Consider the following 102,049-nt stretch of genomic DNA (forward strand, 5'->3'; position numbering starts at 1 on the left):
GTTTTTTTGGCAAAGTTAATCCAGATTTCTGGAACCAACACACCTTCTAAATCTAGACATACGACTTCCATGAACATTCCCTCTAAGTTGTATTGAAAAAATTTTGCACTATCATAGCTGAAGCAACAGATTTTGTACTGTACTTTTTTAAATCTATTTTTTTCATAAGTATTTATTTTTTAGTGATAAGTCAATTAAATCAATTCTATTAAAATAGAGGTGAAATTAATTAATATAGGCCATGTCCTTTCCAAGCCTATATCGCCAGGATTCTCATGACCATCATTCCTACTATTGATCGTATTGATGCACTTGCATCTGAATATGCAGATAAATCGCCCAATGAAATTTTGGCACTTGCACTGAGCCAGCAAGGTGAAATTGCGATTTCATTTTCTGGTGCTGAAGATATTGTATTGATTGATATGGCATCGCATCTCGGTAAACCGTTCCGGGTATTCAGTCTGGATACTGGCCGTCTACATGCAGAGACGTATCAGTTTATTGAACGGGTACGTAAGCATTACAACATCGAGATTGAAATCTGCTTCCCTGAAACGGATGCAGTACAAAATTTAGTGACCACCAAAGGTTTATTCAGTTTCTTTGAAGATGGCCATCAGGAATGTTGCGGTATACGCAAGGTTCAACCGCTACGTAAAAAACTGGCGACGCTGGATGGCTGGATTACTGGTCAGCGCAAAGACCAAAGTCCGGGTACACGCAATGAAATTCCTGTGGTTCAGGCAGATCCAGGTTTTTCCGGTCCGGGTAAGCAGCTGATCAAATACAATCCTCTGGCCAACTGGTCCAGTGCAGATGTCTGGAGTTATATCCGCATGATGGAAGTGCCTTATAATGCGCTGCATGAAAAAGGTTTTGTTTCAATCGGCTGTGAACCCTGTACCCGCCCTGTCCTGCCGAATCAGCATGAACGTGAAGGCCGCTGGTGGTGGGAAGAAGCCACGCATAAAGAATGTGGTCTGCATGCCGGCAACTTGCAAAAATGATCTAGCATAACCATCGACTCGTCGGTGGTTTTTTCATAAACCAATCATCTACAGAAAAATCAGTACCTTTCCGTGGCAAAATCGCTATACTTTGTAATGTCAATATTAATAATTCTAACAAGGTTGTTCGGATCAGAGCAGCTGAAGAAAGTGCAGTGAGGCAATCTACGCTATGCGTCCATTACATCCAATTGATTTTATTTTCTTAACTTTAGAGAAACGGCAGCAACCTATGCATGTAGGTGGGCTATTTTTATTCCAAATTCCCGAAAATGCACCAGCTTCCTTTATTCAGGATCTCGTCACTGATATTCAAAACTCCAAATCATCGCCGATTCCACCTTTTAATAATTATTTAAATGGCCTGTTTTGGGATGAAGACCAAGAATTTGATTTAGATCATCATTTTCGTCATATTGCCCTGCCGAAACCGGGTCGTATCCGTGAATTGCTCACTTATATTTCACAAGAACATAGTGCGCTGATTGATCGTGCCAAGCCTTTATGGACCTGTCATATTATTGAAGGAATTGAAGGTAATCGTTTTGCCATGTATTTCAAGATCCATCATGCGATGGTGGACGGAATCGCCGGCATGCGTCTGGTCGAAAAATCGCTGTCGCATGATCCGAATGCCAAAAGTATTGTGCCACCGTGGTGTGTTGAAGGGCCACGCGCCAAACGCCTTAAAGCACCTAAAGTCAATGCTTTTAAAAATGTCCTGCAAACCATTAAAGGCCAACTAGAATGCGCACCACGCGTCGCTTATGAGCTGTCTCAGACCGTCATGAAGGATATGGGGCGCAATCCGGATTATGTGTCCAGTTTTCAGGCACCAAGTTGTATTCTGAACCAACGTGTCAGTGCTTCGCGTCGTTTTGCGGCACAATCCTTTGAATTTTCACGTTTACGGCATATTTCTAAAGCATTGGGCGTCACGATTAATGACATGGTACTGGCCATCTGTTCAGGTGCACTACGTGAATATTTACTATCACAAAACGCTTTACCGAAAAAACCATTAATTGCTATGGTTCCGGCCTCGGTTCGAAGTGATGATTCGGATGTTTCCAATCGCATTACCATGATTCTGGCCAATCTGGGCACCCATAAAGAAGATCCTCTGGAACGTCTCAAAATTGTACGTGGCAGTGTACTGAGTGCCAAGGAACGTTTTAAACGCATGAATGCCAATCAGATTTTAAATTATAGTGCCTTTGTCTATGGTGCAGCCGGTCTGAACATTGCATCCGGTTTAATGCCAACGCGCCAGGCATTTAATGTGATTATTTCCAATGTACCCGGCCCTCAGGAACCGCTATATTGGAATGGTGCACGTCTCGAAGCGCTTTATCCAGCCTCAATTGTACTAGATGGGCAGGCTTTGAACATTACCATGACCAGCTATCTGGACAAACTGGAAGTCGGCTTAACCGCATGCCGTAATGCCCTGCCGAAAATGCAGAACCTGCTGACGCATCTTGAAGAAGAAATCCAGCGTTTTGAACGAATTGTAGATGGTGAACCTGTCCCAAAGTTACAGGCGGTGAGCTAGCCGCGGATCAATAAATAGAATATATAAACTGAAAAAAGTGTTGATCATTTTTGCCAGTCCTAGCGCACATAATTAAGGGGCTCATAGAGCCCCTTGGTTTTATTTTTTAACATCGTTTTAAATTTATTTTATATTTTTGGGATGATGCATCCATTTTTGATTGCCTAGAATTTATTTCAATCTGCACAAGATTCTGTATCGGTAGCATTAGCTTTTGATGGTACGACACTGTTGTAATAATTGATGGCAGGCATTACGAATCATGCTGGCGGTAATCTGGACTTCATTACCGCGCTCATCGACGATATATCCTGCATGTACAGTCTTTGGTTCTAATACGTGTTTTAGGCCTTTATTAATTACTGCTTTACTCATATTCATAACACACTCCTTTTGCTAAGCCTGAAACTGGGAGAAACGGCTTTGGCTAATTCATGCATCTAGTATTGTAAATAACAGCACCAATGTAAAATTTCAGATGTAACAAGTGTTTAACGATATTCTGTTACAATTTCAGCTGAGAATGATATCGTATTGCTCTTGCGTATACAGATTTTCTACTTGGAACTTAATCACGCGATTAATGAAATGCTCTAGATCAGCGACTGCTGGGGCCTCTACTGTTAGTAAACGATCAATTACAGCGGGATGCGCGACAACAGTAAAGCCACTCTGCGACTCATAAGCACGTGCATAACGCAGAATTTCTCTGAATATTTCGTAACATACTGACTCGGCTGTTTTGACATAACCACGTCCCTGACAAGTCGGACAGGATTCACAGAGTAAATGTTCCAGTGACTCACGGGTGCGTTTTCGGGTCATTTCCACCAGACCCAGTTCAGATACCTGAGTAATCTTGGTTTTAGCATGGTCACGTTCCAACATGCGCTCAAACTGTTTCATCACTTCTTCACGATGCTGCGCTTCCTGCATATCAATGAAATCAATGATGATAATTCCACCCAGATTACGCAGACGCAACTGACGTGCAATGACCTGAGTCGCTTCCATATTGGTTTTAAAAACAGTGTCTTCCAGTGAGCGACCACCCACATAAGAGCCGGTATTGACGTCAATGGTGGCCATCGCTTCGGTCTGATCAATCATCAGATAACCGCCCGACTTCAACGCAACACGAGTTTGCAGCGCCTTTTGCAGATCTTCTTCAACATTATATAAGTCAAAAATTGGACGCTCGCCCGGGTAGTGCAGTAAGCGGTCTCGCATATTCGGCACGAATTCTTCGACAAACTCTTGCAGCTTGGCATGAATTTCACGTGAATCGACGTAGATTTTTGCAGTTTCTTCATTGGCCAGATCACGAATGATCCGTTGTGGTAAAGGCAATTCTTCAAAGATCAGCGAGGGAACTGCAATAATCTTCTGCTTACGCTGGATATATTCCCAAAGCTTGGCCAGATAAGCCATATCTTGGGCAATGGCTGCTTCTTCAATACCTTCAGCAGCGGTACGTACAATCACTGAGCCTGGCAGCTTATGCTCGGCCTGAATCCGCTCAATAATCGAACGCAAACGATTGCGCTCTTCCTCAGATTCAATTCGCTGCGACACCCCAATATGATTGCCATAAGGCATCAGCACCAGATAACGCGAAGGAATAGACAAATCCGTGGAAAGACGGGCACCTTTGGTACCCAGCATATCTTTCATCACCTGAACCGTGAGGATTTGACCGGGCTGAAGCAGTTCAAAGACATTTGGGGTGGGCTGCTGGCGCGGCCAGACCATATCATTGATATGCAAAAATGCCGTTCTGGACAGACCAATATCCACAAACGCAGCCTGCATACCCGGCAAGACCCGTACCACTTTGCCTTTATAGACATTACCGACCAAGCCACGCTTGGCCGTACGCTCGACAAACAGTTCATTGACCGTGCCGTTTTCAATCAACGCGACCCGACATTCCATCGGCGTGACGTTAACCAATAACTCGTCAGACATAATTACACTCAAAACATTATAAAAATTCTTTTTATCAGCAGTTAATTTAGTGCCTTAACTGTCTGTAATAACTGTACGGTTTCATAGAGCGGCAAGCCGACCACATTGGAATAGCTGCCTTGTATTTTTGGAATATAACGTGCTGCAATTCCTTGAATCGCATAAGCCCCGGCTTTACCCAGCGGCTCACCTGTGGCCCAGTAACTTTCCATGTCTGCGGCACTCAGGATTTGAAATTCGACCTGCGTACGTACCACTATACTGTATTTTTCATCTTTTGTACGAACACAGACACCGCTATAGACATCATGCCACCGACCGGAGATTTTTGTCCACATTTCAATGGCATGTTGCTTGGATTCTGGTTTACCCAAAATCTCACTATCGACCCCCAGACTGGTATCCGCAGCAATGATGATTGCATCTGGATAACGCTCGGCCACTGCATCAGCCTTGGCTCGTGCCAGACGTTCAACATAAGCCGCGACGGATTCACCTTCACGCACAGATTCATCGATATCCGGACTGTAGATATCAAAGCTCAGTCCGAGCTGCTGTAATAACTCACAACGCCGAGGTGAGCTGGAAGCGAGAATTATATGCGCCATTTTTTCAACATATAATAGAGGACAGGCCAAACCAGAATACTGGTCAGCATTGGAATCCAGTGTCGGGCAAAAGAAAATTGCACGCCTGCCACAATCTGGGCAAAAAAGATCATCAGCAAATGCGCAACAATTGCCAGCCCCGTAATCACCCAGAGATTATTAAAGGTCAGGATACGGCGTTCACGAGTCAGGAATCGGGCTAAAAAGGCAATAATAATAAAGCTGAGGGCATTCAGACCTAAAGGTGCGTCCAGCAGCAAATCAATAAAAATACCGGTACCAAAGGCAAACCAGATCCCACACCAGGTCGGCTGACACAACACCCAGAATAGCATCACCATCAGCATGAACAGCGGACGCCAGCCCGAGAGGGTATAAGAAAGTGGATAGACCATCAAAATCGAAGCCACGATCACCGAAATGACGATGGCAAATAAGGGATCACGATGCTTTCTGGATTTCATCTTAGCGATTGACATGCGGTTGCTCCATCGCCAATGAATCGGAAAATAACACCACCACATGATGACCACCGGCCAGCTGCGCGGCTGGCGTTACATCAATCTGGGCAAATTCACCTGAATTATGTCGTTGTACTTTGGACACCTGCCCCACCAGATAACCTGCCGGAAAATGTTGGCCCAAGCCGGAACTATAGACTTTTTCCCCGACCTTGATATTGGCACTGGTCGGTACATATTCCATTTTCAAACGTCCCAGATCACCCGTCCCCGAGACAATGGCACGCATTCCGGTATGTTCCAGACGCACTGACAATGAATGTTCTTTATCAGACAACAGCATGACCCGGCTACTATGCGGATAGACATTAATAATCTGTCCCATAATCCCCTTGTCATCCAGTACCGTTTGCCCGACTTTCAGCTCGTTATTTGAACCCCGGTTGATCACAATGATATGTCTTAAAGGATCGGCATCGGTGCCAATCACTTCCGCAATTTCAATACGCCCGTCAATGATCAGTGGTGTATCGAGCAGACCGCGCAAACGGGTATTTTCAGCAGAAAGTTCAGAGATTTTTTGTAAGCGAACTTGCGCCTGCAACAACTCAGCCTGCATCGCGGTATTTTCCCGACGCAACTGAACTTCAGACTTGGTTTGTTGATTCAACCACTCTCGCGACAATACCGGATAACTGGCCACAGCATAAATAGGATTATAGGCCGCGTACAGGACATCCCTTGCAGGTTGTACAACATGTGGCATGCGCCAATCAAAGAAAAGCACCACCAAGCATGTTACCAATGCAATGATAAAAGAGCGAAAAGATGGCGGTTGTCGAGAAAACAGATGTGCTTGCACCCGCCGAATCCTTTTCTTAGCCTACGAATAACATGTCATGATTTGGATTGTCGAAAAATTCGAGTACCTTGCCACCACCACGGGTTACACATGAGAGTGGATCTTCTGCCACCACAACCGGCAGGCCGGTTTCTTTGGCCAGCAGCTTGTCTAGATTACGCAGCAATGCACCACCACCGGTTAACACGATACCGCGTTCAGCAATATCCGAAGAAAGCTCAGGAGGTGTGTGTTCTAGTGCTGATTTCACCGCAGACACAATGTTTTGCAAAGGATCTGAAATGGCTTGAGTCACTTCGTCTGAGTTAACCACAATCGCACGTGGTACACCTTCTGCAAGATTACGGCCACGAACTTCAATTTCAAGCGGTTTAGCACCTTCATCTGGCAAGGCCATGCCCACTTCTTTTTTGATCACTTCTGCCGTGGTTTCACCAATCACACAGCCATGCGCCTTACGCACATAGTTAATGATCTGCTCATCAAAGACATCACCGCCAATCCGTAAAGAATCTGCATAGACACAACCCTGCAGGGAAATGATCGCAATTTCAGTGGTACCACCACCGATATCGACCACCATTGAACCACAGGCCTGCTCAACTGGCATACCTGCACCAATGGCCGCTGCCATCGGTTCTTCGATTAAACGGACATCACGTGCACCAGCATTAAATACCGCTTCACGAATAGCACGACGTTCAACCAGCGTCGATTTACATGGTACACACACCACCACACGCGGTGCCGGAGTAAACAGACGGTTTTCATGTACTTTGCGAATGAACTGATTCAGCATGGTTTCAGTGACTTCAAAATCCGCAATCACCCCATCTTTCATGGGGCGGATTGCTGAGATATTGGCTGGGGTACGACCTAGCATTTGTTTCGCTTCAAGACCTACAGCGGCAACAATTTTATGTGAACCACTATGACGGATAGCTACAACCGTGGGTTCATTTAATATAATGCCTCGTCCTGGCGCATAAATAAGTGTATTTGCAGTACCTAAATCAATGGCAAGATCTGGCGAAAACAAGCCTATTAGTCGTTTTAGAATCACGGGGACGTTCTCAATTAAACTTTATATGGACGCAAGGTGGCAACTTTAACTAAATGTGATGATTTGGACAAGTCAATCGCTTATCATAACGCATGATAATTTGAATTTTTTTAATACTGATTAGGTAATATTATGTCTACATCGGATGCACAGCATTCTGCAGATTTAAGTGCAGAAACAGTTTCAGCCATTGCCCACCTTGCAAGGTTATCTCTCAATGATACGCAATCTGCTGAATATGCTCAAAGTTTAAATAAGATTTTAGGCATGATGGACACATTGAAAGGCATCAATACCGACGGAATTGAACCGCTGAAGAGCCCTTTCGACCATCCTCAGCCACTACGTGAAGATGTGGTCTCAGAAAGCAATCATCGCGAGCAATACCAAGCAGTTGCACCTGCTGTTCAGGATGGTTTATACCTCGTACCGCGCGTGATTGAGTAATTACTACCCAGTTCATTCTTTTTATTAAATTAAACGTAAAGAATTATTTCTCATGACAGATTTACATCGCTTATCCATTCGTGAACTCAGTGAAGGTCTGGCAAATGCCCAGTTTTCATCTCGCGAATTGACTGAACATTACTTAAAGCGTATTGCAAAAATTGATGTTCAAGTAAAATCATATGTAACCGTTACGCCTGAATTGGCATTGGTAGAAGCTGATGCGGCTGACACACTGCGTAAGGCAGGTGGTGCAAATGTGTTAACAGGCGTACCAATCGCGCATAAAGACATTTTCTGTACTCAAGGCATCAAAACCACTGCCGGTTCTAAAATACTGGACAATTTTATCTCTCCTTACGACGCCACCGTTGTCGCGAAAGGCAAAGCTGCGGGCCTGGTGACTTTGGGTAAATTGAACATGGACGAATTCGCCATGGGTTCGACCTCTGAAAACTCATATTACGGCGCAACGACTAACCCTTGGAATTTAGACCATGTCCCTGGCGGTTCTTCAGGTGGTTCAGCAGCAGCTGTTGCAGCGGATCTGGCACCCTTCGCTACCGGTACTGACACCGGTGGCTCTATTCGTCAACCTGCGTCATTCTGTGGCCTGACTGGACTTAAACCGACCTATGGTCGTGTGTCGCGCTTCGGTATGATTGCCTATGCATCATCACTCGACCAAGGCGGCCCGATGGCACGCTCGGCGGAAGACTGTGCCTACCTGATGAACGTGATGGCCGGTCATGATGCCAAAGATTCAACATCAATGAATCAAACCGTAGATAACTATGTGGCGAACCTGAATGATACATCCGTCAAAGGTTTACGCATTGGTATTCCAAAACAGTACTTTAATGTTGCCGGCCTAGCTGAAGATGTTAAAGCACGTGTCGAAGAATCATTGAAAAAGTTAGAAGACCTGGGCGCTACACTGGTTGAGATCGACCTCAATATGACCGAAAGCTACGTTCCGACTTACTACCTGATCGCACCTGCTGAAGCATCCTCTAACTTACAACGCTTTGACGGCGTGCGTTATGGCTACCGCGCAGAAAACCCGGTGGACCTGATGGACCTGTACAAACGTTCACGTTCAGAAGGTTTTGGTGCAGAAGTGCAACGCCGTATCCTGATTGGTACATATGCGTTATCCGCGGGTTACTACGATGCATATTATGTGAAAGCACAAAAAGTACGTCGCCTGATCCAGCAAGATTTCCTTAAAGCCTTTGAATCTGTCGATGTGATTGCTGCGCCATCTGCGCCAACGACTGCCTATAAAATTGGTGCGGATTTGACTCCGGTTGAAATGTACCTGGGCGATATTTATACACTTGCAGTGAACCTGGCAGGTCTTCCTGCGATTAACGCGCCTGTTGGTTTTGACCAGAACAACTTGCCAGTTGGCTTACAGTTGATTGGGAATTACTGGTCAGAATCGCAATTGTTGTCTGTGGTGCATCAGTACCAGCAAGCAACCGATTGGCATACACAACGCGCGGCAATTGCTGAGGAGAATGCATAATGGCTCAAGCTCAAAAATCGGCTAAACCAAAATCTAACCTGATTGAGGGTTGGGAAGTCGTTATTGGTATCGAGATTCACACCCAGCTTGCCACCAATACCAAAATTTTCTCGGGTTCATCGACTGTATTCGGTAATGATCCAAACACCCAAGCCAGCCTTGTAGATTTGGCCATGCCGGGCGTATTGCCGGTATTGAATAAAGAAGTGGTGGATCTTGCGATTCGCTTTGGTTTGGGTATCGATGCCTATATTGATCAGGCTTCTGTATTTGCACGTAAAAACTATTTCTACCCGGATTCGCCAAAAGGCTACCAGATTAGCCAGATGGACAATCCGATTGTGGGCTTGGGTCATATCGACATCCAGCTTGAAGATGGCACGGTTAAACGGATTGGCGTAACCCGTGCGCACCTTGAGGAAGATGCAGGTAAATCGATTCATGACCAGTTCGAAGGTATGTCAGGCATTGACTTGAACCGTGCCGGTACGCCGCTGCTTGAAATTGTTTCTGAACCAGATATGCGTTCGGTTGAAGAAGCGGTTGCTTATATTAAAGCGATTCATACGCTGGTGCGCTGGTTGGGCATTTCTGACGGCAACATGGCAGAAGGTTCGTTCCGTTGTGACTGTAACGTGTCTTTACGTCGTCCGGGTCAACCCTTCGGTACGCGTTGCGAATTGAAAAACCTGAACTCATTCCGTTTCATTGAACAAGCGATCAATGTTGAAATTGAACGTCAAATGGAAATTCTGGAATGGGACGGCACCATTGATCAGGAAACGCGTTTATTCGATCCTGTGAAGATGGAAACGCGTTCTATGCGTTCAAAAGAAGAAGCCAACGATTACCGTTACTTCCCTGACCCTGACTTGTTACCTGTGGTGATTGCGGATGAACAAATCGAAGCAATTAAAGCAACCATGCCTGAGCTTCCTGCGGCACGTCGTGCGCGTTTTGTGGCGGACTTTGGCGTGACTGAGTACGATGCTCACGTTCTAACGCTTACTCGTGAAATGTCAGAGTTTTATGAAGAAGTCGTGAAAGCTGCTGGCGGCGCTGCACAAGGTAAGATTGCTGCAAACTGGGTGATGGGTGAATTCTCAGGTGCTTTAAATAAAGCAGGCCTGGATTTGGCTAACTCTCCTGTATCTGCAGAAAAGCTTGGTGGGATGATCGCGCGTATTGTCGACAACACGATTAATGGTAAGATCGCGAAGCAAGTATTCGGCTTTATGTGGGACGAAGGCAAATCTGCGGACGAAATTATTGCTGAGAAAGGCTTGAAACAGGAAACTGATACAGGCGCAATTGAAGCGATTATTAAGGAAGTCCTTGCTGCCAACGAGAAGATGGTTGAAGAGTATAAATCTGGTAAAGAGAAAGCTTTCAACGGTCTAGTTGGTCAAGTGATGAAAGCTGCAAAAGGTAAAGCTAACCCTGCACAAGTTAATGAATTGATGAAGAAATTGATTGGTTAATCTGATCTTTGTTTAAAAGAAAACCCGCTTAATAGCGGGTTTTTTTAATAATAGTATATAAATCATGCTAAAAAATCTAAAAATAAATTAAAATTTCTAATACATTCCACTATAAAACAAATATATAATTTAAATTAAACAACCTTCCAGCTAGTTTACAGAAGCTAATCACATTATTTGTTAACGATTAAAAAATATGAAACTACCATCTAGATATGAAGATTTAGAAGAATCTTACAGAGGCAGACTTTTACCAAATGCTATTTTAAATACTAAGATAAAAAATGCTATCAAATCCATGTCTATTAGTGGTGGCATCCGATTCCTAGTAGCTTATGGAGAAAGTGGGGCAGGCAAAAGTTCATCAACAATTGAACTTAAAACTCACCTTCCAGAAGTTCATACATTTTTACTAACAGATGAAGAAATAAGAGATAAAACCTTATTGCTTAATCGAGTTTTAAGTGAACATAAACTTCATCAAAATAAAACATTAATTCCTATTATTGACCAATTTGAAGAAAATGTTGCAGGTAAAGAGAATATTCCCACACAGTTTGTTGAATTTATTAGTTTATTTGATAGAAATGAACTTAAAAAAATTCCTACAATATTTATTTGGCTAACAACTAGCAAGGATTTTCAAGCTTCTTTAGTTACTGCAACTTCAAGAAACAGAAGAATATTACTAGATGAGAACTTTGAAATTATTGGTCCAGAAAAAGGTCAATGGTTAAGTATTATCAAAGATAATTTTTCAATACATAACCAAGAAAAAACACTATCCGATTATTTAATTATCGATTCCGACATAGAGTCTATAATATTTCCGAATGTGACTTTAGGAAGTACTATTGAACAGGTTGGGGATTTACTGGCTGAACATATTGATGACATTCAAGATCTTTCTGAGTATACAGTAATTCTACTGTGGCCTGTTGCCGACTCCATTAGAAATCAAAGAGTTCTTCAATTCAGTCGACCACGAGATGCATATCTATTAGATTGGGAAGCATTCTATAGAGAACTTTCTGCAGAAGAGAAAAGGCAACTTCCTTTAGATGTCTATAATAGAACTAGATTATATTTCGATATGAGAATTATCCCAGTCCGTGTCGCAGATCTTCATAAATTATGTATAAATTTAAACGATGATACTATTACCTTAGGTAAAACTTACTTAGATCGTTTTTCTAAAACTCATTTTTTTCACGTTGTTAATGAGACATGGAATACTTATGATTATGCACCTGTTAGAGAAAGAGAATCTGAGAGAAGTACTGAAGCAGCGACTTGGTATACTACAGTTACATCTCAACCAACACTTCTAGGTAAAAGATTAGCTAAGATATTAACAACCCTCGAATTAGATGCTAATCATGAACATGAAATCAAAACTGAATTTAGCACTGTAAGATCTGATGTGTTTATAGATATAAAAGATGATTCTGAAAAAAAATACATTTTAGAATTAAAAGTTTACTCTTCAGCTAATACAATGCCCTCTACTATTAAAGAGCAAATAAAAGTGACCTTGAGAAGACATGCTTTATTAGCAGGTTTTATGAAAAAGAATTAGATGACTTAATAAACCGAATATAATAAAAAATATTCGATTTATTTGTGAAGTTTTATTTTACATCTGATTTAAATAAGGAAATCTTCTATCACCATACTCGAATACTTAGGACGTATTCAACTTTCAAAGTCTTTTTTATGTGCTACTTCTAGAATCCCTCTAAGTCCCCCTTTTCCAAAGGGGGACTTGTCATGTGATTAACTTGATACACGGTTTTCCCTCTCTTCTTTAAAGGAGAGAGCTAGGGAAAGAATTATTATTTATGCTATAAAATCAAAAACCTTCAAGAACAACAAAAATGACACCTGAACTTTTACTCTTCACTCTCCAAATTGCCATTGGCATATTTGCGCTTGTGATCGTCATCATGCTCATCTATCCCAAATGGCGAAAAAAGATTACAGAACCTAAAGGTGACACCTCTAAACGTCAAAGAGGATCGGATTGGGCAGATGGGCTAGAACTTATTTTTATTCCCATTTACTGGCTAATTAAACTCATTGCAGGCATCTTCAAATAAAGCCTCATGACTTATCGCCTTACAATCCCAACTTATTCCAAATATCCGGCGTTAAAAAAGTTGTGACCAATTTATTCAAATCAATATAACGCAGAACACCTTTAAGCTGATGATTAATTTCAGGATTCTTTAAAATTTCCTCGCCTGTGGTTTTGCCCAATGATTGGAAACTATCCCCGACTGCCTGTAAACCTTCAGCCTGAATCACCGCCTTGGTTTGTGCTGAACATTGCTCAACTAAAATGCGCTGCAACACCGTCGCCAGATTCTTGTCTAATGCTTCCTTTTGAGTCGAAGTCACGTTACTAAAAGCCTTTAAGTCCGGATGATTGCCCAATGCCACAAATGTCCATTGCAAGACCGTGGTTTTATCAGTGGCTGTAGTGGACTTCATCAAACAGTCACTCAGCTGATCGACCGTTGGGCCCGCCATCGTAACCTGTGCTGCTCCCAATAATGCTGCACCTAGAAAAAATGAACGAATACGAGAAGAACTTTTTAAACCCATCACCACTTCCTTTTAATATGACATCAGCATTTTGGCGCTGAAAATAGTTTCTTTGTATCATATAAAAAGGAAATATACTGATAGAGCTCTGTAAAACCTGAACTGGATTTAAAATTAATTCAGATGAAAAATTTCATCCCATCATGCTATTCATCAGATGATGATATTGATCGAGTAAACTTAGCGTTATTATTCAAATTAAAACAATAAAAATAATCATGATGACTGCAAACACCTTTAACAGCATCCTTCCTTGGAGACTGGTTGTGTTCTTTAGCTTGACCGTATTGTTATTGATCCATCCTGTTTTTCGAAGATGGATGTTCGAATCGCGCGACCTGCCCAGCAAACGCAGTCGGATCTCATCCTCTATATCCGACCTAATTGAACTGATTTTTTATCCCATCTTCTGGTGAATCAAAATCATCATACGGATTCTGGATTAAATGCGTTTAGTTCAGTGCTTATTTGATCTGTCTCAACATATTCTTCGCACCATTATGATTATAGTTGTTGGACAGATTCTGTAGCACACGCTTGGCCTGAGCTTTAGCATTCGGGAAACGGTTGGCATAGGCCGGAATCCCGTTCAAACAGCGAGCAACCAGCATACCGGATTCGGTATAAACCCGAGTCCCCTCAGTCCCCTGCAATTTGCCATAATTATAGGCACGCTGGGCATTATTACAGGCATTATTCAGGTTCTTGCCACTATTAATATCACGGCGTGCTGCCACATAGAGCTTCATCTGCTGCTGTTGAGGTGTTTCTACCACTGAAGCTCTCACGGGGACTACCGTCGTCGCGATCTGTTTTTTCTCTAGCTCTTTTCTTTCTAATTCCTTTCTCTCTAATTCTTTCCTTTCCTGCTCTTTACGCGCTGACTCTTTAAGTTCATTCGTGGTCTTCGTTACAGGCGTTTTTATCGATGCAGCAGTCTTTTTCTGGGTAGCAACAGTGTTCTTATTTGCAGCAAGGTAAAAGTTTCTTGCCTCAGTCGCACTCATCAACTTGGTCAGCAATCGAACGCTACGGTTCTGGCTGGTTTTATCGACCTGTCGTTCAGAAACCGGCTCGATCGAGACGAGCCAGCTTTCAGCCAGGCCATCCATACGACATTGATAGGCACCGCTTCCCTGTACCACACCTCGGTTTGTACTCAGGCGTTTGCGTTGGGCAGGATCTGCCACTGCATTAAAATTACTTCTATACAATAGGGAAAGTTTACCGCCTTGTTCATGACAATATTGCGTCAGGATCGAACGCGGATACATGGCCTGAGTGCTGTTATTTTTCTGTGCTTGCCCCCAAAGATAAATATAATCTTTTGCACTGCCATCACGTTGATTCAAAGCCCGCTTGGCGATTAGCTCTTCCGGACTGGCAAAAGGATGTAAAACCCCTGATTTCAGCCGACTCACGCTATTACATCCCGCCAAGCCTATTGCCCCTATTATTAGAATTATTACGTTTAGCTTCACAGCAAATATCTCAACCCCAAATTCCCGTATAACATAGCCTAAATAGCAGCAAACAACAAACACAAGATGTTGATAAGTATCAAATTTAAAAGATAAAAAGGAGGCACATCATTCACAACCCTATACATTATGCCAAGCCTCAGCCTATAAAAATTGAGATAAGCATCCTTCTGGCGCGTAGTTAAAGGATAAATAACAGCGGGATTGAATCAGAAATAAATAGAACACCACATAAAAAGCCGAAGAAAGATAGCAATCTTCCTTCGGCAGCTTATTCAAGATAATGGTACAGATCTTTATTATCATGTGTAAAAAATTACTTTTTACCCTCTATAGCATTGTCTAAACAAGATCAGCATCAGAATAATTTCCTCAACGTACACTTCTTATTTTTATACGTTAAACCGCTGGAAATTAAACTCCATCTTCGCTGGTCATTAAGATTCTAATCAGGAAAACCAGACCTGAATACCCCTATATTGGGATGTTTTGCTCCTATTTGATCTGATCTGACCAATGGTCAGATCAAGCTTTTCGATTAGATGTTAACGTCGATTTAGATATAAAAAGACAAAGATAAAATCATTTGGCTTTTACAATCTAATGGGTAACTTAGAAAAAATTAATCCAGATGGGATTCAAATGCTTTTAAACGTTTATAGATCGACATCAGCTCAATAATGGTCGGCCACGATAAAATCAGATATTGGAAAGACTCACGTACTTTTCCAAATACATTCAGGATTTGCATCATCAAACCCAGGGTGATCGTTCCTGCTGCAATACTCGGAAACAGGATAAATAATCCATAGATATTGTCTAACTGTAAGTACCAGATCCGGACCAGGTTGAAATAGGCATAGTGAAAATACAGACGGAAATAATTCCAGCGTACCCGGCTAAACAGTTCTTGCAGTGTCAGCGGATGAGCCCGATCAGCATGATCCTCTCCGTACACCAGTTCTTTACGGTAAGCAGCCTCAACTTTCTGGTTATTAAACTCCAGTCCTGGCAGTTTCATCCCGACCACCATCAAAATGACGGTACCCAATACGGCCCATCCAATAGAAGCCCACATTAAAGCATGCGGTATTTCTCCCACAATTGGCAGAACCTTTACATGACTTGAAAGCTGGTACAGGATAGGCAGAAACGCCATCAATAGCATCAATGCTTCGATCAGGGAAACACTCAGCTGTTCCGTGGTTTTGGCAAAGCGCATGGTATCTTCCTGAATACGCTGGGATGCGCCTTCAATATGACGCAATTGTTCCCAATGTGCCGTGTAATAGTTATTCATCGCGGTACGCCAGCGGAACACATAATGGCTGACGAAAAACATATTAAATACGGCCAAAGTGACGTAAATCATGGCGATATAAATAAAGGTTAAAGCTTCTTGATAGAGAAGTGAAACATCTCCGCCACCGCTGCCTAGCATTTTCTGGATCTGGTCATAAAACGGGCTATACCATTCATTTAAAACGACATTGACCTGTACTCCAAACCAGATATTAAACAGGATAAAAGCCGAGCCCCAGACTGACCAACGCTGCCATGGATGTTGTGCTTTCCACGTCCAGAAGAGAGCAAATATGGCAGTGGCAAGAAAAAACCAAAGGTAGAACCAGAGAAACTTGGCTGACCAGAAACGACTGATACCGATAGCGAGACTTTCCTCAGAATAGCCTTCAGGGAAACCCAAATAGACTCCCCATCCTGATCCGCCAGTATGCCAAAGCACAAGATTAAGGATAAACCACAAAATCAGGCTGCTAAAAAACCAGACGGGTTGCGGGAAAAATGACTTGAACATGCTGACCTAGTTCTCCTTCTATCTCTTGGTCATCCAAATGACGCCTAGTTTATTCTTATTTTAGACTTTTACTGTTATAAAGCATTAATTTTCAATTTAGTTTAAAAAATAACATAGCGATGCATAGTCCCTTATAAAATTTATTTTTATAGATTTTCAAAACGTATTTTTCTCTTAATGAGTCTTTTTATTCTTGATCAGCCTATCTAAAGCTCCAGAAGCAATCAGGTGCATGAATCATCAAGTTTTTGCCTTATGTATTTTTAAATCCTGTACATCAGTACGGCCTGTCTGTTTTATTAAAAACGAATATAGCTTCTTAAAGTTCTATAAATATAATGAAATCAAATACTCAATAATGCCTTTATAGATGTTTAGATAAAGGTTTTGCTGCTACTGAAGTAAATAAATCATTGACCCAGTTCTCATTTTTTGGAGAAATAGTTAAATTTTCAAAAACCATGCTATGATTTAACTCTCGAAAAGTAATCTTATTTTGGAATAAAACTATGGAAAGTTCGGTAATTGAATTACTTAAACCATTGACCTTAGAAAAGGAAAATTGCACCCCGATTATTTTTGAGGCAGGCACTGTTTTGAAAGTGGTCATGCAGACTCCCACCAGTCTTTTGGTCAGTAATGATGATGACTTTAACTTCACAATTCCTTTAAAAGATGAAAATGAGCTGTGGAGAGAGCTCTAAGCACTTTCTTCATTTTGAACAGACGGGTTGTATCTGTGCCAGCTGCTGAATTGATATGATACGGCCCTCAACTAAGCTTCCTTTTGAATGTAAGTTATCGTTATTTTATTCCCTTCTTAAAATTCATTTCTCTTCTTTTCTGAGAAGTCCTTAGCAGTCTAAGCGGGATATGATTCGTGCAAAAAACACCTTTATAGTTGAAAATCCACCTATTTTTTGGCCTGGACTAAATAATTTTCACCCGTTTTTCCCTTTTTATGTAAGTTCCAGTACTTAAAGGATCTTCTTTCCTTACACACCTTTTCTTTAGCTTAACTTCATCTAAGCTCAACGTCTTGATTTTGAAACCTGAATATTCTAGCTATTTATGACCAGTAAATTAAAAAAACCTCAGTCTATATGAGTGACTTTTTATACCAAATGATAAAATTAAAAATCTAATAATGAGAAAAATTTAAATCTGTAAAACTAATTTAAAAAATCCTTAAACATCGTCTAATTTGTTATATCCGATCTAAAGAAAATTATAGAGCAATAAGTTCTTATCCTGTAACACTCTAATAGCCCCCATATCTTCATGACCTTTTATATATTTAAAAAATAATAATTTTCAACAGCTTGTCTTCTATTTTTTCACTCCAAGAATAGGGTTAATTATTTTCATCCAAAAAATTCATTTTAAATAAAATCAACTTATATTATCTACATTTAAAATAAATCAAATTTTAAAAATAAAATACTAAATTATAGCGATTAAAATTTTAAACAACTCAAGCAATCACATTGAATATTATGGCTTAAATAAAAAATAATCCTAAATAAAAATAAATTAATAAAAAACAGTCAGAGCATTATCTTTAAAATTTATTAAGAATAATATCTTTTACATGAAAAATATTTCCAAATTTTACAAAGTAACTGTACTTGTTAAAAATGTTTCTTTTCTGCACTTAAATCCAGTCTGTTAAATGAAATATGCTATATATTTATTAGATTAAAAATTAATCAGGCAGTTTTAAAATTTAAATTAATTTTATTTCAAATACTTAGGTAGAGTTTATGTCCGCTCAACACTCTGGTCAAGATGCAGAAGATTCACTTATAGTGCCTTCTCCTCTATTAGCTCAAGTGATTTTAACTCAACTCAATCCAGTTATTTATTCTCATAAGCTTATTTTATTTCTTGATATTGATGGAACTATTTCCGAATTCCATCCTGATCCAACAAAAAATATAATTAAAGATGAAACCTTAAATACCTTGAAAGAGCTACAACAATATATTGAGTTGGTATTAATCACTGGACGTTCTATTGCACAAGCTCAAAAACTTATTTATCCCTTTGACTGGAATATTGCCGGCTCACATGGTCTGGAATTAAACTATCAATCGCATTTAAGTCATTTAATTGATTTAAATTCTGAGCAATTTGAATTATTAAAAAATTATATTACTGAACATAGCGCTCAGCTTGCTCAGATTCGAATAGAAAAGAAAGACTATTCGGTCGCACTGCATTTTCGTGAACATCCACATTTAGAAGATCTGGTGCATACATTTGCATTGGATTGTCTGACCCACTTTCAAGCATTTGAACTGAAGGCCGGGAAGTTTGTATTTGAGCTGGTACCCAAAGGTGCAAACAAAGGTTCAGCCATTCAACACATTCACCAGCAAGCTCATTTAAGTGATCATTACCCTATTTTTATCGGTGATGACCTGACCGATGAAGCTGGCTTTCAGGTGATTAATAGCTTAAAAGGCTGCTCCATTAAAGTCGGCACGGGCAACACCGTAGCACAACATCGGCTCGAAAACGTAACACAAGTACAAGCTTTTTTAACGGAGCTTTTAGCATTATTTAAAGCACAACAACAACAATTATTGGAGAAATCACATGTCAAAACTCATTGTGTTATCAAATCGTGTGAATCTACCTAACCCAGACAATACACAGGCAGGTGGATTAGCGGTGGCTTTGCAGGATGCTTTGCAGGATATTGGCGGCATTTGGGTCGGCTGGAATGGTTCCAGAGTCGATCATGGCAAAGAGCAGAAGTTTCAAATCCTCAAACATCAGAATGTTGAATATCATACGAGTCCTTTGACTGAGCCCCAATATCAGGGGTTTTATTGTGGTTTTGCCAATAATGCCTTATGGCCGCTGATGCATGATCAGCATCAACTTGTGGATTATCAGCCACAGGATTTCAAAACCTATAAAGATGTCAATTTACGCTTTGCCAAGCATCTGAAACAGGTCGCCTCTCCCCATGACATCATCTGGATTCATGATTACCATTTTTTAAGTGTGGCGCATTACTGTCGGAAACTGGGTATGCGTAACCGTATTGGTTTCTTCCTGCATATTCCTTTTCCTGAACTGAAACTCTGGCAGACTTTACCAGCCTATCAGGATCTGGCGCATCATCTGGCTCACTTCGATGTACTCGGATTTCAAACCCCACGCGATCAGAAAAACTGTATCAAGTTTCTGGAACAGACCTTAAAAATCAAGCATCGTCATGATGAAATCCTGAATTATCAGTCAAGACGGATTTATGTGAAATGCTATCCAATTGGCGTGCATCCAGTTCAACTGCAAAATCAGGCGGCTGATAGCCAGCTTAGCAAATTGCCTTTTGATCTCGAGACAGTCCGTCCTTATAAACGTATTATTTCGGTCGACCGGATTGATTATAGTAAGGGTTTACTGGAGAAAATCGGATCCTTGCAAAGCTTGCTGGAAGATCAGCCCGAATTTAAACATCAGTTTCAGCAACTGCAAATTGCCTGCCCATGCCGACTGGATGTCAAAACCTATAAAAACCTGTATGAGCAATTCCAGTCTGCCGTGCAGGAACTCAATACCCAGCATGGCACAGCAGACTGGCAACCTTTCGATTGCAGTTATGAAACCTTAGGTCATGAAGCGTTAATGCAGCTTTATCGCAAGGCAGATATTTGCTGGGTCAATTCGATCCGGGACGGTATGAATCTGGTGGCGAAAGAATATATTGCGGCGCAGAATCCACTCGATCCGGGTGTTTTAATTCTGTCTAAATATGCCGGTGCTGCCGAACAAATGAAAGAAGCCTTGCTGGTCGATCCTTATGAGCATGACAGTATGTCCAAAGCCTTGAAAAAAGCGCTGCGCATGTCTAAATCGGAGCGTTTAGAACGTTATCGTTATTTAAGCCAAGGCTTGAAAAACTTCGATATTATTCGCTGGCGAGATCAATTTATCACTGACTTGAAAAAATCACAGAGTGTACGAATCTATCGTCCGGTGGCTAGCGGAATTTCCACCCAGTTCAGTGTGCATGCTTAAATACACACCTGAAAAAAACACCAGCATTATGCTGGTGTTTCGTTTTGTAGCGGAGAAATAAGCTCTTCGGCTGCTTGTGCATCTTTTGGATCTGCAGTCAGATGATTCAAAATCACAATACTGAATAGACCTATCGCAATCACACTAAACACCAGACTCAAGCCAATAATTTCACTGCCGAAACCGACCAATGCCGGTCCGATCAGTGAACCTGTGTATGCAAATACCGATACATAGGATAATGCCACATGTGAAGCCAAGGTTTTTTGACGGCCTGCACGTGAAAACATTAACGGTACAATATTAGCACTGCCCAGACCGAGAATGGCATAGCCCAGCAACACTACTTGCCAGACTGGTGCAAAGACCACAGTCAATAAACCGGTTGCAGCCAAAATTGCACTCAGTAGAATGGTATTTTTTTCACCAAACTGTTGAATAATGAGATGTCCGCTGAAACGACCCAATACCATCAAGGCCGCAAAGAAGCTATAAGCCAAACCAGTTTGAGCCGCTGGCAAATTGAACTGGCTGGCAAGATAAATCCCGCTCCAGTCCATCGCTGCGCCTTCGGACAGGAACGCCACAAAACAGATCAAACCGATGCCTAGAATCGCCCAGGTGGGTGCTGCTTTTGTCGTTGACTGTTCTGATGAGGAGGTTTCCTCTAGCACTGTTTTTGGCTCAGTCCCCAAGCTAAAAGGAATAGCCAATATTGCAATCAATAGCAAAATCGCACTGACAATAACTGCGCCAGTTAAAGGCGCTAGACCGAATCCCATTAACGTGGTCATTCCCAGCACACCGGCCAGACCACCGAGGCTACATACGCCATGGAAACCCGACATTAAACTTTTAGCAAGTTTTTTCTCAACCTGTGCGGCCTGAATATTGACTGTCACCCCCAAAGCACCAGCACTGGCCCCAAAGAAAAACAGGCTGATCGCCATCATCAAATGATTCGGGCTATACGCCAAAGCAGGCAAGATAAACAAAAATGCTGTTAACACCACAGCCAGAACAGCACGGCAACCTAATGTATTGGCGAGTCGGCCTGCCAGTGGCATCGCCAGCATGGATCCAATTCCGGCACAGAGTAATAACAGACCAAAGTCTGCATGATTGAGTAACAGGCGCTGCTGTGCATAGGGAATTAAAGGTGCCCAAGCTGCGGTACTAAAACCCAAGCTAAAGAAGCACAATGCAGTCGCTATTTTCTGCCATAGATGGGGTGATGGAGACTGAATTCGAGAAAGCAGAGTTTGATTAAACATTGTATTACCTAAAAAGAAGGCTCAGGCATCCATTACCGATCATCCATAGAAAAACCCCACTGACTTATAGCTGAAATGTATAAGTAGGTGGGGCTTAATTTGCGTGAATTATAAACAGAATAATTTTAAATGGAATAGCTTTTAGGCGCTAATTTCAAGATTTTTTACAAGTGGCTGATTGTATAAAATTTATAATTTTGTAATTTTATTTGCATAGGCTGATCGGTTTTTCAGCGGCTTGTTTAAGCTCCAGATTTTGCAGAAAATGTGCAAAACCGGCTGCAATTTTTGAGCTAAGCCGACTGCTGGTGGTCACTCTGAGCTGATTCGACCAGATAATCTTTGCCCCGACATGTTCTAGGCGATGGATGAAATCGACATCTTCATGACAGTCCAGTTGCTGAAAGCCGTTTACCTGTAGATAAGACGCGGCTTTAAAACATAGATTTGCCCCATGAATATGACGGTGATCCATCTTGTCCTGATAATGACTCAGATAAGTCTGACGGGCTAATGTGCTTAAATGCCCCCATTCATCCAGATCGACCACCCCACAAATCACATCCGCCGGTTGGTGCTGCAACATGACCTGAAACCAGTCACGCTGTACAAAAGAATCGGCATCGGTACAACAAATCCAGTCACAACCCTGCTCGATCATGTGCTGAACGCCCAAATGACGTGCCTTTCCTACATTTTTAAAATGACAACTGATCGTCTGGATTCCCGACTGCTGAACTTTGCTTGCAGTAGAATCGGTGCAACTGTCTAAAACCACCAGAATCTTGATCTCGGGCAGAACTGCTAATTTTCCCACATGCTGAAAGAAGTAAAGTCGTGCAGATTTTAATGCTTTCAGGCAACGTTCAATATAGGCTTCTTCATTACAGGCCGGAATCACCACCGCAATTTTCTTCATTTCAAGCCCTCCAGCTCTGCCACAGATTGCGCAGAATTCAGCCACAGATCGACCAGAAAGTCTGAATCCTGTACGCTGAGATTATGCTTATATTTTAACTGGGCTTTTAATTGTCGATGTACCTCTTCACCATTTAAGCTAAATCCTGCAATCGGCGCGCGCCAATGACAACTCAAGATACATCCACCGGGTTCGAGTGCAGTATGCAACCATGCCAGCACCTGTTGTAATGCGGCCGGATCTAAATAATATAGAATCTCACTAACCACAATGAGCTGAAATTTCTGTTGCGGCAAGTGATCTGGCACAATCCGCTGTAGTACCTGTACATGCGGATAAGCATGTAAACGCTGCCGAGCCAATTGAATAGCAGTTTCGTTGGCATCCAGACACATTAAAGTTGCTGTTCGCTGCGCCAGTTCCTGACTGAAGATGCCATTACTACAACCAATTTCAATCGCGGAGTCAAACTGCAAACGCGGCAAGACCGCCAGACAAATCTGCCGTTTGCGCTGTTCATACCAGCGTTGTTCATAGTGCCAGGGATCTCCCTGATTCAGCGCATACAAGGCATCAAAATATTCCTGATCATAGGCTACTTTACTATTCATACAGATACACCTCCCAGGGTTGTAAAATACGCTGTAATGCCTGCTCTGGCAGAATGGGTGCCTGTTCTATGCTAGGGTCAAGCTCGATCTGACTCTTAAAACACCGCGCAGCTCGAGACTTATAGTGCAATTCTCGATCAGTCAATTTGAGTTGATGAGCGATGGTCCAGGGAATTCTGGTATCTCCAGGTGTGGCCCAATGCCAGGCCCAAATCAGGACCTGAATACAGGATAAGTGCCGTTCGGTTGCTAGCTGTTGGGTGACCTGCCCTGTAATTTCATGATCTGGATGTCCATCATGCACAAAGGTGGTAATGAGCACATCATTGGGCTGCAAATAAGATTGCAAATGCTGTTTCAGCAGTTCTCGCTGTTCTGCGACCTGGCCATCCTGAATATCCAGCGCAATCCGCAAAATATTCTGCTTCAATGCTAACTCTTCCAAAGCTGCTCGCGTTTCAGCAGGACGAATCTGGTTCAACTCTTCCGGGTTATACAAAATCGAGTCTGGATGGCTGGCGGTACCATTGGTAACGGCAAAAAGTACAATCTGATATCCCAATGTGTCCAGACGCTGAATCAGACCGCCACAACCCAAAATTTCATCATCCGGATGCGGGGCAATAATGCAGACTCGGGCATCTGATGGAATAATGCTGGGAATATCGAATTCCGGCATCTGTTGCAAAATCTGGCAAGAGCGCCATTCTTCAAGCCGTGTACCTTCGCCATGGATGACACGGTCTTCGACAATCTCGTGTCTTATAATGTCCATAACTCTTCCTCCTGCACACTCAATTCACCAATCCGTTCCAGATCAAAGGCGGCATGGCTCTGACGAATAAACACCGGCAGATCGGCTGCAAGTCGGGCAAAATGTGGCTGCTCGCAATACGGTGCAGCGCCAAGGGCCTTACCCACCTGAGTCAGCACGTTTAAAGCGGTCGCTTCAACCTGAGCACGCAAGGCCTGAATCTGTAATTGATGGGGAAATTTAGGCTGCTGATCAATTAAATCTGCGACTTGATAAAACAAAGCCTGTGTCGCTAAAAGCTTCCGACTGATTTCACCGAGATACATGGCCTTATAGGCATGCGGTTTTAACAAGACAGCCTGTTTTAAATATTCAGCCAAACGCACGGTTGCGCCGTACCAGCAGGCAGCCACGCCGGCAGCGCCATGCCAGAAGCCCGCCCGATCCAGATAAGCATTCGGCGCTGCAACTTTTTTAGCATTAACCTGATTCAGTTCAAGCCGGGCAGTCAAGGTATGCTGCATGCCCACCGCCTGCCAAATGTCCGTATGATGCTGAATACCTGCTTGTTGCAGATCAAGAATCAGCAACTGTGATCGTTGCTGCTCATCACGATAAGTCAGCAGACCATATTGCACCCAGACCGAGGCAGAACACCAAGGCTTTATTCCTGTAAGTTTTCCAGCGTCTAATATTAAAGGGCTTGGCCCGCCTTCTGCCGCCCAGACTGCCCATAGACCTTTTTGCTCTAGCGGAATATTCAGTTCATGCAAAATGGCCAAGGCATCCAGATGTGATTCAAACAGTTTGCCCAGACTCAGATTGCTTGCGGAAACCTGACTAAGCATCCGCCAGCGTTTTAAGGTGTTTCCAGAAGCGGGATAAGGAATCTGATCGGAAATCGATACCAGTTCCATCAGGGTCTTAGGAATTTTTTCTTCTAGCTCCAGCGGAGAATTTTCAAATCTTTGTAATATTGAACCGAGGTTCATGCAGGTTCTTCCTCATAAAATACGGCACTGTTGTTATGTTTTAAAGTCAGTTAATGGGAAAGTTTTCGCATTTGTTTTAACCGTGTGGTCAGGCCTAATAACTTACGGCGTGCCATGATTTCTTCTTCATTGAAACAAAGTTGCTGCATCAGTTCAGCTAAAGGCAAATGGTTATGCTCAATCAGATAGATGTCCTGTTCTCGATTCCATTTGGCTTGCTGTACCTGTGCCAATAACTTTTTGGCATCCGGTCTTACCATATTATTTATCCATTTTGAAACCAGAAGGATAGAAGCCAAGGCTCCTATCCTCTAGTCGTTTAGGCAGGAATGCTTTCTGCAACCAGTTCACGCGCCCAGACACGATGGTTCATGATCAAAGTCTTGAAGCTGTCTTGTACCGCGTCAAACTGTTCATGCGTCAAAGTCCCTTCATCCCTGATCAGGCGCAGATCTTCAATCAGCTTGGCTTTATCGCCCAGGAAGATAATCGGTTTCAGGTGCTTATACGCTTCCAGCAGATAATGAGTCGCCACACCATCTTTCATCACCACATCATAATTATCACCATCAGTAATCACCACGGCATCATAGGCAATCGATGGCTCGGCTTTTTGCATACCGTCAGAAGGAATTACCTCGCCTTGCTGACCCAGTACCGGACCCGGTTTCGGGGTCAGTACATCGACCACAGCACCCTCTGATTCTGCCCAGGCTTGAACGGCTTTGATACTGGCCTCATTGGCTTTATCGTGTACCAGTAGCGCGATTTTCCGTGCCTTAATATCTTCGGGTTTAAAGGCCTCGAAAGATAAACGCGGTGAAACCTTTACCTCTGGCAATGTTGCCGCTTTTTTCTCTGCCGGAATTTCAATGCCCAATTGATCCGCGACTTGTTGTGCCAAGTCCAAGTCGATGTTACACAGCACTTCCAGTACTTCACGCTCACGAATATATTTGCGTTCTACCTTGCTCAGTTCGAAGACATAGGCATCGACAATATGTTTTTGCTCATGGGGTGCCTGGCTGCGATAGAAAAGACGAGGTTGACTGAAATGATCACTAAAAGATTCACTGCGCTGACGGATCTTGTGACCATCAATACGTTCCTGATAGCTTTCAAAACCACCATCTTGTGCTGCTGGCGGAGCTTCAGCCGGCCAGTGATCATCAATCGAGTTTGGTTCATAACTGGCTTGACCGGTATGTACAATACGCTGATGTAACCCGTCACGCTGATTATTGTGGAACGGACAAACCGGCTTGTTGATTGGAATCTGGTGGAAGTTTGGACCACCTAAACGGCTGAGCTGGGTATCGGTATAGGAGAACAGACGTGCTTGTAATAAGGGATCATTGGTAAAATCTAGTCCCGGCACAATATGTCCCGGACAGAATGCTACCTGCTCGGTTTCACCAAAGAAATAATCGACATTACGGTTCAGCACCATTCTGCCAATCGGCGTCACCGGCACAAGTTCTTCCGGAATAATTTTGGTTGGATCCAGCAAATCGAAATCATATTTCATTTCATCTTCTTCTGGAACGACCTGTACACCGAGCTCCCATTCTGGATAATTCCCGGATGCAATCGCTTCGTATAAGTCACGACGATGGAAATCCGGGTCTTTACCCGCCAGTTTTTGTGCTTCATCCCAGACCAGTTGGGCGAGACCCTGTTTTGGCGTCCAGTGAAATTTCACAAAAACCGCTTTATTTTCGGCATTGATCAACCGGAAGCTATGCACCCCAAAGCCTTGAATGGCTCTTAAATTACGCGGAATACCCCGGTCCGACATGGCCCACATCACCGCATGCGCTGATTCAGGCACTAAAGAAACAAAATCCCAGAACGTATCATGTGCTGATGCACCGGTTGGAATTTCAGTTTGTGGCTCAGGCTTCACCGCATGTACAAAATCCGGGAACTTGATCCCGTCCTGAATAAAGAATACCGGCGCATCATTCGCCACTAGGTCAAAATTACCTTCATCAGTATAAAACTTGGTCGCGAAACCACGAATATCGCGTACAGTATCTGCCGAACCACGCGGCCCCTGTACCGTAGAAAAACGTACAAATACCGGCGTTTGTACACTGGTATTGGTCAGAAAGCCTGCCTTGGTCAGCTTTTCATTGCCTGGATAAGCTTCAAAAAAACCATGTGCACCGACACCACGCGCATGCACAATACGCTCCGGAATACGTTCGTGGTCAAAATGTGTGATCTTTTCACGCAGAATAAAATCTTCCATTAAGGTCGCACCACGAACACCTGCTTTAAGACTGTTCTGGTTATCTGAGATTTTAACGCCCTGATTGGTGGTGAGCGTCTGCTCGGTTGCATCGCTACGATATACGTCAAGCTGCTCACTCTTTTTATTGTTATTTTGCTTATCTAAACCATTTTTGCCTGTGGCTGGACTATTCGCCTTAATTTTCATGATGTTTTCCTTGCTGAGATTGAGTTTAGTGCAGATATTTTTGTCTATCTCAAAGTCGCTTGAGCTTATATGTCTCGCATGGGTTGGCCAATAACATGATTCCCGCAAACCCAGTTGCTACAGCCAATTCTGTCTCAAGTCAGCACTTCATCTCTGTGTTCTGTCTCGTAGGATTTTGCTTTCTGGGATATTGTTATTGACCGCGCCTGTGTCCTAACATAACTGCATTTAGGAAAGAGGTTTATTATTCTTTGTTGTGCCTTGTTTAATTAAGGCAGCGTTGTGTTATTTTTTTATAAACCCCCTCTTTTTTTATGATCTTTGCACACAGCCATCTCATTCATTTAAAAGAGATATAAAATTTTAGTCATGCTATGTTGCAATAAAAGTTCTTCAGGCAAGATGTGATAGTGCATACAAATCCGTCATCATGAATCAGTGCAATATTTCCATTCTGAAATAGCTAAGGCTTTTTTCAACGTTCTAAATCTGTTGGGATAATTATCGCTAGGTTGATAAAGAGAAATAAAGTTTATTAAATTGAAAAGTTACAATCCTCTCTGCAGGCTATACATAATGACTAAACTTCCTGCCTGTCTATTGATCTAATATCTATAACTTATAAACACTTAAATCTTTCAGCTTGTTCATATTGATAATGGAAATTAAGTTTCAATTCGGGAGTCATTATCAAGATCAAACCCTCGTTTGACTCAAACTTCGAATACATCTGACTTTATTTTAATACACAGCATGTTGTTAAATTTTAAGGAGTAAGAGCATGGCCTCTTCTAAAAAAGAATCTAAAGCAATGAAAATTGATATCGGAATTTCGCATGATGATCGTGCCAAGATTGTCGACGGTTTATCCCGACTATTGGCGGACAGCTATACCCTGTATTTGATGACCCATAATTTCCACTGGAATGTCACCGGCCCCCAATTCAATAGCCTGCATAATATGTTTATGACCCAATACACCGAGCAGTGGAATGCGCTGGATGTGATTGCTGAACGTATCCGGGCCTTGGGTTTTGCAGCACCTGGCACCTATAAACAGTTTGTAAAACTGACCTCTATTAAAGAGGTTGAAGGGGTGCCAAAAGCTGAAGAAATGCTGCGCCTACTGGTCGATGCCCATGAGACCGTAGCACGTACCGCCAGAAGTATTTTTGCAGTGATTGAAGACGCCAATGATCAACCAACAGCGGATATTTTGACCCAGCGACTAGATGTACATGAAAAAACTGCCTGGATGCTCAGAAGTAGTCTGGATCAATAAAGCGTCATTAATCGCATTTGAGAGCAAGCGGATGAGCGGGATGACACGAGGGTGTTGCTTAGCCGATTAAACCAATCCCAAAGATATGACCTTTAAAATGAAGTACTAAAAACTTGGAGGATGTATGCAGTCGTGTACATCCTCTTTTCATCACCAGGTTTTAAGAATTGAGGCATTCAGGCATGAAAATAATTCAGCGGCAGTTTTAAATAGGAAATACCATTGGCCTCTGTTTCAGGAAATTGACCGGCACGTATATTGATTTGAATCGCCGGTAAAATCAGTTTTGGCATACCTAATTGGGCATCGCGTTGCTGGCGCATTTCAATAAATTCAGCTTTGGCCATCCCCCTGTGAATATGGATATTATGCTGCTTCTGGGTCTGAATATCGGTTTCACAGACAAAGTGATCACGGCTTTCCGGTAAATAGTCATGGCACAGAAATACCCGGGTATCATCCGGCAATTGATACAGTTTTTGTACCGAATCGAATAGCGTTGCCGCACTGCCTTTGGGAAAATCACAACGTGCAGTGCCATAATCTGGCATAAACAAGGTATCACCGACAAAGACTGCATTCCCGACCACATAACTCAGACAGGCCGGTGTATGTCCCGGCGTCGGAATGTTATAGGCCGGTAGTGAACCAATATTGAATTTTTCATGATCCGCAAACAGATAGTCAAAAGGCTGCGCCAGATTGAACTGTTTCATATCCAGATGATAGATCGCACCAAAGACTTCCTGCACAATAGAAATATGCTGGCTCATGGCAATCTTGCCGCTCAACTGTGAATGCAGATATTGTGCTGCGGTCAAATGATCTGCATGCACATGGGTTTCCAGAATCCACTCAACCTCAAAGTTCTGCTGTCGTATATAGGCAATAATTCGATCCGCATGTCTGGTCGATGTACTGGCAGAAGCGGCATCATAATCCAGCACACTATCAATCACCGCACATTTTCCAGTGGCCGGATCACCCACCACATAGCTAAAAGTATGGCTATCTTCATGAAAAAAATCTTGAATTACGGCGCTATGACTCATGATGATGCTCCTGACCATTGACGATGTAGATAAACCCCTGCCAGCATGGCCATAATAAAATAAGTAGCCTGATAGTGGCCTAAACCAATGAGTGTCAGACTGGGCGCTGGACAGATACCGGCAATTCCCCAGCCGATACCAAATAAAAGACTGCCGCTCATCAGTTTAGAATCAATTTTCTGATTAGTCGGTAACTGGATCGGTTCATGAAATACAGTTTTAGCTACCGGATTTCGCGTGGCTTTCTGAAAAGGAATAAAGGCGACCATAATCGCGCCCAGCATCACAAAGGCCAGACTCGGATCCCAGTCGCCAAAAACATCCAGAAAATCCAGAACCTTTTCAGGATTGGCCATACCGGAAATCATCAAGCCAACTGAGAATAAACCACCCCATAAAAATGCCAGCAGATTTTTCATTTTAGCGCACTCCAATCAGGTGACGAATCACATAAACTGTCATAAATCCAGCCCACATAAATACGGCTGTAGCCAAGATTGAACGTCTAGATAAACGGCTGATGCCACAAATCCCATGGCCACTGGTACATCCCGAGCCTAAACGGGTGCCAAAACCGACCAGTAAACCCGCAATCACCATCATCCAGGGACTGGTATTCAGTTCGATTTCAGGTTGTATACATCGTCCATAAGCAAATGGAATGATGATGAGACCCAATAAAAACCACAGAGCTGGCGTCTTGAAAATGCTTTTAGGATTAAGTACCTGTCCAATCAGACCACTAATGCCCGCGATCCGGCCATGAATATACAGATAGCCGACCACTGAAACACCAAGAAGTAAACCACCGAGAAAAGCGCTCAGGAAGTCATGCATCATATTTCACTTTCATCACTATATATTTTGATATTATATTTAATTAAATATTATTCAAGTTCTAGTCTGTTTAACTTATTTGATGGAAGATGATTATAGGCTCAAATCCAATGCATGCTAAGCTCTCTGGTTTCAGCCCTAGTCAGCTGTGACTAATAAAGAAATAATCTGGATCGGATCAATCTAATATTTGAAATATTGTCTAAGTTTCAATTGGATGAACCGTATGGGAATCACTTTCAATCCGGCCATCGACCAGATTAATGGTTCGATCACAGGTGGCGGATAGGCGCGGGTCATGTGTCACCAGCAGAACGGCGCAGTCGCGTTCACGATGCACTTTACGAAACAGCTCAAACATGTCGGCGGCGGTCTGCGTATCCAGATTACCGGTAGGCTCATCGGCCAGAAGTAAGGCTGGCTCTGTAATCAAAGCCCGCGCAATCGCAATCCGCTGTTGCTGCCCACCGGAAAGCTCGTTCGGTTTACGATCAGCAAACTTTTCCAGCCCCACTGCAGCCAGCAAATCCCGTGCACGTTGTAAGCCTTGCTGTCCGGGTTTGCCTCGCGTCATCATCAAGGGCATTAAAATATTATCCAGTGCAGTAAATGCCTGAATCAGGTGATGGAACTGAAATACAAATCCAATACTATTGCCACGTAACGCAGTCCGGCCACGATCATCCATGGCACTGGTCGGCTGTCCCAGTAAATACAGCTCGCCACTACTCGGTTGATCCAGCAATCCCAGAATATTCAATAGCGTACTTTTTCCGGAGCCAGAAGGCCCAATCAGAGCAGCAAAATCCTGGCGTTCAATACACAGATCAATACCATGCAAGACCTCAATTTCATTGGGCTGACCAATATTATAAGATTTGCGCAGCGCTTCTAAACGCAGGACTTCTTGAGATGGTTCAGACATGACGAATCGCCTCCACCGGATCGAGTGCCGCTGCCCGGCGTGATGGTACTGCAGCGGCCAATACCCCTGTTAATGTCGCCAACAATAAAGCCAGAAGTACCAGCTCGATCGAAATCGGGATATAAAATAATCCGGGGCCAAAATTATTAAATACCCAGACCAGACCATAACTGGCTGCACTGCCAACGACCGAACCCAGCAGACCAAATATGGCCCCCTGAAACAGGAAAATTCTTAAAATTTGTGACTGGGTGGCGCCTGTCGCACGCAAAATACCAATTTCCCGGGTGCGCTGTACCACGCTGACGGACATGACACTGGCAATGCCAAAAGCCACTGAAATGGCAACAAAAACAATAATCATATTGGTAGACAGGCTCTGTGCAGTAATCGCATTCATCAGCTGTGCATTGGTTGAAATCCAGCTTTCGGCCTTTAATGAGGTCAGGCGCCCCACTTGGGCCGCAATTTCATCAGCCTCAAAAATATCGTTAATGGTCAGATCAATGACAGTTACACCACCGGGCAGACCGAGTAAAGACTGTGCCTGTTTCAAGTCCAGATAAACATAACGCGCATCCAGTTCACGCACGCCCAGTTCAAATATGCCGGCAATATTTACCAAGGCACTGTTTTGCTGACCGGTATCCAGTCGCAATTTGCTACCGACCTGAACCCCCAGATCTTTGGCCAACTGACTGCCGATCAGTACATCATCCGCGCCAACACGTAACTGACCACTGGTTAAATATTCTTTCAATGGAATGATCTGCTGATAACGCTCCAGATCCATTCCGACCAAGGCCACGGATTCAATCGCATCACCGCGTTGTACAAAGGCCGGCCCGGAGACCACAGGCGACACAGCAGTTAATATCGGCAACTGATCCAGTGTTTCGGTAATCTGCTGCCAATTATTGATGGAACGCAGTCGTTGTGCGCGTTTATCTTCCTGTAACAATTGCACCGTCCCGGCAGGCGGCGGCACAATCCGGTTGACTTCATCGGGTGAGAGCAGACGGATATGTGCCTGTGTACCTAATGTACGTTCGACAATATTGGCCTGTAGCCCCTGAATCAGGGCCGTGATAAACACAATCACCGCCACACCAACGGCGACGCCCACCGTGATCATAATGGACTGCGCGCGACCTTCGCGCAAAAAACTGATCGCGATTTTCCATTCGATCCAAAGCCGCTCGAAAAAGTTTTTCAATCGAATTTCACCGGTAATTCATTCTTGCTATCGGTCGCGTCAGTCGAGCTCATCAATGAGCTATCTTGTGGCTTGAGACGGACTCTCGCACCCTCTTCCAGTAACGATTCGGCATTGGCCAGCACCTGATCACCCTCACTCAAACCTGAAGTTACTTCTGACATGGCCAGACCTCGTAAACCTAAAGTCACCGGTTGGCGCTGGATTTTTCTATCACGTACCAACACGACCACTGCCTTATTGCCTTTAATATTGCTAAGCGCATCGTTCGGAATAGCCAGTGCCCGCTCCCGTTTATCTGTCTCGACATTGACCGATACGGTCATGTCCTGACGCAGAAAATCTGGCACCGGGTTGACGGTTAATCTGACCTCTACCGTGCCCCGCTGCGGATCAATGCTCGGTGCAATAAAGTTAATGCGGGCCGGAAAAGACTGATCCGGATAAGCATCGCTAATCACGGTGGCATTTTGCCCTAAGGCCAGTTGCGGTAAATTCCGTTCATCGAGTGGCACCCGGATTTCTGTATTGCCCGTTAAGGCAATGGTAAATAAGGTTTGTCCTGGTTGAACCAGATCGCCTGGCTCGACATCCCGTGTCAGTACTGTACCTGCGACCGCAGCCCGAATTCTGGTTTTTGCCAGTTGCGCCTGCGCCACTGCCAGCTGTTCCCGAAGCGATGCTTCTTCAACTTGTCCCGTAGACAATGCCGCTGCTTTTAGACGAACGGTTTCATAATTGTTGCGGGCAACTCTTTCTGCCTCTAAGGCCTGTTCTATTTCTTCAGCCGACAGGATACCCGCTTCGGCATTACGTCTCCGTGCTGCTTCACGACTGGCCTGTTCCAGTTGTGCTTTGGCACTGGCCAGTTCTGCTGTCGCCTGTGGTCGTCTGCTGGTGGCCAATTCAGTCAGTGCCAGTTCAGCCTGTCGTACTTGGGCCAGTAATTCATCCGATTTCAGCACCACCAAGAGATCACCAGGTTTCACCTGATCTCCTTCCGTGACCCGCCGCTCAAGCACTACGCCACTAATTTCACTGCCCACCTGAGCACGCGAGACTGTCGCCACGCGTCCGGTGGCCACTACATTTTGTATCAGCGGCATGGTGCTCAAGGTATAGCTTGGTAGAACCGGCCCCTGCCACCAGCGGAACAGAGCAAAACCGACTGCCAGTAGCAATAAGATGATGAGCAAAATTTTATAGCGGGCAGCGCGCAACTGAGAATCTCCGGTTGATGCATCGAATATTGAATAAGAAAGATAACGCTTTATTTATTTTCTTCGAGTGTTTAATTTACAACAGGTTCCTGCATAGATTTATAGATATTTTGTTGAGTTTAAATGAAATGTTGGATTCCTGAGCATGTTTAGCCAGCACTTATCGATTTCAGCTAAAGTGATCTAATGACAGCTGCAACATTTGAATGAAGAGCTAAAAGTCCGCTGTATGAAGCGACCGCCATGTCAAAGATCTGGATAGCATCAAAAACAGGCTAAAACATCGTTGATTTAGCCTGTTTAATGAATGATTGATTTAATAATTTTACCCAATAACTGATCACGTTGCGACAGGCTTTCGCCCAAAGGCGCCAACCGGATTTCCTGATTAACTTTCTGCCAGTTTAAATCACGCGGATCTGCCTTCATGGTACCTAGGGATTTTACTTAAAAAAGCCCAGCAAAATAGAAACATTATTCAGCCTATTGAAAGGACACTATAATTTAGTGACGAGTAAAGCTCGGAGTATTTCAGGGTCTTTAACTGGCATCTATGCTTCGTTATGTGCATACCAATTAACCCATCGAAATAAGCCAACCATTCAAATTATAAAGTCATTGGCTTAAACAGGATGAGGGTTAAATTAATCTTTGAAATAAGCAAATACAGTTTCTAGCTATCTGAGAAACTATATTTTTCAATCTTATAACTAACTCTTATTATTCAAAACTTGCCGTTCGCTTGAATTGCAGAATTTCTCGTTCTGCCATATTATATTCACGCTGAACTTGCCCCAACTTATTGCTAGCTTCGTTATATTTTTCACGATAATACTTTCGTGATTCTTCCTTAAGATCAGAGTTATACATATTAGATTTTGCTGTCGCAATTGTATCTTCAATCGATTTTAAATTTTTATTCGCCACATAAAACTTATTCGCCACATTGTAATAAGGTCGTAAGTTATTTTGCATTTCCATTGGGCAACTCTGATATGTTCCTCTACCTTGTAATGCGTAATCAAAAATAGTTTGTGGATTGCAATAATTTTTTAGACCTTTTTTATAACCAGTGGTATAGGCTTCTGTGTCTAAAATAGCGTTGTGTTTCATACATGCTTGAGTACGCTTTTGCATGAATGAACCATTACCGTTATAACCATCATTCTGACCAATTAAACCCCAATTGGCAGATAAACACTCATTTTTAGACATAATTGCACAACCATTCAGCATAACAATACTGCCTAACAGCAACATTTTTAATTTCATGAAGTTCTCAAAATATTGGCTACAGTAAAAATCCCAATATGTATCAATACATATTGGGATTTCTAAGAGATTTTAGACTAATGTGATCGTACGAGTATTGTTTGCGACTTTTTTACCATTCACGAGTAATTCAGTATCAAGTAAGTATTGTCCTTTTGATACACTCGAAGGAAACTTCCAACTGAATGAATTTTCAAAATCGCCAGAACTATAGCCTTGGGCTGTTGAAACCTGAACATCTTTCACCAATTCACGTATCACTTTTCCATTTGCATCTTTTAGAACTAATTTTTCTTGGACACGCTGAAGAGGATCAGCAACACCTTCTACAACAGTCAAATCTGATTTTACTGTAATATTTTGGTTCGCTGCCACAGTTTGATTAGGTAAAATAACAGTAGAATACTGTTGAACCCTTGTTGTTTGAGGCAATTTCCCTTTATTGGCTTTCTTATATGCCGTTTCAACTTCAGCAGCTGATTTTTTCTGAATGGTGTGGGCATTAATCATTAAGCATCCTGCTGCAAAAACCGCACCGCCAATAGCAGCACCTGTTGCAGCATAACTACTATCACCCACAGATGCCCCAATTGCTGCACCAAGTAGTGCGCCTACTGCTGTAGACATTCCCGTATTACATCCCCCATTGGCTGACGTTGCCAATCCCCCTGTACTCGCACAACCTGAAATAACTAAAGCTGAGCTCAACATAGCAACAGATATTGTCTTTTTCATTAAATTTCCCTCTTAAAGTATAAAATGATTATTGAATTACCATATCGTCAAAGGCTGCTGATTCACCTGCTTCAGCCTGACGTAAAATACGTTTTGCTTGACCATTACTCGGAGAAGCAGACAATACTTCTCGAGCCAAAGATTTAGCCAAACCGTAGTTATTTGCATTTAATGCACGCTCTGCACGACTGAGCTGAGAATCAAAACGTGCTTCATTCTGACGACGTGCTGCTTCTGCTGCTAGTTTACGTGCAGCCTCTTCAGCTTTCTGACGTTCTATTTGAGCCTGTTCTGCCTGGCGTTGTGCATCTGCACGCTCACGCTCTGCTTGTGCTAAACGCTGTGCTTGCTCAACTTCTTGATGCATATTTTGCTGTGGAAAATTTTCAACTTCATTTTGTATAGTTTCACTTTCTATAGATGCTTCCAGCTCTTCTTCTTGTTGAAGATTAAATTCTTCAATCATCGATTCGATCTGTGGCAACAGCTCTAGGCCACCTACAAGTTCCGCATCAAGTTCTAATGCAGCAAGCAATGTCTGATGTGCTAACTCCAAGTTTCCAGCTTGCAAATACTCTTTTGCTAAAGTGAGTTTCTCTTTTGCAGAGGTGGCTTGCGCTTCTGCAGATACAACCAACTGCACAAAACTTGCATTAATTTTACATTCTGCCTGGTTGAGTTTGATGATACTCAATGCACGTGTCGGCATTTTTTCACTCAAAAAGCTACTAATTTCTGCATTTACATTTTCACAAGGATCAACCTGTGCCTCTTCGTCTATAGACACTTCTTCTTGTATATTTTCTTTACCACTAAACAAGAAAAAGATCACCATCAAAAGTACGATAAAGGCAATCGCAATATATTTAAAACTCGAGGTTTTTTGCTGTGGTGGATCTAACAGTGTAGGTTGACTGGTTGATGGTAGTTGTGGAGGGGTTACGATTGGAGCCGCAGGCTGTATCGGTTCAAGAGGCTCATCTGGTTCAGCATCTAAGACTGACAGATCACTTTGAAACTTGAGTTGATATTGTTCCAAACTTAAATATTCATTTGGAATATTTGCTAGATGCTTTAAACGTACAAAAATTCCTTCATTTTTTTTAAAGGCGTAACGATCATAAGTTCGCATGTTTTCAAGGGTCGAACCAACAATGATGACACCCACTAGCTCTTTATTGCCCTGCTTTGTGATGTGTTTAACTACAACCGATGAGTTTGATTTTTCTTCGATTTGAGCTTCATTTTGGCTTTGACTTCCAATTGAATCTTGATTTTCACTCAATGACTCTCTTGGAATGATTGGTATTTCCTTTGACTCTACAGGCGGAGTTTGGAGTTGAACGTCATGCAAAGTACCACAAAAAGGACAATATTTTACCTTGAGCTGTAGCTTCTGCTGACATTCAATACAAACCATCTCTTCGTTCTGCTTAGCCATGTTATTTAACCTATTACTTCTTTTTTGTGTTGAGCGTTGGCAGTATTGCCCTTTTTCAAGGACAATACTGCATGAGCAATTATTGTAAAATTGGCGGGATACTAGGAATTGGTGGCGGCACAGGTATTGCAAGCTCAGGGCATTGGGCAATTGCGATCCAATTAGCTAAACCTTCACGCCATACCATCGTTGCAGAGTTAATCTGTTGCTGCTGCAACATTTCAACTACTTTTGAATGAGGGTATGGTCCAAAGTTTTGCCCATTGATCGCAATATGATATTGATACTGGGGTTGCTGCAAAATTGGGGGTGGCATTGCGCCTGGAGTAGGTGGAGGTGTCATACCAGGCATCGCAAATGTCGCTATTGGTACTACATCTGCCATGCTATTTTTCACAAGAAGTTGTTCATGTATTTGTAGGATACTTGGTGACATATTCATCACCCACTTCAGGCGTCGACCTTTATTTGGTTCGCGAATTTCATCCTGATATGCATCTTCATCTGAATCTTTGAGTACTTCAGCCCATTTTTCCATTTCTTCGCGATATTCAGTTAATTCATATGCACGCTCGATCAATTCTTGAGGAATTTCCTTACGCTCAGCTAATTCGATCAGCTCTTTCTTTAATTCTTTTGCAATAGCACATGCAAAACCGACATGTTCAACTTGCGCACCCGTTTCATTTTGAACAAGACGAGGGGTATAAATCTCTCGTTCATAATGATCAACTAATGCAATTAGCATTGTTAAATTTGCATCACTGAGTGATTTAAATTTCTGCTGCACTTGATCATAAATGTTATCACGGTAAGTCTGAGGTAAACCATTTAAACGGAAACCACGTTCATTGCCTAAGCGACGCACATCGCCACGTGCGACCGCAAATTCATACTGCCCACTTGGAATCAAGCCTGGAACGTCACAACGTTTTAAAACACCCAACATCACTGCTTTTAAGTAGCATTTAAAATCATCAGCCAAGCTGTTTAATTCATCAGGTGTTGGTGCATATGGATGCTTGAATCGTGTTGAGTCAATATGCGTATGTAGTGGTGTTCTTTCACTTTCTTTACGGTAACTAGTACGCCAAGTCTCAATACCCCGTAAAATCGTAAGAGGAATACCTGATAGCTCGACATAGCAGACTGCTCGACCAGGTTCTCCGGTTTCGACAATCGACAATGCTTGAGCATTTAAGCCTAAACCACTTGGAATACATCCCGTCAGTTCATGTTTGTACTTTTTGCTAAATTGATCTGCACCATTCACACCGATAAAACATTTGAAACGGTCTGGTGGTGGGGTGAAATCACCGCCCATTTTGGCATCAACCCAAGGCATGGCACGCTGTAACCACTCAGTAAATACATTCTGACGTTCAACTACACTCATATTTTCAAGTGCTTTATACAATGCATCTTCTTCTTGATCATTTTGTTCAAAAATAACTAGACGACGCTCTGCCATGCGAATAATTTTAAGCAATAATGGTGTTTGCTGATCCGGGTCAACAAGAATTTTAAATAGCTCTTTTGAACCACCAAAATCCTTAAATGCTTCAGCCGCCCATTCACACATTAAACGAGGATCTATTTCACGCTCTTTTACATCGTCAGTTTCAATAATTTGTAAAGTTGCATGCTTGGTACGAATTTGTTGATGAATCACTTCGCGATCGTGATCAAGACGTTTCATCATATCTATGACAGACTCTTGACCACTTTGCAGGTCACCCATCACACCATTCCAAATTGTTTTTCCACTTTCATCCACACCCAAACTGTTACCTAACCAGTTTGAAATATCTTGCATCAGTTCAATGGCTTCTAAAGCTGCTTTTGCACGCAGGTGGAAAGAAAGAATATTTGCGATATCTTTACGCAGGTTATCCAACACTGCACGAGCTTGCTCTTCTTTATTCCCACCACCAAATATAGCTAAAAGCCCTTTACCCTTTGTTTCTTCTAAATCTTTCAGTTGCTTTTCATATTCATAAGTCAATAAGGCATCTTTAATCGCAGTATAACGATTGGCTGAATTTTTGAGCTGTAATGTAATACCTGAGTTAGCATTTTCAATACGGTCTTTAATTTGTTCGACTAGCGAAATCACATATTCGAAACCACCTTGTTCGTGATTATCTAAATATAAATATAAACGGCTTTCAATATCTTTTTTGAGACTTTCAAATAATGCTTTTCGACGTCGCATGACACGGTCTTCAGCTGTATCTGCCATAGCATCTGTATTACGAATGACATCACGCATTAAGCTTTGCATTGTTTTGCGGACTTCATTTGCCCACTGTTCACGATCAATAATACTGATTTCACTAATACGCTGACTAACACGCTGACGTGTTTCTTCTGCGATATCTACTTCGACACCGTTCTGACCTGAGCGTAATAAAATATCTACAATTTCTAAATCCATAAATTCGGTATTTAACTCACGAATTTCTGGATTTTTTAATGTCGCAGCTGAAAACTCAGGAAGGTTATTAAATGGCACCAAATTGAGATTCATATTTTCGGCCATGAATGCATCACGCTTTTTTTCACTCGCCCGGTTAGCAGCAGGATTTGCGCTTGCTACACCAAAGAAGGCTTTAAGCATGTCCGCTGCCAAACTGTACGCATATTCATCATAGCGAGCACGACCAAGTGTGTCCAAAGTCGATTGACCAAATGCTGAATATGCACATGAATAATTCAATTTCATGTCACCAAAACGCCCTGTTGGTACAGGTGGTGCAAACATATGAATTTTATGTTGACGTTGATTTACTGCAACCGAACGTTTACGGTTGGCAAAGTCAGCAGAACGAAAATCCTCGAACAAAGTATCCGCAATCATTGAATACACGTCATTCATATTGTCCGTATGCTGGCGTGCGAGGTTACCGGAATCAATTAAATGAACTTCATCATACGGCTTCGATGCAAGCTGTGGACGATCATAATCATCCCATTTTTCAACATACTTTGAATGCCCAACCATTGCAGATTCAACTTCCATCAACGCTGCATAAGCATTGGCCTCAGTACGTGCTTTATTGGCACTTGAATAACCCGTCGGTAAGAACAACATCAACTCTACATCAGCAGCTTCAACTTCGTTGCTTGCTACCCATTTAGATAACCATCCCATATCCAAAAATGAACCTGATCCTGTACCACCCGCCACAGAACCCAAAACCACGATACGGAATTTACTTGTATCCAGCTGTAGATTTAATTTTCTCAGCATGTCATCGCGTGATAAACCTGCTTTTAATGTATTTAATTTTGAGCGAATTTTGTCACGTGTTTTTGGATATTTATCAAAGAAATATAAACGTGATACAGATCGAATCTGTCCCGCACCTTTTGCAGGATCAATGCCTAATTCACGAATTTTTCTCGGTGTTAACGGTAACCAATTTTGAATATGAGGATAACGACTCAGTGATGCATCATCACGGCTATATTTCTCAATATCAAAAGACTCTACAATTTTTTCATCATCCGTAAACTTGACTAAGTTATATTGCAAATCTTCAGTTTGTGCACGGCCACTATCAATAATTGCACCCTGATCTAAGTCAAAATGCATAAATTGTGCAATTGGAAACTGTGATAAGTTTTCTAAGCGAACATTATCACTGCCCCAACTTGCATTTAGAATACGACGACGTACACGCATCATCACTTCCATACCTGTACCACCGACACCAATATAAAGTGTTGGGCGGAGTTTTACGGTCTGCTCTGCTGCTTTGGCTGCAGTGCCTGTGTTGACATTTTGCGTGTCCGTCATCTTCTTCCCCTATTTTTGCTTATTTTTTAATTACTTAACTTATATTCAGTGCTTAAGCGCGGCTTGATGTAAATGCCAGGACAGCACTTAGCAATGCAACAACACCTAATGGCCCCAAAATAAGCAAAGATAAGAATTTCACTGGATTGACTGCTGCCAAGACTGCACCAATGGCAACTGCAGCAAGGAAAATAAATAACCACCAACCTGCCATACTTGCTTTGCTTGGAGAAATACGTTTTTTTACCAAACTATTGCTGAAACCACGTTTTGCAAAAAAGAAAGCGATGAGAAGAACAACGATAATTCCTCCAGCAATCATGAGATCGCGAGAACCAGTTTCTTCTTGAACTGTTGGAACATTCACTGCTTGAACAGTTTGCGCTACTGTAGCTGTTTCAGTTTGAGCTTGTTCATCTGCTGTTGGTAAAACAAAACCGTTATTTGTATTTGACTCTGACATATATCCCCCTGGATGTTTATTAAACTTACTATTTAACGAAGTATTACACTAAATTTTTTATCTATAACTTGAACAGATGCGTCTGAAATACCACGTTTCACAATCGCAATTTCTTCCCCTGAATCACCATAAACACTCATCTTGGAAAATGGTTTTAATTGGATGGTTTGTTTTTTCAAGCCATTAACCCAAACATCGTATTTTTTACGTTTTGAACTCAATGCCAAAGCCAAAATGCCGAATACAAGTGCCAATAAAACCCCTGCAATCATGACTACAACTGGCCATAATGGATATTGCAAACGGAATTGCACAGGAATTGTGGCTGTGGAAGACTGAATACTTTGTGGTGCAACAAAGACATCCGATAAGGGGTCACCAGGAAATAAATTTTGCAAATTCTGTTTAAAATCTTCAGATAAGCTCAGCTTCTGCTCATACAGAGTCACGTCAATATTGGCAGGAATCGTAACTGCCTTACCCATTGCCTTAAACACTTCCCAAGACCATGGAGACACAATTAAATGCGAAGGAATTGGCACTTGAAATTCTAGCTTCGTGTTGTCTTTGGTCATCAAACGAATATCTGATTCAGAAATCTGAATCGGTGCTTGCATACCATTGGCCAATCTCAACTTTGCTTCAACGCGTGTTGCAGCAATGTTGTAAGGATAAAATTTGTTTTTTAGATCTGCTGTTAGCTTCAGTTCAGGAATAACATCTTTAGGTTCTAAATTAAAAACCAAGGTTTTTTGATCAGATGCTAAAGAAGCATGAATCGTAGACGAGTTTTTCACACCTGTTGGAATGAGTTGAACTGGTTCTTTGTCTAAAGGTTTTAACAATGCAGGTTGCTGGGTGAAAACCTTTTCCATTTGACCTGATTGAACCAAATGATTTAATTCAGTTTCAGCCTGATCACCATAAGCCAGGGCATAAACCATTAAGCCAGATGCATTAAAATGTTGTCCTTGCACAGGCATTTTTAATGGATATGCCATAACTTTGTTAATGGCAGGATCTAAATGTACCAGCTCATAGAATTCTTTATTGCGCTCAGCCGTAGCCGCATCATTATTTGGACTATTTTTATTGTTAGTAAAAATCCAAATAATGCCTGACTTTTTCGCAAATGGACCTGTAATCGTGGCAACGACAGCTTCTTTAAAATCGGTATCTGCATAGGCTTTATCAGATTTTTTCGCGATGCTCTGTTGGCTTAATTGCTGACTAATATTTTGTTTACCGGCGCCTTGATAAATCACCGTAGGTGATTTAGACACAGCATTGCTTTGGTTAAACATTGCTACCGCAATAGTGTCACTCGGTTGCGTGACGGTTTGAACCACAGCATTTACAAGTGGTTTTAATTGCGAGTTTTGATCTTGGTAAAAGGGTTCCATCCAACCAGAGTTTTGGACTAAAAATGCATGTTGTCCTGCACAAGTCAAAGATGATATAAGGCTAACTAAAGCCATTAATCCTATTTTCTTCATGCAGCAAGCTCCCAGCCTAAGATTTCAGTTAAGCTAGGGTTATAAAAATACAAAATGTTTTGATGAATAAAGAATCTTGACTGCAACGGCTTTTCAACTTGAACACGATGAAAATCTATGAGCCCATCATGCGTATCTATAAATAGCATAATATCCTGTTTAGACTCATCTGCAAGTTTCTGCTCAATACCTATATTTGTATCTGTATCAAAACTAAAACCTAAAATTAGTTGGTGCTTTTCATCCTCAATAAGTGGAACCGTAAAACGATGTGTTGGTTCAACACCAACTTTTTCTTTCCAAATATCTTTTACGTCAAGTTTGTCACCCAGGTAGAATTTTGAAAAGCCAGTGGTAAAACGAAATAAAGAAGGTTGTACATGTGGTTTTTCTGCATCGAGCTCGATATAACACCAAGGTCCTTTCTCAGCATTCTGACTTGTACAGAATTGGTAGAAATTACCTTTTCTATCATCATAAGGTGCGCCAAAACGAAAATCAGGCTTATATCCTGGTATCCACATCTCGTAAACGACCCTTAGCTCTTGATTATCAAGCCCCTCAAATTTTAAAATCAACTGGCCTGATTTACCAATCCAAATAATACGTCTATTGTCATACACTACTTTTTCAAAATAAATTTCTGATGCTGGATTATTTACTACTACTGATGTCTGCCGAGTAAGTACATCAACAACCTGCAGCTGATTATTGATCAACATTGGTTGTAATATTTTTTTATTCCAATATACAGGCATACCCAAACATGGATTATGTTCAGTCACATACTGCGTCTGATATCTCAACGATAACCCATCAATAATAACTCGTGCCAAACCAGCTTTAGTCGGAATATATAAATGAGGTGTTCCATCTGCACTCATAACACCTAAAAGGTGTAAATATTCTTCTATTGGTTCTGGGCAGCGCTCTAAACGCGGACCTTGATTACTTAAATCTAGCCATTCATTATTATATTGGCTCCAAATTGATAGACTTCCATTTACTTTATTCAATGCTATTAGCTGAGGAATATCTGTACCTGTTTTAATAGACACAAATTCAAAAATTCCTCTTGGCGGCATTTTAATTTTCAGTAGCGCATCATTACTGACATCAGGTTTACGTTCTAATTCTTTGAGTTGGCTACTCAATTGCAAGCCGTGATTATCCACATATTGACGACCATCATCATAATGTAAACTTTGCCCATAAGGTGCAAGCCAATATGAATCTGAATTGATTTTTGCTTTTTCTAGATGCTTACCCGTTTCAGGATCATACAAAAACTCAGAAGGATACATTTTCGCACCCAAACTTGGCAAATTAAGTAATTGCTTAACAAAGTGAGGATTCACATGATCTGCAATTCTTAAATTCGGCGTATTTTTTAAGGTATAACCGACTTTGTCATCTTGAACCCAAGTTCCGGATGCTAAATTCCACACTACTTTATCCTGATTATGAATCAAGACACACCCCATATTTTGAGTTTCTTTTGCAACATTCTAGACAGTTTTTTTTACTTTCAAACTATTTATTTGATTTTTTTTTAATAAAATTAGATAGTTAATATAACCTTAACAATGGACAAATATTATTTAACAAAAACTAACAAATTGTTTCATGTTTTATTTGAATTTTCCCATATAACGATTTAGTCAAAATAATCATCATTACATGAATCATGTTTAAGCCAATGACTCCATAATCTGAATTGCTGAATGATTTCGGTGGCTTAATTTATATGCACATAGTGAGATATAGATCTCACATAAAAAACCATTAATATTAGGTAATGCTGATCAGTTAAGGAGTTTAGAAATAGACTCTTTAATTTTTTAGTCATTCAAGGCGGAATATTAATGTTATAAATCAAATTCTTGTAAATTATTTGTTACTTTGGTTTCGCCCAAAGTAACCAAAGGCATTTGTCATCCGCAAAACTCGTCAGCCACCATCGACTAGTAAATTTGTCGCAGAAACAATCATTTTTAAATCTAGTCCTGCCTCAAACAGTTGCGGATGACTTTTCTATCTATCAGATATAATTATGAATTTGAAAAAGAAAATCCGTGTGGTGTCTGCCTGCCTTCATATCCCATACGGCGTAAAGCCATAATAAAGACTGTATCAGAGGCTGGCTCATTTACATCTGTTCTGCTTGGAAAAAGATAATCACTTTTTGGATTAAGATCTTTCAGTCGATTTAGTAATTCACACACTTGATTAGGCAACGGAACAATATGTTCTCGCCGCTTCTTCATTCTTTCAGCGGGTATAGACCAAATTTTCGTCTTGAAGTTAAATTCGTCCCAAGTCGCTTCCCTAAGCTCAGAAGGACGACAGAATAAATAACTAAGTAGCAATAAGCCTATTCTCGTTTCTTCTGCTGGATACCGTCGAATAGTTCTGAGTAAATCTGGAACATCTTCAGTACCCACATGTGGCATACTTTTCGACACACCATTTTCTAGATATTTATGTATACCTTCTAATGGATTATATTCAATACGTCCCGTAACTTTTGCTAGATTATAAATATCACGACACATGGTTAAAATTCTTTTAACCTGTTCATTAATTCCCTGTTCAACTTGAATAGCTCGCAAATGGTTAAACCATTCAACAGCTAGAATCGAATCAAAAGGTCTATGACCAAATTTTGGGAAAATATGTTTTTCTAATGCACCTTTATTTCTAACAAAAGTAGCTTCAACCCAGTTCCCTTGACGGATCGTTAGCCATTCTTGAGCTAAGGCTTTGAACAAATCTTTACGCTCACTAAGTTCTTTCTCTTGCTTCTGCTTTTTAGTAAAAACTGGATTTTTACCATCAACTATATCATTAAGTAATTCCCGAGCTTTTTTTCTTGCCTTAGCACCTGAGATTAGCGGATATGCTCCCAAACTAATCCAAGACCATTTTCCATCTTCTCTTTTATAACGAAAAACCCAAGATTTTTTCCCACTTGGCGCAACCCTAAAATAAAGACTTTCACTGTCTTTAATTCGGTACTCACTTGCCTCAGGTTCTAGGTTTTCCAATGCTGTATCAGCGATTGGAAAACGCTTTATTTGCGTCCGCTTCATGATTTGTACACATCCAGTTCAATTTTTCCGTTGTGTACACCCTATGTGTACAGCCTCACTTCAAAATGTTCTTAAATGATATGTAATGATCTTAAAACAAAAAAGGCTTGAACCCTTACGGTTCAAGCCTTTAGCTGAAGATCTTCGGATTTACTTTTGAATTTTGGTGGGGTGGCGACAATTGAACATATTTCATAAACTACTGTTTTGTATATATTAAATTTTATTAAAAAATCACAGTGTACATAACAGTGTACAAATCACTTGTTGCTAGGCCATTTTCCAACTGAGTTTTGAGAAAATTACCAAACAATCTCACACAATTAAATTATTCAGATATAAATCATATAGAAATAACAAAAGAAGTAAAACTTCCGCCAGCGATCTACCTCTATTCATCTCAAAAATCTGAATAATTTTAATATAAAAATATTTAAATCAATAAAAAACTCAACCTTATCTATTGACACTACATTAATCATATATAAATTAATTAATGGAAATTTACATTTCTATCTTCGAAAAATTCCCATTTTCCCAGAGTTGAGAAAATAGGAATTTATTTTATTGAGTAAACTGTTGATGCAAAATAGGAAGAATTTCATTATATGAATCCATTAAATGCTTATTAATTTGATTCATATCTGTAATATTCATAGGAAGATAATAATTAACAAAAGTTCTCTCAAGAAAAAGTTCTTCTGCAAAAAACTCATTAGGTTCAGCATTCATTCCATGAGAAACATTCGCATCAAAAATTCTTGCCGAATAATCAAGGTAGAAGCAATACTTCTTATTTGAATTAATATCTGCGTAACATGTTTTAATTTCCTCTTTTATTCCTATCAATCCAGACAAAGCCATTACCGCATCTAACTTTTTGACTGATGTTTTTATTAAAAACTCATCTTGTGCTAATGCTGTATTTTCAGATCGCTCTACAACTTCAACACTATTATAAATATTATTTTCTAACTCACTATTGTAAGCATTACTATCTATTTCCTTCACTTGTGCTTCAGTGTCAATCGCTTCCTCACTATCATTCAATATAGCACCTAACTCTTCAGCCGCTGCTATTGCTTCATCAGCTGCTGTTACGGCTTCATCAGCCGCTGTCATCGTCGCTGCATCAGTTTTAACTGATAAATTATTCATATATGAGGTTGCTGCAATTGCAAGTGTGAGAATTAAAGCTAATGCGATAAAAGTGCTCCCTATCTGTAAGAAAACTTTTTTCTTTGTAATGATCCAATTTTTAAGTTTTATAAAAGGAGAAAAAATAGAAAAGCTATTTGGAACATCAATGGAGATATTCATTTTAAAACTCTTGGAATCAGAATCTTGAGTTTTCTGTTTAGCTTGGGTACTAAAACCAGTTTGATCCTTTTGTTCAAAAGCTGCTTTTTGAGCCCGGATAAACTCTTCTTGCTCCTTCTTCTTTATATCCTCCTCTTGCTGCCGTTTACGTTGAGCTTGCGCTGCAAGAAATTGATCATAATTTTTACGTTTAATTGGATCAATTAAAGTTTCATATGCATCTCTAATTTTTACCATTATTTCATTCGCATCATTACCTTTATATCGATCTGGATGATACTTTTGGGCTAATCCCTTATACGCAAGCTTAATAATTTCTTCTGGTGCATCTTGAGAAACATGCAATATTTCATATAAATTCATAAATTATTTCTTACTTTCTTTAATTTAAATAAGGTATTAGACCCTCCCCTAATACCCATTTTTCTAAAAATTATTTTTCCCAAATTTCTATAATGGTTTCATATAGTTTTTTTGAGCGTTCATCAATAGCTTTTATATCCCAAACCTTATTCTCAAGACATTCTCTAGTGCGCTTTAATGTTGAGTAAGTATCCAATTCGTTGCGTTTAATTGGCCATGCTGAATCACGCAATTTTGAATTCAATGAACCTTTAATTAACGCTAAATTCCCCAGGGTCAGCAGCTTAAAATTATTTAGCTCAATTTTCTCTTTTGAATCTGGAATTTCCCAGTTATTTTCCCATTTCTTTGGCATTAAATGTTCTAATGAAAAGCCTTCTAATGACAGTGAATGATTGTCTGTCTTAGGGTCATTCAAATCATATAAAGAAATAATATATAGAATTTCTCGCGTATATTTGTTGATTAAAGCTTTTTCAAATACAGCTGCTTGAACTTGATCATCACTCGGGAAGATATTGGTATCTTCAGTATAAGTCAGAAGCTTTTCCAATAACTTTTTACTAGTAATTTCATTCCATTTTTTAACTTCAACTAATAGACCTAAAAATAAATTATTATAGTTTTTAGTAGTTAGCTTACAAATGGTACGTCGCGCAATATAGGATTCCAAAACCGCTAGAATTCTTTCAAGTTCAGACTCATCTTGTACTTGCTTCATGATGTACAACATTAAAGGCATAATTGTTGTAATTTCAAATTCTGAAACGATCTGGAAAAAACGTTTTTTGTATTCTTTATAGGCTAGTGACTTAAGATCAATACCATCTGGAATGGCTCGATAAACTACAGCATGTTCTTTTAAATCTTTAATTAAAACTGCCAATTCATTTTTAGATTTTCCTTTTATAAGATTCTTATATTCTTTAAAAAGTTTTTCTAATTTAACGGGTGCTTCTTTTGTAATAACTAAATAACTATATAAAAATAACTCTATTGTAGAGCGACGTATACGACCTGATGTACGTTCGGAAGACCAAAACTCTATATCATCTTCATTCTGTTCAAAGACTGAATACCAATTTTCCTTATACAAATCTATGGATTCTTGCTCATTTCTAAATAAATAATTTTTTAATAATTCTGAAGTTGTAAGCTTTACACCTTGTGAGTTAATCGTATCAAAAATTTCCTGAACATCATCTCCCTTAGATAAAGCCATATGAATAATAGGTAAATTATTCAAAATAACATCTAGAAATGCATTTAAATACTCGTCTCTTTCTTCATTATCAGTTGATTTTTCATTAAGCATATCAACGAGACGTTTTCGAAAATACAAATAACATCCATCAATAGCGTTGTTGCTTAAACTTAACTCAATATATTTTTCTAATAGAGTAAGATCAAAATCTTCAACTTCATTCCAAATTTCGAAATTCTCTTTTTCATCAATTAGTAATTTTTCAAATTTATTTCTATCATTTTGACTATGAACGATACGAGGATTTGCCTTACCTTTTTTGTCTGTAAAAATTATTAATTTTTTTACCCAATCTTTTAAGTCCTTATCTTCAATCTCATCATGAATTGCACGAATTAAAAGGCAAATGGTAGTTAATCTTTGCTGACCATCTACTAAATCATATTCATTCGCTCCCATCTTCTTTGCTTCTTTTTGTTGAACTATAATAGTTCCTATAAAGTGCTCAGATGTTTCCAAGTTATCTTTATCAAATTGTTCTAAAATACTATCAAAGAACTCTTGCCAGTTTTCTATTTTCCAAACATAAGGTCTTTGAAAAAATGGAATATGGAATTGCAAACTACCTTCTAAAAAAGAACTAATTTGTTCTTTATTTGCACTTAACATTAAACGCCCCTAATTTTGCTTTCTATATAAAAAAGCACTAGATATCTCTAGTGCTCTAAAACTTAAAATTTAAATATCCAACTTCGGTAACGCTTTCACAATCTTCATCGTTTCAAGGCTGACCGTAATCACTCGTAAGAACAGCTCAAGCGGGTATGCAGCATTGTTCATCGTCTCAGTCGCCCAATCGTTTGCATCATTGACGATACCACTGTCTTTGTGCGTAGAAACGCCCTGACGCTCCATTACCCACTCAAGTGCAGGCTTACCATTCACCACATATTCATACGCCTCTACAGGGACGTCCTTGATCGTAATGCGCTTGTTGTAAACAACCGTGCTTTTTTCGCCTTTCTTAGCAAACTTCATCTTTTCAACATAGAAGTCTTCAGCGGTTAATTGGTTGTACGCCGTACTACCTGTATCCAATGTTGCTTTGTACGGTTCAATGGTTTCATAGTTCAAATGCCAATGTGCAAGCTCACGACCCGCTTTTGAGAACGCCCAAAAATCTTCAGCTTTCTTTACACATGGAATACGTGGCAACTCTTTAGTGAGGTTGTCCGCATAACGATTACGGTATTCTTCACTGTGCAGTAAACCGTAGGTGTAATAGAAGATGTCTTCTTTCGTGATTTGTTCGCTAGGATAAGCAGTTTGGAAGTGCTGTAAGCCTTCGTCACTGATGCCGTCTTTGCGCTCATACTTGGTTTCAGTCACAGTTAAATCAAGTGATTTATCAAATAAATCACCCGAACCAACGCTTTTCTCTTGGGTTACTTCTTCATAGAGGTAGAGTGGAAAACATTGACCATTGGCTTGGATTTGGCGATCAGGTAGTACATTACATATTACGCAAGAAAACTCTTTAGGAGTTCCCAAACCTACAACTGAAATTACTTCATTATAAAGATTATGCTTGAAAATACGTGGTAATTGATTTGTTCTTTCAACTAAATCACGGTGAAAATATAAATTCGTTTTCGTATAAGGTCTATAGATAGATGTGCAATAGCTATCTATAGACTCTTTGAAGTTCATTTCTTTTTCAAAAGATTTAGTTAGATTTACAGACCAACTAATTTTAGTTAAATCAGTAATCATCTGTTTACTTGAGACAGATTCATTGAAGGTATCAATCGTTAAATTTATATGATTTCTAAGTTTATTTTTCGAATAGTTATAACACCAAATATCCCGATTGGTATTCGCACCATTCGTGTAAATATTAAATAAACTACGAGTCGTATTCTTATTAGCTAGTGGCATGAAATTACTAAAACTGTCATCACGTTGGTTCAACCAATCGCCATGTTCATCAGGTGTAATAACTTTCCATCCGTTAACCGTCGTAATACCTTGCAAACTTTTAAACTCATTAACTTTGCTTAACTTTTCTTCTCGACTCAAATAATCCCCAATATCGTAAAAGTAAATCTGACCTTGTTGTTCAGCTTGTGGATTCTTTACAAGAATTGAAATCGCAATTGGTGTTCTTGTCCCTTGTCCAAATACATTGTCCTTTTCTTTACGACGTTGTTCACCCGAGGTTCGAGCATTTCCACGTAAATGGAAGATATATAGACTGCTAAACTCCTCAACTAGACATTTACGTAAACCGTCTGCTGTATTTGCATCGATCCATCCTGCATTTGTCACAAAGCCAATCACGCCTTGAGTTGAAATACGATCACTTGCCCAACGAATTGCACGTATATATGAATCATAAAGCGCATTCTTAAGTGTTGCTACCGAACGATCAGCATAAGTTCGGCGAATCTTTTCATCTAAAGCAGGGTATTTTATATTGGCGTTATTGTCATTTGCTGAATCTTGACCTGCCGAGTATGGCGGATTGCCAATGATGACTTGAATATCAAGCGACTTTTGACGTTTACGGCGTGCACTATTGTCTACCAATACTTGATCGACTAAGTCCTCTTTCTCATACATTTGGAAAGTATCAGTTAAACAAATACCTTCAAATGGCGTGTACTCGTCAATGATCTCACTGTGATAGACCGCTTCAATGTTAATCGCTGCAATGTAATAAGCGAGTAATACAAGCTCATTGGCATGGATTTCGTTCTTGTATTTATAGGTCAATTTCTTCGGTGGAATTAGACCGCTTTGCAATAAGCGAGAAATGAATGTTCCTGTACCCGTGAATGGATCAAGAACATGCACACCTTCATCGGCAAAGCTCTTGCCGAATTCTTGTTGAAGAACATCATTAACGCTGTGAATAATGAAATCTACCACTTCAACAGGCGTGTATACGATGCCTAGACGCTCGGTCATGCGAGGGAATGCATTACGGAAGAACTTGTCATATAATTCAACAATGATCTTCTGTTTACCTTCCGCACTATCAATCCCTGATGCACGTAGCTTCACACTGTCATAGAAGCGTTGTAGTGCTTCGGTTTCACTGTCGAGTTGGTGCTGATCTAAGACATCTAAAACCTTCTGCATGGCAACAGCCATCGGGTTATTGGCTGCGAAACTGTACTCATCAAACAAGGCATCAAAGACGGGCTTGGTAATAAGATGCTGCGCCAACATTTCAATAATTTCAGCATCAGATACAGCGTTATTTAAGTCATCTCGAATCTCAATTGCGAACTCTTCAAATACTGCACGTTCTTTGTCACATTCAGGACGCGCCAGAATGTCTGTAATCAGCTTGATATGGGTTTGTGCAATCTTGGCAATGTCATTCGCCCAATCTTCCCAATGGTGGCGATTACCAACTTTTTGAACCACTTTGGCAACGATCGCACGTTCGATTTCGCCTGATTCAAAGCTAAAGGAATGCTGAGTATCTTCAATGTCATCCTTTTTAGACTTTTTGTTCGGCGTACCAATCGTTGAACTACCTTTGCCAGCGCCTTTTTTCTTCGCCTTTGCTGCCACTTTGTCGCTAATCGCAATGACTTCCATTTTGGACTTATCAATACCGGTTAAGTCCATTTTGTTGATCATGGCATCAAAGCGGTCATCATGCGAACGTAAGGCGTTTAGCACTTGCCATACCACTTTATAGGTTTGGTTGTCATCAAGTGCCTTATGTGGCTCTACTCCAGGTGGAATTACGACAGGCAAAATCACATAGCCACGCTTCTTATTTGGCGCAAGACGCATGACACGACCAACTGACTGCACCACATCAACTTGTGAATTACGCGGTGTCAGGAATAACACAGCATCAAGCGCAGGAACATCGACACCCTCAGACAAGCAGCGGACGTTACTCAATACTCGGCAAACTGGACGCTCTTGTCCATTTTCATCAAAAACTGGCTCAGGCGTTGCTTTGAGCCAATTCAGTTTTTCTTCTTTCTTATCTGCACCCATACCACCATCGACATGCTTCGCTTCACAGACCAAGCGGTGTGAAATCTCATTGCCTTCTTTGTCTTCGGCTTCTTGGTAGGCTTCAACAACTTTATGGAAAGTGTCGGCAATACGGGTGGAGCTGACTTGGTGTTTGCGCGCTTTCGCCGTTTGGTCAATCACTTGACAGAAAGCCAATGCGCGTTGCATTGGGTTAATATCTTCTTCAACGTCCGCATGAATGCCCTGTTTAGACAATGCCTTCCAACAGCCAACAATACGCGCTGCGTCATCAACCACAATATCGGCATTTTCTGTAATTGTTGAACCAATCTTGTCGATGATGGTGTCGGAGTCCACCGTCAGGACAATGACCTTGTAATCAACCAATAAGCCGCGCTTCACCGCTTCCGAGAAGTTGATGGTGTAAAGCGTTTCACCAAATAGCTTCGTATCGTCCATTGAATACAAAGTGAAATCGGTAGCATTGCTTTTTACATCGTCCGAGAAGATACGCGGAGTTGCGGTCATGTATATGCGTTTCTTACCAAGAATGAAACCGCCATCGTGAATCTTGACGAAGTTGGAATCATCTTCGCTATCATGTGTTGAGCCTGTTGTACGGTGGGCTTCATCACAAATGATCAGGTCAAACTCACCCATTTGGTGATCATTCTGCGCGTCACTTATGGTATTGATCGAGTGGTAGGTTGAGAACACAACGGTCATGTGATCAGCGTCGTGGCGCTGCTCGACGTTCTCGGCTAACTTTTTCGCGTCGGTGGTGGCCGGATACTGCAATTCGTGCGCCAAGGTTGTAACGGCATCAATGGCAGTTTTGTTTTTGCTCTTACCAACTTCCGTATCCGAACAGACTGCATAGCTAAGTAATGGCGTGTTTGATTCCTGCGTCCACTCCGTTAAAGTCTGAGAGAGTAGGGAAAGGCTAGGAACAAGAAACAAAACGCGCTTACCTGCTCCAGCGCATTCTTCGGCGATTTTCAGACTGGTAAAGGTCTTGCCTGTACCACAAGCCATGATCAGCTTACCACGCTCAAGTCCTTGCTCATATAAGCCAATTTGAACATTGGTCAGTGCGGCCTTTTGATGGTCACGTAGTTGCTTTTTAGGCTTAAAAACAATTTCTTTCTTTTCGGCAAACTTTGACCAGTCAATCGCGCTCTGCTCTAGGGTTTCCAAGTCGATCTTAGTAACAGGCGGGTCTTGGTTCTCTAGGGTCGCTAAAGCATTGTCCGACCATGCGTGTGTGGTGCTGATAATGATACGGCGGGAAAAGTAGGTTTTAGATGCTGCTGACAGGAAGCTGTCGATTTCAGATTTGGATACTTTACGGTCTGCATCATAGAGTTTGCATTGGATCGCGTGAAACTCACCGTCTTTGGTCGTTGCTACAAGGTCAATGCCAGTATCTTTACCTGATAAGCCCTGCTCTTTCGCCCAATCGGTATATGTTTGAACCTTTGAAAATTCTTCTTTATAGAAAGGCTCATTTTCAAAATATTTGATGCAAAGCAACTCAAAATAAGTTCCTTTTTCCCGTTCCGTTTTAGCTGCTGTTCTATATGTGTTTAATAAATTAAAAAAAGCAGACATAAGTCCCCAAACCCATAAATAATGTCTTATTGAATACAATGGATTCTACTGAATGTACCCATTAAAAACCATGAAAAGTAATATTCTATTTGCGGAACTATAAGTTATTTCTTATCTAGAAAAAGCTGCATCGATTAAATAAACCTCTATTTTTCAATAGTTAAATATTTAATGTTTATGAAGTCTCTTCTTATTCAGAACTATTGGTGATTTTCGACTAAGTAAATGTCATATTTTGCCAATTCAATTACCATTGAATTTTAGCTTGACAAAATCCTTCATGGGGTTGTTTCCTGAAACAGCTAAAACAACCCTAAAAAACATATTAAATTAATTTTAAATTATTGTATTTTATAAACTTAAAATAATTTATGGTTGTTTTTTATATCGGAAATAGTCAAACACAATTTTGGCGCTATTTTTTGGAATTTTATGCCAATAAAAATGAAGTATTTCTGCTTTGCTTCATCAAGTTTGCATGAGTTTTTATGCTGTACTTTTTGCTGTTTCCTCAAGGTAAATTCAGGAATAGTATATCTGTAAAATACGGCGTTCTTGTGGGATGGCGTATGGCAAAACAGAGATTGCAGATATCTAGTTATAGCTAACTTATGACTAGGTTTAGCTATTGGACTGGTGAATAAGGCGTATCCAATCGACACGTTATCCATGTCATGTCAATTCAGTTCCATTATATAGACATTAAAAAGCCTCCGATTAAGGAGGGGCTATTATCATTTAAAGTAATTACAGCTCATCAGCTCGAATCTCGGTTATTTCCTTTTCTGCACCTCTTTGATCTTTCCATTCCCTCTATTCTTAATTTGTTAGTCCGTATATGTGTGTCTTTTTAGGTGGACATGGTGGAAAAAGTGGACTTCTACCTATATCTGTATAATTTTTAATAATTAATCATGACCACTTATAGGAAAAAAACATACAAAAAGGTGGACATAAAAAGCATAGTAAGTGGACAATACATATTTATTTTAAACTATGTCCACCTTATGTCCACCTATTAAAATGAGTATATTTGTATAAAGTGGACATACTAATATCTATATATAACAATATATTAACTATAAATATTATCTCCATGTCCACCTTGTCCACCTAATAAAATCCATTTTCAGATTTCACTATCTATGTTCTGCATAGCCTCAATGCTAAAGTGCATCATTCTCGGACGTGTGCCATCGGGTAGTTTAGTGCTAGATTTTTTCACATATAACTTTTTATCCCCCTCGATAAACTCCTTTATCCATCCGTGCTTAATCAATACCTTTTTGATGTTTGCATCATTCATTCCGATGCACATTTCTTTTTTAAACATGGTTGGGGATACAAGGTAAACCTTATCTACAGGGTCGTAGTAGCCGACACGGTTATGAATACGAAGGCGGATGACTTCACCGTTTGTTTGTCTGATTACAGTTAGGTCCTCAAAACGGCTCGTTCCATTAGATTCAAAAAACGCCTTGATATGCTCCAGAATCTTTGTTTCTTCCATATTCTCGCCGTTGCCTAGACTGCCAAGCCAATTATTAAAACATTGCGCTACAGCCTCAAATGCGCGCCCTTGCTGCCATCCTGTAATGCCTGCCAATGTTGCCAACTCTCCTGCAACTGCGACCAATGCAAAACGGCGTAAAACACGGTTAGCCTGTCCGCTCTTTGCTTGGGTGTGCTGCTCAATAAAGCTGTCTAATAACTCCTGTGCTTTTTGCATCACTGCATCTTTATCACTGGTTAGATATTCAAGCCACTTAATACCTGCATGTCCGTAGTGCATCACGGCAAGTTCATTAACACGGTTGCCGATGTCCTTAGATTCAGTACCGTAGTTGATACAGTCAAATATGCCGTACCCTTTGCCTGCATCACTAGATAAGTGAGCAAAACGAAGTAATAAACCTGCATCAATTTCAATATTCCCACGGCGTAAATGCTCCCCTAGTGTTATCTCTCCAGTGGATGTATACATCAGGTTAAATTGCTTAGAATCTCTATTTTTACCTGATTTACTGCTTCGTACTTTACCCTGTCCACCTGTAACCATATAAATAATATCGGCTGCGGCTTTTGGCGTACTTTGCCCAATTTCATCAAGATTCATAAAGCTATCGTTTCTTAACTCAGCGTCATTCTCTAAAGCATTATCTGTGGTACGCCATGACTTAGATATGTCTTTAGGTTTTCCCCATATCCCACAAGCTGCTTTTGTAATGGTGCTTTTGCCGTGGCTTGATATGCCATATATATGGAATCCACCGCTTTCAATAGCTAATGGCGTTATAAGCTGTCCTGAAAATGCACATGAGAATGCCAATACAGCCAGTGAGTGAGGTTCAATTAATCGGCTTAGCTCCTGCCATCCTTCAAAACTACCCAATGTACTATGGGCGTCTTTCATATCGCTATAAAACAGCAGTTCTTCATCTGTGCCGTTGCCATAGGTTCGATTAGTAGTAACAAAGCTATTTCCGTACCATCCTGCACGGTCTACCGATCTAAATCGCTTCTGTATCGGATAATCCTGAATGTAGTTAATGAATATATTTTTCTTATAGGCTTGACGCGGTGGCATAAGTCCATGATTGGCAATAACTCTTAATGCTTCTTGTGCTTCACCCATGAAATGCTCATAAGGAACTAATATCGTGTGCTGTGTATTGTCCTTGTCAAAGAATCTAATCACGCGCTTCCAGTTATCATTGTTCAGGCTTCTTGCTTCTCCCAATACGATTGCAGAATGAGAAATAAACGTGCGCGTCTGCTTGAGTTCGCCATCTTCCCCCCTCTTTTCATTAATCAGATATAGTCCACTATCCATAATATGCAAAAATGAACTGTCATCCAGCTTGAATGGCTTAGCTAAATGACCTTTGGGTAAAATGCTTTTTTCAGGTAAAACCGCGATAGCATAATCAAACGATACCTGCACCTGATCCGCTTCATCATATTGGGATAAGTCACATTCATAGCCATTATGATAATGATTTAGCAATCTAACCGCCGTGTTTTGTTCCAATGCTTTGAATGGCTCAAGGTTTATATGCTCAGGTCTAACAGGTAGATATAACTTTGTATAACCTACCTTCGCTAACTGATTAATGACGAACTGGATTTGTTCAAAATCAAATGGCTTGAGTTCTGTTTTATGTTTGCTACATAAGGTAGGCAATATGACCAATACAACGGCGTACCCAGTTTGGGCAATCTTAAAAAATGATTCTAGGTTGTAAGTGATAATTACAGGTTGGGCATGGTCAAAATCACCATACCTGGCAAAACCTTTAGCCAATCCATCAGGCATGACAGATACACTCTTACCATCCTGTAGTACAGCGCACTGTACAAGCTCAAGTTGTCCGTTATAGATAGGCAGAATCAAAGGCTGTGCATAGGTAACGCCGTTTATATCCACATTGCCATCATCAACATAGATTGGCTGCTCAGGACTGCCAAAATGCTGTATTAATGGATGTGATGAATAAGCATCATCAAACGATACAAGCTGTGTGCAATGCTTTAGAATGTCTAAAGGCTTATCATAGTCTTGCTGAAATTTTTGGGCGGCGTTATTCACAGTAACACCGCCTTTTTAGTATCTAATAAAGAAATACGCTCATTATGTTTCTTTTGCCATTTAGCCCAGAACACACAAGAAACGGCTTCCATTGCCTGATTAATACGCAAAGTCCCTGTAATAAAATTAAAACGACTATCGGGGTATTTTAACTGAGCTTCACTCTTAAACTGGTCAGCTTCTTCCAAAGAATAAAAAGGAATATTCCAGTTTCCTAGAGGATAAGTAATATCACTATCTGCAAGTCCAACGGTGATATAAAAGCAATAGCGTTTATTATCTGCCATTGCATCAATCCATGCTTGGATTCTTTCTTTTGATTGATATTCAGTATTAATTTGATTAGGCATGGGAATGCGCTCCTTTGTAAATTGGAGCTTCACAAACCACTGTCAAATGATTGGTGTGAAGCCTGAGAAGGTTGACAGACTGGCTACAAAGGAAACCAGCACACCCAAAGGTGTCCCTCCCAAGCTCCACATAACGATGCGGACGCATAGAGATATTACGCACAAAAAAAGCCCAATGCGGACTGTGTGCGCCTTCGTAGTTGTAGCCTGTCAAAGCTAGCTCATCATGTGGATGAACGTCATTAGAATAAATGGAATGGCTTGCGGTTGCAATAATTAAGCAAAATACAACAAAACAAATGCCCATTAATAAACCTTTAATAAAGTCTAAAAATAAATCCTTCACCGTTGCACCCCTCTGTATTCATAGCGAGCATGTGTTCCCGTGCACTTATTATTGCGCTCACGATGAGTCACAATGTCATAACCAGTATTACGTAAACGCTGAATGATAGGGCTTAATCTAAGGCATCCACAAAGCTCTAATGCTTCGAGTGCTGTAATGGTGTTGAATTTTTTCAAATGGTCTAAAACTTGCTGAAATTGAGTATTATTAGTCATGCTCAAGCCTCCAAAGTAGAAAGGCTTTGCTTTTTGTTGTTATGCCACTCTACAAGCTCGGCATAGTCAAAATAGACTGGGGCTTGCTTTGTATCACCTGCTTTAATTGGCCGCGGGAAAGTAATATCGGTACGTACAATATGACGTAATGATTCACGGCTTATGTCTAGTAGCTCACAAGCTGTTTTGAATTGAACGCGGATAGGTTGAATAGTCATTTATGCACCTGTATGGCTGAATATTGTTAGTGCATAAAAGCAAATTATCATATAGGTGCTGTAAGGTCAGCTAAGCAAAAAATAGCCCACCCAATCTAGGTAAGCTATATATAAATCAAATACTTAAACTTATTTAATTCGCTGAGGATTCCAGTCTTTTAACGGGGTAGTTATCTCCCTCAGCCTACTCCCTGATGACTTATTAACATCATAATTAGTATTTCTAGCTATCCATAAATTAGCTTTATTTGTATGACTATCTTCTTTATTTGATTCGATATAAGCATGTTTCCAAAGCTGTATTGCTCTTGCTAGATCTAAAGCATAATAAGGATGCTGTTCATCTAATATCTGATTTAATAGGTCATTTTTTTGGAATGATTGGAGTTTCCTTTTTAATAATTCTATTTCCGCATCTTTTTCCTGTAACTCTGTTATCAACTTATCAGGGGAGATTTTTTTAATCTCATGTATATGAGGTTTTTTAATAATACCTAAATCCATAATAGGCTGAAAATTATAAACATCCTCTTTACACCATAAATGCATACTAACAGCAACTTTAGCTGAGCTAATAATTGCTTTTGTTTTTTCCTCACTATCAAAAGGTAAAAAGGAATCTAGTAAATCAATAAATTTTCGAATAGATGTCTTGTCAGATTCTTCTGCTACACGGTAACAATAATCATGTTTATATAACGGCAATCTGGTTTCGAAATCATAGTATCCTAAAAATTTAGCTACATCTTCCCAGTTACCTTCAGCCTGACTATATAAAAGTTCAGCAATCTCCCATACGTAGAAATAGTCATTTTCCAATGAATCTATCACTTTACCAATTAACACTATAAATGCCTCCCATAGCCCCCAATGAACTACTAAGCCAATCGGATTGGGTGACCGACTTTCGCCCCGTCAGGCTAGGCTTAGCAAATTGAATATAATCTATATAGCTTTAAATCTGTGCATATTTTGGCATTCTCCTGTCAGGCCTTAGAAATTGCCTTTTGCTAGTTTGTATCTAAAAAAAGCCTGAAATTAGAATCCAGGCTTAATGTCATAGGTAAAACAATCATTTTTTGCTACAAACATAATCAAATTTTCTAAACTACATGTTTCCTAATCATTTCTTGTAGTTCTTCTATCGTTAATGTTTTGTCTCGTTTTCTGTGCACTACTGCATGGCAGTTTGCACATAAGGGGACCAAGTCAATTTCAGGATTTACTTTCTTTTCACCGGTTTCAAAAAGAGGTTCCACATGATGAATATGAATAAATCCTTTTGCATACTCCCCATAAAATGCTTCAAAATTAAAGCCACATGCAACACAAGTACATCCATGAATTAAAACTGCATTTTTTCTAAGCGTCTGATCTCTCTCATATTTAGTACCAGTATACACAGATGCTTTTCCTTCAATCCCCGACTCAAAACTCTGATTATCATCCTTAGATAATACTGTTTTAGTTTCTGAAACAGGTCCTAAATTTGCTAGGTATAGAATTGCATTGTAAGTATCTTCATCAATCTTTCTTACGCCGTCTCTCCAATAATTTGTTTTCTTACTTTTTGGAATTTTTTCTAAATATTCACCATCTTTTTGAAAATCGACAGCTTTCTCAAATGGCCTAAAATTAATAATTTCTGCTAACAACTCTTTGTCATTCTTAATAGAAATAACAGATCCAATTTCAGCAATGCCAAAATAATGGGGAGACTTACTTAAACGACTTGCCTCAAAACTTTTATCGTTCATCCTACCTTTGTAGTAAATAACTTTTTCACCCGGTAATAGTAATTCTCTATACCTTTTAGGAAAATGATAAACCTCCCCTGTTCGATCCTCCCATTGTGAAACATCATTTTCTACAATAATTGTTGGCATGTTTATTCCTAACTGCTGTATTTAAAAAATTATTAATCAAGTGCCCATCACATTCATTATTTGATGATCAATTATTACTTCATCAACTTTGGATATTTAAAATTTCTTACATTATCTTTTAGTAGTTGTTGTGAAAATTCACTCTGCTTTCTTAAACTTAATAATGCTCTGATCTGCGATTTGCTCTAAATAATTCGCATACCACTGCATCATCTGCTTACGGTCTTGCAAATATTGCGCCTTGTTATATACCCCTGCTACGCCATCTTTCACATGCGCCAAAGCAGACTCAATATGCCGTTCATCAAAACCACGATTATTTAATAACGTACTAGCAATATGCCTAAATCCATGCGGTGTCTGTCTACCCTCATACCCCATACGGCGTAAAGCCATAATAAAAACAGTATCAGATTTTGGCTTACTCTTATCAGACCGGCTTGGAAATAAATAATCAGAATTAGTTGTATAACTTTTTAATTCTTTTAGTAGCTCAATTGCTTGAATTGGCAATGGAACAACATGCTCACGGCGTTTTTTCATCCGTTGCTCAGGGATATTCCATAGACCTTGTTCTAGATCAAATTCATCCCATGTTGCCCCTCTTAACTCACTAGGACGACAAAACAACATGCTTAACAATTGCAATCCAATACGAATATCTAAAGTTGGGTAATTATTAATTGCTCGTAGCAATGCAGGGAGTTCACTCTCACTAACATGTGCCATATTCTCTTTTTTGCCTTGCTGTAAATACTTCTGCAATCCCTCTAAAGGATTGTAGTCAATACGGCCTGTGACTTTTGCATAATCGTATATGTCACGGCACATGGCACGAACTCGGTTTACCTGCTCATATATGCCCTGCTCTTGCTGAATACCTTTCAAATGATTCATCCATTCAATCGGTTTAATTGTGGTGTACAAGCGTTTACCAAAAACTGGGAATATATGTTTCTCTAATGCACCTTTATTTCGAGTCATGGTGTCGTTTACCCAAGCGTTTACTTTGGTATCCAGCCATTCACGAGCCAATACTTCAAAGGTGGCATTATTCTGCTCTAGTTCTTGTCGTTTTCTTTCCTGCTTGGTAATGATTGGATTGTCACCGTGTGAAATATCCTTAACTATCTCTCTGGCTTTTTTACGAGCGCCTGCTCCTGAAAGTTCAGGATAAGTTCCAATACCTAGCCATGACCATTTTCCATCTGCTTTTTTATATCTGAATAACCAAGCCTTTTTGCCATCAGGCTTTACACGAAAATATAAGCCTTCGCCGTCAAGCTCTCGGTATTCTTTTGATTCTGTTTCGAGATTGGCTAAAACGGTATCGGATAAAGGACGACGTTTTATATCGGTTCTTTTCATGAGCTTGTACACCCGTGAGTTCAATAAATTATGCAATGTACAAGGCAGTGTACACGGTGCATGTACACTATAGCTAGTTATATTTGGTTATGTTCAGGCAAGAAAAAAGGCCTGATTCCTTTAGAATCAAGCCTTTCCACTTTATATTTCGTCATGTTGAGTCATATAAAGTTAAGTATTTGGTGGAGGTGGCGTCAATTGAACTCAAATTATAACCTATTCATTCTAAAGCTATTTTATTGAATAAAAAAATTTACTGACCCAATTTTGACCCAAATTAGATTTAGTACATTGAATCACTTTAAATTCTTGTTCAAATCCGAATTCAGGATTTGAAATGGCGTACTGATTATACCAACATCGAGCACACTACAAAATGCTATACTATAACATATCATTTCTTTGATTTTCTTTTTTGATGTATCATTCTTTTAGACATATTCAGGGACAAGCTAATGTTTGAAATTATTGATGATTTAAAAAATAAATTAGATCAGCATCGTCCCCTATCACCAGCAATAGTAAAAAATTTACAAGAAGACCTTATTGTACGATGGACTTATCATTCCAATGCTATTGAAGGCAATACACTTACTCTATTAGAAACTAAAGTTGTACTAGAAGGCATAACTGTTGGTGGCAAAGCATTACGAGAACATTTCGAGGCAATTAACCATAGAAATGCCATTTATTACGTTGAAGACATTATTAGAAAGGAAGAACATTTTTCTGAATGGCAGATTCGAAATATCCACCAGCTCATTCTAAAAAATATTGATGATGACAATGCAGGACGTTATCGCCAGCAAAACGTATTGATTTCAGGTGCTACTACTGCCCCACCCGACTATACATTATTGAATGACAAGATGGCTCAACTTGTCGATTGGTATAATTTGGAAGCACATAAACTTCATCCCATTGAACGTGCAGCTAAAGTACATGCTGATTTTGTAGGTATTCATCCGTTTATTGATGGCAATGGTCGCACATCACGTCTTTTGATGAATCTAGAATTGCTAAAAGCTGGTTACCCACCTTGTGTCATCACTGTAGAAAATCGATTGGCTTATTACAAGGCTTTGGATCAATGGATGGCTTATGGAAAGACTGAGCTTTTTATTCAATTGGTCGCAGATGCTGTACTAGAAGGATTTAAACCATATCAGATTGTTCTAGGTATTTAAGTAAAGGAGTTAACTCCTTTACTTACTCTTAATAAATGACTGATTTTATTTAAAATAATCACTTTAACTTAAAAGCTAAAACCAATGTTTAAATTCACTCGGTACATCCATTTTTCACTATTTTCCGATGTTGCTGAAGTAAATCCTGTACCATTAGTTGCACCGCCAATAATATTGGCATTTTTACCCCAAGTATAATCCGCCCAAACCATAAACGGTGAAGCAATAAACATCGCTCCTGTAGTATTCATTTGCGATGCTGCCCAGTCACTGCGCTCTTTGTCTAAATAGCTGTAATCATTATAAAAACGAATAGCTTTTAATTTCCCCATATTCTGTACTGGCAAAGTATAGGCTAAATTTAGACTGGCAACTGTACCCTCTGAGGCAATAAAATATGCTGGCGTTAAACCATTTGCCCCCATCAGCGTCATATCGTTATTTACACCTTCTGGATTTTCAGCGTCATATTGATAATGAATCATGGAGGACTGCAAATTCCAGCGCTGATAATTGCTGTTAGTATGTAAACCCGCTGCATAATAACTCCCATCATCGCGCGTAGTTTTATTATGCAACTGAGCTACAGAACCCGATAAGCCAATTTCATGTTTACCGATTTTCTCATCGCCAAATTTACGCACAATACGCGTATTCAGCTGATTCTGCTTTTCGTTTTGATAGGCCGCTTGGAAAGGCAAATGATTTTCTGAAAGATCATCATAGGTTGCAGCTTCTGGTGAGTAACGCAGATTGGTTTCCAACATGCGCGGGTAATAACCAACTTTAATATCCCACTCAGGATTATTGTAATTCCAGTTCACTCCAGGCGCGGCATTGTTGCCATAACCTAAAAAGAACGGAATGTGGTAAGTCCAGCCATTTTGTGGATAAGGATAAAGCGCAAAAGGTTTATAGACAAAACCCGCTTCAATGCTGTTATTCTTGTTCAGGTTGTAGCCTACATATGCCTTTTCAATGGAGGTTTTTTCCTGATCTTGCACAAGATAGCTGGCATTCAAGTAAGCATCATCAGATTTACCTTTTAAATCTAAACGGAAAATATCAAAATCTAGTTTTCCTACACCGCGGTTAAGACTGGCATCCCACTGTTCATAACGATGATTGAAACGTAAGACTCCACCCACTTTCAATGACTGTGTACCATCTTCGCTTTTCCATTCCAATGGATCATCTTTGGCTTGGACACTAACGATAGCTGCGCTCAAAGACAACATAACTGCTGCTGTTAATATGGTTTTATTCATTTCATTTCCCTATTTTTATATTTTGTATACAAAACTTTGTTTGTAATAAATTTCAGCTAAAAAATTTAGTTTCACCGGCACGAACTTTGATTTGCGATTAAGCAATGTCCTGTAGCGGCGCTTCGATGCTGCGAACTTCCGAAATTAAATTTTCAAATGAAAAGACCTGTTTCAGCTCGTCTTCTGTCATCAATCCTTGAGACAATACAACGTCTTGAATAGTCTTATTTTCGGCGATACATTGTTTGCCAATAGCATCACAGCGCTCATGCCCAAGGATCGGATCAAGCAAGGTCACAATCCCTACACTGCGCATCACCATGTCATATGCTTGCTGTTCATTTACCGCAATGCCTGCAAAGCATTTTTCATCCAAACTACTGATGCCATGCTGCAGCAGCTCAATCGACTCATTCAGCGACAAAGCAATCACGGGTTCCATTACATTCAGCTGCAGCTGTCCTGCTTCGGCCGCCATGCTAATAGTTAAATCATTGCCCATGACTTTAAAGGCAATTTGGTTCACCACTTCAGGAATCACTGGATTGACTTTGGCTGGCATAATCGATGAGCCGGCTTGCAATTCCGGCAAGCGTATTTCAGCCAATCCAGTACGCGGGCCTGAACTGAGTAAGCGCAAATCGTTGCAAATTTTAGATAATTTGCATGCCAAACGTTTTAAAGTACTTGAGATTAAAATGAATACGCCGCAATCGCTGGTCGCTTCGACATAGTCTTCTGCACCTTTTAACGGCAATCCGGTCAGCTCACTTAAACGATCTGTAATGTAATATGCATAACCATCTGGTGTATTCACACCTGTACCAATCGCGGTCGCACCTAAATTAATTTCCAGCAAGAATTCACGGATTTGCTTAATCAGCTTCATATCTTCATGCAACAAGGTTGCAAAAGCCTGAAACTCTTGTCCCATGGTCATCGGTACGGCATCTTGTAGCTGAGTTCGGCCCATTTTCAGCACATATTTAAAATCTGCAGCCTTACCTCGAATGGTATGAATCAATTTGCCCAACGCCAGCAGTAAATCGTCAATGCGGTGATACAGGCTGATTCGCAATGCTGTCGGATAGACATCGTTGGTTGATTGTGATTTATTGACATGATCATTCGGATGCAAAATCGCATAGTTGCCCTTTTGCTCACCTAAGTATTCCAAACCGATATTGGCAATGACTTCATTGCAGTTCATATTAACCGATGTACCCGCCCCGCCTTGATAGCCATCAATTGGAAATGACGCCGCCCATTGCTGCGGCTGTTCAATCAGCTGATCGGCTGCATATTCAATCGCATTCAGCTGCTGCTCAGTGATTTTTTCATAATAAAAATTACTTTGTGCTGCAGCTTTTTTCACAAAACCTAAAGCGCGGATAAAATGCAGTGATTGCCCAACCGTTAAATTGGAAATTTTAAAATTCTCTAATGCTCTTTGGGTATGAATGCCATAATAAGCACTATATGGTACTTCTTTAGCTCCCAGTAAATCATGCTCAATCCTTGTTTGCATATCCACTCACCTTTTTGTTTTACCTCGGTCTACTGTACCGAGGTCTGTAATCCTTTAACGAAAGCTGAGTGCAATCCCCCTGTTGGGAAATTGCACCATTGCATTGTTCTAAATATTTTTTAAAGCAATATTGCTTTAAATCTTGCGCTAAATTTTTATTGATCCTATTGGGATGAATCAGTACAATTTTTTCTGTGGTGGACCTGCAAATTTCAACGGACCAATGGCATTCATATCCAGTTCAATGACTGCAGGACCGTTCAGATCCATGGCTTCTTGAATTGCGGTTTTAAACTCTTCTGCGCTACCTACTTTCCAGCTCTTTACCCCCATCGACTCGCCCAATAAACGGTAGTCTGGTGTATGCAGTTCGTTAAAGTATTGACGACCACCAAAGTAGTTATTTTGAATGCCGCGCATGACGCCATAACCACCGTCATTCATTACCATTAGCACCATGTCGGTATTTTCTTGTGCCATCGTGGCAATTTCACCAATACCCAGCATCAAGCCGCCATCACCCACTAAGCCCACAACTTTTTTGTCAGGATTGGCAATAGATGAACCAATCGCATGTGCAAGACCAAGGCCAATTGCACCAGCCAATGAGTGAATGTTTTTATTCGGTGTTTGTACAGGGAATAAACGGCTACCCCATGTACTGCCTGACATGGTGATGTCACGAACAAAAATACCGTCTTCTGGTAATGCAGCGCGTAGGTGATCACAAATCAATGCGTATTGATCCATTTGCGTACGCAGTGCATCCACTGCATGTTCACGCGCAGCTTTGATGTCTGCATCATAGGCAGCATCAACTTTGCTTGCGCCATTCAGTGAGCTAATCACACGTGCAAAGGTATCTTTGGTATCTGCACAGACAAATTGTGAAACCTTATAGTTCCGCTGCTGCGCAACTGGATTGGCATCAATTTGAATAATATTTTCAGGGAACTCTACCGAATAGGTTTTGGTTTCATTACTGCGTAGACGTGAACCCGCAACAATGAATAAATCCGCCTCTTTCATCAGTTTTTCAACGGCTACAGAGTTATGAAATGCACGTAAGCTGCGTGGGTGGTCATCTGCCAATACACCGCGAGCATGAGTTGAAGACACCACTGGAATACCCAAGTCAGCAAGCGCTTTCACTTCCGCAACAGCATTTAAAGTTCCGCCACCAATCCAAAGTAATGGACGTTTAGCATTCTTCAATGCATCTGCAATCATGTCAATTTCAACATCATCCGCTTGCGGCAATTGCATGGCTTTTACTGGACCAAGATTGGCTGGTAAATCAATCTCAGTAGCTTGCACATCAATTGGAATTTCCACACTCACTGGACCCATAGGAACAGTAGTTGCAACGCGAATCGCTTCACGAATTACACCTACTGCATTGTCCGGGTTAGTAATACGAAAAGCTGCTTTGCTTGATGCTTTTAAAAAGGTTAACTGGTCTTTAGTTTCATGAATGAAGCTGGCATCGCGGTCTAAATATTCACGTTCTACTTGACCGGTTAAATGCAATACTGGACTGCCAGCATTCATTGCCTCAATGAGTGAGCCCACTGCATTACCAGCACCTGCACCCGTACTGGTCAATGCTACACCTAAACCTTTAAAACGCGCATGTGCATCTGCCATAGTGACAGAACCAGCTTCACCTCGTGCGGCTACAAAACGCATTTTTTCACGGCGGCCAACAGCATCGGCAATAGGTAAGTTGTGAATCGAAATCACGCCATACATACTATCTACATTATGCTGTTCTAATACTCGAGCGATTGCTTCGCCTACATTTACACGTTCAGTCATTGTTCTTTCCTTAATTTTTTCAATTCGTTGTTTATGGGTGTTCAGCTGCTAGTCCGACCATGGATTGGCTTGCTCGTTTAAACCCAGATAAATACTTTTTTGCTGCATATAAGACAGGATGCCGAGGCGACCTTTTTCACGGCCAATACCGCTGTCTTTAAAGCCGCCAAATGGCGCGCTGATGGAGAATTTTTTATAGGTGTTAATCCATACCGTACCGACTTCCAGCAAGCGGGCAATTTTCCATGCTTTACGGTAGCTTTCTGTCCAAATGCCTGCCGCTAAACCAAAACAGCTATCGTTGGCTTGTTCAAATAAATCTTTTTCGTTGTCGTATGGCATGACCACTAGTACAGGGCCAAAAATTTCTTCTTGGCAAGTTTGTGCGCTGTTGCTCAAACCCGTAATAATGGTTGGCTTATAAAAACTGCCTTTGGCAAATTCGCCGTCTGTAATTGCTTCACCGCCGGTCACCACTGTACCGCCTTCGGCTTTTGCTAATTCCACATAACGGTGTACAGATTCCAAATGTTTTTGGTTAATCAATGAGCCCATATGCACATTGGGCTGTTCAGGATGCCCTACACGTAAGCCTTCAGTGATTTCTACTAACCGTTTTAAAAATTCGTCATAAATTGAAGCGTGAATAAACAGACGCGAACCTGCGATACACGCTTGACCTGCTGAACTGAAAATACCGTAAACAATGCCTTTGGCTGCAATTTCAAGATCTGCATCTGGCAGGACAATCGTTGGCGATTTTCCACCTAATTCTAACGATGTTGTAATCAGCTTTTCAGCTGCAATATGCGCCAAGTGACGGCCAGTTGATGTACCGCCTGTAAACGAAATTTTGCGTACCAATGGATGCTGAGCGATGGCATCGCCAATCACTGAACCGCGCCCAACCAGCACACTCAGAATGCCTTTCGGCAAGCCAGCTTCTTCAAAAATTTTGGCCAGTTCCAAGGCAATCAATGACGTCGCTTCGGCTGGCTTTAAAATCACCGCGTTGCCGGCTGCAATGGCTGGCGCCAATTTTTGCACTTCACTGGCAATTGGAGAATTCCAAGGAGTGATGGCTGCGACTACCCCTACAGGTTCATGCACGCTCATGGTCAAGAAATCTTGTGCACGCTGTGTAGTCAATTCCTCACTAAAAGTTTCGCATGCTGCCGCATTAAAACGCGCCGTTGCTGCTGCACTCATGACCAAGGCACGTGTTTCCGCTAAAGGCTTGCCATTGTCACGGGTTTGCAGTTTAGACAATTCATCTGCACGAGCCTCAATAATATCTGCAACGCGGTATAAAATTTTTGCGCGCTCATGCGGCAAAGAGTTGCGCCACTCAGGCTTACGCCAAGCTTGATCGGCCTTTGTAATCGCTTCTTCCACATCTTCCAACGTTGCGGTTGAAATTTCCGCATTGACTGAATTGTCTGCGGGAAAAACACTTTGAATCACGTTGCCGCGGCCTAAACGCCATTCACCTGCAATATAAATTTCTTTTACCATGACATTCACCCAATCCCTTTAAATCTGAATCGCATCTACGCTGTTTCTGCACGCACGGATGACGCTCAATGCTGCCAATGTGGAGGTCTTTGGATTGCTTTCCAAAGGCACCCCCATCATTTCAATACTCATTTGGCCAAACCGCCCTTGGGCAATAATGGTATGTTTGTTTTGGCTAATGTTCGGATCAACCATCAATTCAACCATGGTTTCATCTAAACCAATGCCTGCCAGCGCAATAGTCGCCGCGACATTGGCATTGGCTGGAAAATACAGCGCTGCTTCACGTGCTGTGCCAGTATAAAAAACCGTAGCTTCTGTCACTTGATCGAGATCAATCAATTTTTCTGCATAACTGCCGCGCCAGCTGTTTGGGCTCTTGCAACCTTTATAAGTAACTTTTTCCAAGCCGCCTTCTTTGGCAGCCGAAATACCATCAATGCCTGCAATTGCGCCTGCCAGTAAATGGATATGCGCGCCAGACTGCTCAGCCGTGTTTTGCAGTTGTTCAAAGAAAGTGCTGTCGGCCAATGTGCCGACGGAGATCAAACCGATGTTCCAGCCCTTTGCCAGTACTTTTGCTGCATGTTCTTTCACTGCAGCCTGACCCGCCACTTCAATCACGTAATCTGGAGTACCCTTGCAATCATCAATATCGGCAATGACTTGAACATCAGCAGCCACTTCTTGCCGTACGCTTTCAATACTGCGCTCAGGCACCACCACCCATTTCAACTCAAGGTCTTTAGGCAAATGGGTACGAACTTCGTTTGCCATTGCGCCAAAACCAATCATCATCAGCTGTTTCATACGCTCACCTTATAAATGCTTGTTAAAGCCGCCAGACACATCAATGGCTGAGCCTGTGGTGTACGATGCCATTGGTGATGCCAAGAACACTAAAGCGCGCGCTGGTTCTTCTGGCTTACCCAAACGTTCCATTGGAATGCCACGTTTTTTGGCAATATTGCCAATCCACTCTTCCCAGCTTTGTTCTTGATCTGAACGCATTGCAAAACGGCGTTTCCACTGTGCAGATTCCACCATGCCCAATAAAATTGAGTTCACACGAACACCGTATTTAGAGAATTCATGCGCCAATGAGTGAGTTAAATTCAGCAATGCTGCACGTGCAGATGACGTCGCAATCATGTGCGGTTCTGGCTGCAGCGCGAGTAAAGAATTCACGTTGGTAATCGATGCATGATTGGACTGCTGCAAGGCCGGCAAAAATGCGCGGATCGGGTGCAGCACGCTGAAATACTTCAACTCCACTTCTTTCAGCCAATCTTCATCAGCTGTATTTTCAAAATTTGAAACACGGCCTTGGCCTGCGTTATTAATTAAAATATCGACGCCGCCAAATTCGTTTTGCACTTGATCGGCAAATTTTTGAACATCAACTTTGTCTAAAACGTTGCAAGTTACAGTCAAAACTTTGGCATTTGGGTAGCGCAATAAAATGTGCGCTTTTGATTCATTCAAACGCTGTTCATCACGGCCACACCATGCGACGTGTGCACCTTCCGCGATCAAAAGCTCTACCGTTGCCAGGCCAATGCCAGACGAGCCACCGGTGACTACTGCTTTTTTGCCTTCTAATTGGAAGCTCATTTTCCTATCTCACATCCGTGCGTCATTAAGCGACAATAAAATTTGGTTAAATTGCTCTGCTTGGTCCAGATAACTTAAATGGCCTGCAGCGACAATTTCGTAGCATGGCTTCAGCTGGAACTGATCCGCCAATGCTTGAATATCTTGCGGTGGGGTAATGCCATCCACCATGCCTTTGATGACATGTACATGTTGTTGTGCTGGCAGTAAATAACTTTGAATTGCATCGTAGGCCAGGAGGTACGAAGCATCAGTAAAACCTTGTAAATCGATGTTTTGCATCACTGCATCAATCAGTGCCAGCACTTCGGCTGAAGCATTGACCACTAGGTGCGGTCCGCGTGATTGCGCCATACCTGAAGCACCCAGTGTTTGCAGCATTTTTGGACGCTTTTCAAAAACATCTTGCTGCTTCTGCGCATCACTGTCTTTGTAACCCTGCGCTACATTAGCAATAACTAAAGCCTCTATAACCTCTGGATAAAGCGCATTAAAGGCCGCAGCCTGCATTGCACCCAAAGAGTGGCCAACCAAAATAATTTTGTTTTGACCCTGCCCCGAACCTAAGTTAAGCCCTAAAGCATCCAACATGCCTTTTAAACGTTTGGCATAATCTTCTGCATTAGGCTGCGCAGCTAAACGATCCGATTGCCCATAGCCCGGTGCATCCCATGCAATCACATGAAAATGATGACTTAAATCTTGCAGCTGCTTGACCCAAGAACCTGAGCCAGAACTGATGCCGTGTAACAGCACCAATGTTTTACCTTTACCCGCTTCGCGGTAAGATTGCTGCACACCATCAAATTGAACGGTTTTCAATTCAAACTGTGCCAATTGATCAATTAAAGTCATCACTTCACTTCCTAAAAATTAACGCTTGATTTGAGACAACGGGTGTTCAGGCGGATAGTTCGGAATGGTCGGTTTGCCCGTACCTAACATCACACACATCAAGGCATCTTCTGTTCCTGGATTAAACAAACCACGGTAGATACCCGGTGGAATTGAAATCAAGTCACGCTCTTTTAAGCGGGTTGAAAACTTCTGACCGTCATGTTCAATAAACAAATCAATTTCACCGCGCAGCATGAAGAACACTTCTTCTACATCGTGATGGATATGCAGTGGGCCTTCACATTGCGGCGGTAGCACCATGGTTGAAAACGTAAAGTTTTCTGCAGGAACAGTATTGCCATCGTTTGCTACGCCTGTAGCGCCTGTTCCCATATAACGCATTTGCGCACGGCGGTATTTCGGGTCGTAATCCGCTTGAAATTTGAGTGCATCAAAATCGTATTGACGTGTTTCAAAGCGAGCTATGCGTCCGCCAATCCAGTCTTCTAATGATTGACCTTCAGGCTGTGTCCAAGTTTCAAATTGTTGTGCAGACATGAATTTCTCCTTTTGCAGCATTCAAGCTCTTGTTTAAAGCTATGCTGTGTCCTCATTGAGGTTTGGTTAGTCCGTGATCCTTTGGCTTAAGCTGTCTGAATCACGGCAAATTAATGTGCGCTGTACTGTTTCTTTGCCGCATCAAACGGCGCTTGAATCAGTGCGCTTAAACATCAGTAGCGTTTTAGTAATGGTGCCAAGAAGAAGGAACCAATCACGGCAACGGCTGCCAAGAACGTAATACCAATATTAAAACTGCCAGTTTGCATCACGATTGCGCCAATAATTACAGGCGCTGCTGCGCTAGCAAAGTTACCTAATCCATTAAAAATACCGCCTGCGGTTGCACCAACATCTGCTGAAGTAATGCGTGCCAACAGTGCAAACACTGCCGCGACACCAAAACCCCAAGCCATTGCACTTAAAGACATGGCTAAAATCACTAGCATTGGATCTTTCGCAATGACCATCACATACATAAAGATGCCTGCAATCAGTAAACCGCCGCTGACCTGAATTGCCCGTTTGCCTAGTTTGTCTGAAAGGAATGCACCAGCCACTTCACCAATCAACATGGCAATAAATGGCAGACTTGAATAAATGCCAAACTCTTTTAAGTTGAAGCCTTTATCTTGAATCAGATAAGACGGCACCCAACTGTTTAGACCCCATAAATAGGTCATCAAAGCGATATTAAAAATGCATAGCAGCCAAAAAGAACCATTGCCCAGCAAGCTTTTGGTATTGCTCAAATGCGTTTTGAAATTTACGCGTTTGCCAACGCCTTCCAAATCCACGGTACGTTTCAGCTGTAAGTTACGCAGGCCATACACAATCAGTATCAATACAATGAAGGTCAATGCCCCCATAACAAAGAACGTGGTGTGCCAGTCATAGTGCGCCAAAACAAATGCCGTTATCGGGAAGCCTAGGAATGCGCCAATTGGGGTCCCGAGCAGGAACATGGTCGAAGCGCGCGCTTGCTGCCGGTCGGTATAGGTTTGTTTCACAATGGTATAAGCCAATGCAAATAATGGGCCTTCTGCCAAACCGAGCAGTACACGCAGCGTCATCATCGTGGAATAATCTGTCGTGAAACCCATCAAGAACATCAATAGGCCCCAAGACGTCACACTCCAAAACAGCATTTTTTTAGGGCAGAAAATGTCGCCTAAAAAGCTTAAAAACATTGATGAAAAGCCATAAGCCAACAGGAAACTGGTCATCAGCCAGCCCAGTTTAGCCTTGTCTTGTCCAATGCCCATCGCATTTTGGAAGGTCTCATCTGAAAACAAGACAGCAATACTGATTTTGTCAAAGAAAGCCAGTACCACGCAGATCATTAAAATGATCGCGGGTGTCCAATGCTTTAATCCTGTTTTTGCATCATTATCCATGGGTAAATCCTTTCATTCATGGGCTGATATTGTTTTAAATGCTTACTTCAATTTCATTAAATTAAAGTCTGGATCTTGCAATTGAGCTGGATCCAATTCGCGCTGGCTGGCCATCCATCGTTTTGCCAGTTTGATTAATTTTGAATCATTCACTGCAATCATATTCAGCAATTGATTCTGTTCATCTAAATAGAAAAAGCTGATCTGTGTATCTGAGGTTTGACGGATCACCACCTGATGAGTTTTTTCAGGCTGATAAGTCCCTAAAATCTGAATGTTACATTGATACTGATCTGACCATAACCAAGGGATATCCTGATAGGCCGTCATCTCACCCAACATTGATTTAGCTGCAGAAATAGCTTGATTTTGCGCATTCGCCCAAGACTGAATGCAGTATCCGAGTGATGGATGAATCGCCACATCGCCTGCAGCATAAATATCGGCATCGGATGTTTGGCCAAATTCATTTACCACAATGCCATCTTTAACTTCTAGTTCAGCTAAAGCAGCCAATTCCTTTGCAATTTCCGCACCTGCACCCACCACCACACAATCAAACTGCTTTAATTTAATATCCGCATCAAAAACTTCAACTTTCTGATCAGCTGTTTCGATCAAATGCAGCTTGGTGGCATTAAGATGAGTGGCCGTGCCCGCATCTTCATGCAATTGCTTTAAATAATCTGAGACTTCAGGACTCACACTGCGTGCGCAAAGACGTGAACCGTATTCAAAAATTTCAACGTGCTTGCCCTGCTTGCGTGCAGTGGCTGCAATTTCAAGACCAATCCAGCCGCCGCCAATCACTGCAATGTGCTCTGCCGACTTAAATTTTTCAGCCAATTTTTGGCAGTCTTTAATGTCGCGCATGGTGTACACGTTGTGCATGCTAGACCACGCAGAAACAGGAATACGCGCACGGCTGCCTGTCGCAATGAGCAGCTTGTCATAAGGTAGGATTTTTCCGCTTTCCAAATGTACGGTTTTATCCGCCTTATCCAGTTTTACAGCGTGATCTGGCTTATGCCAAGTCACTGAAAAATCATTGACCTGATCGGCAGAAAATAAATTCAAGCTTTCAACTGCCGCTTCCTGCGACAGTACTTGCTTTGACAATGGCGGACGCTCATAGAAGACCTGATCTTCATTGGATACCACATGAATTTCACCGCCAAAACCTTGACGGCGCAGCGTATGCACTGCCCAGCCTGCGGCTTGCCCTGCACCCACAATTACAATCCTGTCCATGCTGATCTCCTTATCCTGATTGGGCTTTAAGCGGGTTTAATCTGACGGCGGGTTTCATGATCTAAACCGCCTTCAATTGCCCACTCAGTAAACAGCTCCAAACTATGTTCTTCTTCACGTGGCTGCCACTCTTCTGTCAAATAATCATCATTGGTGTAGTACTCAAAAGCACCGCCCAATGGTGAGTTGACATACCAGAAATACGCCGATGAAATTGGATGTCGACCGGGACCAATAAAAGTCGACCAGTCTTGACGGTTCATGCTTAAACCGCCGCCAATCACTTCATGAATATCACGCACCACAAAAGCCACATGGTTTAAGCCAGCAGGCTTATTCGGAATCGAAAGCAGGAATAAATCATGGTGAAAACCCTCACCACTGCAGCGTAAAAATGCACCGCGCTTACGGTAAGCATCGGATAAATGGAAGCCGACTTTTTCAATATAAAACGCTTGTGTGGTTTCCAAATCCGGTGTGAAAAATACCACATGGCCAATCGCCACAGGTTCTGCTTTTTCATACACAGGACTGGCTGCATTCACGCGCTGGATATTACCAAATTGATTAATGCCTTCGGTTTTCGCTTGCGGCAATGCATGAGTTATACTTTTTTCAAATACAATGGTCATACCATTTGGGTCAAGACACTGCACACGTTCTGCTGAACGGCTAAAGCCCGGCTCATTGGCTAAATTAGCCGCCAAGGTTTCAAAATCCTGCTTATTTTCAACGCCCCATGTCACTTCACGCAGTGTTGAACCGGCTTCAATGGCTGCGGGCAAACGTATATCAGCAAGATCAAACAGATAAATTTTGCTGCCATTTTGAGTTTGATATAAATCTGCGCCATCAATATCAGAGTCAACAGCTTTTAAGCCAAAATCAGCTAAAAAGGTTTTCGCCTCTTGGCGGTTTTCGACACCAAATTTAAGGACTTCAATTCCTGTAATCATGTCTCGCTCCTTAATTAAATACAAAACCGCCGTTCACAGGAATATTCTGCCCGGTGACAAAAGACGATAGATCTGAAAGCAGATAAATCGCTGTACCGTTAATATCCTGTGGAAGCTGCTGACGCTGTATTGCTCTTCCATTAACGTATAAGTCATGACGTGATTGCGGCACATATTCTGTCGCTTCAACTAAAGTCAGCCCCGGGCTGATGGTGTTGACACAAATATTATCTGGGCCTAATTCACTGGCCATCGAACGGGTCATGGAGATAATGGCACCTTTACTGGCTACATAAGCCATCAACTTTGGTGCACCCCATAAAGCGGTGTCTGAGGCAATATTGATGATCTTTCCTTCACCTGAAGCCTTTAAATGCGGGACACAGGCTTGTGAAACCAACCATGTGCCTTTGACATTGACCGTCATGACACGATCCCAAAGCGCTTCGTCATAGCCCATCATATCCACACCGCCAACACCTGTTGCCAGCGCTGCACAATTAATTAAGCCATCTAATCCGCCCAAAATATCGACTGCAATTTGCACCGCGTTTTGAATAGATTGTTTATCCCTGAGGTCCATCATCACCGATGAAACTTTCAAGCCGTTTTTTGCCAAGGCCTGCGCTTCTTTATAAACTAAATCCGCCAAGATATCTGCCATGACTACCACAGCGCCTGCCTCAGCTGCAGCCTGTGCAAAATCCCGTCCTAAGCCGCGTGCCGCACCGGTGATCAGAATGCGTTTGCCGGCTAAAATTTGCAGGCTAACCATTGGCAGCATCCTTCATTTCAATACGGTTATCGTCTTGCGCTTCAGCACGCATCGCCGTAATTTTCTTGATTTGCTTTTCTGCTTCTTTTTTCATCATGCGACGCAGGCGTGAAAGACCAACATCGTGCTGATACAGGAATTCATGCTGGCGTGCATTTGGCGCCATGTTTTCCAAAATAATACGGTCTTGTTCGAGTACGTCCCAATGCAATTTTTCCAAATAGTTACGGTACATGAAACGCCACACATTCCGTTGCCAGCCAGAAACTTTACGGCAGCGCCAGAAGAATACACGGGTGTTTTCCGCATCAATTGGGGTTGCAAAGCCGACAATCCAGAATACGCCGCCTGGACCAAATTCTTTACGGTATGGAATCGATAAACGCAGCCATGCAGCGCCGGTCTGACCGTATTCCACCCAATCAAAGTTCACACCGGTTTGACCCTCTTTTTCGAAGATAAAGCCTTCTTTGGTTGCGCGGTGTTTCATTTCAGCTGTGCGCTCACCTTCCGCCATCGAGTGTGATGTGCAGTGCAGGTAAGTGCCATGCATTGGATCCATCACGTTATCAATCGCATACTGATGATTGACTTTCCAATCTGCCATACACAGGAATGAACTCCATTCTTCGCTGGCAAGCTGTTCTGGCAAGCTTAATTCTACTGGTGCTTCTTTATCATCAATTCCGAACCAAATAAAAATCGCATCATGCATTTCTTTGACTTGATAAGACTTCACGCAGTCACTGCCTTTGAGCGGGCAATCATGCACTGCAGGCACATCTTCCACCACGCCATCGTGACGCACTTCCACACCGTGATACCAGCAAGCAACGCGGTTTCCGAGGTTCCAGCCCAGTGACAAACGTGCGCCGCGGTGCGGACAGCGGTCTTCTAAAGCATGTACAGCACCTTGATCATCGCGCCATACCACAATGTTTTCGCCTAAACGAGTAATCCCGACTGGATTTGAACCCACTTCCCAACTTGCCAATACGGGATACCACTGATCACGCAGACCGAGATCCAAATATTGTTCTAAATTCATTTCTGTAGTCATAATGAAATCCTTTTCTTAGTAGCCTAGACGCTGCATCTCTTTCGAGAAGCTTTCAGTAGTCCATACATCGCCTGCCACTGTTCTAAACCCTTGCTGATTTAAAGCATCGGTTAAAGCATCTAGCTCTGTCACATCATTGCTAAAGGCTTGAATGAGATGCTGTACTAAATCCAATTCGTACTGGCTAGGTGCATAGCTGCGGTTTTGCCAAACCAAGTGCTCGACCTTGCCCGGAATTTGAATATTGTTGATGCCTGCATCAGTAGAAGGAACTGCATTAATCCATCTTGTAAGTTTTTCATTAAATTCTTTCATGTGAAATCTTCCCTTTCTTTCTTAGCCCTTAGAATTGAATCTGAACTTCACCGTTCTCAACTCGTATTGGGTAAGTACATAAATCTCTGCATCCTGGGCCACTTTCCAATGCACCAGTTTCTAAATTGAAAATCGCTTCGTGCAGTGGGCATTCAACTGTGAGTCCTTCAATGAAGCCTTCAGTTAGCAGTGCGAATGCATGTGGGCATACATTTTCAACCGCGAAGTAATTTTCCTCGATCACAAAGACACCAATCTTTTTGTCTTCGATTTCAACCGCTTTAGGTTCTTCCTCAGCAACATCACTCACGTTACAAACAGATATCCAGTTCATGTGCTCATCTTCCATGTTTTATATACAAAACAATATTTAATATTTAAAACTATTTGAATAGAATAGTCTGTGACCGATTTAATTGTCAATTTTTATAAATTTATATTTTTCATATACATATTAAAAAAACACATTTTGCAATGTTTTATTTAAAAATAAATGTTTTATATATAAACATTGTTATCTTGTTTTTTGCTCGCTAAAATAGCTAAATTAGGTATAAACTTAATCAAAGATGAGCTTGGCAAATGAATTCAATTAATACAGCTGCCCCAGTAGAGCAAGAAGCGGAAACTAGTAATGATGAACGTTATCTAGTTCCAGGTTTGATCCGAGGGTTAGCAATTTTAAAGTTATTTGATCAACATCATCAGGAAATGACTATTTCTGAAATAGCGGAAAAAATTGAGGTCAACCGTTCTAGTGCCTTCCGTCTAATTCATACTTTAGAACATTGTGGCTATTTAAGAAAAATGTCGCAAAAGGCCTATGCGTTGAACAGTAATGTGATGGAACTAGGTTTTAACAGCCTATCTAAATCTTCTTTAACTGATTTGGCTACACCTATTATGCGCACGTTGCGGGATCACATTAAAATTGCAGTACATTTATCTGTATTAGAAGACACTGATGTAGTCTTTATTAGCAATGTGCAATCGATTGGCCCATTCACTAGCACTGTACATATCGGCACACGCTGGCCTGCACACGCGACGGTCATCGGTCAATTGATTTTGTCACAGCTCCCTGAAGCAGAAGTTATTAAACGTTATGAAAATATGAATGACTGGAAAGTATTCTCTGAACGAACACCTAGCGATCTCAATTCATTACTTGCCCGTTTAAATGAAGTACGTAAAATGTCATTTGCTGTCAGTTGGGGGCATTTCAATACAGATATGGCCGCTTGTGCTGCGCCTATTTATAGTCAATCCAGCCAAGAAGTGGCTGCGGTACTCTCTGTCAGTTGCCCACTCAGTACTTATACTGAACAGGAATTTCGTGGTGAAGTGGCTGAAACAGTGGTGGACTACGCAAGACAGATTTCTAAGTTTGTTTATATTTAATTCATCATTTCTGTTGTTTAAATTGATAAACAAGCCATCTTCAAAATGGCTTTTTTCTTCATATGTTTTTCACATGGTATACCTAGCAAAAAGGCAAACAAGATCGAAATCAAACTTACTCAGATACAGCGATTCAATGCTGTTTTAGCATAAAATTTCTATTTCGACTTTCTTTGCGTATGGTCGCAGGATTTTTGCATAGTCTTATTAAACTATAAATTATCGGGTTTAAATTGGACAGTTCCAGCTTATTCAACTCTTTTCAGAAGACAAAAGCAGACTGGTATTTCGATTAGCTATTTAATTTTCAATGACTCTAAATTGTCCAAGTCTTTGCTTGTATCAAGTTTTAACCTTTGAATAGCTGTAGCCATATCTGAGTAAGATCTAGTATCCATATTTTCCTCTATGAATCCATTTGTATCTAACACCTGCTACAATCTTTTTTCTTTTACTATCATTTTGAGATGGTGGCAGTTGAACTGACATTATTTTTTTATAATTAACAGCAAGATATTAAAAGAAACTCACAAATAAACATCCAATATTTACCCATAAAATATAAAGAAGATGGCTATAAGGCCTTCTTCTTTTACTATTAATCAAAATGCAATTTCAAAATAGTTTCATGTACGCCTTGATGCACAATTTCAAACCTTTCTGATCGATTGATCTGAAATGCGCCATGTGGTAATTCGAAACAAAAAAAAGCTGGATCCGCAAGTAACTCGTTCAGTGAAATGGTTTCTCTTTGATTAGAGTACATTACAGACTCACATAGCCAAGTAGCAAACACCGGATCGTGTAACTTAATTTTTGCTAAAGATTTTACTTTAGCTTTATCTGAACAATCTAATATATTCCATTGGCTTAAACTTTGGAGAAACCGTGCAGCTGCTCTTTTTATACTATCTCTATCACCATGTAATTCAATTACTCGACGATAAAACTCTTCATTAGAAATTTCATCTTGTAATTTAAACAATCGTCCTAAGGTACGACATAGCGAGTAAAAGAATGGATAACTCGAAATCATGAGCCCATAATGGATCACTGTTCTCTCATTATTATTTGCTTGAATATAAAGTTGCTTCGCATCAGCTTTAAATTTTGGATTAACACCATCACTCTTAATCCATACACCTGATAAGACATTTTTAGTTTTTCGCTTACTAGTATCACCTTGAATATAAGGAGCCAGATAATCATCAATCAACATATGAATATCTTTAGGGGCTTTTCCTTCAATAACCCACTTCGCAGTTTGGTCAAGCCAATCCAGTGAGACATATCGCTCAAATCCAATTAAAGGTTGTTTTTTCTTTACACTCATTAACTACTCGATATTCTGATATAAGGCACAATCACCTCCTCAATTGTCACTCCACCATGCCCAACTATACTTTCACCTATTGAGACAAAAGCATTACGCCCTGTTGAAACAATAGGACAAAAATTTGAAGGAAGTCCTAATAGAGGCCATTCTACAACATCGCGTGATTGATTGTATTTCTGAAAAATATCAGCCCTTAAAGCTTCTGTTTTATATATTCTAGTTCTCTCTCCACGGGATTCTGCAATCGAGCCTTCATTAACCTTACCAGTTCCAATTGCCTCTACATTTCCATGATCAGCAGTTATATAAATTGAAAAACCTAGTTCATTTAACTTACTAATCAAACAATTAAGATACCCTCTTTTTGCCCATATTTTAATTTGATTATGCATACCAATAGAACCCAATTTCATTCCGTGCATCATGTCATCTACGGTATTAATAACCAGACCTATGGCACGTAAACGATGATCACACAATTTATCAATCAATACGTCAAGATTGTCCAATCCTAAGTTTTTTTCATAAAAGATTTGCGTTTCAATTAGTCCCTGTTCAAGCCAGAAATTTTTCCATAATTTATATTCTGAACTAGTGGTGAAAATTGAATTACTAAAGTGAAATGGGGCTTTGGCAGAGAATAATGCTTGGCGTGATACTGATGTCACTGTTGGTACCCAAGCAAATACACATGACTCCTTAATCGCTACATTGAGATTAAGCTCATCTCGTATAGTTATCCATTGATCTAGAGCTAGTCCATCTATAACGATTAAGGCAACTTTTTTATTAGAATCTTGACTCAGCTCTCGAGCCATATGCTTTGGAACATGATGCAACATTGCTGGAGGTGAAGGTGGGTGATTCAGCAATCCACTATAATTTACTAACATCCACTCTAAAAAACGTTGATCAATTAAATTTTGAAATGTTTTAATTTCTATTTTATCAAAGAATCTTGGTTCAAAATAATACAGATTAAGCAGTTCCGCCCAACGCTTAGAAAATTGATACCACATTTGATGCCTATCACTTTGGTTAGGAATCGTCTTATGACAAAGTTCAAATAGTTCGTCAGCTTTTAATTTCTTGTCTCTATCTGTATTTGTTTTTACACCTATCAGGCACCAGTGATCTTTGAGTATTTCTGGATTCGACACTGCAATTGGCTTTAATAGACCTTCTATAAAACAATTTTTAATGTAAATTCGAACATCATCATGACCAAAAGGTAATAATGTCCTATCTTCCAAAATTGTATTATGGTGAATTAATTCATTCGTAAATTGATTTCTTGATTCATTTTTCTCTTTTACAATAGTTTGTACATAATCAGACCACTTATTCTGTAAAAAATCATAAAATGACTTTTTATTACTCAGAATTTCTATTAATGGCCAGTCAGTAAATTCTTTTCGCTTCTTAAATATTGAGATTAATCTATCTCTTAATATTTGAGGCAAAGCAATATCCCGATAATTTAAACTTAGTAATATTCTCAGTAAATCTGATGATGTTTTGACTATCTCGGGAGCAACTTGATATACATGACGCAACACAAAGTCCAAACTTGCAATATTTCCTAATTGTCCAGGCGTGTATTCAATAAGTGCTTTATATAATATGTCGAGTTCTTCTGATTCAAGTTGATTCAAAACATCTGAACAAATATCAGGAAAACTATCCCTCAAAGATAGGGAAACAATTTTTGCATTATTATAAATATCAAAGGGTAGCTCACGAGCACTAGAACTATTTTTGTTTAAACTAATCACTAAAGTTTTGGAATTTACACGTTTGCTTTCACAACTATCTATCATAAATTTTGTTTCATAGAAGTAACGTAGCGCAATACTATTATCATAGTGATAATAGTCATAATCTCTGGAAGCAAGTATTTTTTGAATACCTGGCTCAACCATCAAGTTGTCTGGGTCTTCAACAATAAAAATTTTTGCTAATCCAGGTTGTAATTCATCCAAAATACTATCGCGCCAATCCCCTTGTTCATAATAATTATTAAACACTCTCAGACCTCATAGGTATTACTTTTAATATCAACACAGCACGTAAATCAGGACTTATAGATTTCAGAACAGTAAATTTTTTTTGCCATTCACTGAATTCTTTTTCAAGTAGTTGCAACCGATAATTTCGTACTTCTGGCAAACCAATACGTTCTAATGCTCTGCGTCGTACTAAAAAGGCATATCCTTTTTTTTCTTTCTCTTTTATTACCTGTTCCTGATATTTATTTTTTAATGCCTCAAATAATTTCTTACCTTCCTTTACTGCTTCCAGTTTCTGTTTATCGTATAGAATTGTGTCATCGCTCCTATTTTGTAATTTACTATCGAGGTTATCTGATAATTGTGAGTCGATATGAATATCATTAGATAATAGCGCCTCCCAAATTCTTTTTGCTGTTGCAGAATAGTTCTTACCTTCTAAATCCGTATATATTGGTAAATAAATATCTTTGCGATTCTCATGCAATTCAGAGTCAATACTTATCTTCCATAATGACCAAACCCCATTTACTGTCTGAGGTATCGAAGCTATTGTTATAGAAGGAATTTTTTGGTCTTTTACCCAGAATGGTATATTTTTAATTAGCTTCTTAATTCTAGGTTCATCTAACCCGATAAACTTCGTTTCTTGTTTATTCTCATGATCTATTTGGAATGTACAACTTTTCCAAATCTCTCCATCAGGCCAATTTAGTTGCCAAATTAAGTTATCAATTTGTTTGATGTTTTTAGAATCATATTGTTCCAAATAGCTTAAAACCATTCGCTCTATCCAAAACGAAAGAGGATGATTTTTTATTTGATCCACTTGATGGATATCAATCGGTGTATCATCAGAACATAGTATTTTACTCTGTTGACTTATTTTTGCTTGTTCACGAATTTCTTCCAAAGCTTTCACAATTTCTTGATCAATCGATTCAGGATGCTGAATAGCAGTAGTATAAATTTGATCAAATAATTGACTAGCTTGTGCAGAATCAAGAACATCGCCCGTTTTATCTACGCCAAACTCCTCTAGTATAATATTAAGTTTTTCTTCTAATACCTCACGGACACGATGTTCCACAGTATCTTCAAATACCAAATTAATAGCACGAACCACATGTTTTTGGCCAATCCGGTCAACTCGGCCAATTCGTTGTTCCAGCCTCATAGGATTCCATGGTATGTCATAATTAACAATGACATGACAGAATTGTAAATTTAATCCCTCTCCTCCAGCATCAGTCGAAATTAATATGCGACAATGAGATCTGAAATCTTGCTGAACTTGTTTACGTTGTTCCATACTCATGGAACCATTTAACATTGCAACTGATATACCTCTATCTTTAAGAAAATCAGCTAATGCAACCTGAGTAGTCACAAATTCCGTAAAAATGAGAATTTTTAGATTAGGGTCATTTTCCTCTCGCTGAAGTAAGATTATTAACTCCAATAAAGCATCAGCTTTAGCATCTATTCTTTGATTAACACACTGATTTGCCAAAGATAATAAATACTCAACCTCCTGTTGCTCATTTTTCAGCGCCTTACTTCGCCGAGCTAATTCTTTATGATTGAATAGAGCATCTACTTGTTGCTGACCATCTAAATCTTCCCATTCTTCAATGTTCAACAGACTCTCCTGTTGAACAATGGTTGGTTTATTGAGTACAGCTAACCGCCTCTCTAAAGCCATTTGAATTGCGGATGGACTAGACACAACTAGACGTTGCATCAGTATCATCAGAAATCCAATAGCATTTTGCTTAGTTTGTATTGCCTGATTGTATCCCTCTCGGACATATTCAGTGACGGCATCATAAAGTGCTTTTTGAATTTGATACTGGGGTTTCCATGCCACACTTTTAAGTTCAGTATATCTAGGTTGAAATAAAGCATGACCTTCACTATCTATAGCGTGTCTTTTTTCTGTCCGAATGACGTAAGGTTTTACTCGTTCCTGATTTACACTTGTAATGTCAGGAAAATTGTCTCGATCCAATAGAGACATTAATCGATAAAACCCATCCGTTTTTCCTTGATGTGGCGTTGCAGATAGTAATAGAAAATAAGGAGCTGCTTCAGATAGTCCTTGACCTAATTTATAACGTGCGACCGTATCCGTACTTCCTTGTAACCGATGCGATTCATCCACAATAATTAAATCCCATCCTGCAGATATGACACCCTCATATCTTTGCTGATTATACTGATTGATTTTATCTAAGCTCCACCCTCTTCTTTTTTCTATTGGTTTAATGGAGTCCATAGAACAAATGACTTGATCATATTGAAGCCATATATTTCCCTCTACGTCATCAGCAGTCATTGGTGAAATAAGATGAAATATTTCATTGAAATGATTCATCATTTCACTTAACCACTGAGTAACTAGTCCTTTAGGAGCAACAACCAAAATACGCTTAACTAAACCACGCAGTTTCAGTTCGCGCATTATGAGGCCCGCTTCAATCGTTTTTCCTAAACCCACCTCATCTGCTAAAAGATAACGAACGCTCTGATTTTGACTAAGTCCACTCAAAATACGATTTAAACATTTCAGCTGATGCGGTAATGGAATCACCTTACTAGTTATAGGAGCAAATAGTATGTCGTCGTTTTGAATATTCTCAATCTTACTTGCTGCTGCTACATAAGTAATATATGCAGGTGAAATTTTCTTTCCATAAACTATGGGTTGAAGTTCTCTTAAAGAAAGTTTTACAACACAATCACTTTGGGTTAACCATATCCAATATAAATCTTCATCCCAAAGTGAATAGTGTTCAATTACTTTCCCAGCTTGCTGATGGGCCTGAGACCACACCCATTGTCCTATAGCAAATTGAGTCAATTCATATTCCTTTAAAAGAATCCAGTATTACCATGACGGGTTTGGGCTTGGTCATACCACATCAGTAGTTTTTCATCCTCTTGAAGCAAACTTTCCGGAATCTTTTCAGCAATATGAATAATCGTCTCATAATCACGATCTTTCCAAGCTTTTTTAAAGCCAGCCCGTACTGCCTCCATACGAACTTGCTTAATTTTTTTACCGCTAAAAGTTTTATATTCTTCAAATTGCTTTAACAAATCACGCTCTCTTAACGCTTGTAACTGTTCTTCATTATTTGGATCAGGTACAAACCAACGATCTTTCGCTTTTGCAAGCAGTTCAGGATCATCTTTCTCTAAACCACGAAGCTCTTTAAAATTCGTTGATAGATAACTATGGATTTGAGCAGGAACAAGTCCCTGTCCATTAAACTTCAAGAAATTTTGTTCAAGTAATTTTATTAACTCTAACTGGACCTCTGCTTTTTTCCAGCCTGCTAATTCACTCATAAACTTCGGTTGAATATCTTGATAAGTTTGCGGTTTATCCAAAAGTAATTGGCGCAACCAATCAATCGCTGATGCTTCATCATGAACAAAAATACTAAGTTGACGTAATTTCGTACTACTCATACGTGCTTTGTCATATTGAGCAACTTGCTCTGGTAGAAAAATCATTCCGTCTCTTTCAGAGAATCTTTCTATTAAACCATTCTGAAATTCTTTAGATGACAATGGAACATCTCGCATATTACGAACAAAATATGCTACAACTTGGTCAAATAAAATTCGTGGATCTCGTTCAGGCACTTTTACTAATTCATTACCTTCACGTTTTATAATTGGGAGATAACTTAAATGAGAGCGGATGAAATCCCATACTCCATCATCATTTGAATCATTAGCAATCAATTTTTCCAAATTGTCTTTTGGTTTGTAAGCGGAGATAACCAGATCTTGTTTAACAGCTGTTGTCGTTGTAACAGCCTTGAAACTACCTTGCTTTTTGTCTAAAGCTGATATATTCGAAATCAAAAATCCTGCTTCAGTCAATGCTGCTTGTATGTTGTTCCATACACCTGAACTTGTATTAGAGAATTCAACTGTCAACCATCTACCTGGTTTTAGAATACGGTACGCCTCTTTAAATCCTTGGCTCATCAGATGTCTATATTCATTAGCACCTTTCTCTTGGACTTTATTTTCAATAGCCTCTTTTTCATTACTTGTTTTAACTTTCAGCCAAGCTTCCCATAGTATATTTAATTCAGAATAATTAAGATTAGAACCAAAAGGAGGATCAATAAATAAATAGTCTAAAGAGTTGCTTGTGATGAATTTAGAATCAGTAGTACTTTGACAGGATACTAAAGCCCCTTCGTGTGCCCAAGGTAACGCTTTGAAAGCTTTTGTAATAAAATTGAGATTCCTTTCAAAAGTTAGAATTGGATTGGGTGGAGTTGTTAATGCTCCAACATAAAGAGTACCAGCTAAAGGCCCCCCTCCTTTTTTATCCGCACGAAAACGTCTCATCCTAGAAACGTAATTACTTGAAGATGTATGGATAAATTTTATGCAATTTGAAATTCGATTCTCTCTGCCCGCCTTATGCCAAATAGTAGACAGCTCAATCAACCCACTTTTAGGATAAAACAAATGTATGTTTGTTATGCCATGTGATTTTTTAGGCTGCTCTGTATTATAACCTCTTGGTAGAGAATCAACTGGAAACCAATACTTAGGGGTTAACTTATTTATTTCATTTATTAATTTTAAATCATCTTGATCTGGTTTTTTTTCATATCTCTTGGTATGTAATGAATAATTAATTAAAACAGGGACTTGTTTGGCTTGTTTTATTATAGTTTTAGTTGGCTCATCTAAACTGGTGGTCCAAACTTTCTCTAACTTACTCTTCGTTAGTAAAGCGTTACAATGCTGGCAGTTAAACTCTTTTTTTATATTCCCTTGATCATATTCAACCGCAGCATCCCAAAAGATTATTTCGTTTGCACATGAAGAACAACTAAATACATCCGACCACAAAATATGATTTATACGACCTTTTTCCCCATTTGAATGATAGGTTTCAAACATCCATCCACACTCATTTTCAACCTCTAAGATTATTTCTTTAGCCTTTTCTTCTACTTCTGATACATTGACAGGACTATTATAGTTATACGCTATAAATGTAGCGATAGGAGATAAATCATTTAAAATTGCTCGTCTATTACCTAATTTTGAGAAAGGTACCCACTCTGACTTCTGAGTGATTACATCCCTTTCTTCTTGTAAAATTGTTCCATCGGCCAGCACCTTATAACCCAATGACTCTACTGTTTCTTTATCTCCACATAATTGTGCAGCTATTCCCGTCATACCTGTTCCACAGAATCCATCAAATACTAAATCGCCTGGATTTGTATAATGTAAGATATATCGCATAATCGCTTTGTGTGGCACTTTTGTGTGATAACTATGTGCATTATAAATTGGATCATTTTTACCTTCACTTACATCAGCTGCATAAGGCTCACGTTTATACTCCTCGTTTGGATCGTAAGGAGTCCCATAAAAACGAATAAAATCTTCCAAAAATGGATTTGGGCAAGCTGTATAATAAGGTGGATCTGATAAGTTCAGGATGTCTTCATCTTCGCCAATTGGAAATCCTTCAATTTTCCGAAATTCAGGATCCTTTAACTTTTCTGCCAAAATTGCTAAGTAATAATCACGACGAGCTTGGTCATTTTCAAAAGTTTTTCCTAAGCATTCAACTGGACCTGATTCTTTTTCAGAAAGCTGATTTGGGTCATCTAAATCTAATGACAGTACTTTATCGTTCACAAATGGATCCTTGTTACTAACTCTCTGCTTCGTTTACCTATATCTTTTATAAATCAGATAAACTGAACTTCACATTTCGAGTATCTATTTCTTAAATTGGTTACTTTAAAATTTTAAAGTAACCAAGCTCTTTTATTAAATATCTACTTCAATACAATACGGACTTTACTTAAATCTTGCCCACGACATTTCTCAGTAATAAATTGATCTAAGCGCTGTTTAATCTGATCTACTGTAGCAGCAGTCCCATTAGCAAATAATGCATCTCGAATTTGATCACTACTAATTTCTACTGGTACAAGCCCCTGTAAAACAACTCTCAATGCTTTAATAAAATCTTGGTCAATTGACTTAGGTAAGCTACGAGATTTTATAAACTCATCAATAGGTGCTCGATCGACTTCACTTAGCAAGCCCAAACTTTCTCTAGTTATTGGATCTTCTAAGTTTTCCAATAATGTATCAGTCCAACTTTTTACTAATACATTAAGCTGGTCCTCAAGCAACTGAAGTTTCTCACGTGCAGAAATTGTTAAATCTTCATTAACAGGCCTGAAATCTAAATTACTAGGTACAGGATCCACCTGTAAATCTTTCTCTAACAACACACCTTGAGTACGTAAACCTGCTAACTTATTACGGTATTCAAGCAACTGATTGGTTGGCAAAATATCAATAGTAGATATTGCCTGTAATTGAGTTAAACGCTCATCATTCATTAATGAAGCTTTACGCTTATCTTCTGCCATTGTCAGACGATATTTAGCATACAGACTCGCATAAATCTGAATATAGTTCGTTTTAACTTCATTTAAGCGCTGAGATATTACATTAATAAAGTTAACTTTTGATCGCTCATGGATATCTCCTAATTGTTTTAAAATATCCAAACGTGCAACAGTAACTTGATCATTCCATTCGTGATCTCTAGGCAATACACTTTCTGCTTTAGATAAATACGTAGCCAGCGGGGTAATATCAGCAACTAATTTTTTCAGTTTTTCAATATTTTCCAATTGAGTGAGATTCTTTTGTTGATCAATGACTTCTTCAGCACTGTATTTAAAATTCTTCAGCTTACCAACCGTACTATATGCTTGCAAACTCTCAAAGAAATTTTTGCTCGATAAAAGTTGTTCTTTGTAATGTTCTGCCTCTGATTCCGAAAGAACGTAACTCCCCCAAAATGGTAAACGGTCACGCAAGCTTTGTAGAGCACTAACAAGTCGGTAAACTTTTTTGCTAATTTGATCTTGTAATAATGAAATACTGCCATCTTTATTTTGAGAAATTTCAATTGCAAGACCTGGTGGAAGCTCTAACAACTCAAATAAGGCCTGCAAACCCGCAATATTCCAGTCTTTCGGTGGCTCAATATGCTTAAAAGCAGCGATATCGTTAACTGATGTAGCTACCAAGTCACTCAATTTACTTGCGTCGAATTTATTGCCTGGAATTGCTAAAACAATATCTCCAGAATAAACCAATGCAGCTAATATAACAGCTACCCACTCTGATTCTAAACGATAAGCTCCTGGTTCAAAATAGTCGACCCCATGCACTGTTTCCATAATTTCTGCACGATTTAGCACTTGACCATGAGGCTTTTGCTTAAGTTTAGATAAGAGGTTGCTAGCATACTTAGATTGAGCAGGTACAATTCGATTGCCGTCCAGCAGTTCCAGTGCATCTAGTACCGCCGTAGCTTGTTTAGTCGGATTCCCACCTGCTATAAAACGGATTACATCTTTTGCATATTGTTCTCTATTTCGACTTGTTACCAGCACTGAAAATTTAGGGTACTCTGGAGCCAAACTTTCAAAATGATGGGCTAAGCAGATACCTGCTACTGTATTAACCAAATCACGAAAATTGATTCTTTCATTTCCACTCACACCAGCACGATCACGTAAACTCTGACCTTTAACCCAATCCATTATTGGCTTACGTTTACCTTGATAAACGATTTCAAAAGCAGTTCTGTTTTCCTGCAGCCATTTGTTAATTTCTCGTTGGTAAGCTTGTAATTTCTGCTCATAGACTGCTTTAGCATGGCCAGAGGAAGTACCAGCCAAGTCGATAGCTGCAGCATATTTTTCAATAGCTGACTTAAACACATGATCATATCCAGCTAAATAAAATTGGACTTCATCAGCCAATTTATCATCTTTAACTTTTGGCGTATCAAATGGCTGAATGAAATACAGGTAAAAGTCTCTTGGTGGATATGCTGTGCTACGCTCTCTAGGTGTCCCAAAAAACAGCCATCCCAAACGCCCCGACATACGTTCTCGCCATTCAATTTCATTACCCCATAAATTACGATAGGTCGTTGAAGGTAAGTCTGAACACTCTAGAATATTATATAAAGACTGATGGTATGCACGATTTAAGGCTTCGGAACTTAATGTTTCTGCACGTTGTTCAATGATCGAATCAAAATCTTCTGTTTTCTTTAAATCTATGTAAAATTGATGATTATCAGGATTATGTGAGATAAATTGACCACTAACAGTCTTATGAATTTCTCTCAATACCGTTTCTACTTGAGATAAAAGATCATCTGCAGGCTCTCCCCCTAAATCCTCAATACCTGTTTGGTACAGACATAAATTATCTCGTAATTCTTGAGCAGTAGCCCCCATTGGGGTGTAAATATCACCTACTGTCAAACGATGTAAAGACAGAGCATTCACAATACGTAAAGCCATATCTTTATATACAGGTCGAGTAAAACTATGAGTTACACGATCTTGTAAAACACTACTTACATTAATTACTTCACGAATATCAGGTAATGTTCGATATCCTGCATCTGAGCTAAGCTCCTTCCAATAACTATCGTATGCTATGACTCCCGGATAATTAGTTGGAATCTCCTCACTAAGTAATTTTGACATGCTAATAGATAGACTTTTAAGAATCTGACGCTTTTCGACTGCTGAAACACGCTCGAATGTATCTATATAATCAGGATGTACTGGAAAAAGACGCACAAACTCATCCATTTGCTCATTCATTTTATTATAGAACTTTGCAAATGGTTTTAAATATTCACGGATAATCGCCTGTTGTGTTGCTGTTTTTTTCAATAAACGTTCCGCAACTACATACTTAATATCATTACGAGCAATAAAAACTTGTTCAAAACGGTCTTTTACACGTCTCAAACGATCTGAAATAAATTGAAAACGATGACTGTCAAAAATTGCTTCCTGAATACCAGCTATGTAACGAAAATTAAGTTCCGCACATGATTCTGCCATTTCTCGCATGAACCCTAAATCCTGCACGACTTGCTGATCTTTTCTCGAATCTAAATAATCAAGCAGTTCATCCACAACGAATAATAATCCATGATTAGGATAGACATGATGGAACGCGGTCATCATATCTTCAAAACATGGCTTATGGTTAGAAACCATATCTGCTGAGGGGAAAATATATTTAACACCTAACTTCTCAAGCTCTTCTGTCAAGAGTCTCGTTACGATGTCTCGTAAAGACATTTCAGATGCTGCACTTACTTCTGCTCGTATCACTTTAAACTTACCAGCAATACCTGTTGCAGCTTCTGCAACATTAGAATTGCTAATATAATCTGCTAACTCTGCATGCTCTGCGACACTGGAAACCACTGACATTAAGTGCGATTTACCGGTACCGTAGTTACCAACAATTAGTAATGCCTTATTATCATGAGGATTTGAAAACTGTAATTGTTTAAATATAATATTTATTATTCGCTCAGCCATTTCATCTGAGATTACATAGTTTTTAACCATAGTCTCCGCGACTTGATGGTCATTGGCTGCTCTTAATTGTAAAACCGTTTCAATTGGCTCAAAATTAATTAATTCACCGTATTTCATAATCAATCCATTAATGTCTTAGTTTTAAATTTCAATAATTAAATCTTTGATATCTTGATATCTGTAAAATTTATATTCAGGATGGCTGGGTTGAGCATATGTCAATCCAACTTTACGATCAAAATAACCAGGCCATACTGCTACAATAGTTTTATCTCTGGAATTTTGTAGTAACAATTTGAGAGGATCTATTGCAAGGCTTTTATCAAACAAAATTTCTAGTCTACGTAATCCAATAAGCTCTGATTCATGACTTTGAATAATTTCACTAAAAAGATCTGAGGCATATACACCTCTATTTTGCTCAGGTAATAGTAGTAACCTTTCTGAAAGTTGTTGTCCTATATTAATAAATGATATTTCACTCAAATTTTCTGTAGAAATATATGTTTCATAATTAATAAGGAGAGCCAAACGTTCTCTTTTATTGTGCAATGAGGAGAGAGCTTTAATAATTTCCATTTGCATCACCCCTGTAAAATAAATTGCGTGAAAATTTATACAATAATAACAATCAATAGCCCACATTTCTATTTAACTACCATCATCTTAGGAAGTATTACTGCAATCAAATAATATTTCAGCTATCCCACCCACATTAAATAGTTATTTTCTTTTCCCTGCGCATAAGCCCACTCAGCCACCTTATGCGACCGCTCTTTATCCGTCAGAAAACCAAGTACGGATATCCGATCCACAATAATCAAATCCTGTTCTTCATTCCGCTCCTGCCACTTATGCAAAAATTCATCTGAGGCAAGAAAATTACTTTTCTTAGAATTACAGTTTGAATCTGCAAGCACAAAGTTATGCCCCGTATCCGATGGATACATTGACCAAGGAATAAAATGATCAACTGCATAGCTACCTTTTTTCATTGGCTTATTGCAGTAGAAACACTTACAGTCTTGCAGCTCTACCAATACGTTTGCCACTGCATTTAACTGGTTCCGACTTGGCTCAAACATGAATTGTTCAAGGTTGGGTAACGGATTCAAAATTGGTGCATTAGTACTGTTCTTACGGATATAATCAATCCAGCGTTTTTGACATAATTCTTCAATGATTTCACTGAACTGTCTTAAGCAATACATGACTTGAGGTAAAAGCATGAGTTGCTTTCCGCATTGATCAAGCTGATACAAAAACTCAAAATTTTGACCATTGAGGTTTTGCAAATATCGAACCGGCATCTCTTTTACTATTCTTGCCACATCTTTAAGCAACTTCAACCATACCAGTGAATCTCGTCTTAATAACCCAAGGGATGAATATATTTTCCGAATCTCAATAATTCGATTCACAATGGCTGCCTGCTTGCCATTGTTTTGATTTAAGATCAGCTGTCCTTGATCATTAAAGGTATATGGCACAGCTTGTTTCCAATACAGCTCTATAAACTTCTCAGCGATATCTGTGTATTCAAGTGCTAAACTTTCGCCTGAGTCCTGTCCTTTCTCAATAGCCAATCGGCTAAGACTAATCAGTAACGCAAATTTATAGGTACTACTAAAACTACCCGACTGTAAAATCAGTTGAATATTTTTAAGGAACTTAAGCTGTTCTTGAGCAGTAGGAATCAAATCAGGCATATTTTTTCCAAATCAGATTGAGCCATTTTTCTTGTCGTTCAGGTCTCTTATCTACCGTAATCCATTGCTGTATCTGTTGAACATTATCAAACGGCTCAAGTAAAGCATTTGCTTGAGCCTCATCTAAATCCGTAAATATTCTACCGTCATTCTCTCTTTCTGTTGTGCCATACTTAAATGACATATACAGCATACCACCTGGTTTCAAAGCAGAGATTAATTTCCCAATAACCTCAGCCAATCGACTGTGCTCACAATGAAGCAGAGATGCACACGCCCAAATTCCATCATAAGCTTCATAGTCATCAACCTCATAAAAGCTCTTCAACTTAATAGGAATACCTGTAAGTCGAGATGCTTTTTTAACGAGCTCTTCTGAATAGTCTATTGAATCGACCTGATAGCCTTTCTTTTTAAAAGCCAGAGTATCTCGTCCTGAGCCACAGCCAACGTCAAGAATCCGAGCACCTTCGGGCAACTCAGCTAAAAATGGCTGATATAGGCTTTCCATATCAACTTCAAACGTTGAAGCTGTAAATTCTTCTGCATGCTTATTGTAGTAGTCTATTGTTTTCATTACGGACACTTAGGCTAAAAGACATTTTCAGTCTACAAGAAAACAAAAAAATAAGGGAGCTAAGAGCATCCCTTATTCTCGACTCGCCAACTTACTTTCAATCCATTGATGGATCTCATAAGCTGACCAGCCGATACGATTTTGAGTAATTTTAACTTTCCTTGGGAATGTGGCATCGTAATAAGGTGAATTTTCATCCATCATTTCATAGATAGTTGAACGTCCTACTCCTGTAAACAATACAACTTGTTTGATATTGATAAGCTGATTCATTTGAAATGTTTGACCAATAAATGTATTCATGACTGATTCTCCTTAGATTGTTTAAGCGAGCTGTCTACCGCTCAAACAATCAGGACGTTCTGTAAAAAACTAATTTGAATACTTCACAACCTTGGCCTAATTCACAGCTCTTACACTTTGCTGCAACCCCTGCTGAATATCCTGTACAAACCCTTCAGGCGAAGCTTGTTGCTCCACTGCCCGGTTCTGTTCTTGTTCAGGATAGTATTCATCCAGCACATCCAACCCTTCCTCTATATCTGTTTCAAATCGCGCATTGGCAAAACCCTTCCTTGCCGTAAAGTCCAAAGCCTCCTGATAAAACCCAGCTTGTTTACTCTGCTCATCAATTTGCCTGGCTTGAGCAATCGCATCATTCAAGTTAATCCCTTCCCTTAAAGTTAGATCCACGTAATACACCGGCTGACGATAGCTTTGTGTGGTGCTTTTTCCTCTTAAAGTCAGTTGCAAAGGCAAGCAAGACAATAAGCCTCCTGAAGCGGCATGGTAATAACTCAGCCGTGCAGCCAAAGTCCGAATACTGTTAAAGCCTGTAGTTCTAAAGATGAAGGTACCAAACTCATCCGAGTCATCCAGGTTCACATGTAAACGTCCATAAGGTTTGCAGTTACCGCCTTGTGCCAGAGGACATAAATCTGGCGATAGACAGGGATGTTGCTCTACACCTTGATTGGTTAAACGCTGGCAGGTTTCACCGTTGCCGACACAGACTGGCCGTCCGGTCTGTCGGTCAAATAAAGTGTATTCAGCGCGCAAGTTCAAATCAGGATCATTAAAGATCATTCTGACGGGGATTGAGCGTAACTTTTGATTGAGAGTATTCGCTCGAAGCTGATCATCTAATGGATGTTTGACCCATCCCTCTTTACCTTGGATCTGGGACGTAATGGTGAATTGATCATCTTTTTCCGGTAGGCGTTTGCCATTCTTTTCTACTACCCGACCAATACTGATACGCCCTAGAACTGGTGGTGTAATCGCTAAACCTTTAATCATGGAAAATATCCTTAAATTTATTTTCTTACAGATTTGCCGCTGCTATGTAAGAGACGTGTTTCAAAGACACTCAATAAATCCAATCAACAGAAATAGATTATTGCTAGCAGACCAGCCGTAGATATGTAAGAAGCATGTTTCGAAATAATTGAATCAACTAAAAATGAATGAATAACGTTGCTAGCAACAAAAGCCGCGACCGTTTGCCCTCTATTCCTAGCGAATGGAGGGCGGGGAGTGGTTTTTGCGCCTCGCTAATTGAATGGGCTGAAACAGGCTAGTCGGTATAGATATTGAATCGACGACCGCCTTGCTTCTGAAGTGGATAAAGCTCAATAAGTTCAGGCTGGTGCTGAAGCAATGCCTTGGTATTCAGACTGATGGAGTCCTTGGCTTTCTTCCACACCACCGAGCCACGACTAAACACAGCTCTTTCAGCATCTTTCATCAGCATTTGGATGTGATGCTTCAGCTGGTCAAAGCGTTCCTGCTTATGCTGAATCTCTTCTTTCATTTTAATGAGCTGATCAAACATTAAATTGGCATTTTCATTTTGCGAGAGATCTTCAACGCTCAGCGGTACATGCGCTGGATAGAGTTGCAGAATGGCTTTGGCTGCGGATTCACTGGCATCGACTGATGGCGGAGTATCCGTTTCCACACATTCCCAGAAATAACGCTCTGCCTGAATGATGTGTTGAATCACTGATTCAGAACGGCTGACTTTAAAGATCTTGGTTTCATGCCCACAGATCAGGACACAGACATGCGCGGCCTGTTTACCTGTAACTGCAAGTTGATGTTGCACCTGACACAGCACGTATAAAGGCACACCATCTCGCCATAGCCTGGCACCATGCTCTCCGGCAGTTTTGCATTCCAGGATCTGCACGTCATCGCTGCCAACGACTGAGTAATCTAGATTTGCCAGCATAAACGACTTATCCGGATCTGGATGCTGAAGCACAGCATTGACTCGTCTCACTTTATTATTGGTATGCAAGCTGTAGTACTCCGCTACCAGTGGCTCTAACTGTTTTCCCCAATACAATGGTGCAACGCCTGAGCTGTCATCATCTATATTCTGCTGAGTTCGACCGGTCTTGATCATCCACAGTTCCAGCATTGACATGTAGGGATTCAATCCACATGCGGTTGCGGCATCACTACTGCCAATGCCTTGCTTACGCACTTCTAGCCATTCCTGGTAATCCATGTTTTTGGTATTGGCTAAACGCTTAGCTGTCGCTGTTCGTTTAGCTACGGTATTTGATTCATTCATCTCATTCGGAATTGGGAAATGAGGGAGTTGAGAGGTATTTATCGGTGCAATCTGATTCATGCTCTGATCCTTATAAATATTGAGTTCTGTAAAATTTTCGGCATAAAAAAAGCCACATCTGGAGATGTGGCAAAAGGGGTGTTTTCACTGGAGAAGAATCATCTGCATGACCCTTGCCCATTATTGTAATAGCACTGGCTTAAATGAAACTTAAACCACTAAGCGAAGCGCCTGCTCCAGTCCACGCTGCTTTAACGCAGCACCTGCACCAAACCAAGCAGAGTCCAAACGATGATCGGTACTCATGGCACGACGTTCATGATCGGCGAACTCTGTAATACTGCACAGCAAACCGTAGGCGGTATCTTTGGCTGAGCTGAGTTCTGCACCACGACCTTGTCCGTTGAACATGTCCATGACTTTAGTCATGGCACGTCCATTCGGTTCAGACTTTTCTTTCGCTAGATTTGGAGTAGCGACATTGCGATAGAACTGAATGATATTCTCCTCCTGATCGGCAACACTTATGCTGGTATTGTTAAACACTGCATCAAAATAGGCAGCCGCTTCTCCTTGGGTGACTTTACGCTGACTGAGCTGCTTCATTTCATACATGTGTTCATCCCAGGCACGGACCGAAATACCCAATTGCTGTTTGACCTTGTCCGCATCAAACTTGGTGCTGTGTGGCACTTTGACCACACCCGCACTGCTGCTCTGCCCACGTAAGGCAATCGCTAAGGTGTTATTGCATACCACCCGGATATTGGTGAACTGTGCCGTTGTCGCCAGTGTACCGTCACAGGCAGTTGCCAATAAGATATAACCATTACTGACATCCTTACCCTTGAGTGCCGTAGATTGCCCGGTACGTGCCAATGCCCAGAACTTCTTCCCACCTTTGAGTACACCTGCGGTTTCCAGCTCAAAGCCAGATTGTTCAGTCAGATCCCGGTAGAACTCCAGAATCTCCATTGGCTGAACTTCCTGATAACGCTGACTGACCACCGACAAAGGTGCATGGGTATCAGAACGATACAGCACTCGCTGTTCTTCATAGGGCATGATGATGCTTTGGCCACGTTCATTCTGTGCCATGTAGCTGACATTGGAGGATTCAATTCGCCAATCCATGCCTGCTTGCTGGGCCCAGATTTCAATCGGCTGATTCTGAGTGAGTTGATTACCTAAGCCATGCCAAGGGGTATCACCGACATAAGCCATTTGTTCAAGTTGATGTGCCATGATAATTGTCCTTATAAACAAAAAGGCTGCTGAACCCCATCCCTTAGTTGGAATGAAGTCCAGCAGCCTGATTCAGATTTGTCTTGTGAATATGCTTATTGAGTACTGTGTAATAGACTCAATGAGCACATTCAATGTATTGATTCATCTTTATGTTATATAAGTGAAATTTATTTCAATCTGCTCAAAAACTTCGATGACTCAACTGTATAGTGCGTGGAAGTATATGCAGAATAAATATAGCTTTCAGCTTATTGCGGTGACATTACAATCTCACGTCCATCCTCCAATACCGCAACCACCTCTCTAACATTACGTGGATCACAATTTAAGAAGAAGCGCATAGTTTTACCGTACAGGATAGGATTGGCACCATCACGGTAATCTGCTCTACAGTTACCCCGATTCACCACTACTCGATCCAGTGTAATTGTATCGGACAATGAAATTAAATGGAGATAAGCCGTTTCAACCTCATGTTTCCCACCAAACACCTGATTCTTAATTTCAATACGATATTGCATGGATGCATCACCTTGGTCGTATGATGCTTGTTCTTCATTCTCCGCTTCTTGCCTATTCAGTGTTTCCCACTCATCCCAGCCTTTAGCAATGAATTCCCGTATTTCCTCAACAGGTGTCAATTCCAAATTACTGAGATAATAGCCTGCTAGACTAGCTGTCTCTTTACTTGGTGATTCTTTTAACGCTTCCAAATCCTCTATTTCTTTCTCAGTAATTTTTTCTATCAGAGCTTTTGATTCTACTTCTTCAGTTTTAACTTTGGCATTTTGTGCTACTGAGTTTTTATCACAGCCTACCGCTAAAATAGCAACAGTTGCCAGCATCATGATTTTTTTCATTTCCCCCCCTATACCTAGACATTCATATCAAGGTGCCAGTCTATCCATACACTGTTGGTAATATTTATCTCGGAATACTTGTTTCGTTTTTTCATAAGTTGCCGTTCCACCACGTCCGTATTCAAAGGCATCATGAATAATTGGTCTGAGCTGCTCACGTAGTTCGGGGTTATTGCCAGCAAGCATATAAGTCGCTTCGGCAAAACCACCATAGGTCAATCGAGCCTGCATTACAGTTTCAGCCACATCGGCTTCTTCCTGACAAGCCTTTTCTTGTTTGGACGTACACCCAGCAAGCAGAGCAACTACAATGATCAAAAATAATATATTATTTCGCATGTCCTTACCCTCTACATTTGCCTACTGTATAACCTCTGGCAAAGTCCAAACGACGTCTGTCTTCATCATTGGTGATCGGTATAGTAAAGAATGGCTTGCCGTATTGTTCACGAATGCTGTCATAGCGACAGGCACAGGCTTCTTCACTTGCAACTGCGGTTTTAATGGCAGCATTTGGATACATACACTGTTCAATATAAGCTTTACGGTCTTTGGCATCCGTAGATGAACAGGCAGATAAAATAGGTAAAAGACATACAGCAAGCATGCTGAATATTTGAATTTTCATAAAGCACCCCCTTTGGTATTGTTCTGTATTGAAATTAAAATTTAAGACACAGCGACGCCTGCTCCCTAGCAAGGAAGATGTGCGGATATAAATAAAATGAGACGAATAAATCCCATCAACTGCTTGGTGAAAAGTCAGCTGTTTGAAATTGAATTCAGTACAGTAAGGGGATGAATTGAATGACCATGATGGACTCCTAGATGTAATAGAAGCTCTGCCGAATCACTGTCAATTGATTATGGTGGCAGAACGAAAAGGGGTTGACAGACTGGTCATCTAGTACCAGCACGCGCGAACGCGTCCCCCTCCCGTTCTACCGCAAAGGGGGACGAGAAGGTTTCGCACAAGACTAATACTCAGGAAGAATATGAGCCCGATACGCTAGATGAAACGGTCTGTCAAAACCGACTGGCAATGTAGGCCAGCACACTAAGAATAATGATGAGTGCAAGTTAAGTCAATTCAGAAGGTTATAAAATAGATGCATTTTTATCTCTATATTTTCATCTATTTAAAAGACAACTTGATCTGATTCCCTTAATTAATAAATAGCATTTTTAGCTAATAATGTATAACTCTATTCCACTGTAATGCTAACCTAGTTTTAAAAATTGTATTAGACCTGAGAACAGTTAAACACCCTCATATTTTGAAATCGAACTCTAAGTCGCTGATCAAGCTTCTCATCAGAATAACGAGCCAAATAGCTATACGCAGCTTTTAGCTTCTCCCGCCCTATCGGATCATTGCGATAAATCCTACCCAATCCACACAGATAGCCTGCAACCCTTAAATTTTTATCATAAAGGTTTGTTTAGAGATGGATCCGTAAATTTGAACAACTCCTATAAGTGATATTCTGCTCCTCAAATGATGTTATAAACATCAATATATGGAGTATTTTATGGCACGTAGACCAAGAAGAAATCATTCAAATGATTTT

86 protein-coding genes and 2 pseudogenes (1 of these 88 only partly in view) are annotated in these 102,049 nt (G+C 40.5%); 14 read left to right on the plus strand and 74 right to left on the minus strand.

Features of this window, described 5'->3' with window-relative positions; all coding sequences use genetic code 11:
* Positions 1–71: the start of a bifunctional phosphoserine phosphatase/homoserine phosphotransferase ThrH gene (gene thrH, locus FTU44_RS05080; protein WP_004646225.1), read on the minus strand. 547 nt of this gene lie to the left of the window's left edge; only the first 71 of its 618 coding nucleotides appear in the window; its start codon is at positions 69–71; its stop codon lies off the left edge, out of view.
* A gap of 204 nt (positions 72–275) precedes the next feature.
* On the opposite strand from thrH, the gene FTU44_RS05085 reads away from it, so the two are divergent.
* Together FTU44_RS05085 and FTU44_RS05090 are read left to right on the plus strand one after the other, a co-directional pair.
* Positions 276–1,010 (plus strand): phosphoadenylyl-sulfate reductase, encoded by a 735-nt coding sequence (locus FTU44_RS05085; RefSeq protein WP_159138440.1) that lies wholly within the window; start codon positions 276–278, stop codon positions 1,008–1,010.
* A gap of 172 nt (positions 1,011–1,182) precedes the next feature.
* Positions 1,183–2,565, plus strand: a complete 1,383-nt coding sequence (locus FTU44_RS05090) for a wax ester/triacylglycerol synthase family O-acyltransferase (protein WP_005096186.1) — start codon at positions 1,183–1,185, stop codon at positions 2,563–2,565.
* A 207-nt stretch (positions 2,566–2,772) separates the two neighbouring features.
* Here the strand turns inward: FTU44_RS05090 and FTU44_RS05095 are convergent, their stop codons facing one another.
* The 6 genes from FTU44_RS05095 to FTU44_RS05120 all read right to left on the minus strand — a co-directional run bounded on the left by FTU44_RS05095 (position 2,773) and on the right by FTU44_RS05120 (position 7,527).
* A complete protein-coding gene (locus tag FTU44_RS05095) occupies positions 2,773–2,946 on the minus strand; it encodes a PA1571 family protein (RefSeq protein WP_005096185.1) in 174 nt (57 codons plus the stop codon).
* 132 nt (positions 2,947–3,078) lie between these two features.
* Positions 3,079–4,533 (minus strand): ribonuclease G, encoded by a 1,455-nt coding sequence (gene rng / locus FTU44_RS05100; RefSeq protein WP_180049688.1) that lies wholly within the window; start codon positions 4,531–4,533, stop codon positions 3,079–3,081.
* A 41-nt stretch (positions 4,534–4,574) separates the two neighbouring features.
* Positions 4,575–5,141, minus strand: coding sequence for a Maf-like protein (locus tag FTU44_RS05105; protein ID WP_005096178.1), 567 nt, complete (start codon positions 5,139–5,141; stop codon positions 4,575–4,577).
* Positions 5,129–5,620: a rod shape-determining protein MreD gene (gene mreD / locus FTU44_RS05110; protein WP_005096176.1), complete on the minus strand. Its 492-nt coding sequence runs from the start codon at positions 5,618–5,620 to the stop codon at positions 5,129–5,131. The genes FTU44_RS05105 and mreD overlap by 13 nt, the downstream gene beginning before the upstream one ends.
* Positions 5,607–6,464 carry a rod shape-determining protein MreC gene (gene mreC, locus FTU44_RS05115; protein ID WP_005096172.1) on the minus strand — a complete coding sequence of 286 codons (858 nt, stop codon included), beginning with the start codon at positions 6,462–6,464 and terminating at the stop codon, positions 5,607–5,609. The genes mreD and mreC overlap by 14 nt, the downstream gene beginning before the upstream one ends.
* Positions 6,465–6,480: 16 nt before the next feature.
* Positions 6,481–7,527 (minus strand): rod shape-determining protein, encoded by a 1,047-nt coding sequence (locus tag FTU44_RS05120; protein WP_074383126.1) that lies wholly within the window; start codon positions 7,525–7,527, stop codon positions 6,481–6,483.
* A 132-nt stretch (positions 7,528–7,659) separates the two neighbouring features.
* On the opposite strand from FTU44_RS05120, the gene gatC reads away from it, so the two are divergent.
* The 5 genes from gatC to FTU44_RS05145 all read left to right on the plus strand — a co-directional run bounded on the left by gatC (position 7,660) and on the right by FTU44_RS05145 (position 13,085).
* A complete protein-coding gene (gene gatC, locus FTU44_RS05125; RefSeq protein ID WP_005096170.1) occupies positions 7,660–7,974 on the plus strand; it encodes an Asp-tRNA(Asn)/Glu-tRNA(Gln) amidotransferase subunit GatC in 315 nt (104 codons plus the stop codon).
* 52 nt (positions 7,975–8,026) lie between these two features.
* Positions 8,027–9,505 carry an Asp-tRNA(Asn)/Glu-tRNA(Gln) amidotransferase subunit GatA gene (gene gatA / locus FTU44_RS05130; protein WP_180049690.1) on the plus strand — a complete coding sequence of 493 codons (1,479 nt, stop codon included), beginning with the start codon at positions 8,027–8,029 and terminating at the stop codon, positions 9,503–9,505.
* Entirely contained in the window at positions 9,505–10,986 is a 1,482-nt protein-coding gene (gatB, locus tag FTU44_RS05135; protein ID WP_180049692.1) for an Asp-tRNA(Asn)/Glu-tRNA(Gln) amidotransferase subunit GatB, read from the plus strand. Before gatA ends, gatB begins: the two co-directional genes overlap by 1 nt.
* Positions 10,987–11,182: 196 nt before the next feature.
* Complete coding sequence (locus FTU44_RS05140) at positions 11,183–12,565, plus strand: ATP-binding protein (protein ID WP_180049694.1); 1,383 nt, start codon at positions 11,183–11,185, stop codon at positions 12,563–12,565.
* 298 nt (positions 12,566–12,863) lie between these two features.
* On the plus strand, positions 12,864–13,085 hold the full coding sequence (locus tag FTU44_RS05145; protein ID WP_180049696.1) for a hypothetical protein: 222 nt from the start codon (positions 12,864–12,866) through the stop codon (positions 13,083–13,085).
* A gap of 19 nt (positions 13,086–13,104) precedes the next feature.
* Here FTU44_RS05145 and FTU44_RS05150 read toward each other — a convergent pair whose 3' ends face one another.
* The 4 genes from FTU44_RS05150 to FTU44_RS05165 form a co-directional block, all read right to left on the minus strand.
* Entirely contained in the window at positions 13,105–13,593 is a 489-nt protein-coding gene (locus tag FTU44_RS05150) for a hypothetical protein (protein WP_180049698.1), read from the minus strand.
* 464 nt (positions 13,594–14,057) lie between these two features.
* Positions 14,058–15,014 (minus strand): hypothetical protein, encoded by a 957-nt coding sequence (locus tag FTU44_RS05155; RefSeq protein WP_180049700.1) that lies wholly within the window; start codon positions 15,012–15,014, stop codon positions 14,058–14,060.
* A 682-nt stretch (positions 15,015–15,696) separates the two neighbouring features.
* The gene (sbmA, locus tag FTU44_RS05160) at positions 15,697–16,890 is read right to left on the minus strand and encodes a peptide antibiotic transporter SbmA (protein ID WP_005096155.1); all 1,194 of its coding nucleotides are present in this window, start codon (positions 16,888–16,890) and stop codon (positions 15,697–15,699) included.
* A gap of 364 nt (positions 16,891–17,254) precedes the next feature.
* Positions 17,255–17,500 carry a hypothetical protein gene (locus tag FTU44_RS05165; protein WP_180049702.1) on the minus strand — a complete coding sequence of 82 codons (246 nt, stop codon included), beginning with the start codon at positions 17,498–17,500 and terminating at the stop codon, positions 17,255–17,257.
* Between the two features lie 1,153 nt (positions 17,501–18,653).
* Here FTU44_RS05165 and otsB point away from each other — a divergent pair.
* On the plus strand, positions 18,654–19,535 hold the full coding sequence (gene otsB / locus FTU44_RS05170; RefSeq protein WP_180049704.1) for a trehalose-phosphatase: 882 nt from the start codon (positions 18,654–18,656) through the stop codon (positions 19,533–19,535).
* The gene (locus FTU44_RS05175) at positions 19,492–20,925 is read left to right on the plus strand and encodes a trehalose-6-phosphate synthase (protein ID WP_180049706.1); all 1,434 of its coding nucleotides are present in this window, start codon (positions 19,492–19,494) and stop codon (positions 20,923–20,925) included. The genes otsB and FTU44_RS05175 overlap by 44 nt, the downstream gene beginning before the upstream one ends.
* A gap of 26 nt (positions 20,926–20,951) precedes the next feature.
* Here the strand turns inward: FTU44_RS05175 and FTU44_RS05180 are convergent, their stop codons facing one another.
* The 7 genes from FTU44_RS05180 to katE all read right to left on the minus strand — a co-directional run bounded on the left by FTU44_RS05180 (position 20,952) and on the right by katE (position 27,918).
* On the minus strand, positions 20,952–22,199 hold the full coding sequence (locus FTU44_RS05180) for an MFS transporter (RefSeq protein ID WP_180049708.1): 1,248 nt from the start codon (positions 22,197–22,199) through the stop codon (positions 20,952–20,954).
* A 205-nt stretch (positions 22,200–22,404) separates the two neighbouring features.
* The gene (locus tag FTU44_RS05185) at positions 22,405–23,118 is read right to left on the minus strand and encodes a glycosyltransferase family 2 protein (RefSeq protein ID WP_005172136.1); all 714 of its coding nucleotides are present in this window, start codon (positions 23,116–23,118) and stop codon (positions 22,405–22,407) included.
* Complete coding sequence (locus FTU44_RS05190) at positions 23,115–23,729, minus strand: class I SAM-dependent methyltransferase (RefSeq protein ID WP_100328866.1); 615 nt, start codon at positions 23,727–23,729, stop codon at positions 23,115–23,117. The genes FTU44_RS05185 and FTU44_RS05190 overlap by 4 nt, the downstream gene beginning before the upstream one ends.
* Complete coding sequence (locus FTU44_RS05195; RefSeq protein WP_005172141.1) at positions 23,722–24,504, minus strand: PIG-L deacetylase family protein; 783 nt, start codon at positions 24,502–24,504, stop codon at positions 23,722–23,724. Before FTU44_RS05195 ends, FTU44_RS05190 begins: the two co-directional genes overlap by 8 nt.
* Positions 24,492–25,475 (minus strand): acyl-CoA dehydrogenase, encoded by a 984-nt coding sequence (locus FTU44_RS05200; protein WP_180049710.1) that lies wholly within the window; start codon positions 25,473–25,475, stop codon positions 24,492–24,494. Before FTU44_RS05200 ends, FTU44_RS05195 begins: the two co-directional genes overlap by 13 nt.
* 50 nt (positions 25,476–25,525) lie before the next feature.
* Positions 25,526–25,735, minus strand: coding sequence for a hypothetical protein (locus tag FTU44_RS05205; protein ID WP_005172145.1), 210 nt, complete (start codon positions 25,733–25,735; stop codon positions 25,526–25,528).
* Positions 25,736–25,794: 59 nt separating this feature from the next.
* Entirely contained in the window at positions 25,795–27,918 is a 2,124-nt protein-coding gene (katE, locus tag FTU44_RS05210) for a catalase HPII (protein ID WP_180049712.1), read from the minus strand.
* Positions 27,919–28,699: 781 nt separating this feature from the next.
* On the opposite strand from katE, the gene FTU44_RS05215 reads away from it, so the two are divergent.
* Positions 28,700–29,200 carry a Dps family protein gene (locus FTU44_RS05215; RefSeq protein WP_005096135.1) on the plus strand — a complete coding sequence of 167 codons (501 nt, stop codon included), beginning with the start codon at positions 28,700–28,702 and terminating at the stop codon, positions 29,198–29,200.
* 176 nt (positions 29,201–29,376) lie between these two features.
* On the opposite strand, the gene FTU44_RS05220 is transcribed toward FTU44_RS05215, so the two are convergent.
* From FTU44_RS05220 to FTU44_RS15180, 7 genes are all read right to left on the minus strand, one after another.
* The gene (locus FTU44_RS05220; RefSeq protein WP_180049714.1) at positions 29,377–30,252 is read right to left on the minus strand and encodes an MBL fold metallo-hydrolase; all 876 of its coding nucleotides are present in this window, start codon (positions 30,250–30,252) and stop codon (positions 29,377–29,379) included.
* Positions 30,249–30,671 carry a YeeE/YedE family protein gene (locus tag FTU44_RS05225; protein ID WP_005096132.1) on the minus strand — a complete coding sequence of 141 codons (423 nt, stop codon included), beginning with the start codon at positions 30,669–30,671 and terminating at the stop codon, positions 30,249–30,251. The genes FTU44_RS05220 and FTU44_RS05225 overlap by 4 nt, the downstream gene beginning before the upstream one ends.
* A 1-nt stretch (position 30,672) precedes the next feature.
* Positions 30,673–31,089 carry a YeeE/YedE family protein gene (locus tag FTU44_RS05230; protein ID WP_180049773.1) on the minus strand — a complete coding sequence of 139 codons (417 nt, stop codon included), beginning with the start codon at positions 31,087–31,089 and terminating at the stop codon, positions 30,673–30,675.
* A gap of 202 nt (positions 31,090–31,291) precedes the next feature.
* The gene (locus tag FTU44_RS05235) at positions 31,292–32,014 is read right to left on the minus strand and encodes an ABC transporter ATP-binding protein (RefSeq protein WP_005172157.1); all 723 of its coding nucleotides are present in this window, start codon (positions 32,012–32,014) and stop codon (positions 31,292–31,294) included.
* Positions 32,007–33,230 carry an ABC transporter permease gene (locus tag FTU44_RS05240; protein WP_074383142.1) on the minus strand — a complete coding sequence of 408 codons (1,224 nt, stop codon included), beginning with the start codon at positions 33,228–33,230 and terminating at the stop codon, positions 32,007–32,009. Before FTU44_RS05240 ends, FTU44_RS05235 begins: the two co-directional genes overlap by 8 nt.
* Positions 33,227–34,450, minus strand: a complete 1,224-nt coding sequence (locus FTU44_RS05245; protein WP_159516388.1) for an efflux RND transporter periplasmic adaptor subunit — start codon at positions 34,448–34,450, stop codon at positions 33,227–33,229. The genes FTU44_RS05240 and FTU44_RS05245 overlap by 4 nt, the downstream gene beginning before the upstream one ends.
* Before the next feature lie 300 nt (positions 34,451–34,750).
* Positions 34,751–34,879 carry a hypothetical protein gene (locus FTU44_RS15180; protein ID WP_005096127.1) on the minus strand — a complete coding sequence of 43 codons (129 nt, stop codon included), beginning with the start codon at positions 34,877–34,879 and terminating at the stop codon, positions 34,751–34,753.
* A gap of 27 nt (positions 34,880–34,906) precedes the next feature.
* On the opposite strand from FTU44_RS15180, the pseudogene FTU44_RS05250 reads away from it, so the two are divergent.
* Positions 34,907–35,077 (plus strand): annotated as a pseudogene (locus tag FTU44_RS05250) (IS982 family transposase); the annotation flags it as partial.
* Between the two features lie 93 nt (positions 35,078–35,170).
* On the opposite strand, the gene FTU44_RS05255 reads toward FTU44_RS05250, so the two are convergent.
* The 19 genes from FTU44_RS05255 to FTU44_RS05345 all read right to left on the minus strand — a co-directional run bounded on the left by FTU44_RS05255 (position 35,171) and on the right by FTU44_RS05345 (position 63,229).
* Positions 35,171–35,722, minus strand: coding sequence for a DUF2799 domain-containing protein (locus FTU44_RS05255; RefSeq protein ID WP_005096126.1), 552 nt, complete (start codon positions 35,720–35,722; stop codon positions 35,171–35,173).
* A gap of 72 nt (positions 35,723–35,794) precedes the next feature.
* The gene (locus tag FTU44_RS05260) at positions 35,795–36,457 is read right to left on the minus strand and encodes a hypothetical protein (protein ID WP_005096125.1); all 663 of its coding nucleotides are present in this window, start codon (positions 36,455–36,457) and stop codon (positions 35,795–35,797) included.
* 28 nt (positions 36,458–36,485) lie between these two features.
* Complete coding sequence (locus FTU44_RS05265; RefSeq protein WP_100534454.1) at positions 36,486–37,898, minus strand: lipopolysaccharide assembly protein LapB; 1,413 nt, start codon at positions 37,896–37,898, stop codon at positions 36,486–36,488.
* 79 nt (positions 37,899–37,977) lie between these two features.
* On the minus strand, positions 37,978–41,700 hold the full coding sequence (locus FTU44_RS05270; RefSeq protein ID WP_005096121.1) for a tubulin-like doman-containing protein: 3,723 nt from the start codon (positions 41,698–41,700) through the stop codon (positions 37,978–37,980).
* A 52-nt stretch (positions 41,701–41,752) separates the two neighbouring features.
* Positions 41,753–42,163: a hypothetical protein gene (locus tag FTU44_RS05275; RefSeq protein ID WP_005096118.1), complete on the minus strand. Its 411-nt coding sequence runs from the start codon at positions 42,161–42,163 to the stop codon at positions 41,753–41,755.
* A gap of 32 nt (positions 42,164–42,195) precedes the next feature.
* Complete coding sequence (locus tag FTU44_RS05280) at positions 42,196–43,659, minus strand: hypothetical protein (RefSeq protein WP_005096117.1); 1,464 nt, start codon at positions 43,657–43,659, stop codon at positions 42,196–42,198.
* Positions 43,656–45,107, minus strand: coding sequence for a hypothetical protein (locus tag FTU44_RS05285; protein ID WP_253134344.1), 1,452 nt, complete (start codon positions 45,105–45,107; stop codon positions 43,656–43,658). Before FTU44_RS05285 ends, FTU44_RS05280 begins: the two co-directional genes overlap by 4 nt.
* 603 nt (positions 45,108–45,710) lie before the next feature.
* Complete coding sequence (locus FTU44_RS05290; RefSeq protein WP_257226414.1) at positions 45,711–46,751, minus strand: integrase arm-type DNA-binding domain-containing protein; 1,041 nt, start codon at positions 46,749–46,751, stop codon at positions 45,711–45,713.
* A gap of 564 nt (positions 46,752–47,315) precedes the next feature.
* Positions 47,316–48,434: a J domain-containing protein gene (locus FTU44_RS05295; RefSeq protein ID WP_180049718.1), complete on the minus strand. Its 1,119-nt coding sequence runs from the start codon at positions 48,432–48,434 to the stop codon at positions 47,316–47,318.
* A 70-nt stretch (positions 48,435–48,504) separates the two neighbouring features.
* Complete coding sequence (locus FTU44_RS05300; RefSeq protein ID WP_180049720.1) at positions 48,505–50,307, minus strand: DUF262 domain-containing protein; 1,803 nt, start codon at positions 50,305–50,307, stop codon at positions 48,505–48,507.
* 69 nt (positions 50,308–50,376) lie between these two features.
* On the minus strand, positions 50,377–55,257 hold the full coding sequence (locus FTU44_RS05305) for a type ISP restriction/modification enzyme (protein WP_180049722.1): 4,881 nt from the start codon (positions 55,255–55,257) through the stop codon (positions 50,377–50,379).
* Between the two features lie 1,129 nt (positions 55,258–56,386).
* Positions 56,387–58,846: a DUF927 domain-containing protein gene (locus tag FTU44_RS05310; protein WP_180049724.1), complete on the minus strand. Its 2,460-nt coding sequence runs from the start codon at positions 58,844–58,846 to the stop codon at positions 56,387–56,389.
* Complete coding sequence (locus FTU44_RS05315) at positions 58,843–59,196, minus strand: hypothetical protein (protein ID WP_180049726.1); 354 nt, start codon at positions 59,194–59,196, stop codon at positions 58,843–58,845. The genes FTU44_RS05310 and FTU44_RS05315 overlap by 4 nt, the downstream gene beginning before the upstream one ends.
* Positions 59,189–59,542, minus strand: coding sequence for a hypothetical protein (locus tag FTU44_RS05320; protein WP_180049728.1), 354 nt, complete (start codon positions 59,540–59,542; stop codon positions 59,189–59,191). The genes FTU44_RS05315 and FTU44_RS05320 overlap by 8 nt, the downstream gene beginning before the upstream one ends.
* Entirely contained in the window at positions 59,539–59,757 is a 219-nt protein-coding gene (locus tag FTU44_RS05325; RefSeq protein WP_180049731.1) for a helix-turn-helix domain-containing protein, read from the minus strand. The genes FTU44_RS05320 and FTU44_RS05325 overlap by 4 nt, the downstream gene beginning before the upstream one ends.
* A gap of 2 nt (positions 59,758–59,759) precedes the next feature.
* Complete coding sequence (locus tag FTU44_RS05330) at positions 59,760–59,975, minus strand: transcriptional regulator (RefSeq protein WP_100354866.1); 216 nt, start codon at positions 59,973–59,975, stop codon at positions 59,760–59,762.
* A gap of 129 nt (positions 59,976–60,104) precedes the next feature.
* Entirely contained in the window at positions 60,105–60,821 is a 717-nt protein-coding gene (locus FTU44_RS05335) for a hypothetical protein (RefSeq protein WP_180049733.1), read from the minus strand.
* Between the two features lie 257 nt (positions 60,822–61,078).
* Positions 61,079–61,861 (minus strand): HNH endonuclease, encoded by a 783-nt coding sequence (locus FTU44_RS05340; protein WP_180049735.1) that lies wholly within the window; start codon positions 61,859–61,861, stop codon positions 61,079–61,081.
* A gap of 138 nt (positions 61,862–61,999) precedes the next feature.
* Positions 62,000–63,229 (minus strand): tyrosine-type recombinase/integrase, encoded by a 1,230-nt coding sequence (locus FTU44_RS05345; protein ID WP_100354869.1) that lies wholly within the window; start codon positions 63,227–63,229, stop codon positions 62,000–62,002.
* Positions 63,230–63,684: 455 nt separating this feature from the next.
* Here FTU44_RS05345 and FTU44_RS05350 point away from each other — a divergent pair, with 455 nt between their 5' ends.
* Positions 63,685–64,416, plus strand: coding sequence for a Fic family protein (locus FTU44_RS05350; protein ID WP_180049737.1), 732 nt, complete (start codon positions 63,685–63,687; stop codon positions 64,414–64,416).
* A gap of 68 nt (positions 64,417–64,484) precedes the next feature.
* Here FTU44_RS05350 and FTU44_RS05355 read toward each other — a convergent pair whose 3' ends face one another.
* The 15 genes from FTU44_RS05355 to FTU44_RS05425 form a co-directional block, all read right to left on the minus strand.
* Entirely contained in the window at positions 64,485–65,684 is a 1,200-nt protein-coding gene (locus FTU44_RS05355; protein WP_218949965.1) for a hypothetical protein, read from the minus strand.
* 97 nt (positions 65,685–65,781) lie between these two features.
* On the minus strand, positions 65,782–67,212 hold the full coding sequence (locus FTU44_RS05360; protein ID WP_071850182.1) for an aspartate ammonia-lyase: 1,431 nt from the start codon (positions 67,210–67,212) through the stop codon (positions 65,782–65,784).
* Between the two features lie 177 nt (positions 67,213–67,389).
* On the minus strand, positions 67,390–69,030 hold the full coding sequence (locus FTU44_RS05365) for a thiamine pyrophosphate-binding protein (protein ID WP_180049739.1): 1,641 nt from the start codon (positions 69,028–69,030) through the stop codon (positions 67,390–67,392).
* 48 nt (positions 69,031–69,078) lie between these two features.
* Positions 69,079–70,545, minus strand: coding sequence for an aldehyde dehydrogenase (locus FTU44_RS05370; RefSeq protein WP_071850184.1), 1,467 nt, complete (start codon positions 70,543–70,545; stop codon positions 69,079–69,081).
* A gap of 18 nt (positions 70,546–70,563) precedes the next feature.
* Entirely contained in the window at positions 70,564–71,355 is a 792-nt protein-coding gene (locus tag FTU44_RS05375) for an aspartate dehydrogenase (RefSeq protein ID WP_071850185.1), read from the minus strand.
* Positions 71,356–71,364: 9 nt separating this feature from the next.
* The gene (locus FTU44_RS05380) at positions 71,365–72,159 is read right to left on the minus strand and encodes an SDR family oxidoreductase (protein WP_180049740.1); all 795 of its coding nucleotides are present in this window, start codon (positions 72,157–72,159) and stop codon (positions 71,365–71,367) included.
* A gap of 9 nt (positions 72,160–72,168) precedes the next feature.
* Positions 72,169–73,017, minus strand: a complete 849-nt coding sequence (locus tag FTU44_RS05385; RefSeq protein WP_071850187.1) for an alpha/beta fold hydrolase — start codon at positions 73,015–73,017, stop codon at positions 72,169–72,171.
* A gap of 15 nt (positions 73,018–73,032) precedes the next feature.
* Positions 73,033–73,554 (minus strand): cupin domain-containing protein, encoded by a 522-nt coding sequence (locus FTU44_RS05390; RefSeq protein ID WP_180049742.1) that lies wholly within the window; start codon positions 73,552–73,554, stop codon positions 73,033–73,035.
* Between the two features lie 173 nt (positions 73,555–73,727).
* The gene (locus tag FTU44_RS05395; RefSeq protein WP_071850189.1) at positions 73,728–74,951 is read right to left on the minus strand and encodes an MFS transporter; all 1,224 of its coding nucleotides are present in this window, start codon (positions 74,949–74,951) and stop codon (positions 73,728–73,730) included.
* Positions 74,952–74,993: 42 nt separating this feature from the next.
* A complete protein-coding gene (locus tag FTU44_RS05400; protein WP_180049744.1) occupies positions 74,994–76,202 on the minus strand; it encodes an NAD(P)/FAD-dependent oxidoreductase in 1,209 nt (402 codons plus the stop codon).
* 26 nt (positions 76,203–76,228) lie between these two features.
* Positions 76,229–77,158 (minus strand): VOC family protein, encoded by a 930-nt coding sequence (locus FTU44_RS05405; protein ID WP_071850191.1) that lies wholly within the window; start codon positions 77,156–77,158, stop codon positions 76,229–76,231.
* Between the two features lie 10 nt (positions 77,159–77,168).
* Positions 77,169–77,933, minus strand: coding sequence for an SDR family oxidoreductase (locus FTU44_RS05410; protein WP_180049746.1), 765 nt, complete (start codon positions 77,931–77,933; stop codon positions 77,169–77,171).
* On the minus strand, positions 77,926–78,993 hold the full coding sequence (locus tag FTU44_RS05415; protein ID WP_180049748.1) for an aromatic ring-hydroxylating dioxygenase subunit alpha: 1,068 nt from the start codon (positions 78,991–78,993) through the stop codon (positions 77,926–77,928). Before FTU44_RS05415 ends, FTU44_RS05410 begins: the two co-directional genes overlap by 8 nt.
* Before the next feature lie 15 nt (positions 78,994–79,008).
* Positions 79,009–79,308: a recombinase-like helix-turn-helix domain-containing protein gene (locus FTU44_RS05420; RefSeq protein WP_071850194.1), complete on the minus strand. Its 300-nt coding sequence runs from the start codon at positions 79,306–79,308 to the stop codon at positions 79,009–79,011.
* Positions 79,309–79,336: 28 nt separating this feature from the next.
* Positions 79,337–79,642 carry a non-heme iron oxygenase ferredoxin subunit gene (locus tag FTU44_RS05425; protein WP_071850195.1) on the minus strand — a complete coding sequence of 102 codons (306 nt, stop codon included), beginning with the start codon at positions 79,640–79,642 and terminating at the stop codon, positions 79,337–79,339.
* Between the two features lie 248 nt (positions 79,643–79,890).
* Between FTU44_RS05425 and FTU44_RS05430 the strand changes: the two genes are divergently transcribed.
* Together FTU44_RS05430 and FTU44_RS05435 are read left to right on the plus strand one after the other, a co-directional pair.
* Positions 79,891–80,709, plus strand: coding sequence for an IclR family transcriptional regulator (locus FTU44_RS05430; RefSeq protein WP_180049749.1), 819 nt, complete (start codon positions 79,891–79,893; stop codon positions 80,707–80,709).
* Between the two features lie 89 nt (positions 80,710–80,798).
* Positions 80,799–81,009: pseudogene (locus FTU44_RS05435) on the plus strand (transposase); the annotation flags it as partial.
* A gap of 298 nt (positions 81,010–81,307) precedes the next feature.
* Here the strand turns inward: FTU44_RS05435 and FTU44_RS05440 are convergent.
* From FTU44_RS05440 to FTU44_RS05510, 15 genes are all read right to left on the minus strand, one after another.
* Positions 81,308–82,042, minus strand: coding sequence for a hypothetical protein (locus FTU44_RS05440; RefSeq protein ID WP_180049751.1), 735 nt, complete (start codon positions 82,040–82,042; stop codon positions 81,308–81,310).
* Positions 82,042–84,072 carry a BREX-3 system phosphatase PglZ gene (gene pglZ / locus FTU44_RS05445; RefSeq protein WP_180049753.1) on the minus strand — a complete coding sequence of 677 codons (2,031 nt, stop codon included), beginning with the start codon at positions 84,070–84,072 and terminating at the stop codon, positions 82,042–82,044. Before pglZ ends, FTU44_RS05440 begins: the two co-directional genes overlap by 1 nt.
* On the minus strand, positions 84,065–86,917 hold the full coding sequence (locus FTU44_RS05450) for a DEAD/DEAH box helicase (RefSeq protein WP_180049755.1): 2,853 nt from the start codon (positions 86,915–86,917) through the stop codon (positions 84,065–84,067). Before FTU44_RS05450 ends, pglZ begins: the two co-directional genes overlap by 8 nt.
* An 11-nt stretch (positions 86,918–86,928) precedes the next feature.
* Positions 86,929–89,748 (minus strand): DNA methyltransferase, encoded by a 2,820-nt coding sequence (locus FTU44_RS05455; RefSeq protein ID WP_373686004.1) that lies wholly within the window; start codon positions 89,746–89,748, stop codon positions 86,929–86,931.
* Between the two features lie 143 nt (positions 89,749–89,891).
* The gene (locus FTU44_RS05460; protein ID WP_180049757.1) at positions 89,892–93,620 is read right to left on the minus strand and encodes a DUF6079 family protein; all 3,729 of its coding nucleotides are present in this window, start codon (positions 93,618–93,620) and stop codon (positions 89,892–89,894) included.
* Between the two features lie 24 nt (positions 93,621–93,644).
* Positions 93,645–94,082 carry a BREX-3 system P-loop-containing protein BrxF gene (brxF, locus tag FTU44_RS05465; protein ID WP_180049759.1) on the minus strand — a complete coding sequence of 146 codons (438 nt, stop codon included), beginning with the start codon at positions 94,080–94,082 and terminating at the stop codon, positions 93,645–93,647.
* A 122-nt stretch (positions 94,083–94,204) separates the two neighbouring features.
* Complete coding sequence (locus FTU44_RS05470) at positions 94,205–95,212, minus strand: HNH endonuclease domain-containing protein (protein WP_180049761.1); 1,008 nt, start codon at positions 95,210–95,212, stop codon at positions 94,205–94,207.
* Positions 95,205–95,789, minus strand: coding sequence for a bifunctional 2-polyprenyl-6-hydroxyphenol methylase/3-demethylubiquinol 3-O-methyltransferase UbiG (locus FTU44_RS05475; protein WP_180049763.1), 585 nt, complete (start codon positions 95,787–95,789; stop codon positions 95,205–95,207). Before FTU44_RS05475 ends, FTU44_RS05470 begins: the two co-directional genes overlap by 8 nt.
* Before the next feature lie 72 nt (positions 95,790–95,861).
* Positions 95,862–96,092 (minus strand): AlpA family transcriptional regulator, encoded by a 231-nt coding sequence (locus FTU44_RS05480; protein ID WP_100534467.1) that lies wholly within the window; start codon positions 96,090–96,092, stop codon positions 95,862–95,864.
* A 96-nt stretch (positions 96,093–96,188) separates the two neighbouring features.
* A complete protein-coding gene (locus FTU44_RS05485) occupies positions 96,189–97,088 on the minus strand; it encodes a hydrolase or metal-binding protein (protein ID WP_180049764.1) in 900 nt (299 codons plus the stop codon).
* Positions 97,089–97,365: 277 nt separating this feature from the next.
* Positions 97,366–98,430 (minus strand): YqaJ viral recombinase family protein, encoded by a 1,065-nt coding sequence (locus FTU44_RS05490; protein WP_180049766.1) that lies wholly within the window; start codon positions 98,428–98,430, stop codon positions 97,366–97,368.
* Between the two features lie 150 nt (positions 98,431–98,580).
* Positions 98,581–99,615, minus strand: coding sequence for a DUF932 domain-containing protein (locus FTU44_RS05495; RefSeq protein WP_180049768.1), 1,035 nt, complete (start codon positions 99,613–99,615; stop codon positions 98,581–98,583).
* Between the two features lie 251 nt (positions 99,616–99,866).
* Positions 99,867–100,478 (minus strand): hypothetical protein, encoded by a 612-nt coding sequence (locus FTU44_RS05500; protein WP_180049769.1) that lies wholly within the window; start codon positions 100,476–100,478, stop codon positions 99,867–99,869.
* 27 nt (positions 100,479–100,505) lie between these two features.
* Positions 100,506–100,817: a hypothetical protein gene (locus tag FTU44_RS05505; protein ID WP_168414842.1), complete on the minus strand. Its 312-nt coding sequence runs from the start codon at positions 100,815–100,817 to the stop codon at positions 100,506–100,508.
* Between the two features lie 4 nt (positions 100,818–100,821).
* Positions 100,822–101,106 (minus strand): hypothetical protein, encoded by a 285-nt coding sequence (locus FTU44_RS05510; RefSeq protein WP_180049771.1) that lies wholly within the window; start codon positions 101,104–101,106, stop codon positions 100,822–100,824.
* Between the last annotated feature and the right edge of the window lie 943 nt (positions 101,107–102,049).

This window comes from Acinetobacter sp. YH12105, from assembly GCF_013419095.1.
In the GTDB taxonomy this organism is placed as follows: Bacteria; Pseudomonadota; Gammaproteobacteria; order Pseudomonadales; family Moraxellaceae; genus Acinetobacter; species Acinetobacter pseudolwoffii.

Excerpts from the sequence above, each read along its gene's own strand:
- FTU44_RS05085 (WP_159138440.1), top strand. The coding sequence starts at position 276 with ATGACCATCATTCCTACTATTGATCGTATTGATGCACTTGCATCTGAA.
- FTU44_RS05090 (WP_005096186.1), top strand. The coding sequence starts at position 1,183 with ATGCGTCCATTACATCCAATTGATTTTATTTTCTTAACTTTAGAGAAA.
- FTU44_RS05095 (WP_005096185.1), bottom strand. The coding sequence starts at position 2,946 with ATGAATATGAGTAAAGCAGTAATTAATAAAGGCCTAAAACACGTATTA.
- rng (WP_180049688.1), bottom strand. The coding sequence starts at position 4,533 with ATGTCTGACGAGTTATTGGTTAACGTCACGCCGATGGAATGTCGGGTC.
- FTU44_RS05105 (WP_005096178.1), bottom strand. The coding sequence starts at position 5,141 with ATGGCGCATATAATTCTCGCTTCCAGCTCACCTCGGCGTTGTGAGTTA.
- mreD (WP_005096176.1), bottom strand. The coding sequence starts at position 5,620 with ATGTCAATCGCTAAGATGAAATCCAGAAAGCATCGTGATCCCTTATTT.
- gatC (WP_005096170.1), top strand. The coding sequence starts at position 7,660 with ATGTCTACATCGGATGCACAGCATTCTGCAGATTTAAGTGCAGAAACA.
- gatA (WP_180049690.1), top strand. The coding sequence starts at position 8,027 with ATGACAGATTTACATCGCTTATCCATTCGTGAACTCAGTGAAGGTCTG.
- gatB (WP_180049692.1), top strand. The coding sequence starts at position 9,505 with ATGGCTCAAGCTCAAAAATCGGCTAAACCAAAATCTAACCTGATTGAG.
- FTU44_RS05140 (WP_180049694.1), top strand. The coding sequence starts at position 11,183 with ATGAAACTACCATCTAGATATGAAGATTTAGAAGAATCTTACAGAGGC.
- FTU44_RS05145 (WP_180049696.1), top strand. The coding sequence starts at position 12,864 with ATGACACCTGAACTTTTACTCTTCACTCTCCAAATTGCCATTGGCATA.
- FTU44_RS05150 (WP_180049698.1), bottom strand. The coding sequence starts at position 13,593 with ATGGGTTTAAAAAGTTCTTCTCGTATTCGTTCATTTTTTCTAGGTGCA.
- sbmA (WP_005096155.1), bottom strand. The coding sequence starts at position 16,890 with ATGTTCAAGTCATTTTTCCCGCAACCCGTCTGGTTTTTTAGCAGCCTG.
- FTU44_RS05165 (WP_180049702.1), bottom strand. The coding sequence starts at position 17,500 with ATGACCACTTTCAAAACAGTGCCTGCCTCAAAAATAATCGGGGTGCAA.
- otsB (WP_180049704.1), top strand. The coding sequence starts at position 18,654 with ATGTCCGCTCAACACTCTGGTCAAGATGCAGAAGATTCACTTATAGTG.
- FTU44_RS05175 (WP_180049706.1), top strand. The coding sequence starts at position 19,492 with ATGTCAAAACTCATTGTGTTATCAAATCGTGTGAATCTACCTAACCCA.
- FTU44_RS05180 (WP_180049708.1), bottom strand. The coding sequence starts at position 22,199 with ATGTTTAATCAAACTCTGCTTTCTCGAATTCAGTCTCCATCACCCCAT.
- FTU44_RS05185 (WP_005172136.1), bottom strand. The coding sequence starts at position 23,118 with ATGAAGAAAATTGCGGTGGTGATTCCGGCCTGTAATGAAGAAGCCTAT.
- FTU44_RS05190 (WP_100328866.1), bottom strand. The coding sequence starts at position 23,729 with ATGAATAGTAAAGTAGCCTATGATCAGGAATATTTTGATGCCTTGTAT.
- FTU44_RS05195 (WP_005172141.1), bottom strand. The coding sequence starts at position 24,504 with ATGGACATTATAAGACACGAGATTGTCGAAGACCGTGTCATCCATGGC.
- FTU44_RS05200 (WP_180049710.1), bottom strand. The coding sequence starts at position 25,475 with ATGAACCTCGGTTCAATATTACAAAGATTTGAAAATTCTCCGCTGGAG.
- FTU44_RS05205 (WP_005172145.1), bottom strand. The coding sequence starts at position 25,735 with ATGGTAAGACCGGATGCCAAAAAGTTATTGGCACAGGTACAGCAAGCC.
- katE (WP_180049712.1), bottom strand. The coding sequence starts at position 27,918 with ATGAAAATTAAGGCGAATAGTCCAGCCACAGGCAAAAATGGTTTAGAT.
- FTU44_RS05215 (WP_005096135.1), top strand. The coding sequence starts at position 28,700 with ATGGCCTCTTCTAAAAAAGAATCTAAAGCAATGAAAATTGATATCGGA.
- FTU44_RS05220 (WP_180049714.1), bottom strand. The coding sequence starts at position 30,252 with ATGAGTCATAGCGCCGTAATTCAAGATTTTTTTCATGAAGATAGCCAT.
- FTU44_RS05225 (WP_005096132.1), bottom strand. The coding sequence starts at position 30,671 with ATGAAAAATCTGCTGGCATTTTTATGGGGTGGTTTATTCTCAGTTGGC.
- FTU44_RS05230 (WP_180049773.1), bottom strand. The coding sequence starts at position 31,089 with ATGCATGACTTCCTGAGCGCTTTTCTCGGTGGTTTACTTCTTGGTGTT.
- FTU44_RS05235 (WP_005172157.1), bottom strand. The coding sequence starts at position 32,014 with ATGTCTGAACCATCTCAAGAAGTCCTGCGTTTAGAAGCGCTGCGCAAA.
- FTU44_RS15180 (WP_005096127.1), bottom strand. The coding sequence starts at position 34,879 with ATGAAGGCAGATCCGCGTGATTTAAACTGGCAGAAAGTTAATCAGGAA.
- FTU44_RS05255 (WP_005096126.1), bottom strand. The coding sequence starts at position 35,722 with ATGAAATTAAAAATGTTGCTGTTAGGCAGTATTGTTATGCTGAATGGT.
- FTU44_RS05260 (WP_005096125.1), bottom strand. The coding sequence starts at position 36,457 with ATGAAAAAGACAATATCTGTTGCTATGTTGAGCTCAGCTTTAGTTATT.
- FTU44_RS05265 (WP_100534454.1), bottom strand. The coding sequence starts at position 37,898 with ATGGCTAAGCAGAACGAAGAGATGGTTTGTATTGAATGTCAGCAGAAG.
- FTU44_RS05270 (WP_005096121.1), bottom strand. The coding sequence starts at position 41,700 with ATGACGGACACGCAAAATGTCAACACAGGCACTGCAGCCAAAGCAGCA.
- FTU44_RS05275 (WP_005096118.1), bottom strand. The coding sequence starts at position 42,163 with ATGTCAGAGTCAAATACAAATAACGGTTTTGTTTTACCAACAGCAGAT.
- FTU44_RS05280 (WP_005096117.1), bottom strand. The coding sequence starts at position 43,659 with ATGAAGAAAATAGGATTAATGGCTTTAGTTAGCCTTATATCATCTTTG.
- FTU44_RS05290 (WP_257226414.1), bottom strand. The coding sequence starts at position 46,751 with ATGAAGCGGACGCAAATAAAGCGTTTTCCAATCGCTGATACAGCATTG.
- FTU44_RS05295 (WP_180049718.1), bottom strand. The coding sequence starts at position 48,434 with ATGAATTTATATGAAATATTGCATGTTTCTCAAGATGCACCAGAAGAA.
- FTU44_RS05300 (WP_180049720.1), bottom strand. The coding sequence starts at position 50,307 with ATGTTAAGTGCAAATAAAGAACAAATTAGTTCTTTTTTAGAAGGTAGT.
- FTU44_RS05305 (WP_180049722.1), bottom strand. The coding sequence starts at position 55,257 with ATGTCTGCTTTTTTTAATTTATTAAACACATATAGAACAGCAGCTAAA.
- FTU44_RS05315 (WP_180049726.1), bottom strand. The coding sequence starts at position 59,196 with ATGCCTAATCAAATTAATACTGAATATCAATCAAAAGAAAGAATCCAA.
- FTU44_RS05325 (WP_180049731.1), bottom strand. The coding sequence starts at position 59,757 with ATGACTAATAATACTCAATTTCAGCAAGTTTTAGACCATTTGAAAAAA.
- FTU44_RS05330 (WP_100354866.1), bottom strand. The coding sequence starts at position 59,975 with ATGACTATTCAACCTATCCGCGTTCAATTCAAAACAGCTTGTGAGCTA.
- FTU44_RS05340 (WP_180049735.1), bottom strand. The coding sequence starts at position 61,861 with ATGCCAACAATTATTGTAGAAAATGATGTTTCACAATGGGAGGATCGA.
- FTU44_RS05345 (WP_100354869.1), bottom strand. The coding sequence starts at position 63,229 with ATGAAAAGAACCGATATAAAACGTCGTCCTTTATCCGATACCGTTTTA.
- FTU44_RS05350 (WP_180049737.1), top strand. The coding sequence starts at position 63,685 with ATGTTTGAAATTATTGATGATTTAAAAAATAAATTAGATCAGCATCGT.
- FTU44_RS05355 (WP_218949965.1), bottom strand. The coding sequence starts at position 65,684 with ATGAATAAAACCATATTAACAGCAGCAGTTATGTTGTCTTTGAGCGCA.
- FTU44_RS05360 (WP_071850182.1), bottom strand. The coding sequence starts at position 67,212 with ATGCAAACAAGGATTGAGCATGATTTACTGGGAGCTAAAGAAGTACCA.
- FTU44_RS05365 (WP_180049739.1), bottom strand. The coding sequence starts at position 69,030 with ATGACTGAACGTGTAAATGTAGGCGAAGCAATCGCTCGAGTATTAGAA.
- FTU44_RS05370 (WP_071850184.1), bottom strand. The coding sequence starts at position 70,545 with ATGGTAAAAGAAATTTATATTGCAGGTGAATGGCGTTTAGGCCGCGGC.
- FTU44_RS05375 (WP_071850185.1), bottom strand. The coding sequence starts at position 71,355 with ATGAAACAGCTGATGATGATTGGTTTTGGCGCAATGGCAAACGAAGTT.
- FTU44_RS05380 (WP_180049740.1), bottom strand. The coding sequence starts at position 72,159 with ATGAGCTTCCAATTAGAAGGCAAAAAAGCAGTAGTCACCGGTGGCTCG.
- FTU44_RS05390 (WP_180049742.1), bottom strand. The coding sequence starts at position 73,554 with ATGTCTGCACAACAATTTGAAACTTGGACACAGCCTGAAGGTCAATCA.
- FTU44_RS05395 (WP_071850189.1), bottom strand. The coding sequence starts at position 74,951 with ATGGATAATGATGCAAAAACAGGATTAAAGCATTGGACACCCGCGATC.
- FTU44_RS05400 (WP_180049744.1), bottom strand. The coding sequence starts at position 76,202 with ATGGACAGGATTGTAATTGTGGGTGCAGGGCAAGCCGCAGGCTGGGCA.
- FTU44_RS05405 (WP_071850191.1), bottom strand. The coding sequence starts at position 77,158 with ATGATTACAGGAATTGAAGTCCTTAAATTTGGTGTCGAAAACCGCCAA.
- FTU44_RS05410 (WP_180049746.1), bottom strand. The coding sequence starts at position 77,933 with ATGGTTAGCCTGCAAATTTTAGCCGGCAAACGCATTCTGATCACCGGT.
- FTU44_RS05415 (WP_180049748.1), bottom strand. The coding sequence starts at position 78,993 with ATGACTACAGAAATGAATTTAGAACAATATTTGGATCTCGGTCTGCGT.
- FTU44_RS05420 (WP_071850194.1), bottom strand. The coding sequence starts at position 79,308 with ATGAAAGAATTTAATGAAAAACTTACAAGATGGATTAATGCAGTTCCT.
- FTU44_RS05425 (WP_071850195.1), bottom strand. The coding sequence starts at position 79,642 with ATGAACTGGATATCTGTTTGTAACGTGAGTGATGTTGCTGAGGAAGAA.
- FTU44_RS05430 (WP_180049749.1), top strand. The coding sequence starts at position 79,891 with ATGAATTCAATTAATACAGCTGCCCCAGTAGAGCAAGAAGCGGAAACT.
- FTU44_RS05440 (WP_180049751.1), bottom strand. The coding sequence starts at position 82,042 with ATGAGTGTAAAGAAAAAACAACCTTTAATTGGATTTGAGCGATATGTC.
- FTU44_RS05460 (WP_180049757.1), bottom strand. The coding sequence starts at position 93,620 with ATGAAATACGGTGAATTAATTAATTTTGAGCCAATTGAAACGGTTTTA.
- brxF (WP_180049759.1), bottom strand. The coding sequence starts at position 94,082 with ATGGAAATTATTAAAGCTCTCTCCTCATTGCACAATAAAAGAGAACGT.
- FTU44_RS05470 (WP_180049761.1), bottom strand. The coding sequence starts at position 95,212 with ATGCCTGATTTGATTCCTACTGCTCAAGAACAGCTTAAGTTCCTTAAA.
- FTU44_RS05475 (WP_180049763.1), bottom strand. The coding sequence starts at position 95,789 with ATGAAAACAATAGACTACTACAATAAGCATGCAGAAGAATTTACAGCT.
- FTU44_RS05480 (WP_100534467.1), bottom strand. The coding sequence starts at position 96,092 with ATGAATACATTTATTGGTCAAACATTTCAAATGAATCAGCTTATCAAT.
- FTU44_RS05485 (WP_180049764.1), bottom strand. The coding sequence starts at position 97,088 with ATGATTAAAGGTTTAGCGATTACACCACCAGTTCTAGGGCGTATCAGT.
- FTU44_RS05490 (WP_180049766.1), bottom strand. The coding sequence starts at position 98,430 with ATGAATCAGATTGCACCGATAAATACCTCTCAACTCCCTCATTTCCCA.
- FTU44_RS05495 (WP_180049768.1), bottom strand. The coding sequence starts at position 99,615 with ATGGCACATCAACTTGAACAAATGGCTTATGTCGGTGATACCCCTTGG.
- FTU44_RS05500 (WP_180049769.1), bottom strand. The coding sequence starts at position 100,478 with ATGAAAAAAATCATGATGCTGGCAACTGTTGCTATTTTAGCGGTAGGC.
- FTU44_RS05505 (WP_168414842.1), bottom strand. The coding sequence starts at position 100,817 with ATGCGAAATAATATATTATTTTTGATCATTGTAGTTGCTCTGCTTGCT.
- FTU44_RS05510 (WP_180049771.1), bottom strand. The coding sequence starts at position 101,106 with ATGAAAATTCAAATATTCAGCATGCTTGCTGTATGTCTTTTACCTATT.